The sequence below is a fragment of the Bartonella sp. HY761 genome (assembly GCF_026743145.1).
Classification (GTDB): Bacteria; Pseudomonadota; Alphaproteobacteria; order Rhizobiales; family Rhizobiaceae; genus HY038.
Genome location: NZ_CP104887.1, coordinates 115343 through 230685, shown reverse-complemented (window position 1 = coordinate 230685; position 115343 = coordinate 115343). Strand labels below are relative to the sequence as shown.

The 115343-nt window shown below is 41.4% G+C and carries 70 protein-coding genes and 1 tRNA gene (2 of these 71 running past the window's edge); 44 read left to right on the top strand and 27 right to left on the bottom strand.

Translation table 11 applies throughout. The annotated features are described in order from the left end of the window. From N6A79_RS00835 to N6A79_RS00745, 19 genes are all read left to right on the top strand, one after another. Window positions 1-346, top strand: partial view of a M20 family metallopeptidase gene (locus N6A79_RS00835; RefSeq protein WP_268546613.1) — the end only. It extends 1076 nt beyond the left edge of the window; the window shows 346 of its 1422 coding nt (coding positions 1077-1422); its start codon lies beyond the left edge, outside the window; the stop codon is at window positions 344-346. 215 nt (window positions 347-561) lie between these two features. Next, window positions 562-1575 (top strand): class I SAM-dependent methyltransferase, encoded by a 1014-nt coding sequence (locus N6A79_RS00830; protein WP_268546612.1) that lies wholly within the window; start codon window positions 562-564, stop codon window positions 1573-1575. A gap of 140 nt (window positions 1576-1715) precedes the next feature. Then, window positions 1716-3029, top strand: a complete 1314-nt coding sequence (locus N6A79_RS00825; RefSeq protein ID WP_268546611.1) for a PDDEXK-like family protein — start codon at window positions 1716-1718, stop codon at window positions 3027-3029. A gap of 88 nt (window positions 3030-3117) precedes the next feature. Then, window positions 3118-3840 carry a nucleotidyltransferase family protein gene (locus N6A79_RS00820; protein WP_326848743.1) on the top strand — a complete coding sequence of 241 codons (723 nt, stop codon included), beginning with the start codon at window positions 3118-3120 and terminating at the stop codon, window positions 3838-3840. Window positions 3841-3935: 95 nt separating this feature from the next. Further along, the gene (addB, locus tag N6A79_RS00815; RefSeq protein WP_268546610.1) at window positions 3936-7034 is read left to right on the top strand and encodes a double-strand break repair protein AddB; all 3099 of its coding nucleotides are present in this window, start codon (window positions 3936-3938) and stop codon (window positions 7032-7034) included. A 3-nt stretch (window positions 7035-7037) separates the two neighbouring features. Beyond that, window positions 7038-10535 (top strand): double-strand break repair helicase AddA, encoded by a 3498-nt coding sequence (gene addA, locus N6A79_RS00810; RefSeq protein WP_268546609.1) that lies wholly within the window; start codon window positions 7038-7040, stop codon window positions 10533-10535. A 523-nt stretch (window positions 10536-11058) separates the two neighbouring features. Next, entirely contained in the window at window positions 11059-12132 is a 1074-nt protein-coding gene (locus N6A79_RS00805; protein ID WP_268546608.1) for an ABC transporter ATP-binding protein, read from the top strand. Continuing rightward, window positions 12129-13019: an ABC transporter permease gene (locus N6A79_RS00800; protein ID WP_182418456.1), complete on the top strand. Its 891-nt coding sequence runs from the start codon at window positions 12129-12131 to the stop codon at window positions 13017-13019. The genes N6A79_RS00805 and N6A79_RS00800 overlap by 4 nt, the downstream gene beginning before the upstream one ends. Further along, window positions 13016-13804 (top strand): ABC transporter permease, encoded by a 789-nt coding sequence (locus N6A79_RS00795; protein ID WP_268546607.1) that lies wholly within the window; start codon window positions 13016-13018, stop codon window positions 13802-13804. Before N6A79_RS00800 ends, N6A79_RS00795 begins: the two co-directional genes overlap by 4 nt. A gap of 29 nt (window positions 13805-13833) precedes the next feature. Further along, window positions 13834-14883, top strand: coding sequence for an extracellular solute-binding protein (locus tag N6A79_RS00790; RefSeq protein ID WP_268546606.1), 1050 nt, complete (start codon window positions 13834-13836; stop codon window positions 14881-14883). Window positions 14884-14977: 94 nt separating this feature from the next. Further along, on the top strand, window positions 14978-16606 hold the full coding sequence (locus tag N6A79_RS00785) for a GMC family oxidoreductase (protein WP_268546605.1): 1629 nt from the start codon (window positions 14978-14980) through the stop codon (window positions 16604-16606). Window positions 16607-16727: 121 nt separating this feature from the next. Beyond that, the gene (locus N6A79_RS00780) at window positions 16728-18794 is read left to right on the top strand and encodes an oxidoreductase (protein WP_268546604.1); all 2067 of its coding nucleotides are present in this window, start codon (window positions 16728-16730) and stop codon (window positions 18792-18794) included. Window positions 18795-18920: 126 nt separating this feature from the next. Beyond that, window positions 18921-20552: an amidohydrolase gene (locus tag N6A79_RS00775; protein ID WP_268546603.1), complete on the top strand. Its 1632-nt coding sequence runs from the start codon at window positions 18921-18923 to the stop codon at window positions 20550-20552. Window positions 20553-20727: 175 nt separating this feature from the next. Further along, on the top strand, window positions 20728-21477 hold the full coding sequence (locus N6A79_RS00770) for an electron transfer flavoprotein subunit beta/FixA family protein (RefSeq protein ID WP_268546602.1): 750 nt from the start codon (window positions 20728-20730) through the stop codon (window positions 21475-21477). A 14-nt stretch (window positions 21478-21491) separates the two neighbouring features. After that, window positions 21492-22421 (top strand): electron transfer flavoprotein subunit alpha/FixB family protein, encoded by a 930-nt coding sequence (locus N6A79_RS00765; RefSeq protein ID WP_268546600.1) that lies wholly within the window; start codon window positions 21492-21494, stop codon window positions 22419-22421. A 33-nt stretch (window positions 22422-22454) separates the two neighbouring features. Further along, window positions 22455-23951, top strand: a complete 1497-nt coding sequence (locus N6A79_RS00760; RefSeq protein ID WP_268546599.1) for an aldehyde dehydrogenase — start codon at window positions 22455-22457, stop codon at window positions 23949-23951. A 143-nt stretch (window positions 23952-24094) separates the two neighbouring features. After that, on the top strand, window positions 24095-25753 hold the full coding sequence (locus N6A79_RS00755) for an electron transfer flavoprotein-ubiquinone oxidoreductase (protein WP_268546598.1): 1659 nt from the start codon (window positions 24095-24097) through the stop codon (window positions 25751-25753). A gap of 128 nt (window positions 25754-25881) precedes the next feature. After that, window positions 25882-25955, top strand: a tRNA-Gly gene (locus N6A79_RS00750). Window positions 25956-26080: 125 nt separating this feature from the next. Further along, complete coding sequence (locus N6A79_RS00745) at window positions 26081-26416, top strand: hypothetical protein (RefSeq protein ID WP_268546597.1); 336 nt, start codon at window positions 26081-26083, stop codon at window positions 26414-26416. A gap of 75 nt (window positions 26417-26491) precedes the next feature. Here N6A79_RS00745 and N6A79_RS00740 read toward each other — a convergent pair whose 3' ends face one another. Further along, on the bottom strand, window positions 26492-27649 hold the full coding sequence (locus N6A79_RS00740; protein WP_268546596.1) for an SGNH/GDSL hydrolase family protein: 1158 nt from the start codon (window positions 27647-27649) through the stop codon (window positions 26492-26494). A gap of 397 nt (window positions 27650-28046) precedes the next feature. Between N6A79_RS00740 and pdxY the strand changes: the two genes are divergently transcribed. From pdxY to N6A79_RS00725, 3 genes are all read left to right on the top strand, one after another. Continuing rightward, window positions 28047-28907: a pyridoxal kinase gene (pdxY, locus tag N6A79_RS00735; RefSeq protein ID WP_182418445.1), complete on the top strand. Its 861-nt coding sequence runs from the start codon at window positions 28047-28049 to the stop codon at window positions 28905-28907. Between the two features lie 94 nt (window positions 28908-29001). Beyond that, window positions 29002-29664 carry a carbonic anhydrase gene (locus N6A79_RS00730; RefSeq protein WP_262079448.1) on the top strand — a complete coding sequence of 221 codons (663 nt, stop codon included), beginning with the start codon at window positions 29002-29004 and terminating at the stop codon, window positions 29662-29664. Window positions 29665-31017: 1353 nt separating this feature from the next. Next, window positions 31018-35796 carry an NAD-glutamate dehydrogenase gene (locus N6A79_RS00725; protein WP_268547614.1) on the top strand — a complete coding sequence of 1593 codons (4779 nt, stop codon included), beginning with the start codon at window positions 31018-31020 and terminating at the stop codon, window positions 35794-35796. 303 nt (window positions 35797-36099) lie between these two features. Here N6A79_RS00725 and N6A79_RS00720 read toward each other — a convergent pair whose 3' ends face one another. Then, the gene (locus N6A79_RS00720) at window positions 36100-53397 is read right to left on the bottom strand and encodes an Ig-like domain-containing protein (protein WP_268546595.1); all 17298 of its coding nucleotides are present in this window, start codon (window positions 53395-53397) and stop codon (window positions 36100-36102) included. 647 nt (window positions 53398-54044) lie between these two features. Here N6A79_RS00720 and N6A79_RS00715 point away from each other — a divergent pair. Further along, the gene (locus tag N6A79_RS00715) at window positions 54045-55505 is read left to right on the top strand and encodes a phospholipase D-like domain-containing protein (protein ID WP_268546594.1); all 1461 of its coding nucleotides are present in this window, start codon (window positions 54045-54047) and stop codon (window positions 55503-55505) included. 14 nt (window positions 55506-55519) lie between these two features. On the opposite strand, the gene N6A79_RS00710 is transcribed toward N6A79_RS00715, so the two are convergent. Genes N6A79_RS00710 through N6A79_RS00690 form a run of 5 tightly spaced genes read right to left on the bottom strand, consistent with a single transcriptional unit; the run spans window position 55520 to window position 61580 of the window. After that, a complete protein-coding gene (locus tag N6A79_RS00710; RefSeq protein WP_268546593.1) occupies window positions 55520-56704 on the bottom strand; it encodes an NnrS family protein in 1185 nt (394 codons plus the stop codon). Then, on the bottom strand, window positions 56705-57439 hold the full coding sequence (locus tag N6A79_RS00705) for an ATP-binding cassette domain-containing protein (RefSeq protein WP_268546592.1): 735 nt from the start codon (window positions 57437-57439) through the stop codon (window positions 56705-56707). A gap of 4 nt (window positions 57440-57443) precedes the next feature. Then, window positions 57444-58292 carry an ABC transporter permease gene (locus tag N6A79_RS00700; protein ID WP_268546591.1) on the bottom strand — a complete coding sequence of 283 codons (849 nt, stop codon included), beginning with the start codon at window positions 58290-58292 and terminating at the stop codon, window positions 57444-57446. Further along, window positions 58289-59287, bottom strand: coding sequence for an ABC transporter substrate-binding protein (locus N6A79_RS00695; RefSeq protein ID WP_268546590.1), 999 nt, complete (start codon window positions 59285-59287; stop codon window positions 58289-58291). The genes N6A79_RS00700 and N6A79_RS00695 overlap by 4 nt, the downstream gene beginning before the upstream one ends. A gap of 40 nt (window positions 59288-59327) precedes the next feature. Beyond that, entirely contained in the window at window positions 59328-61580 is a 2253-nt protein-coding gene (locus N6A79_RS00690; RefSeq protein WP_268546589.1) for a TonB-dependent receptor family protein, read from the bottom strand. A gap of 626 nt (window positions 61581-62206) precedes the next feature. On the opposite strand from N6A79_RS00690, the gene N6A79_RS00685 reads away from it, so the two are divergent. The 12 genes from N6A79_RS00685 to N6A79_RS00630 all read left to right on the top strand — a co-directional run bounded on the left by N6A79_RS00685 (window position 62207) and on the right by N6A79_RS00630 (window position 75094). Further along, window positions 62207-63379, top strand: coding sequence for a lytic murein transglycosylase (locus N6A79_RS00685; protein WP_268547612.1), 1173 nt, complete (start codon window positions 62207-62209; stop codon window positions 63377-63379). Window positions 63380-63447: 68 nt separating this feature from the next. Then, the gene (locus tag N6A79_RS00680) at window positions 63448-63933 is read left to right on the top strand and encodes a hypothetical protein (protein ID WP_268546588.1); all 486 of its coding nucleotides are present in this window, start codon (window positions 63448-63450) and stop codon (window positions 63931-63933) included. 128 nt (window positions 63934-64061) lie between these two features. Then, the gene (locus tag N6A79_RS00675; RefSeq protein WP_268546586.1) at window positions 64062-65363 is read left to right on the top strand and encodes an MFS transporter; all 1302 of its coding nucleotides are present in this window, start codon (window positions 64062-64064) and stop codon (window positions 65361-65363) included. 11 nt (window positions 65364-65374) lie between these two features. Then, window positions 65375-66559, top strand: coding sequence for a M20 aminoacylase family protein (locus tag N6A79_RS00670; RefSeq protein ID WP_268546585.1), 1185 nt, complete (start codon window positions 65375-65377; stop codon window positions 66557-66559). 405 nt (window positions 66560-66964) lie between these two features. Beyond that, on the top strand, window positions 66965-68869 hold the full coding sequence (dnaK, locus tag N6A79_RS00665; RefSeq protein ID WP_262079435.1) for a molecular chaperone DnaK: 1905 nt from the start codon (window positions 66965-66967) through the stop codon (window positions 68867-68869). 211 nt (window positions 68870-69080) lie between these two features. After that, the gene (dnaJ, locus tag N6A79_RS00660) at window positions 69081-70226 is read left to right on the top strand and encodes a molecular chaperone DnaJ (protein ID WP_268546584.1); all 1146 of its coding nucleotides are present in this window, start codon (window positions 69081-69083) and stop codon (window positions 70224-70226) included. Window positions 70227-70336: 110 nt separating this feature from the next. Continuing rightward, window positions 70337-71008 (top strand): ligase-associated DNA damage response endonuclease PdeM, encoded by a 672-nt coding sequence (pdeM, locus tag N6A79_RS00655; protein WP_268546583.1) that lies wholly within the window; start codon window positions 70337-70339, stop codon window positions 71006-71008. A gap of 232 nt (window positions 71009-71240) precedes the next feature. After that, window positions 71241-72335: a ceramide glucosyltransferase gene (locus N6A79_RS00650; protein WP_268546582.1), complete on the top strand. Its 1095-nt coding sequence runs from the start codon at window positions 71241-71243 to the stop codon at window positions 72333-72335. A gap of 177 nt (window positions 72336-72512) precedes the next feature. Further along, a complete protein-coding gene (gene arfB / locus N6A79_RS00645; protein ID WP_268546581.1) occupies window positions 72513-72962 on the top strand; it encodes an alternative ribosome rescue aminoacyl-tRNA hydrolase ArfB in 450 nt (149 codons plus the stop codon). A gap of 533 nt (window positions 72963-73495) precedes the next feature. Continuing rightward, complete coding sequence (locus N6A79_RS00640; RefSeq protein WP_268546580.1) at window positions 73496-74260, top strand: glutamine amidotransferase; 765 nt, start codon at window positions 73496-73498, stop codon at window positions 74258-74260. A gap of 28 nt (window positions 74261-74288) precedes the next feature. Beyond that, entirely contained in the window at window positions 74289-74633 is a 345-nt protein-coding gene (locus tag N6A79_RS00635) for a hypothetical protein (protein WP_268546579.1), read from the top strand. Between the two features lie 92 nt (window positions 74634-74725). Beyond that, window positions 74726-75094 (top strand): hypothetical protein, encoded by a 369-nt coding sequence (locus tag N6A79_RS00630; RefSeq protein ID WP_268546578.1) that lies wholly within the window; start codon window positions 74726-74728, stop codon window positions 75092-75094. Window positions 75095-75207: 113 nt separating this feature from the next. Here N6A79_RS00630 and pncB read toward each other — a convergent pair whose 3' ends face one another. Beyond that, entirely contained in the window at window positions 75208-76512 is a 1305-nt protein-coding gene (pncB, locus tag N6A79_RS00625) for a nicotinate phosphoribosyltransferase (protein ID WP_268547611.1), read from the bottom strand. Between the two features lie 442 nt (window positions 76513-76954). On the opposite strand from pncB, the gene N6A79_RS00620 reads away from it, so the two are divergent. Further along, window positions 76955-77929: an NAD-dependent epimerase/dehydratase family protein gene (locus N6A79_RS00620; protein ID WP_268546577.1), complete on the top strand. Its 975-nt coding sequence runs from the start codon at window positions 76955-76957 to the stop codon at window positions 77927-77929. A gap of 149 nt (window positions 77930-78078) precedes the next feature. Here N6A79_RS00620 and N6A79_RS00615 read toward each other — a convergent pair whose 3' ends face one another. The 10 genes from N6A79_RS00615 to N6A79_RS00570 all read right to left on the bottom strand — a co-directional run bounded on the left by N6A79_RS00615 (window position 78079) and on the right by N6A79_RS00570 (window position 91650). Next, a complete protein-coding gene (locus N6A79_RS00615; RefSeq protein ID WP_268546576.1) occupies window positions 78079-79230 on the bottom strand; it encodes an alpha-hydroxy acid oxidase in 1152 nt (383 codons plus the stop codon). Window positions 79231-79259: 29 nt separating this feature from the next. Then, the gene (locus N6A79_RS00610; RefSeq protein WP_268546575.1) at window positions 79260-80081 is read right to left on the bottom strand and encodes an IclR family transcriptional regulator; all 822 of its coding nucleotides are present in this window, start codon (window positions 80079-80081) and stop codon (window positions 79260-79262) included. A gap of 209 nt (window positions 80082-80290) precedes the next feature. Further along, window positions 80291-81190 carry a 4-hydroxy-tetrahydrodipicolinate synthase gene (gene dapA, locus N6A79_RS00605; protein WP_268546574.1) on the bottom strand — a complete coding sequence of 300 codons (900 nt, stop codon included), beginning with the start codon at window positions 81188-81190 and terminating at the stop codon, window positions 80291-80293. A 65-nt stretch (window positions 81191-81255) separates the two neighbouring features. Next, window positions 81256-83016: an ABC transporter permease subunit gene (locus tag N6A79_RS00600; protein WP_268546573.1), complete on the bottom strand. Its 1761-nt coding sequence runs from the start codon at window positions 83014-83016 to the stop codon at window positions 81256-81258. Then, window positions 83013-84113, bottom strand: a complete 1101-nt coding sequence (locus N6A79_RS00595) for an ABC transporter ATP-binding protein (RefSeq protein WP_268546572.1) — start codon at window positions 84111-84113, stop codon at window positions 83013-83015. The genes N6A79_RS00600 and N6A79_RS00595 overlap by 4 nt, the downstream gene beginning before the upstream one ends. A 237-nt stretch (window positions 84114-84350) precedes the next feature. Then, window positions 84351-85427, bottom strand: coding sequence for an ABC transporter substrate-binding protein (locus N6A79_RS00590; RefSeq protein ID WP_262079421.1), 1077 nt, complete (start codon window positions 85425-85427; stop codon window positions 84351-84353). A 78-nt stretch (window positions 85428-85505) separates the two neighbouring features. Continuing rightward, window positions 85506-86942 carry an FAD-binding oxidoreductase gene (locus N6A79_RS00585; protein WP_268546571.1) on the bottom strand — a complete coding sequence of 479 codons (1437 nt, stop codon included), beginning with the start codon at window positions 86940-86942 and terminating at the stop codon, window positions 85506-85508. A 290-nt stretch (window positions 86943-87232) separates the two neighbouring features. After that, the gene (locus tag N6A79_RS00580) at window positions 87233-87547 is read right to left on the bottom strand and encodes a hypothetical protein (RefSeq protein ID WP_268546570.1); all 315 of its coding nucleotides are present in this window, start codon (window positions 87545-87547) and stop codon (window positions 87233-87235) included. Between the two features lie 1155 nt (window positions 87548-88702). After that, a complete protein-coding gene (locus N6A79_RS00575) occupies window positions 88703-89293 on the bottom strand; it encodes an ankyrin repeat domain-containing protein (RefSeq protein ID WP_246708241.1) in 591 nt (196 codons plus the stop codon). Window positions 89294-89547: 254 nt separating this feature from the next. After that, the gene (locus N6A79_RS00570) at window positions 89548-91650 is read right to left on the bottom strand and encodes an ATP-binding protein (protein ID WP_268546569.1); all 2103 of its coding nucleotides are present in this window, start codon (window positions 91648-91650) and stop codon (window positions 89548-89550) included. A 221-nt stretch (window positions 91651-91871) separates the two neighbouring features. On the opposite strand from N6A79_RS00570, the gene N6A79_RS00565 reads away from it, so the two are divergent. From N6A79_RS00565 to queE, 3 genes are all read left to right on the top strand, one after another. Next, on the top strand, window positions 91872-93392 hold the full coding sequence (locus N6A79_RS00565; protein WP_268546568.1) for a metallophosphoesterase family protein: 1521 nt from the start codon (window positions 91872-91874) through the stop codon (window positions 93390-93392). A 171-nt stretch (window positions 93393-93563) separates the two neighbouring features. Continuing rightward, window positions 93564-93932, top strand: a complete 369-nt coding sequence (gene queD / locus N6A79_RS00560; RefSeq protein ID WP_268546567.1) for a 6-carboxytetrahydropterin synthase QueD — start codon at window positions 93564-93566, stop codon at window positions 93930-93932. A 12-nt stretch (window positions 93933-93944) separates the two neighbouring features. Next, entirely contained in the window at window positions 93945-94667 is a 723-nt protein-coding gene (queE, locus tag N6A79_RS00555; protein ID WP_268546566.1) for a 7-carboxy-7-deazaguanine synthase QueE, read from the top strand. A 153-nt stretch (window positions 94668-94820) separates the two neighbouring features. Here the strand turns inward: queE and acs are convergent, their stop codons facing one another. The 4 genes from acs to N6A79_RS00535 all read right to left on the bottom strand — a co-directional run bounded on the left by acs (window position 94821) and on the right by N6A79_RS00535 (window position 100281). Beyond that, window positions 94821-96770: an acetate--CoA ligase gene (gene acs, locus N6A79_RS00550; protein WP_182418408.1), complete on the bottom strand. Its 1950-nt coding sequence runs from the start codon at window positions 96768-96770 to the stop codon at window positions 94821-94823. Between the two features lie 413 nt (window positions 96771-97183). Then, window positions 97184-98197 (bottom strand): tetraacyldisaccharide 4'-kinase, encoded by a 1014-nt coding sequence (gene lpxK / locus N6A79_RS00545; RefSeq protein WP_442784291.1) that lies wholly within the window; start codon window positions 98195-98197, stop codon window positions 97184-97186. Next, window positions 98193-99521 (bottom strand): 3-deoxy-D-manno-octulosonic acid transferase, encoded by a 1329-nt coding sequence (locus tag N6A79_RS00540; protein ID WP_268546564.1) that lies wholly within the window; start codon window positions 99519-99521, stop codon window positions 98193-98195. Before N6A79_RS00540 ends, lpxK begins: the two co-directional genes overlap by 5 nt. 1 nt (window position 99522) lies before the next feature. Then, window positions 99523-100281, bottom strand: a complete 759-nt coding sequence (locus tag N6A79_RS00535; RefSeq protein ID WP_182418405.1) for a lysophospholipid acyltransferase family protein — start codon at window positions 100279-100281, stop codon at window positions 99523-99525. 651 nt (window positions 100282-100932) lie between these two features. On the opposite strand from N6A79_RS00535, the gene N6A79_RS00530 reads away from it, so the two are divergent. From N6A79_RS00530 to N6A79_RS00515, 4 genes are all read left to right on the top strand, one after another. Next, window positions 100933-102435 (top strand): efflux transporter outer membrane subunit, encoded by a 1503-nt coding sequence (locus tag N6A79_RS00530; protein WP_268546563.1) that lies wholly within the window; start codon window positions 100933-100935, stop codon window positions 102433-102435. A 65-nt stretch (window positions 102436-102500) separates the two neighbouring features. After that, window positions 102501-103709, top strand: a complete 1209-nt coding sequence (locus N6A79_RS00525) for an efflux RND transporter periplasmic adaptor subunit (protein WP_268546562.1) — start codon at window positions 102501-102503, stop codon at window positions 103707-103709. 5 nt (window positions 103710-103714) lie between these two features. Next, complete coding sequence (locus N6A79_RS00520) at window positions 103715-105706, top strand: MacB family efflux pump subunit (RefSeq protein WP_268546561.1); 1992 nt, start codon at window positions 103715-103717, stop codon at window positions 105704-105706. A gap of 224 nt (window positions 105707-105930) precedes the next feature. Then, window positions 105931-106443, top strand: a complete 513-nt coding sequence (locus N6A79_RS00515; protein WP_268546560.1) for a hypothetical protein — start codon at window positions 105931-105933, stop codon at window positions 106441-106443. 86 nt (window positions 106444-106529) lie between these two features. On the opposite strand, the gene ptsP is transcribed toward N6A79_RS00515, so the two are convergent. The 5 genes from ptsP to arsC all read right to left on the bottom strand — a co-directional run bounded on the left by ptsP (window position 106530) and on the right by arsC (window position 113814). Further along, entirely contained in the window at window positions 106530-108800 is a 2271-nt protein-coding gene (ptsP, locus tag N6A79_RS00510; protein WP_262079408.1) for a phosphoenolpyruvate--protein phosphotransferase, read from the bottom strand. Window positions 108801-109206: 406 nt separating this feature from the next. After that, window positions 109207-110460 carry an aspartate kinase gene (locus N6A79_RS00505; protein WP_182418399.1) on the bottom strand — a complete coding sequence of 418 codons (1254 nt, stop codon included), beginning with the start codon at window positions 110458-110460 and terminating at the stop codon, window positions 109207-109209. A gap of 440 nt (window positions 110461-110900) precedes the next feature. Further along, complete coding sequence (locus tag N6A79_RS00500) at window positions 110901-111221, bottom strand: septal ring lytic transglycosylase RlpA family protein (protein ID WP_246708240.1); 321 nt, start codon at window positions 111219-111221, stop codon at window positions 110901-110903. Between the two features lie 903 nt (window positions 111222-112124). Further along, window positions 112125-113264 carry a phosphatidate phosphatase App1 family protein gene (locus N6A79_RS00495; protein ID WP_268546559.1) on the bottom strand — a complete coding sequence of 380 codons (1140 nt, stop codon included), beginning with the start codon at window positions 113262-113264 and terminating at the stop codon, window positions 112125-112127. A gap of 184 nt (window positions 113265-113448) precedes the next feature. Beyond that, window positions 113449-113814 carry an arsenate reductase (glutaredoxin) gene (gene arsC, locus N6A79_RS00490; RefSeq protein ID WP_268546558.1) on the bottom strand — a complete coding sequence of 122 codons (366 nt, stop codon included), beginning with the start codon at window positions 113812-113814 and terminating at the stop codon, window positions 113449-113451. A 527-nt stretch (window positions 113815-114341) separates the two neighbouring features. Between arsC and lpdA the strand changes: the two genes are divergently transcribed. Next, a protein-coding gene (gene lpdA, locus N6A79_RS00485; RefSeq protein WP_268546557.1) for a dihydrolipoyl dehydrogenase crosses the window boundary here: on the top strand, window positions 114342-115343 show its 5' portion. 405 nt of this gene lie beyond the right edge of the window; the window shows 1002 of its 1407 coding nt (coding positions 1-1002); its start codon is at window positions 114342-114344; the stop codon falls past the right edge of the window.

Here is a 115343-nt window from a genome sequence, read left to right as displayed (position 1 = left end):
TTGTGAAGAAATTTTCAAGCCTTATGCAGGTGAAAGAGGCTTTATTGGCTCAACCGATGTTGGCAGCGTTAGTTGGGTTGTACCAACGGTTCAAATGCGCGGTGCAACTTGCGCTATTGGTACACAATTGCACTCATGGCAAATGACCGCACAAGGAAAATTACCCGTTGCCCATAAAGGCATGGCCCATGCCGCAAAAGCAATGGCGGCGACAGCTTTAGAAATTTTCCGTAATCCTGAGCAAATTGCTGATATGAAAGCCGACCTTAAAAAGCGTCTTAATGGCCACGAATTTGTTAATCCTATGCCAGATTACGTCAAACCAGCTTTGCCAAAAAATAAATAAGCAATTATGTAAAAAGCTCCTTTAAACAAAGGTCGTTTAAGGGAGCTTATCCTCTCAACAAGCGATTAATTGCAATAAAGCAAGACGTTACGCCTTATTTAGCGCTTTAAGCTTTCTTTATCGTTGTTTTAGCCTTATAGATGCAACACAAAGAGCTAATAATCGACCAAGTCATTGGTAAAGCGTCATTAACACATCAAAAAGGTTAATTTACAATGGTACAAAGCAGCAATCTATTACCCTTTTTACCATTTGAAAATGACGCCCTTCACTTAGAACCAAACACATCCTATATTAGTTTTGGTTTTGATCAGTGCCCACCGACAGAATGGCAGAACCATTTAGATAATATTCAAACATGGCGTCCAAGCTATTTAAGATTAAAGCATGGCGGTTTTAACTGCCAAAGCAAGCTGCTAGATAGCAAAATTTATGATGGCGGTTTTTTAATACTGTCCAAGCATAAGCGGCGCAACCAACAGTATTTTTTACAATTGCTTCAAGTGGTTAAGCCGCAAGGTAAAATCATCATTTGCGGCGACAAAAATCTTGGCGTGCAATCAATGCGCAAATGGGTTAGCCAATTATATGATATTGAGGGAAATCTAGCCAAATATCATGGTCAATGTTTTTGGTTTACCCGTCCCGATACGCTATCATTGAACAAGATCGAAACAACCCATATACAATCCATTACTTTTAACGACCAATTTATGACAATGCCTGGTATGTTTTCCCATGGGCGCATTGACCCTGGCTCACAATTGCTAATAAATACCATAGAACATGATATCAAAGGTGATGTGGCTGATTTTGGCGCAGGTTGGGGTTTCATTGCAGCTAAATTATTAGAAAAATTCCCAAAGATTTCACAGCTTGATTTATTTGAAGCTGATTTGGATGCTTTGGAGGCTGCCAAAGGCAATATTGTTGCACAAGCTGAATCACGCAATGTCAATTATTATTGGTATGACTTATTAACTGAAAAGCCTGAAATTTCTTATGATTGGATTATTAGTAATCCGCCATTTCATGAAGGACGGGCTAGCGATAGTAGCATTGGGCAGAATTTTATTGCACGCGCCTTTGACGCGTTAAAGCCTAAAGGGCAGTTAATGCTGGTTGCCAATAAACAATTACCTTATGAAAAATTGCTCAGTGAAAAATTTAGCGTTGTTGAAAAGCGCCTTGAGCAACAAGGGTTTAAAATAATCTATGCAAAGAAATAAAATGAAAGTTTTATTATCCTTAGATAATTTGCAAAGTTCGCTAAAAAAAAGCTAAATTTGACCATCAAAATATATCGATTTACTGAGCAACGAATACATGTTATCATATTGTTAACATTGAATTATTAAGTCAGGTATTTATGTCTACACTCGTTAACGAACAGAGCATATCAGATAGCGAATTAACTAACCTTTTCATTAATAATGAAATTTTTGATAAAATAACAAATTATCTAGGCCGATTTAATCCGATAAAAGTGATGCGGATGGAAGGAATGGAAATTCGCCATTCGGCTATATTAGCATGGTTGCTAGACCCCAAGGAATCCCATGGTTTAGGTGATAACTTCCTCAAAGCCTTCCTAGCAGAGGCATTACGCGAAAATAAACTCACTTCGAGCATCAATGCTTTTCAAATTAAAAAAGCCGATTTGCGTGATGCCCAAGTTCGAAGAGAATGGCATCATATTGATATATTTATCGTATCCCCCCAAAATAATTGGGCTTTTATTATAGAAAATAAATTTTTTAGCAAGCAATATAATGGTCAATTAAAAAAATATAAAAACAATATTATTGAATTATTTCAAGCTCAAAAGAGTATAAAAAATAATAGCCAAGAACCAATATTAAGCGGTATTTTTTTAACGCTCTATGAAGAAGCACCCGAAGATAACACTTATACGTCTATACGTTACGAGCAAATAGTATGTTTTTTAAGGTTTTATATCGAACAAGAACATTATTGGATGTCTAATGAAGTAACAACATTTCTTAAACATTATATCGAAATTATTGAGGAAGCGGCTGGAATGAACACAGATGAAATCGAAATGCAAGCTCTTGCACGCCAACTTTATAGAGACCATAAAAAGACGATTGACTTTATTGTTGAACATGGATCAACAACGAACTTTCTAAACGCTGTTTGTGAACTTGTAAAAAGCCATCCTGTTACTTTTAATGAATATAAGATAGAAGAAACTTCTTATATTGCCGGGTATATTCAAGCTAATATGTTTAGTTTTTTACCAAAAGCTTGGTACACAAACACTAATGACGATTCTATTCTTAAAAAAGGTTGTGAACAATGGTGGATGGGATATCCATTAATTGTTTGGCTACGACTTTGGCCACATGATGATGCCGAAAATGGGACTCTCAGTCTTTATGCAGAAGTTGGTCCAATCAATAATTATGATGCTAGGCTAAATTTGATAGAAAAAATTGAGAATATAGGGTCTAAAAATATTGCTTTCCAAAAAAAAGCCAAAGAGAAAGGCACTCTATATTCTAAGTTCTTAAAAAATAATTCAATCAGTATAAAAGATATTTATGACACTGATGAGTTAAATAAAGGGATAACTAATTTGTTAAACCGTTTTACAAATGACTTTGAAAAAATTGGCGAAATATTGCATGAAATTAGGACCTCAAACATTAGCAATAAATAGATTTTTGCTAACAAAATAATATTTTAATTTTTGAATTAATAAAAGCTATTTTGCCATATATGCGCTTAAAAATTTACTGGAACGTGTCATGAAAATTGAAACAGCAATGATATTGGCAGCGGGGCTTGGTACACGTATGCGACCATTGACTCTTACGACGCCAAAACCCTTGGTAGAAATATGTGGCAAACCGATGCTGTTGCGCAATTTGCAGATATTGCAAAATGCAGGCATTAAAAAAGTCGTTGTCAATATTCATTATCTTGGCGAAAAAATTGCTGATTATATCGCACAGCAAAAATTTGATGATATGGACATCATTATTTCCGATGAACGCGAACAATTGCTTGATTCAGCTGGGGGCATTATTAAAGCATTGCCATTACTAGGCGATGAACCATTTTTTGTGCTGAACTCGGATTCATTTTGGGTTGACTATAACCAATCAAATATTTTACGCCTAGCTGATTTTTTTGATAGTGACAAAATGGATATGGCGATGTTGGTTGTGCCGCGCCTTACCGCACCAGGGAATGAGCGAGGCGATTTTTTAATCGATGATGATGGTAAACTTAGCCGCGCGCCTGCTTTTGTTGATAATTCGGTTATTTATCCCGGTTGCTTTATTCTTAATCCCCAAATATTGGATAGAGATAATCTTGAACCCCATTCATTAAATCATTATTTTGATAAGGCGATTGCCAATCATCGGCTTTATGGACTACCACTTGTTGGCGATTGGTATACGGCTGGCACGATGGATATGATCGATGTGGTTGAAGATTTGATGAAAAGCCGGCATCAAGATTAAATGTCACCACTATGCCATAGGCAATAGTTTGCTTGTTTTGCATGGATATTCATGCAAAACTAATGCATTATTTTATAAAGTTTAAAGGTGAAGATATGCGAAAGCCGAGGCTTTTTTCAATTGCGTCTGGTGTGCCATTTCTTCCAACCTTGGTTGATGCCTTAACCAATGGCACATTGCTTGACGGCCATAAGATTGACGATCCGCTAAGCCTTGCCAATGTTACCATTTATGTGCCAACGCGCCGTGCCGGTCGTGCGCTTCGTGCCGCTTTTGTCGAAAAAAATAAAACTACAGCTAGTTTTTTACCGATTATCCGCCCACTGGGTGATGTTGATGACGATGGGCCTTTATCGCTTTTATCAGGCGAAGACATATTGGAAAAAGCGCCGCCTATTTCTACCATTGAACGGCAATTATTATTAGCGCGGCTTATTCGTCCATGGCGTGAAAATCTACCGCAGCATTTGCGGCAATTATTCGGCCGTGAAGATATTACTATTCCAGCCAATACTGCTGATGCTATCTGGTTTGCAGGTGATCTTGCTAAATTGATGGATCAAGTGGAAACTGATGAAGCAGATTGGGCAGGCCTTAAAGATATTTGTCCCGACCTTGTTGCCGAATGGTGGCAAGTAACGCTTGATTTTTTACGCATTGTCACCGCAAGCTGGCCTGAAATTTTGAAAGAACGCGGTCAGTCCAATCCTGCGTGGTGGCGCAATCAAATGATCCGCGAACATGCTTTAAGCCTTAAAAATAATCCACCAAAAGGCCCCGTTATAGCGGCAGGGTCAACGGGCTCTATTCCAGCCGCGGCAGAGCTTTTGAAAGTCATTGCCCATTTGCCAAATGGTGCGGTGGTTTTACCGGGGCTTGATCGCGATCTTGATGACAAAAGTTGGAATTCTTTAAGTGATACCATTTCCGATCCATCAATTTTTGGTAATCCACAATATGGTTTGAATTTACTATTGCAAAAAATTGGCGCATTGCGTGATAGCGTTGAGCATATTGGTGATATAAGCCCCGACAAACGCGCAAGAGAATTTATTGTTGCACAAGCCTTTCGCCCTGCTGCGACCACCGACCAGTGGTCAAAACTCAACTTAAAATTGGTTGAAGAAGCTTTTGCTAATTTCTCACTTGTTGAAACCGCAAGCGAGCGTGAAGAAGCGGTTACCATTGCCGTTGCTTTGCGTGATGCCATCCATGAGCCCGATAAAACTGCGGCCTTTGTAACTGGCGACAGAAATCTTGCCCGCCGTGTTGCGGCAGAATTAAAACGCTTTGGCATTTATGCTGATGATTCTGGCGGCAAGCCATTAAGTGAAACGGAACCTGCCGCGCTCATTCGTTTATTGTTGGATTGTGTTTTTTCTCCCGGTGATCCGGTGGCATTTTTGTCATTGTTGAAGCATCCATTAACGCGGCTAGGTAAACCACGCCATCAATTACGCCGCTTAGTTGAGCGTTTTGAGCTTTTTGCCCTGCGTGGCGGTACGGGGCGCATATCTTTGGCCAATTGCCCTGCTTTTATTGCCGAACGCTTGCTTAAAATGACCGAGCTGGATAGCCATAATTTTGATCGGATTGATCCCCTATTAATTGAAGAAGCGCAAAGCTTTGCTGGTCTTTTGATGGAAGCTGCAAAACCACTTGCTGATTTTGCCAAGATGGAAGGTGAAGTCACCATCTTACAAGCAGTGGAAGCAACCATTGCCAGTTTTGAAAATTTCGGCCGTGATGAAGATGGAACGATTGAAAAACTATATGATCGCGAAGCTGGGCAAGGTCTTATCAGTTTTATGCAAGAATTGGTGGCTGACCGCTCGGGTCTTACATTTCAAGCGGCGGAGTGGCCAGAAGTTTTTGCGGCAATTGGTGCAACAATCAGTGTGCGTATGTTACAAGGTGGCCACCCACGGCTTTATATTTGGGGTGCGTTAGAATCGCGCTTGCAAAATGTCGATACAATGGTGATTGGTGGCCTTAATGAAGGTGTGTGGCCGGGTTCTACCCGTAATGACCCTTTCATGTCGCGGCCGATGAAAGCCACTATTGCCCTTGATCCGCCAGAGCGCAGCACTGGTATTGCCGCCCATGATTTTCAAATGATCCTTGGTAGCGAGCGGGTAATTATGACCCGTTCAGTCAAATTGGATAATGCACCATCTGTGCCATCACGCTGGTTGCAGCGGCTTGAAACGGTGATAGGCCAAGCCGATATGATTAAACTGCGCGAGCGCGGTGCCAAATATCTTTATTGGGCAAGAAAGCTTGATGAAGCCGATGACGTGCCGTTTATTGAGCGTCCTAATCCAAAACCTTTATTAAAATTACGGCCCAAGCATTTTTCAGTGACTGAAGTGGAAACGCTGCGCCGCGATCCTTATGCGATTTATGCCAAGAAAATTTTACGGCTAAAACCCCTTGATCCGCTTATTCGCGACCCATCGGTCGCAGAACGCGGTACGCTTTATCACGCCATTGTTGCAAGTTTTAGCGAACATGTACCAGTGCTTGATAGTGAATTAATGATCAATATGCTGAGTGATATTGCCCGCGAAGAATTTGATAAAATGCAATTACCGCTTGATGTTGAAGCAATTTGGTGGCCGCGTTTTCGTATGTTAATGCCGCAGCTTATTGCGTTTGAACAAAATTTATCACCGCGCAAGCGCTTACCGGAAATTAAAGCGCGTGCGGTTGAGATTAATGGAAGCGGCATTAGCCTTTCAGGACGCGCCGACCGTATTGATATGCTAGATGATGGCGGCGCAGAAATCTTAGATTTTAAAACAGGCTCCACTCCGTCAATCAAACAAGCCGCAACCCTTATGGCACCGCAATTAGCTCTTGAAGGGGCATTATTGCGGCGCGGTGCTTTTAGTGAATGTGAAAAAGACAGCGCACCAACTGATCTTATTTATGTGCGCTTAACCGGCAAAGGCGAAGTGGAAGCGCAAACTATTTTAAAAGATGGTGATAAAACAGCCATGGAACTATCTGAGCTTGCATGGCAGCGATTGCATCAATTGGTCTCGCTCTATTTGGATGAAAACCAAGGCTATTTATCGCGGGCTATGCCACCATTGGTTAATTATGTTGGTGACTATGATCATCTTGCCCGCATTTGGGAATGGTCTGCAAGCGGCGATAGCAGCGTAGACACCGATGATTTGGGGAGTTAAGCCATGAAAGCAACAAGTAAAATTTCCGGCAAAATCCCCACCAAAGCCTTGGAGGCCCAAGCGCAATCATCTGATCCCAATACCAGTGTATGGGTGTCGGCCAATGCAGGGTCTGGTAAAACCCATGTTTTGACAGAGCGTGTCATTCGTATCTTGCTTACTGGAACACCGCCATCGCGCATATTATGTCTTACTTATACTAAGGCGGCGGCGGCGGTAATGCAAACGCGTATATTTTCGCGCCTATCACAGTGGACGCGTATTAGCGACGAGGAACTTGGCGAAGCACTACAAAAATTAGAGCATAAAAAGCCAGATACATTGCGCATAACTGCCGCACGAAAATTATTTGCCCATGCGCTTGAAACACCAGGCGGCTTAAAAATACAAACCATTCACGCTTTTTGTGAAGCACTTTTGCATCAATTTCCCGTTGAAGCCAATATTGCTGGTCATTTTGAAATGATTGATGATATGCGGCAAATCGCCCTTATTGGCGAAGCAAAGCGCCTTATCCTTGAAACTGCCTATAAGCGTGATGATGAAGAATTAAGCCAAGCTTTTGATCTGATTCTATCAACGGTGGGTGAATTTGGGCTAGATCGCTTATTAAGTGAAGCTATTTATAAACGCCAATCCTTAAGCGAACCACTTTTACGTTGGCGTGAACAAGGAGTTGAGTTTTTTCGCAGAATTTTTGGGGTTAAAGCCAGCGATAATCCTGAAAATTTAAGCTATGCTTTAAAAGAAGCCGCTCTTTATTCGCCCGACCGCATTGCTTTGTTTTTAAGTGCTGGCGGCAGCAATATGAAAAAATTTTGCGATCGCATCGAGGCTTTGGCCACAGAGGCCAATTGGCGAAATTTTAAAGATCTCGCTCATGATATTTATTTTACAGGCCAAGGTAAGGCACGTAGCCCAAAAACAATTTTTACTAAAGCCGTACAAGCTGTCGCACCAGATGCAATCGATGAGTTTGGCGAAAAGCATGACCATGTTTTACAACTTATCGATGCCATTTGCGCGGTTGATCTGGTGAGACTTAATCAAGCGGCCTATGTGCTGGTGGACGCATTAAACAGCCTATATAACAGCCTTAAAAAGCGCCGTGGCTTTTTGGATTTTGACGACCTTATCCATAAAACCGTAGCAATGCTTAAACGCAAAGGTGCAGGCGAATGGGTACAATATAAGCTTGATCGCGGTATTGACCATATTTTGGTTGATGAAGCGCAAGATACGAGCCCCGCACAATGGCAAATAATTCGGCTATTATCAGAAGAGTTTTTTTCTGGCACAACTGCCCGCAATGAACGGCGCACCTTGTTTGCGGTGGGTGATGAGAAGCAATCCATCTATTCTTTCCAAGGGGCAATACCTGAAGACTTTGCCCAAAATGGCCGTGCGGTTGAAAAGCGCGCCCTTGCTGCCAAGCTTGGTTTTAAAAAATTGCGGCTCGATTTTTCTTTCCGCTCAACTGCGGATGTTTTAAACGCGGTTGATCATGTTTTTGAGCATCCACAAAATTATCAAGGCTTAAGTGCTGAAAATGAAAAGACCATTCATGAGCCAGTGCGAAAAGATGAACCGGGCGAGGTTGATGTTTGGGAAGCCTTAACGCCTGATGAGGTAAGTGAGCCGGAAGATTGGCGCGAGCCGGTCGATCAATTGGCGGCTCCCGCTATTAAATTAGCGCGGCAAATGGCTTTAACCATCAAGCATTGGCTTGATAATGGCGAGGTGATTGCTGGCAAAAATCGCTTGATTACACCGCGTGATATTATGGTCTTAGTGCGTAAACGCGACCAATTTGTTCATGCCCTTTCACGTGAACTTAAAAACCTGCATATCGCCGTTGCAGGGGCTGATCGTTTGCGCCTTGCTGATCATATTGCCGTTCGTGATCTTGTTGCCTTGGGGCGGTTCGTTTTACAACCCTATGATGATTTATCATTGGCGGCAGTGTTAAAAAGTCCAATTTTTGGATTGAATGAAAATGATCTTTTAAAAATTGCAGCAGAACGCAGTGACCTACTCTATCGCGCATTAGAACAGCAAGCGGGTAATGACCCCAAATATCAACATGCCTATGATTTATTGGAAGAATTGCGCGGCCTTGCTGACATTACTCCAGTTTATGAATTTTATAGCCGTATTTTAAGTGAGCATCATGGGCGACGTGATATTTTAGCCCGTCTTGGCAATGAAGCCAGTGATGTGCTGGATGCATTTATGGATTATACGCTTGCGGTGCAAAAAACCGGACTTCCCGGCTTGCAAGCATTTTTGGAAACCTTAGCTGAGGCACAGCCCGAAATTAAGCGTGAAATGGACCAAAGCCGCAATGAAGTACGTATTATGACGGTACATGCGGCCAAGGGTTTAGAAGCAGCAGTGGTTTTCCTTGTTGATTCTGGCAGCCGTATTTGGAACAGCCAGCACGAGCCAAAATTGATCGAGGTGGATAGCACAGCCAAAGGGCAAACAATCGAGCCGGTTTTATTATGGCAGCCATCAAGTGATTATAAAACCGCTTTAATTGGCGAAGCAATTGACGGACTTAAACAACGGGCGGCGGAAGAATATCGCCGTTTGCTTTATGTTGGCATGACAAGAGCTGAAGACCGCCTGATTGTTTGTGGCTATAAAAGTAACCGCCCAACCACAGGCACATGGCTTGATCTTGTAAAAGATGCCTTGCAAAATGAAATGGTAGAAATATCCTCGCCCGTTGACGGGATAACCGCCTATCGCTATCAAATAACGCCGCCGCAGCTTGGCATGTATAATAAAGAAAAAGTGGTGGAGGAAGTTATACAGCATTTTGATATGCCCAATTATCTTTTGCAACGCGCACCAGCAGAACAAGGCTTGCCGCGCCCATTGTCACCATCAAAAGCCAGTATTTTGATTGAAGATGCTCCCAATATCGACCCTCATGGCATGAGCATTTCACCAATCTTTCAAAAAACTGAGCAAAGCCAAGTACCAACGAGCTTAGAGCGTGGAACACTTATCCATAGTCTATTGCAATATTTACCTGATGTTGCAGAGGATAAAAGGCGCGCACTCACGCAAAATTATCTTGCTAAACAAGCAGGCCATTTTGACGAAAAGTCACGGCAACAAATGCAAAAAATGATTTTCGATGTGTTGGATAATCCACAATTCAAGCTGCTTTTTTCTAAGCAAAGCCAAGCAGAAGTTGCGTTAATGGGGGTTGTTGATGTGCGCGGTAAACAACGTCCTGTATCGGGCCAGATTGATCGTTTAGTGGTTGATGACGCACATGTTCTTTTTGCTGACTTTAAAACTGGCCAAGTACCAGAAAGCATGAATGAAGTGCCAGATGGATATATTTTACAAATGGCGCTTTATCGTAAATTACTCGGTGAAATTTATCCCAATAAGCAGTTTAAAGGCTTACTCATCTATACAAATGGCCCTGTTGTTTTTGAAATGAATGAAACGCAAATGCGCGATTTAGTTGAAAGCTTGTAACCAACAAAAATTTAAAGTGGTTTTATAAAGCTAAAATATACTACCGCTTAACCTATCTAAAACTATGAATTTTATGCCCGATCATTTTTAAATAGCAAGTCGATGATGCGCCGTCATCGGCTTAGTTTTTGGTGGCTGTCTATTTGGTTTAATAGCCGTTGTTACAAACAATGGAATAGCTAAAAGAAGGCACACTTTGCCGTGTCTTATTCTATCTATTAGATCTATTGCAAATCATCTGCAGTTTAGAAACGATAAAAACTATACATGCTTTAGTTTTTTTCTAATTTCCTTATTTTCCAACTGAAATATATTAAAACCAATCGCAATTATAAGCGAACAATAAAAATGAGGCGGAACAATGAAATATTTTGCGGCTTAGCAAAACTATCCCATTGCTTCTATTTAATATTTCTCTTGTCTTGTGAAAGGTCAGAGCCTGTCCATCATGATGTGAAACGAAGTTTGCCTAAATGCAATTCTTTCACACGATAGAATATTTCACCTATGTGGGGAATAGCTAATGAGCAATGGAAAAGCTATCGAAATTAAAAATGTTTCGAAGATTTATGGAAAATATCATGCGTTAACGCCGGTTAATTTCCATATTAATGATAATGAATTTTTTACGCTGCTTGGTCCATCAGGTTGCGGCAAAACAACTTTATTGCGGATGATTGCTGGATTTGAGCAGCCAACCCAAGGCAGTATTTTATTACGCGGTCAAGATATTGCTAATCAGCCTCCCCATAAGAGGCGGGTTAATACAGTTTTCCAAAATTATGCACTTTTTCCGCATATGACCCTTTATGATAATATTGCCTATAGTTTGCAAAATCTAAAATGGGAGCGAAAGAAGACCGCGACCCGTGTTGAAGAAATGCTAAATCTTGTCCATATGGGCGATTATGCCACGCGTTACCCCGCAGAATTATCTGGTGGTCAACGTCAAAGAATCGCCTTGGCACGCGCTTTAGCACCAGAGCCTGAAGTGCTGTTATTGGATGAGCCCTTATCTGCGCTTGATCTTAAATTGCGCCAAGCCATGCGCAACGAACTTCGGCAATTACAACGCAAGACTGGCATTACATTTATTTTTGTAACCCATGATCAAGAAGAAGCGCTTGATATGTCTGATCGCATTTGCGTTCTTGGCAATGGTCGTATTCAGCAAATCGGCGCCCCAAGTGAAATTTATGAGTTTCCTGAAAATAAATTTGTAGCTGATTTTATTGGTGCTACCAATTTTTTTGATGTTACTATTTTGTCGGTAAAAGACGATAAGGCTGAAATTAAGCTACCTTTTTGTGCGCCTATTTTTGTCAATCAGCAAAATTTAAGCCAAGGCACAAAAACCAGTGCATCCCTGCGGCCTGAAAAAATCAATTTTATCCTTAATGAGGGGGATATTACTGTTGATGGCACAATAATTGACGTTAATTATTTGGGCGCATATACCCAATATTCTATTAGTGTTGGCGATAGTATCTTATGTGTTTCCAAACGCAATAATGTCAGCGGTGATCCACTTTTTCAAATTGGCTCAACGACGCGTATCGGCTTTAGTCCTAACTCGGTTAGGATATTACGCTCATGATCAAGAAACCTATCAATAAATCCTATTTTGGCTTAGCCCCTGCCTATCTTGTGATGATAGTAACGCTGATTATTCCAATTGCTATTGTGGTCGTAGTGTCATTTTCAACGCGCGGCCCCTATGGTGGTTTTGATTATATTTTTACCACAGAAGCGTATCGTTCCTTGCTGTTTAATATAGGCTGGACAGATGAATTAGAGTTTAATCCGCAATATCTTATCATTGTAGGGCGCACAATCCTACTATCCTTGGCAACAACGCTTATTTGTTTGCTGCTGGCTTTTCCCGCGGCTTATTTTATTGCGTTGCAAAATGCCAAACGTAAAATGTTGCTCATATGGTTGGTAACCCTACCCTTTTGGGTTTCGATGATTATTCGGGTTTATGCTTGGACAATTCTTTTGGGCAATGGCGGCTTTATCCAAAAAGCCTTTTATATGCTTGGTCTTATTGACGAAAATGGCACGCTTTTATTCAATGATGGCGCAATGCTAGTGGGCATGGTTTATTCTTACATTCCACTCATGATCTTGCCGATTTTTACCAGTGTTGAAAAGCTTGATCGCTCGTTAATTGAAGCCTCGCATGATCTTTATGGCAGCAGGTTAATCTGCCTTCGCAAAATTATTCTGCCGCTATGCAGACCGGGCATTGTTGCTGGCTCTATCCTCGTTTTTGTTCCAAGCCTTGGCGCAGTATTAGAACCAATGATCCTTGGCGGCGGTAAGAATATGACTATGGGTAGTCTTATTCAATTACAATTTGGCGCAGGGCGCAACTGGCCACTTGGCTCGGCATTTGCCATTGTGTTGATGGTGAGCGTTGTCATTGTTCTCATTATTCAAGGCTTGCGCTCGATAAACCACGAGAAAAGGGCACTGTCATGAAAAATACAGATGTTCGTCGTTATCCGGGCTTTGGCGTTTTTACCTTAATCTTTTTTCTATATCTTTATTTGCCAATCGCTGTGGTGGTGTTTTTCTCATTTAATAAAAGCCGTATTGCCAGCAATTGGGGTGGGTTCTCATTGGATTGGTATGCATCGGCTTTACAAAATACCAATCTACTAAATGCGGTTAAAACCTCATTAGAGGTTGCCTTTTGTGCAACATTGTTTTCAACTATTATTGCGCTAATGGCAGCTTTAGTTCTTTCACGCGGTCAGCAAATGCGGTTTCGCAGAATATCGGAAACCATCGTCAATTTACCCTTGCTCTTGCCTGAAATTGTCGTCGCCGTAGCAGTACTCATTTTGTTTTCTGAACTTGGCATTGTGAATGGCAAACTTAAATTAATTATTGCCCATACCACCTTTTGTATCCCCTTTGCCTTTTTGCCGATAAGGGCGCGCATGCAAGGCATGGATAAAGAGCTAAGTGAAGCTTCAAATGATCTATATGCCAATTCATGGACAACCTTTCGCCGTGTGACGCTGCCTTTAATATTACCGGGTGTTTTTGCCGGTGCAATGCTAGCCTTTGTTATCTCGCTTGATGATTTCATCACCAGTAATCTATTAAATTCTGGCGGTGGCACAACTTTACCGATTTATATTTATTCGCTGATTAAACAAGGTGTTACACCCGAACTTAATGCCATATCCACTTTGATTATGATCATATCGGTGATTATTGCCAGTTTTTCTTTCATCCTGCAACGCAAGAGTAAATAGACGCATAAAGCAACAAAAAGGGGAACAATATGAAACATAAACACTTTAAGCAATTTACCGCATCATTGATACTAGCGGGAATCAGCGTTTTTTCTTTGAGTGAAGCCGTCTTTGCCCAATCAAAGAATTTAAATCTTTTTGTTTGGGCAGATTCTGTTTCGCCAGAACTCATCAAAAAATTTGAAAAGGAAACAGGAATTAAAGTCTCAGTCGATGGCTTCACATCTAATGAAGATGTTTTAACCAAATTGCAGGCGGGTTCATCAGGCTATGATTTGATCACCCCATCACAGCATTTTGTAAAAATTATGATTGATAGCAATCTGCTTGAAAATGTTGACATGAAATCACTGCCGGCATTTCAGCAAGTGGATAAAAAATGGTTTAATCAGTGGTGGGATCCAACCAATGAATATTCCTTTCCATTTTCCTATGGAACGGCTGGCTTTACGGTAAACCGCGATCAATATAAAGGGCCAATTGACAGTTGGAAGGTTTATTTTGAACCAAGCGCAGATTTGCATGGCAGAATTGCAAGCCTTGCCCAACCTGACGAAGTTATTTCAGCCGCACAAAATTATCTTGGTATTCCCTATTGCAGTGAAAACCCCGCTGAAATGAAAAAAGTACTCGATCTTTTAAAGGCACAGAAAGATTATGTCGCTGTTTATTCCAGTGATAATATTGAAAACCGCATTGGTGGTGGTGAGGTTGCCATGCATTTTTGGTGGGATGGCAATTCAATGCGCGTTCGCCGAAATGACAAGGTCAATATTGAATATGCCATGCCCAAAGAAGGTCTTGTTGGTTGGATGGATTCTTTCGTTATACCTAAAAATGCCCCCCATAAAGACAATGCCATCAAATTTATAGAATTTATGGCAACGCAAGAAAATGCCACCATCCAAACCAATTATTATGGCCACTCATCACCGCTCAAAATTGATGAAAGCAAAGCTGTCAATAATAAGGATGTTGCACCAGAACTATTTCCAACGGTTGAAATCAAAATGCAACAAGCCTGCTCACCTACTGCACAAGACTTGGTTACCAAGGTTTGGACGCAATTATTGCAGTAATTCATGAATGTGAAAGCGCATTTTTTTAAATCAAAATATGCTCTTTTGTTTCAATCAAATGTCCAATTATGTTGATAATTGGTGGAGATTATAAATGAATGGCAACGCATTTGATTATATCATCATAGGTGCAGGCGCAGCGGGCTGCGTTGTTGCTAACCGTTTAAGCGCTGATCCTAAATATCAGGTTTTACTGCTTGAAATGGGGCAAGAGCAAAAGAGCTGGAGAACCAAAATTCCTGCTGGCATCCTTGCCATGTATGGCCGAGAACAATTTGATTATCGCTTTGCCTCTACCCCGCAAAAGCACCTTAATAATCGCCGCATACCCATGAATCGTGGTAAAGGGCTTGGCGGTTCAACCATCATCAACTCGATGATTTATATTAGGGGTTGCGCTGCTGATTACGATCATTGGGCACGCCATGATTGCCTTGGTTGGTCTTATGACGATGTTTTGCCTATATTTAAGGATCTTGAACATAATTTACTTCACCAAGACCCAAAATATCATGGCTTTGATGGCGAGCTTTTAGTGGATAATCCGCGCGATGCCAATCTGCTATCCCATATTTTTGTCAAAGCTGGCAATGCATTGAATTTGCCAACCAATCTAGATTTTAATGGCAATAGTTTTGATGGCGTAGGTATTTATAATGTAGCCCAAAAAAACGGCCAACGTTTTAGTGCTTATGATGCCTATGTAAAACCGTGCTTAGAGCGCAAAAACCTTACCATCTGGACAGGGTGCAATGTTAAAAAATTAGAAATTCTCAATAAGAAAGTAACAAGTGTTGTTATCAAAAAAGATAATATTGAAACCAGCATTGAAGTGCGGCGCGAAGCTATATTGACTGCAGGTTCCATTGCCTCGCCAGCAATTTTGCTTGCGTCGGGCATTGGCCCAGCAAATGAGCTTACCCAGGAAGGTATAGAGGTTAAAGCTGATATTCAAGGCGTTGGCAAAAACTTACAAGACCATATTGACGCCATGATAACTGTGCGCTCGAAAAGCCCTAAAACTTTAGGCCTATCGATGCAAAATTTACCCAAAATGCTTGCTGCACCTTTGCAATATTTTATGCAGCGAAAAGGAATGCTAACCACCAACTATGTTGAAGCTGGTGGCTTTGCCAAAACCCGTTATGCAAGTGATCTTGGCGATTTTACTGATCTTGCTGATATTCAATTTCATTTTGTCCCAGGCTACCGCAGCCATCGCGGTCGACTTATGGAATATGGTCATGGCTATGCAATCCATACTTGTGTGCTGCGTCCCCAAAGCCGCGGTGAAATAATAATAGGGCGCGATAATACCGAGCTAAAAATTGATATTAACCCCAATTTCTTAAGTGCCGAGCAAGATGCAGCCGTTTTGGTTGATGGCATAAAAATCGCCCGTTCCATCTTGGCAAATAGTGCTTTTGCGCCTTTTGCCGGCAATGAGATGCTTCCTGGCAAAAATGTTCAAAGTGATGACGAATTGCTTGCCTATTTACGCGCAGAAGCCCTTACCGTTTATCATCCTGTTGGCACCTGCAAAATGGGAACCGATCGCTCGTCAGTCGTTGATCCTTTAAGCCTTAAAATTCATGGCATGGACAATCTTAGAGTTGCGGACGCATCGATCATGCCATTTTTAATCAGCGGCAATACAAGTGCGCCAACCATGATGATAGCGGAGAAAGCATCACGGTTTATATGTAAGGATCGAACAATATAAGCTGCTAATTTTATAGGGATTTTGCCCAAATTCAATGAATAAATCAGCAAGATCTCTAAGGACTAAGAATAGAAAACTTTAACAAAAATACCGTTTTAAATACGGAAGAAGGAGGGGATCGATGCGTGACCCACGTTATGACATTTTGTTTGAACCAATGAAGATTGGCCCAGTTACGGCTAAAAACCGCTTTTACCAAGTACCCCATTGTAATGGTGGTGGCTATCGTGATCCAACGGCTGCTGCAACCATGCGCCGGATGAAATCAGAAGGCGGTTGGGGCGTTATTTTTACTGAACAAACAGAAATGCATCACACATCGGAAATCACCCCTTTTATTGAACTTCGCCTTTGGGATGACGCAGATATTCCGGCCCTTGCCCGTATGGCTGACGCTATGCATGAGCATGGCGCATTGGCTGGCATACAATTAGCTTATTCAGGCATAAATGGCCCTAATCTTTATACCAAGGAAGTACCACGCGGCCCAAGCGCCTTGCCGATCCGCACATTCACTAATGATCCGGTGCAAGCGCGCGCCATGGATAAGCAAGATATTAAGGATTTACGTCGCTGGCATAAAAATGCCTTTTTGCGTGCCAAGAAAGCAGGCTTTGATCTTGTTTGCCTTTATGGTGCCCATGGTTTTGGTATTATCCAACATTTCCTATCGAAAGCCACCAACCAACGCACAGATGAATATGGCGGCAGTCTTGAAAATCGCTCACGCCTCATGCGCGAACTCATCGAGGAAGGACGCGATGCCATTGGTGATACTTGTGGCCTTACTTTGCGTATTTCATTAGACGAAATGATTAGCGATCTTGGCTTTTCCAATGCTGAAGTACGTGACATGATTGAAATGAATGGCGATATTCCAGATTTGTGGGATCTTGCCCATGGTGCATGGGAAGATTGCTCTGGCCCATCACGCTTTAAAGAAGAAGCCGCCCAAGAAGATCTAGTGAGTGGTATTCGCAATCTAACCAAAAAGCCTGTGGTTGGTGTTGGTCGCTTTACTTCCCCCGATGTTATGGTGCGCATGATTAAGTCTGGCGTATTGGATTTTATTGGTTGTGCGCGCCCATCAATTGCTGATCCGTTTTTGCCAAAAAAAATCGAGGAAGGGCGGATAGAGGATATTCGCGAATGTATTGGCTGCAATATTTGCGTAACTGGCGACATGACCATGTCAATTTCACGCTGCACACAAAACCCAACCTTTATGGAAGAATGGCGTAAGGGGTGGCACCCTGAGCGTATGCAGGCAAAAGGCACAACAGAAAGCGTGTTGATAGTTGGCGCAGGCCCCGCCGGCATGGAGGCAGCAAGAGCCCTTGGGCTTCGTGGTTACACAGTCGTGCTTGCCGAAGCTGGAACTGAACTTGGTGGCCGCGTTGCTAAAGAATGTCGTTTACCGGGGCTTTCCGCTTGGGGGCGTGTGCGCGATTACCGCGAATATCAAATTAGCCAAATGCCTAATGTTGAAGTTTACTTTGATAGTAAGCTTACCGCAGATGATGTTTTAGAATTTGGCTTTGATAATGTTGCCATTGCAACAGGTTCGACTTGGCGGCGTGATGGTGTCGCACGCGCCCATGTGGTGCCAATGCCGATTGACGCGGCAATGCCAATTTATACGCCTGACGATTTAATGGCAGGAGCGGAGCTTTCCGGCCATGTGGTTATTTTTGATGATGACCATTATTATATGGGCGGCGTTATGGCAGAGCTTTTAATCAAACAAGGTTGCCAAGTAACACTGGTTACCCCATCGGCCTATGTTTCTGATTGGACACGCAACACGCTAGAACAAGCCACCATTCATCGTCGTTTGGTCGATATGGGGGTTGAAATCATTTTAAATCGCTCAATCTCCCAAATTCAAAATGGTGGGGTGGTGAGCGAATGTGTGTATTCAGGCAAGCAATCTGCCCTTCCAGCCGATAAGGTGCTTTTAGTAACATCACGCTTACAAAATGATGCGCTTTGGCAATCATTAAAAGCCATGCCTGATCAATGGAATGATCATGGCATCCAAACAATTAAAGTGTTTGGCGATGCCGAAGCACCAGGCCCGATTGCATGGGCAACCTATGCAGGGCATCGCTTTGCACGTGAACTTGACGAGCCAGATATTGGTGATGCTTTACCCTTTAGACGTGAGGTAACCGCATTGGCAAGTTAAAGGCAAACCAATTGCTATTCAATTTTGCCGCGTGCAGCTAATCCCTTTAATTATTGCACGCGGCGCACTTCACTATCGTGCTTTTAAACTTCAACTAAAAAAGTGGATATATAAATGGCGACTCAAATGCTTTTTAAAAATGGTGTCATTTTAACCATGGAGAAAACTTGCACCAAGTTTGAACCGGTTTTGGCTGAAGCGGTTTTGGTCGAGGCAGGACTTATAGTAAAAGTTGGGGACCTTAGCGACCTTGCAAGCATGATCAAAAGTGATGCAGAGATCATAGATTTGCAAGGCAAAACCTTAATGCCGGGTTTTATTGATGCCCATTTGCACTTTATTTGGGGATCGCAATATCTTGATGTGATTGGGCTACGCGAGGCAAAAAGCTTTGCTGAAGTTGAAGAAAAGCTGGCAAAATATGCCAAGGATAATCCCAACCGCCAATGGATCACCGGTTTGGAGTTTAGCTATGGCTATGATGACATGGTAGGCAAAGAGTTTCATCGCTCAATGCTTGATAAAATTGTCAATGATCGGCCGGTTTTCTTTTATTCTGGCATGGCCCATGCGGCTTGGGCAAACAGCAAGGCCCTTCAACTTGCCGGCATTGATAAAGACACTAAAGATCCAGAAAACGGAAGAATTGTCCGTGATAAAGAGGGCAACGCAACCGGTTGGTTGATTGAACAAGCTGCAAAAATCGTTGAAGCTAAAATACCAAAAGCCAGTGATGATGACACATTAGCAATGCTAAAAACTGCTATTATTGAGGCAAATAAACTAGGTATTACACGGGTTCAAAGCGCCGGATTTGATGATGAAATGTTGCCGCATTTAGAAACATTGCGAAACAATGATGAATTGACCTTGCGCTTTACTCTGGCAACCCTATGCAATCCGCCAGTATTGGATAGAGAAACACTTAATCTTGCATTAGAAAGGCATAAGCGGTTTAAGGATAATTTCCTTGATGCAAGAGTAATGAAATTTTTCATTGATGGCGTATTAGAATCCCACACCGCTTATATGCCGGATGGCTATAATGATAAAATAAATGAACATGGTGATTTATTATGGGATAGCATGGCATATCAATCCGCCATTCATCAAGCACAAGCAGCAGGTTTGCAAATTTGGTCGCATGCAATCGGGCGAGGAGCGATAAGTTTTGCCCTTGATGGCTATGAAAGCGACATTGAACAATCACGCCAACAACGGCCAAGGGTTGAGCATGTAGAAATTCCAGCGGCGCAAGACTTAAGTCGCTTCAAGCACATAAACGCCATTGCATCCATGCAACCAGCAATGATCTACCCCAAAGATCAATGGGTAGGCATGGTTGGCGTTTGGGAAACACGCGCCGGCACCGATAATTTACCCCTCGCTTTTCCTATAAAATCGCTGCTTGACCATGACGCTGCTGTTGCCTTTGGTACGGATTGGCCAATTGTTGATCTTAATCCTTTTATTGGTATTCGAAATGCAGTTCTAAGACAAAGCCTTGATGGCGAACCTGCAAATGGTTGGGTTCCAGACCAGCGCATTAGCGTAATGGACGCTATAAATGCCTATACATTAGGCGCTGCCTATGCAGGACACCGCGAAAAATATGAAGGGTCAATTTGTGAAGGTAAATTAGCTGATCTCATCATTATTTCGCATAATCCACTACAAATTCCGCCTGATGATTTAGCTGATATAGAAGTGTTAGCTACCTATGTTGGCGGACGTTTAGTCTATCAAAAGCAAAAATAAGCAATATTAAAAATTCAATGGCACTGCATGCAGCTTGCTGTCTTAAGAGTAATATTTTTCCTATGCATTAGTTTGATTTTTTTTAGCATGAAAGCACTTTATCATTATGCAAGCAGTGATATGCTTTTGATAAAAGCGAAAGTCTAAAATAATAAATATAAGTTGAGGGAATAAAATGAAAATATTAGTGGGTGTAAAGCGGGTTATTGACTATAATGTCAAACCACGCGTTAAAAGTGATGGTAGTGGCGTAGATCTTGCCAATGTCAAAATGTCGATCAATCCTTTTGATGAAGTGGCAATTGAAGAAGCCGTACGCTTAAAGGAAGCTGGTAAAGCCGATGAGATTACCGCGGTGTCTATTGGGCCGCAAGCCGCACAAGAAACCTTGCGCACAGCCCTTGCCATGGGAGCGGACAAGGCCATTCATATAAAAAGTGATGAGCGTTTAGAGCCACTCAATATTGCTAAGCTTTTAAAAGCCATCATTGAGCAAGAAAAGCCTGATCTTGTTTTACTTGGTAAGCAAGCAATTGATGATGATTGCAACCAGACGGCGCAAATGCTGGCGGCGCTGCTCGATTGGGGACAGGCTACCTTTGCATCAAAACTTGATGTATTTGCCGAAAAGATTGAAGTAACGCGCGAAGTTGATAGCGGCTTAGAAATTATTGAAGCACAGCTTCCTGCCATTGTCAGCGTGGATTTGCGTTTAAATGAACCACGATTTGCATCTCTTCCCAATATTATGAAAGCGAAGAAAAAACCTATTGAAGAAAAGCAAGCGAGCGATTTTGGCATAGAGCTGAATCCGCGATTGAAAATCCTTAATGTTGAAGAGCCAGCAAAGCGCAAAGCTGGAATTAAAGTTGCAACAATAAGTGAACTTGTTGCCAAGATTAAAACCGAAAATGCAGCGCTTTAAGGGAGGATAGCAAAATGACAATTCTTTTATTGGCCGAACATGACAATCAAAACCTATCTTTGCAAACCGCAAATGCGCTAAGTGCCGCCCAAGCCATAGGTGGTGATATCGACATTTTAATCTGCGGGAACAATGTTCAAACAGTAGCAGAGCAAGCAGCACAATTGCTAGGTATTCGCAAAGTTATTTTGAGTGAAGCAGATTATCTTGACCATCAAATGGCAGAGCCGGTTGCCGCCACCATTCTTTCTTTAGCAGATCACTATGATATATTCATGGCTGCTGCAACGACAACGGGCAAAAATATTATGCCACGGATTGCAGCAAAGCTTGACGTTATGCAAATATCGGACATCATCGCGGTTGTGTCGCCAGACACTTTTAAACGACCAATTTACGCAGGCAATGCGGTTGAAACCGTCCAATCAACCGATAGTAAAAAAGTCATCACCGTGCGCACATCGGCATTTACTGCCGCTATAAATGGTGGCTCTGCCCCGATAGAACATGTAGCACCTGCAAATGATCCTTGCCTTACTAAGCACCTAAAAAATGAAGGCTCAAAAAGTGATAGACCAGAGCTTAACAGCGCTAAAGTGGTTATATCAGGGGGACGTGGACTTGGTTCAAAAGAAGCCTTTCAATCACTGCTTTTACCCCTTGCCGACAAGTTTAACGCAGCCCTTGGGGCAAGCCGCGCGGCGGTTGATGCGGGTTACGCCCCCAATGATTGGCAGGTAGGACAAACGGGTAAAATAGTTGCGCCAGATCTTTATATTGCCGTTGGTATTTCTGGTGCTATTCAACATCTTGCCGGCATGGGAGATTCAAAAATTATTGTTGCCATTAACAAGGATGAAGACGCACCAATCATGCAGATTGCCGATTATGCCTTGGTTGGCGATCTTTTTGACCTTATTCCAGAACTAACAAAATCGCTCTAATCATAGCAAGTATAATAAAAAGGGAGAACAATTATGGGCGATAGAACCTATCAACAATGGCAAAATGACGCAAAGAAGCTCACATTTCGCAAAGATATTTTCATCGATGGTCAATTTGTGGCAGCCAAAAACGGCGAACGCTTTGATTGTATCAACCCAGCTAATGGTGAAAAAATTGCAGAAATTGCCGCGGGCGGCGCTAGCGATATAGATCGTGCAGTTAAATCAGCACGGCGCTCGTTTGAAAGCGGTATTTGGTCCAAGGCGGCACCAGAAAAGCGTAAAGAGGTACTTTTACGCCTTGCCGACCTCATCCGCAAAAATAGTGTTGAATTGGCTTTGCTTGATTGCCTTGATATGGGTAAGCGCGTTGTTGATGCCTATACGGGTGATGTACCAGGATCGGCAGCTATTTTTCAATGGTATGGTGAAGCTATCGACAAAATTTATGATGAAATAGCACCAACTGAAGCGGGTGATCTCGCCATGATGCGCCGTGTGCCGCTTGGCGTTATTGGCGCTGTTGTACCATGGAATTTTCCGCTTGATATGGCAACATGGAAATGTGCACCGGCCTTAGCGGCGGGTAATTCTATTGTGTTAAAACCTGCCGAACAATCAAGCCTATCAGCCTTGCGGCTAGCCGAACTTGCCATTGAAGCGGGTTTACCTGAAGGTGTATTAAATGTAGTGCCAGGATTAGGTGCTATTGCAGGACAAGCTCTTGGTTTACATGAGGATGTTGATTGTTTAACCTTTACGGGATCAACCGCTACGGGCAAACGCTTCATGCAATATTCTGGTCAATCCAATATGAAACAAGTATGGCTCGAAACGGGTGGCAAAAGCCCAAACCTTATTTTTGCCGATTGTAAAAACCTTGATAAGGCTGCCGAAATGGCGGCTTTTGGAATATTTTTCAATCAAGGCGAAATCTGCTCAGCAAATTCAAGACTTTTGGTTGAAAAAAGCATTCATGATGATTTCGTGGCACGGCTTGTTACTTTATCAAAAACAATGCAACCGGGAGATCCACTAGATCCTGCTTCTGGCATGGGGGCCATGGTTGATGAGCGGCAAACCAATGCAGTGATGGATTATATAACCAAAGGTAAAAACGAGGCGCGATTGGTGAGCGGGGGAAATCGCATTTTAATAAATGACAAGGGTTGCTACATCACCCCAACGATTTTTGATCAAGTTAAGCCTGATAGCCTCATCGCCAAGGAAGAAATATTTGGGCCAGTTCTCTCAATCATTGCCTTTGAAAATGAAGACGAAGCCGTTGCCATTGCCAATGATAGTATCTACGGATTAGCAGCTTCAGTTTGGACGGATGATTTTTCAAGAGCACACCGCGTCTCAGCCAATCTGAAGGCTGGCACAGTTTCCGTCAATACTGTTGATGCATTAAGCGCAAAAACTCCCTTTGGCGGTTTTGGCCAATCTGGTTTTGGTCGAGATTTATCGCTCCATGCTCTTGATAAGTTCACCGGTCTCAAAACCATTTGGATGAAATATCAATGCTAAGCAGCTTTCTCAAAAACTAAGGTTGAAACCTATTTCGCTACAATGAGCCGTTTTGGTTAACTCCCGATCGGCAATCCCTTAGCTGCGCCCAATAAAATGCGCTAATATCCAACGCGCATATTTGAAATAAGGACAGATAGACAATGACAAATGCGCTTCCAGACCGTGAGAGCATGGAATTTGACGTGGTAATTGTTGGCGCAGGACCTGCGGGGCTTGCCGCAGCAATCCGCTTAAAACAATTAAATGGCGATTTATCGGTTGTTGTCTTGGAAAAAGGCGCTGAAGTCGGCGCACATATTCTTTCAGGTGCAGTTGTGGACCCGATTGGCATTGACACTTTGTTACCTGATTGGCGCAATGACACAAGTCATCCGTTCAAAACACCGGTTACCGACGATCATTTTTATGAGTTAACTGAAAAAAGTTACAAAAAAATACCCGCTTTTATCATACCCAAAATGCTTTCTAATCATGGGAATTATATCGTATCGCTGGGCAATGTTTGCCGATGGCTAAGTGTACAAGCCGAAGCCTTGGGTGTTGATATTTATCCAGGCTTTGCCGCAACTGAGGTTCTTTATAATACTGACGGCGCTGTGATTGGTGTTGCTACTGGTGATATGGGAGTTGAAAAAGACGGTAGCCTTAGCACCAATTATATGCGCGGTATGGAGCTGCTTGGCAAATACACCCTTATTGCTGAAGGCGCTCGTGGTTCATTGGCCAAACAGATTATACATAGGTTCAAACTTGACAAGGATTGCGACCCGCAAAAATATGGTCTTGGCATAAAGGAATTATGGGAAATTGATCCATCCCAACATCGGCCGGGGCTTGTACAACACGCATCTGGTTGGCCATTGGACAATCAAACCGGTGGCGGCGCATTTTTATATCACCTAGAAAATAATCAAGTAAGTGTTGGTTATGTGGTGCATTTAAATTATAAAAATCCGTATTTATCACCTTTTGATGAGTTTCAACGTTTTAAAACTCATAGTCTTATTGCCCCAACTTTTAAAAACGCCAAGCGCATAGCCTATGGTGCGCGAGCAATAACCGAAGGCGGATGGCAATCGGTTCCAAAGCTAAGTTTTCCAGGTGGCGCATTGCTCGGCTGTTCCGCCGGCTTTGTTAATGTGCCGCGTATCAAAGGCTCTCACAATGCCGTATTGTCGGGAATTTATGCTGCCAATTTCATAGCAAAGGCAATTGAAGATAAGCGCGCCCATGATGAAGTAACGGACATCGAGACCACTTGGCGCGATAGTAATATTGGTAAAGATTTATATAAGGTGCGCAATGTTAAACCACTTTGGTCAAAATATGGAACAAAGATTGGTGTTAAATTAGGCGGTTTTGATATGTGGTGCCAAAGCTTATTGGGCTTTTCACTTTTTGGCACGTTAAACCATGGCAAAGCCGATTATCAATGTTTGGAACCTGCGCAAAAACACCAACCAATATCTTACCCAAAACCAGATAATGTTTTAACTTTCGATCGACTTAGCTCGGTTTTTTTATCCAATACCAATCACGAAGAAAATGAACCTTGCCATTTAAAAGTGCAATCATTAAACACACAGGAAACATCAGAATTGCAGATTTTTTCTGGGCCATCAATGCGCTATTGCCCCGCGGGTGTTTATGAATGGATTGAGAAAGATGGCATTGAAAACTACATTATTAATGCGCAGAACTGCCTTCATTGCAAAACATGTGATATTAAAGACCCCAATCAAAATATTAATTGGACATGCCCACAAGGGGGAGAAGGGCCAGTTTATCCCAATATGTAAAAATTTCTCAGTCCATACAATTATTTAAATTTTGATGCGAAAAGAGAAATCGCTTGATTGTCAGGGGTTAAAAAAAATGATAGAGAGTTTTTTCAATAACCGCAACTGGAAATAGTTGCTAGCGCGATGCGGGTGTAGCTCAATGGTAGAGCAGCAGCTTCCCAAGCTGAATACGAGGGTTCGATTCCCTTCACCCGCTCCAGTGATTTAATTATTACTGCGTTATATGAAATATAATCTTTACTTACTTTCTAAGAAAATTTAACGTTTATGAAGTTTAACGAGCATGAATTAAGAGCAAAATTGATTGCAAGTAATCTAATATTCATGACTAATAATCATGATAGCAATGAAGTTGCCTATGTGATTATGAATTTTTTAAAACAGCATCATGATATTTATTGCGTCTATTTATTGGATACAATACCAGACCAAGGCTGTGAACATTATCGTCTTTGGGTTAACCAAAATATTGATGTATCTATTGAATATAATCTAGATGAAAAAACAATTGATGATTATAGTGCAAAAACACTTAATAAATATGATATTGACCACATCAAAGGTTCAAGGCAAAAAAATTTGATCAAATTGGTACAAGAACTAGCAAATATTGAGTGTGCCAAAAACAATAATGCTCATCTTACCAATGAAAAAAACTAACCTGTAGATAAAATATAGCAAATAGCAGTCTTTCACTTTCATACTAAGCAGAGGCTGCAATTTATAAAAGTTAACCTAAGGCGTTACAAAATAATCTGCTCGCCCTTTTTGGTCACTTTGTTCCATAGCTCGGCCAATCGGCATATGATTATTACCACTTGGATTTTTTCCAATTAATTCTGATCCATCTTGTGGCAAGTCAGTTAAACTCATCGGCGGAATACGGGTAATTTTCTTTTGGGGGGCAACCACTTTAATCGCCGGAGCCTGAGCACTCGCTGGTTGTTCTACTGGAGCAATCTCTTCATTTTCAAGCACATTATCGGTTTTAATAGGACTTGGTTGATTGCCAAAAATCGCTTCAATTGGCGCTTTCACATAAAAAGCTAACTTTTGCCGGCCAGCAGGTGTAAAGCTGATACCATCATTTGTACGCAAGCGTGCCGTTTGCCCATTCATATCATAACCAGATAAGGCAAAAGCGCCCTTATCATCAACAAAGCCACTCCACAAATCGATAAATTGCCCATTTGTATTACCAATAGCCGCATTATAATATGCATTGAACCGCCCTGAACTTTTATGTAATTGCGGTTTGCCGAAACTTGGCAAACTAACCCAAAGCCATGGCTTTTGTGTTGCTTCCAAATCTTTTACAATAGCTGCAACGCGCTCTTGATAAATTTTATCCCAATCTTGGCTACCAAACTCCATCGTTTGCCGATTGATTTTAAGAGATTGACGATCATTAGCACCAATAACAAAAATAATGATATCAGCCTCTTCCTCGTTAACAATCTTAGCAATGTTCTCATGCCAATTATAATGATCTTCGCGCACCAAGCCCGATGAACCATCGGTACGTTTTATAATCCGATAGTTAGCATTATCTGCATAAATTTCATTAAGCCCCTCACTCATTGCACTTGCGACAAAGTCACCTAGAAATAAAATCTTCTTAGCATCAGTTGATTTTTCAATCTGGGGCGTAATAATTATTGGCGTAGCGACTGGCTTTGGTTTAGGTTGAGACCTATTAACTGGTTTGCGGCGAGTTGGGGGATTGGTATTTCTAGGCATAGCTTTAGGTGCAGCTTGCCTTGGACCAAAAAGCAAATCAAATAAGGTTTTTCGTTCTTGTGCATGGGCTGCTGAAATGGTGCTTATCAAGGCAAATGCTGGAACAAACCACAAGGCGACAAAAAAAATCCAAAATTTACTTTTATTCGTCATTTTCAAAAGCCTTTATCAAATGCACATCCCATAGACTAAAAATCCGTCTCATTATAACCAAACATCGTGTACTTTGGCTAACGATTTATAATTATTGTGCGCAAAGAATGACAGATTTAACTATAAGAATTAAAAAATCAATTTGATTAGACAAATCATATTTCAAAAGGCTAAAATACTATTTTAGACCTTATCGTATCGCTGCTTATGATTAAAAATAGACAATTTTAAAAATATTCTAGAAAAATAGCTGTTATCTCATCGCATATTCTGGCACTACTAATATGATAAAAAATTTGCCACCTAATACTCTTAAATTAAGCGATGAAATATTTAAGCATGAAAATCGCATAAAGATATTGGGATGCGAATTAACTTGATTAAGGAGTGCACAAATATGGAAACAATTGATCAGGGCAAAACCATTTTGCTCATTTCGAGCCATGTCATTCGTGGTACGGTTGGTGTGCGCTCTTCTGGTTTTGCCCTTGAAACATTAGGGCATCATGTTTGGACTTTGTTGACTGTTACCATGACGTGGCAACCAAGACACGGGGTTGCGCATCGCTTAAATATCCCGATTGAAGATTTCTCTGCTTTTGCAGATGATATTGCAGCATCGCTTCATTCAACTGAAATTGATGCGGTCATGACGGGTTATTTTGCTTCTGCCAAGCAAGTAGAAATTGCTGCCCAGCTCATAAAAAAGCTAAAGCAAAAGCGACCAGACCTAACTTATTTATGCGACCCTGTCATGGCCGATGAGGGTGGCCTTTATGTGCGCGAGGATATAGCTACAGCCATTAAAGATCATTTAGTACCGCTCTGTAATATTCTTAAGCCTAATCGTTCTGAGCTTGAATGGATGGTGGGACGCAAACTTGATAGCAATGAAGATATTATTGAAGCCGCACGCTCAACCCAATGCGATATGGTATTGATAACATCGGCTGCAGCCCTGCTTAAAAACGCAACAGGCAATTTATTAGTCCATGACAGTGAAATTTGGCTTGCCGAACACCGCATAGTGAAAGACCCTGTTAATGGATTGGGCGATTTGACGTCGGCGTTATTCTTAAGTCATTACCTTACGGGAATGAGTGCCAAGGCAGCCCTACAATTTACCACTGCATCGGTTTTTGATTGCCTTTGTGCAACGTTACAAAAACAATCGAATGAATTGGTGCTTGAACAAAGCTATCCATTATTTATGCGCCCTCACTCCCATATCACCATGCGTGCTTTATCTACCAAATAAAAATGCTGGAACCATAATAGGGGCGTTAACGTTAAAAAGATGTTTGCGATTTGGTACAGAAAATCGCACAAGTTTAAGAGAAATAGAGGCAGAAATGAACGAGTTTCCAGAACATTTGCTAAATGGCTATAAAAATTTTGTACAAACACGCTTTAGCAGTGAGCGAAACCGTTATAGGGAATTGGCGGTTGAAGGGCAAAAGCCTGAAGTTATGATGATTGCTTGTTGCGATTCCCGCGCGGCACCGGAAATAATTTTTGATACGGATCCAGGCGAAGTATTTGTCATGCGCAATATTGCAAACCAAGTACCACCATTCCAGCCTGATGGTGAATATCACGCGACCTCGGCCGCCCTTGAATTTGCAGTACAATCACTCGAAGTAAAGCACATTGTCGTCATGGGGCATGGCCGTTGTGGTGGAATAAGAGCTGCCCTTGATATGGAGAGTAAACCATTATCGTCGGACGATTTTATTGGCCGGTGGATGGGGTTGCTAAAGCCGTCTGCTGAGGCGGTTAGTGGTGATAAGTCAATGTCACCAGCTGAGCGGCAAACCGCATTGGAGCGCATTTCACTGCGTTATTCACTTGCCAATCTTTCCACATTTCCTTGGATTGCAAAGCGCCAAAAAGCAGGGCTGTTGCAACTACATGCTGCCTGGTTTGATATTTTATATGGTGAATTGTGGGTACTTGATAAAGAAAGTGGCCATTTTACTAAGATAGAAACTGATGACGTGCTTTTAAGTGCCTAAATTTATAAAAATACAAATTTGTAATTGTTGAAAATGGCGGTTTAATGCTGCCTTTTTCATTTCAATTGAAGCTTATAATTAGAATAAATATTATTTTGAATAAAATCTTAGGTAAAGTCATCAATAGCAATCTGCATACATTGATAACTCTTTATGTCTTTATTAAATGCTTATTAGACTAATTAAGAAAGAAAGCGATAAAAAAGGGTTCCAAATTTTTGGTATCAAATTACTTTAAAACCAATATATCTCCGACGAGCGAATATAAAATTCACCCATCGGAGACGGTACCCCAGCCATAATATCATATCACTATAGTTGTATTATCACCCCCGAAATATACAAATAATCGGCAAATGGGCTTACGCAACCCTTCCGCTATAAGTGATTGCAATGATATCAGCTAAATCTTATAAGAAACTATTAAGATAGCTTTGTCTATCACTGAAATTGGGTATTTCAAAATAATTTGCGACTAAATAGAAAAAAATTCCAAAATTTCAATTAAAATTATATGATTATTTAATTAATAACATAACAAATTACTTATATAATGAAATATTGGCATTTTCTACTTAAACATTCGAACCAATTCGCTTTTGGCATTGAGTTTTATAAAATTGTGATTCATCCTCTACTAAAGTAAAAACAATGAATATTTTATTCCTAGGCTCAGGACCTAGACATGCAGTGCAAAAGGTAAACAATTTTCAACATGAAATTAAACTATTTCAACATTGAATTTCATCGTGCTGCTTGCCAAGGCCCTAAAAATGCCTTGCATATTATATTAAGAAAATAAAAGGCCATCCAAGCCACAAATTGCATAAATTTATATTAGTTAATAATACTCAATGCTAAAGCTATGAGATGGATTTAATTTCAATTCCCAATAGACTATTTTAAGTTTCTAAAGATCAACTGAATTTATGGGGATGTTTTTTGGCAATAAAGCATGTAGCTTTCCAAGACAGAAAAATAAATAGCAAAAGAGGCGATCATTTTTTGACAAATTAAACAAATTGATTATTTTTTAGGCAAAATCACCTAATATATCACCTGTCATTTTTTCGTGATTTTTTAACAAATAAAAGCAAATTTTTAAAAGCCACCACGATAAAGCCCCAATCATAAGCCCTAAATCGAGATCTTTGCGACATTCCATTATAATTTACTGCAAAAAAATATTGGCGAAAAATTAATCAGATTGCCTTATATGTATGCAATCACTATAGTCATTTACAGAATCTAATTTATGGCTGATGAAGACTGCCATATTTCAAGTTAGATGACGCGAATAAACAGGATCATTGGGAGATTGAATTGATCATGACATCGGGTGCAGCACCATTAATGCACAAAGAAATCAAGCTATCAGATGACAATAAGGCTAATGCGGCTTTTGAAGCTTTGTTGTTTGAACATGTTCCAGAGGAAGATATTACAGCCTATGCATCAGGAGAGCTAGCCAATGCGGCGATCATTGCCCAAAAGGCGCTTCTTGCCCATGAAAATGGCGCTTCGCTTATTCGCATAGACAATGATGCGTGTAATCGTTCTGGTGAGCCAGTTAGCATTATCACCCTTGTTAATGATAACAAGCCCTTTTTGCTTGATTCTGTCATGGCTGAAATTAGCGAAAACACCCCATCAATCTATCTTGTTTCACATCCTGTTATTGATGTTGCGCAAAATGATGATCAATCTTTAAGCGTTAGCCGTGAAACAGCAAGCGGCCCTGCCCCAAGAGGCAAGCAACGCAAGAGCTTGATGCAAATCCATGTGCCATTATTGCTACCAGAACAAAGCGACATGTTAAAGCAAGGCTTAAGCGATGTTTTAGAGCAGGTTGCAGCTGCGGTGCGCGATTGGCAACCAATGCTTGACACACTTGACGATGTTGCTCGCCATTACCGCGCCCACCACCCACGTGGTCGCAGTGGTGATGCCGAGCGTGTTGCTGATTTTTTAAATTGGCTAAAAAATGATAATTTTACCCTGCTTGGCATGCGCGAATATCGCCTTGATAGCGATAAAACCAAGAAGACCAATAAAAATGAAGCTAACCTTGGTGAAGCAAGTACCGAACTTGGCATTTTGACCGATGCGTCCATTCGTGTTCTGCGTGAACATGCAATGGAAGAAATCACCCGTGAGGCCTTGTCCTTTATGGAAAGCCCTGACTTGATGATTGTAACCAAAGCGCGTATCCGTTCGCGCGTTCATCGCCGTGTTTGGCTTGATTACATTGGCGTGAAATTATTCAATGAACAAGGCGATATTGCCGGCGAATTACGCCTTGTTGGACTTTTCACCGCACCTGCTTATACAAGCTCTGTTTTGCGTATTCCTTATTTGAAGCCCAAAGCTGAGGCGGTTATCAACCGTCTTGGTTTTAATATGGAAGACCATTCTGGCCGCAGTCTCATCAATGTTTTGGAAGGCTATCCGCGCGATGAAATGTTCCGTATTGATGTTGATACACTAACAAATAATGTTGAACAAATTCTTGAACTTGGAGAGCGTCCACGCGTCCGCGTTCTTGCCGACCCCGATCCATTTGGCCATTTTGTGTCAGTGCTTGTTTTTGTGCCGCGCGACCGCTATGACAGCAAGGCGCGCGAAAAATTGGGCCAATATCTCATCAAGGTTTTTGATGGCGACTTTTTTGAATTTTATCCGCTATTTTTAAATAATGGTCTAACTCGCGTCCATTACATCATTCATCGTAAGGGTGGATCTGTTCCTGAATTTTCACAAGCCAAAATTGAAGAAGATGTTGGTGGACTTATCCGCAATTGGGAAGATCGCGTGCAACTTGCTGCTAGCAAAAAGCGCATTAATATGGATACTGTTCGCCTTGCGATGGATTTGCCACAAAGTTATCGCAACAGCTTTAGTGCCGATAGCGCCTTGCTTGACGCGGCTGAAATTCACAAGCTTTCAAAAAACAATCCGCTTGAGGTTAATTTCTATCATCACATAGAAGAAGAGCCGCAATTTGTCTCACTAAAATTATTCCATCTTGGCGATGCGCTCGAACTATCACTGCGCGTACCCTTGTTGGAAAATATGGGCTTCCGCGTCATTGCCGAACAAACCTTGGAATTGCATAATGGTGTTGGCGAAACCGTATTCCTTCACGATATGGAGCTTGAAAACGCCCATAAAACCAAGGTTGATCTTACAAAAATTGGCAAAAAACTAGCTGAAGCTTTTGAAGCCATTTGGGCAGAAGATGCTGATGATGATGCGTTTAATGGCTTAATTCAATCAGCTGGGCTTGATTGGCGCGAAATAGTTATCATGCGTGCTTATGGACGGTATTTACAGCAAGCTGGTATTCCTTATTCGCAGGATAACCTTGCACGCGCACTCAATAACTTCCCCAATATTACCCGCGATCTTTATAGCCTTTTCCGCCTGCGCTTTGATCCAACCTGCCCCCATCATGGTAGTGAGGCAAAAGAAGCTGAAGTGCGCGATCGTATTGAGCTCGAATTGCAAGATGTGCCAACCCTTGATGATGATCGTATCTTGCGTTCATTCCGCACTTTAATAAACGCAAGCTTGCGCACCAATGCCTATAAACGCGAAGCTGATGGTAGCGAACGCAAAACCCTTGCCTTTAAGCTTGATCCGCATTTGATTGATATTTTACCTGATCCGCGTCCATATCGCGAAATTTTTGTTTATGGCCCAGCGGTTGAAGGTGTGCATTTGCGCTTTGGCCCTGTAGCGCGTGGTGGTTTGCGTTGGTCCGATCGCCGGCAAGATTACCGCACCGAGGTTCTTGGTCTTGTCAAAGCCCAGCAAGTAAAAAATGCGGTGATTGTTCCAGTTGGCTCAAAGGGTGGTTTTTATCCCCATCACTTACCAGTAACCAATGACCGTGCTGCCATTGGTGAAGCTGCTCGCCAAGCCTATATCATCTATATTACCGCAATGCTTTCCATAACCGATAATATTATTGATGGCAAAGTCGTTGCGGCAAAAGATATTATCCGCCATGATGGTGATGATCCATATTTTGTTGTTGCCGCTGATAAGGGTACAGCAACATTCTCAGATACCGCTAATGCCATTAGTGAAGCCAATGATTTTTGGCTTGATGATGCCTTTGCCTCAGGCGGTTCTGCTGGCTATGACCATAAAGCCATGGGCATTACCGCAAAAGGTGCATGGGAAGCGGTAAAACGCCACTTCCGTGAATTTGATCACGATATTCAAACCCAAGAATTTAGTGCAGTTGGTGTTGGTGATATGTCGGGTGACGTATTTGGCAATGGCATGTTGCTATCAACCAAAACGCGCCTTGTTGCGGCTTTCGACCACCGCGATATTTTCATTGACCCAAATCCTGATACCTACGCAAGCTTTGCTGAGCGTGAGCGGTTGTTTAACCTACCACGTACAAGCTGGCAGGATTATGATAAGCAAAAAATTTCAAATGGCGGCGGTGTTTACTCTCGCTCGTTAAAAACTATTACCTTATCCCCCGAGGCTGCTAAAGCTATTGGCTTTAACAAAACGAGCGGCACGCCATTTGAAATCATCAATGCTATTTTGCAGGCACCTGTTGATCTTTTATGGTTTGGCGGTATCGGTACTTATATTCGTGGATCAGGTGAAAATGATGCGCAAGTTGGCGATCATGCCAATGATGCTATCCGTATCACCGGCTCGCAAATACGAGCAAAAGTGGTTGGTGAAGGTGCTAATCTTGGCATGACCCAGCGCGGCCGCATTGAATATTCAATGAAAGGTGGCCGTTGCAATACCGATGCAATTGATAATTCTGCCGGCGTTAATTGTTCTGACGTTGAAGTGAATATCAAAATCGCATTAGCAAGCGCCATGCGTCAAGGTAAACTAAGCCGTCCTGATCGCAATATTTTGCTAAAAAGCATGACCGATGACGTGTCGAACCTTGTTTTGCGCAATAATTATCTGCAACCGCTAACCCTTTCCCTGGCGGAAAAACGCGCAGTGGTTGATTTGCCTTATCAAATTCGCTTCATGCATGATTTGGAACGGGTAAAACTGCTTGATCGCCGTGTTGAAGTCCTACCAGATAATGAAGCCTTAGCTGATCGCCAAGCAAAGAGAATTGGCTTAACCCGTCCAGAATTGTCGGTTATCATGGCTTATGCCAAAATTACTTTGCAAGCGGAAATTGCAACCAATCCACTTTCAGAAGATCCATATTTTGAAACTGCATTGTTTAACTATTTCCCACCAGCAATGCGCGAAAAATATGCCGAGGAAATCAGCAACCACCAATTACGCCGCGATATTATTGCAACATTGCTTGCCAATGATGTAGTAAACCGTGGTGGACCGACTTTCGTCAATCGCTTACAAGACAAAACTGGTCATTCAGCCGAATCGGTTATTCGCGCTTTTGTTTTGGTGCGTGATAGTTTTGACTTAAATTCTCTTTATGCTGAAATTGATGCGCTTGACAATAAAATACCTGGTCTTGTGCAAAATAGCTTCTACGCAGCTATTTCGCGCATGATGTTTGCAGTGACCAGTTGGTTGTTACAAAATGTTAAATTAGATAAGCCATTAAATGAGCATATCCAGTCAATGACAGAAGCCCGCATGGCTATTGAGCCGCAATTGGAAACGCTAATTCCTGATTATATGCGTGAACAAATGGCACAAGTGGCAGCAGAGTTTGAGGCACAAGGCGCACCAAGCGCTCTTGCTAAACGCCTTGCAATGCTAGAAACAGCATCGGTTGTACCCGATATTGCTTTGGTAGCCTATCAAACAGATTCTGACCTTATTGTTGCCGCCCAAACCTATTTCAAACTTGCTGAAATATTCCGCATCAACCGCATTGAAAATGCCAGTCGCACCATACCCGTGGTTGACTATTATGATGGCATGGCGTTGGCACAAGCCAATGATACCATTATTGATGCGCTGCGCCGCATGGTGATGAAAGCCTTGCGTGACTTTAAAGACGCTGAAAATCCGGCCCAAAGCTGGCTTGAAGCCGAAGGAAGCCACATTGAAGCTATCATTAATCGGATGAATACACTGATTGAGGGCGATCTTAATATTTCCCGCTTTAGTGTTGCAGCCGGCATGATGGCAGACTTGGTGCGTAAGGGTAGTTAACGCCCAATCCTATACGCATAAAATATCTTAGGCATAAAACGCCGCCAACTTTTCAAGTTGGCGGCGTTTTTTTACTCAAAACTATGCCAAAAATACGCATCTTTTTGTTCAAAGCTACGCTGAATAGGCGATGTAACATTATTTTTAAACGCAGATAATGTGCTCTTAAATTATTTGAATTTGCATATTTGAGCGGAAGAATTTCAATTTTTTGGTAATCATAATAAGACTCTCACAAAAAAAGTCCCCTGATGCAAATCAGGGGACCTTCTATTTCATTTTTGAATTGTAGTTTTTTAAAATTTAAACAACAATTTGGCCATTAGCAAGTAGAGTTGCAAGGTCAACGTTTACGTCATTAATGGTCAATAATGGTGTTGATTCATAAGAACCACCACTACCGTCGCGATCAACGTAAAGCACGGTATTGCCACCTTCTTGCTCTACTTTGAGGTAATCTCCAATCTTATCACCAACATCGATTTTAGCAACGCCATTTGAGTCAAAATGTGCAGGTCCGTCAGCATCGCGAACATAACCAATCAAAATATCAGATAAGTCAATTCGGTCTGCATTAGCATTGGTTGCATAATTGCCAAGAGTAAACTGATCTACCGTATCATGACCATTGCCACCTGTTGCATCGTCAGCAATTGCCTCATAAAGCAAGGTTGTTTGACCTGTCCCACTCAAGATAAAGTTGTCATCGCCGCCACGACCATTAAGGATGTTTTCACCATTACCATCGGTAATAGTATCATTACCACTAGTACCATAAATGGCCTCTATATTGGTTAACTTAATGGTATAGCCAGTTGCAACATTTTGGAAAGCATCGGTAATGGCAAGACTTACGTTAATGCCAGTAGAACCAACCGCTGCAAAATCAGCAATATCCAAACCACTATCCGCATCCCAAGTGCGTTCACCATCGCCAACAACCCAGCCGCCGCCGCCATTATAGTAACGGGTGCCAGCACCAATGAAGAAAGTATCATTGTAACCAGTACCAACAATACCAACGTCAGCGCTGTAACTATTTGTATTGGCGGTTGCACCATCAGCTTCAGCTGTTAGAACATAACCATTATAAGGCTCTGTTGCTTTAAGGTTAGTCCAGCTCGAATTTACATTTTCAACTGGATTGGTACTGCTAGCAAAAGCTTGACCACCAAAGTCTTGTGAAACACCATTTTGGTTAAAGCGTAATACTGCAGTATAGGTTTCATTTGGATCAAGACCATAGAAATGGACGATTGCCGAGCTATCATTCCAACCCGTACCATATTGCGGGTTGATAATCTGACTTGCAACACGCACACCAGCTGAATTATAAATTTCAACCGTATTACCATAAAACGTATTGGAACCATCGGGACGGATGATGCGCAAATGCATGGCAGTGCCATAATCTGGCGTATTTGGATTAGTGATAACAATCGATGCTTCAGTGGTATTAGCACGTGATATGATCAAATCTTGATCACCATCCCAATCATAATCCATTGCAGCAGCACTTGCACCATTAACCGCAGCATCAAGTGCTGTTGACGTCATGATGGAACCACCAGCCGTTGCAACACCCATATCCTTGATATTTTTAATATCCCAGACAACTTGGCCGCTATCATCGGTTGTACCAGTATTATGGTAATAAAGTGATGTACCGATAGAATATTTGGCTTCAGGAACCTCAACAAGGTCCATTTTGCCATCGCCATCCCAGTCAATTGCAAGGGTTGATTTACCCATAATACCATCAGCAATGCGTTGCGGATCTTTAAGATTACCGGCACCATCATTGTAGAAGATCATACTATCGGTACCAGTTGTATTAGCAACTGCGCCAACACCTGCATCTTTTGATTGGCCAATGAATAGATCCATATAACCATCGCCATTAAAGTCGCCCCAAGTTAAGGAAATAGTTCGTTCAAAACTATCCGACTGTAAGGCTGTACCAGCAAGACCACTTGTGTTGAACACATTGGTAAAGGACTGACCCAAACTCCAATTTTGCCCTGTTGACGAACCAGTACCATTATTTTTGAGCGTCACCATATTATAGGTGCTTTGCCCAGCATAATTGCCATGGAAAACCAGATCAACAGTACCGTCATTATCAAGATCAATTGCAGATAATTCATGATCTGTTGTGAGGCTTCTAAGATCAGATGGCATTGATGAAGCAGTAACAGCACCATAACCATAGACATCAAAACGGCCAGCAGCAAAATCTGCAGTACCACTATCTCCCTTATTGTGGAAGAAGGTCGAGCTATCATTACCAGAGTCGCCGATAAAGGCATCTAGCCAACCGTCACCATCCATATCGAAAGTAATAGTACTACCAAAATGGGTCGCCGTTCCACTATTTACCAATGTTGCAACATAGCTGCCATCGGCTTGACCAATAAACATTGTCGCATTGCTGCCGCCACCATAAGTTCTATCGGTCAAGAACATATCCATATAACCATCGCGGTTGTAATCGCCATAGGTATATGAACTAAATAGCTTTTCATTGACATATTGAGCAGAAATAGCCGCATCACCAAGATTTGCCCAAGTGAGCAATTTAGGCGAACCAAAGTTGCGGAAATCATTACCATCAGCTGAATATTCAGCCATATCGGTCATCATTGTCCAGCCGCCATTATTCCCAAGTCGCAAGGACATGGAATAGGTCGCATAAGCACCGCCGGTACCAACATTTGGCGCCATATTGCTGTCAGTTGTGTCAATAGCAATTTCAAAACCTGAAGAAAGGCTACCATTTACACCGGACAAACTTTGTACAGCGGCATAATAGGTATAAAAAGTCCCATCTTTAAGTTCAGTTGGTTCGGTGAAGCTCCAGCTTGTACCGCTAACTGTGGCATAGCCGACAAAAACACTACCACGATAAACAGCAACTGTTGCACCTGCTTCAAGTTCTTCACTTAAAGTGCCGTGTAAAGTTGGTGTCGTATCATCGGTATAGCTACCAGATGGCAAGCTGTCATAAAGCTGCGTGCCGTAATCATCACTAAAATGCGTAATGCTTACAGTTGTGCTTGGTACACCATTATTAATGGTCACCTCTTTACTGCTTTCAGTACCTAAATTACCTGCAGCATCAATAACACGTGTTTTAAAGGTATATGTACCATCGGCAAGCTCTGTATCGCTATTATCCAAACTCCAGCTATCACTGCTAGCAGCATAGGTTGCATCTTGCCAAGTTTGACCGTTATCCAATGAAATTTGAACGCGTTCATTAGCTGCAAGAGTTCCGGTAACCTTTGCCGTAATAATCAAGGTTCCATCACGGGTAATAAAGTCATCACCAACATTACCTGTGTCTTCGGTAATTGAAACTATGTCTGAAGTTGCAGTTGGTGCCGCAGTATCGACATTAATATCAAATGTACTTGACTTTGTTCCTTCATTACCAGCCGTATCAGTGACAACTGCCTCAAAGCTAAATTTACCATCGCTAAAGGCTTGCGCATCAGTAACCTGATATTCCCATGTACCACCAGAAATAGTAGCAACACCCAAAACAGTTGTTACACCATTTTCATCGGTAACTTTGATAACAACTCTTTCACCATCGCCAACGCCAGCAATTGTACCTTTAAGAAGGGGTTTAGTATCATCAGTATAGCTGTTGCTGGTCGTTACATCACCAGTATTCAAGCCGATATCATCATAAAAACCAGTAATAGAAACACTAGCACTTGTTGGTGCTGTCGTATCAATAACGACTGTTTGTGATCCGCCATTGGTGACATTACCAGCAGCATCAATGACGCGGGTCGCAATTGAGTGGCTACCTTCAGATAAAGCATTACCAGTGTTATCATAGCTCCATGTATTATCGGCAGAATTATAAACAGCATCTACCCAATTACCACCATCGATCGAGATTTGAACTTTTTCATCTGATGCTAAGGTCTGTGAGACACTACCATGGATGGTCAAGGTCGTATCACTGGTGATAAAATCACTGTCGCTAAAGCCTGTATCGGTTGTGATACCGGTAATACTGGCGGCAGAAGTTGGTGCTGTAAGATCAAGATTGATATCAAAGACGGTGGAAGTTTTACCTTCATTACCAGCATTATCGGTAACAACGGCTTCAAATCTATATTGACCATCGGTTGCAAAAGCTTGGGCATCACTGACCTGATAGGTCCAAGTGTTACCGGTAACAGTTGCATAGCCAAGTAAGATTTTCTGTCCATCTGGCCCAGTAACTTTGACCGCAATACGATCTCCATCCTGCATGCCAGTAACCGTCCCTTTAAGAAGCGGCGTTGTGTCATCGCTCGATGTACCAGAAACGGTCATTTCCCCTTGGATCAAACCAACATTATCGGTAAATCCGCTAATAGCAATTTCATATCCATCAATTGGCGCCGTTTTATCAATAGTAACATTCTGAGTGCTACCAACTGTCACATTACCGGCAGCATCAATAACACGGCTAGTAATCGTGTGAGTGCCTTCCGATAAAACACTACCAGTATTATCATATGTCCATGTATTGGTATCAGCATCATAGACAGCATCAACCCATGTGCCACTATCAATCTGAATCTGTACTTTTTCACCTGTTGCTAAGGTTTCAGAAACAGTTCCATTTATAATAAGCGTATCATCATTGGTGATGAAGTCAGTTGCACTTGTGCCGGTATCATCACTAATGCTGGTTATTGATGAAGAAGCAGACGGCCCAGTTAAGTTAAGATTGATATCAAAACTCGCTGATATAGTTCCTTCATTGCCTGCATTATCAGTAACAACGGCTTCAAAGCTATAATCACCTTCTGCAAGTGCTTGCGCATCTGTCACCTTATACTGCCAAGTACCATCGGTCACGGTTGCATAACCAAGCACAGTCTTTACACCATCAGCACCAGTTACCTTAATAACAATGCGATCACCATCTTCGAGCCCTGTTACAGTACCCTTCAACAATGGTGTTGTATCATCGGTTGATGTACCAGATGTGGTCATATCACCTTGGATCAAACCAACATCATCAGCAAAACCAGTGATAGATATCGTTGCAGATGTTGGGCCTTGTGTATCAATCGTTATATCATGGGAGGTTGAAGTTGATGGATTACCAGCAGCATCACGAACGATGGTTTCAATAATATAACGACCATCGCTTAGCGCATGAGAAGCATCATTATGATTAACACTATAAGTGCCATCATCATTGCGTGTCGCTTGTATCCAATCGCCAGCCGAGCCACTTGCAGGTTTAATCCGCAACCAAACGGTGTCACCGGCTTCCAAACTGCCATTGATAGCAATGGTATAGATCAAAGTATTGTCACTGGTGATAAAATCACCTGTGTCAAAACCAGTATCCTCGCTAATTGATTGCAAGGTAGCAGTTGTAGTTGGGCCTTGAGTATCAATTGTTACATCAAAACCTGTACCTGTACTTTCATTGCCTGCCGCATCGGTTGCAGTTACAGTAAGACTATGATCACCTTCAGTCAAAGGATCTGTGGTAACAGACCACTTGCCATCACTGCCAACTGTTGTTGTTCCAACCACATTCCCATCGCTATCTTTGATCGTGATGGTTGCACCAACTTCGCCAGAACCACTAAAGGTCGGTGTTGTATCATCGGTTGATGAGCCAGATGTAATCGCCCCTTGGATAAAGCCAACATCATCGCGCACTTCATCAATCACTGGCGCTGCTGGCGCTGTGCCATCAATTTCAATGCCGAATATGACACTACCCTTGGTGCCTGCTGCATTTTCAGCATTAGCAGTAAAGCTATAAACACCATCAGCAAAATCTGTTGTTGGTGTTAATGTCCACACACCATTGCTATCAGCTGTGGTAACACCAACAACCACCGTTTGCCCTTCACTATTTACATAGCTTACGGTTACAGTTGCATTAGCACTTGTGCTACCAACCATTTGCGGACGGCGGTCATCAGAAACACCATTATTGCCAACATTACCTTGGATTGAACCAAAATCATCAACAAAATGGTCAAAACCAACAATGACATTGCTGCTATCAACTGTAAAGTCAAAGCTAGGACTTGCAGCGCTTGTATTACCTGCAGGATCGGTCACGGTGATGCTGATTGAATGATCACCATCAGCTAAGGCTGAAGGAGAATAACTCCAAGAGCCATCAGCATTAATTGTTGTTGTACCAAGAACCGTATCGCCATCCTTAATGGTAACAACACCGCCAGCTTCACCAACACCCGCATTGCCAGAAAGCACAGGTTGCTTGTCATCAGTTGTATCATTTGGTGACAAGGCACCTGTTACATCACCAACATTATCGGTGATGGTTGGCATTGATGGAGTTGATGGCGCAGTAGTATCAAGCACAATTGGATAGCCGCCCGTCATATTGCTAAGTTGACCTGCCGCATCATTTGCCTGCGCTTTAATTGTATAAGTACCATCGCCTTTGGCAAAAGCTGGGCTGATTTCCAAGGTCCAATTACCATTGCTATCAACAACAGTTGTACCACCAATAAAGCTTGTTCCATCTGGAGCGGTAACATGAATGGTAATGGTTGAACCAGCTGTACCGGTACCGCCAACAACAGGCGTTGTATCATCAGTCACGCCATTTTGCTGCAAGCCACCTGTAACTGCACCCTCATTATCGCTAACGCTGGTGATAGCTGGATCAGATGGTGCTGCACCCACAACGGTGAAGTTCCAATCAGTCGTTGCTGGGCCAATATTACCTGCCTTATCAACCGGACGAGCTGATAAAATATAATCGCCAGGAATTAATTGTGGGCTTGGGTCAAAACTCCAAGATCCATCAGCATTAACTGTTGTTGTACCGATAAGCGTTACATTACCTTCGGCGTCCTTATTATAAATATTGATGGTTGAAGCATCATCTGGATCAACCGAGCCTGCCGCACCATCATAAGTTGGTGTGCGATCATCGGTTGGATCACCACGATTGATTGTACCTTGGATCGTGCCAAAATCATCAACAAGATCCAACTTGCTTTCATCAATCGCATTTGGTGCCGTGGTATCAATATTAAGATCAAAACTAGCCGATTTCGAGCCTTCATTGCCTGCATTATCAGTAACAACGGCTTCAAAGCTATAATCACCTTCTGCAAGTGCTTGCGCATCTGTCACCTTATACTGCCAAGTACCATCGGTCACGGTTGCATAACCAAGCACAGTCTTTACACCATCAGCACCAGTTACCTTAATAACAATGCGATCACCATCTTCGAGCCCTGTTACAGTACCCTTCAACAATGGTGTTGTATCATCGGTTGATGTACCAGATGTGGTCATATCACCTTGGATCAAACCAACATCATCAGCAAAACCAGTGATAGATATCGTTGCAGATGTTGGGCCTTGTGTATCAATCGTTATATCATGGGAGGTTGAAGTTGATGGATTACCAGCAGCATCACGAACGATGGTTTCAATAATATAACGACCATCGCTTAGCGCATGAGAAGCATCATTATGATTAACACTATAAGTGCCATCATCATTGCGTGTCGCTTGTATCCAATCGCCAGCCGAGCCACTTGCAGGTTTAATCCGCAACCAAACGGTGTCACCGGCTTCCAAACTGCCATTGATAGCAATGGTATAGATCAAAGTATTGTCACTGGTGATAAAATCACCTGTGTCAAAACCAGTATCCTCGCTAATTGATTGCAAGGTAGCAGTTGTAGTTGGGCCTTGAGTATCAATTGTTACATCAAAACCTGTACCTGTACTTTCATTGCCTGCCGCATCGGTTGCAGTTACAGTAAGACTATGATCACCTTCAGTCAAAGGATCTGTGGTAACAGACCACTTGCCATCACTGCCAACTGTTGTTGTTCCAACCACATTCCCATCGCTATCTTTGATCGTGATGGTTGCACCAACTTCGCCAGAACCACTAAAGGTCGGTGTTGTATCATCGGTTGATGAGCCAGATGTAATCGCCCCTTGGATAAAGCCAACATCATCGCGCACTTCATCAATCACTGGCGCTGCTGGCGCTGTGCCATCAATTTCAATGCCGAATATGACACTACCCTTGGTGCCTGCTGCATTTTCAGCATTAGCAGTAAAGCTATAAACACCATCAGCAAAATCTGTTGTTGGTGTTAATGTCCACACACCATTGCTATCAGCTGTGGTAACACCAACAACCACCGTTTGCCCTTCACTATTTACATAGCTTACGGTTACAGTTGCATTAGCACTTGTGCTACCAACCATTTGCGGACGGCGGTCATCAGAAACACCATTATTGCCAACATTACCTTGGATTGAACCAAAATCATCAACAAAATGGTCAAAACCAACAATGACATTGCTGCTATCAACTGTAAAGTCAAAGCTAGGACTTGCAGCGCTTGTATTACCTGCAGGATCGGTCACGGTGATGCTGATTGAATGATCACCATCAGCTAAGGCTGAAGGAGAATAACTCCAAGAGCCATCAGCATTAATTGTTGTTGTACCAAGAACCGTATCGCCATCCTTAATGGTAACAACACCGCCAGCTTCACCAACACCCGCATTGCCAGAAAGCACAGGTTGCTTGTCATCAGTTGTATCATTTGGTGACAAGGCACCTGTTACATCACCAACATTATCGGTGATGGTTGGCATTGATGGAGTTGATGGCGCAGTAGTATCAAGCACAATTGGATAGCCGCCCGTCATATTGCTAAGTTGACCTGCCGCATCATTTGCCTGCGCTTTAATTGTATAAGTACCATCGCCTTTGGCAAAAGCTGGGCTGATTTCCAAGGTCCAATTACCATTGCTATCAACAACAGTTGTACCACCAATAAAGCTTGTTCCATCTGGAGCGGTAACATGAATGGTAATGGTTGAACCAGCTGTACCGGTACCGCCAACAACAGGCGTTGTATCATCAGTCACGCCATTTTGCTGCAAGCCACCTGTAACTGCACCCTCATTATCGCTAACGCTGGTGATAGCTGGATCAGATGGTGCTGCACCCACAACGGTGAAGTTCCAATCAGTCGTTGCTGGGCCAATATTACCTGCCTTATCAACCGGACGAGCTGATAAAATATAATCGCCAGGAATTAATTGTGGGCTTGGGTCAAAACTCCAAGATCCATCAGCATTAACTGTTGTTGTACCGATAAGCGTTACATTACCTTCGGCGTCCTTATTATAAATATTGATGGTTGAAGCATCATCTGGATCAACCGAGCCTGCCGCACCATCATAAGTTGGTGTGCGATCATCGGTTGGATCACCACGATTGATTGTACCTTGGATCGTACCAAAATCATCAACCAGATCCAACTTGCTTTCATCAATCGCATTTGGTGCCGTCGTATCAATATTGAAATCCAACGAGGCACTTGAATCACTTGCATTACCCGCAGCATCGGTTGCTGTCACTGTAATCGAGTGATCGCCTTCACTAAGTGGGGTATTGGGCGTTAACGACCAGTTACCATCACTATCAACAGTTGTTTCACCAATAATTGTATCGCCATCTTTGATCGTAATAATCGAGCCTACTTCGCCCGTGCCAGAAAATTCTGGTTGGGTCTCGTTGGTGCTACTACCAGCGGTTATTACACCGGTATTAGGCTCAGTATTATCGGTCGCGGTGGGGACAGCGGGAGTTGCAGGCGCAGTCGTATCAACGGTAAAGTCAAGCGCCGCACTTTCTTCACTGGCATTACCAGCCTTATCGATCTCAGTAACAGTGATAGAATGATTACCCTCGCTTAACGCGGTTGAAGGGGTTAATGACCAATTACCATCACTATCAACGGTTGTTGTACCAATAACGCTATCGCCATCCTTAATTGTAATTGTTGAACCTACTTCGCCTGTGCCACTAAATACAGGTTTTGTTTCATTTGTACTACTTCCAGCAGTAATGACACCCGTCTTAGGCTCAGTATTATCGTTAGCCGTTGGAACAGCTGGTGTTGCAGGTGCCGTAGTATCAACATTAAAATCAAGCGATGGGCTTGGGTTACTTGCATTACCAGCGGTGTCTGTTTCTGTTACCGTTATCGAATGACTGCCCTCACTTAGCGGTGTATCAGGCATGAACGACCAATTTCCCTCACTATCAACTGTAGTTGTGCCAAGAACTGTATCGCCATCTTTAATGGTAATAGTTGAGCCAACCTCACCTGTGCCTGAAAGTTGTGGACGTTTATCATTGGTATCGCTACCAGATGTAATTACACCAATATTTGGCTCAGCATTATCAGTTGCTACTGGCAATGCTGGTGTTTGTGGTGCTGTTGCATCAACCTCAAGCGTAAAGGTGGTTGTAATAGTATTACCAGCTGCATTTTTAGCTTCAGCAGTAAAACTATAAGACCCATCGGCAAGATTTTCAGTTGGTGTTAGTGTCCACGTGCCGTCACTATTAGCGGTTGTTGTGCCAACAATCACTGTTTGCCCATCACTATTTACATAGCTTACGGTTACAGTCGCATTAGGCGTTGCATTACCATTAAATACTGGCTTTTGATCATCGGTTATACCACCTGTTGCAACATTACCAGTTATTGAGCCAACGCTATCAACAAAATGATCAAAGCTTACAACAACTTCGGTCGTGTCAACAATGAGATCAAAACTATCACTTGCATTACTGGCATTACCAGCACTATCGGTAATTGTTACAGATATAGAATGGCTGCCTTCACTCAGTGCAGGTGGTGTATAACTCCAAGAACCATCGGCATTTATTGTGGTTGTACCAAGAACAGTATCGCCATCCTTAATGGTAACAACACCGCCTGCTTCGCCAACACCCGCATTACCTGAAATAACCGGACGCTTATCATCAGTTGTATCATTTGGTGCAAGCACACCTGTTGTTTCACCAACATTATCGGTAATAGTTGGTATTGATGGAGTTGATGGTGCAGTGGTGTCAAGCTCAATAGGATAACCAGTTGTCATTCCACTTAATTGGCCTGCTGCATCACTTGCTTGTGCAGCAATAGTATAAGTACCATCACCTTTGGCAAATGCTGGATTAATTTCTAATGTCCAACTACCATCAGCTGCAACAACCGTTGTTCCACCAATAAAGGTTGAACCATCAGGCGCAGTTACATGGATAGTAATAGTTGAACCAACGGTACCAGTACCATGAAGAGTTGGTGTTGTATCATCGGTAACTTCATTACGTTGCAAATCACCGGTGACATCACCAACATTATCAACTATGCGCGAAATCACTGGAATTGAAGGCGCTGCGCCAACAACTGTAAAGTTCCAATCTGGTGTGGCATCACCTTCATTACCCGCTTTATCAACTGGTCGGGCAACAAAAATATAGTCTCCGGCGGTAAGAGCAGTCTGAGGATCAAAACTCCACGAACCATCAGCATTAACTGTTGTTGAGCCAATGAGGGTTAACGTACCATCAGAGCCCTTGTTATAAATATTAATTTTTGATGCATCAGCAGGATCAACGGAACCTGCAGCACCCTTATAGGTTGGGGTGTGGTCATCAGTTGAATCGCCGCGATTAATTGTACCCTGAACTGGTCCAAAATCATCGACAAGATCCAATTTTGTTGTATCAATGGCTGATGGTGCCACAGTATCAATATTGAGTACGAAACTATTTGATTTTGAACCTTCATTGCCAGCATTATCTGTGACAACCGCTTCAAATGTATAATCACCATCCAAAAATGCTTGTGCGTCACTTACTTGATATTGCCATGTTCCTGCGCTGACTGTTGCTTCGCCCAATATTTTGGTAATACCATCCGATCCTGTCACTTTAATAATGACACGATCTCCCGTTTCAAGACCAGCAATGGTTCCCTTGAGTAACGGAGTTTTATCATCTGACGAACTGCCAGATTGCGTAATATTACCGGTAATTGCGCCAACATTGTCAAAATAGCCACTAATAGTTACAGTTGCATCATTAGGTGCAGTTGTATCAATAATGATAATTTGGCTTGAAATTGCAGAACTATTACCTGCTGCATCACGTACAATGGTTTCAATAACATAATTGCCATCAGCTAAAGAATGTGCTGCATCATTATGGTCTATGCTATAGGTACCATCACCATTATCAACGGCCTTTATCCATTCGCCAACACTACCATCTTCAGACCTAATTCGCATCCAAACAGTATCGCCTGTTTCCAAAGTGCCATTAATGCTTATGGTATAGATAAGCGTAGGATCATTGGTTACAAAGTCGGCGTTATTAAAGCCAGAATCATCGCTGATTGATTGCAAAATTGCTGTCGATGTTGGTGCAGTTGTATCAATTGTTACATCAAAGCCAACACCACTACTTTCATTGCCTGCTTGATCAGTGGCAGTAACTGTAAGGCTATGATTACCTTCTGCAAGTGGGTTGGTTGTGATAGACCATGTCCCATCACCGGCAACAGTTGTTTGACCAACAACATTGCCATCTTCATCCTTGATTGTAATGGTTGCGCCAACTTCACCGCTACCTGTAAAGGTTGGTGTTGTATCATCGGTCGATGAGCCAGATGCAATAGCACCTTGAATGAAGCCAACGTCGTCAAGCACATCGTTAATAACCGGAGCTGCAGGCGCCGTTCCATCAATATTAATGGTGAAATAAGCGTTGCCTTTAGTACCGGCAGCATTTACCGCTTCAGCCATAAACCCATAATTTCCATCAATAAGATCTGTTGATGGTGTAAGGCTCCATGCACCAGTGCTGTCAGCGCTTGTTGTGCCAACAATAATTTTTGTACCATTACTATCAACATAGCTTACCGTCACAACGGCATTAGCAGTTGCTTTACCCACCATTTGTGGTGTGCGGTCATTACTGATACCACCATTGTCAATATTACCTGTAATTGGATCAACATTGTCAACAAAATGATCAAAACTTACAACAACATTACTGGTATCGACATGAATATCAAAACCATCACTAGGGTTACTTTCATTACCTGCTTGGTCGGTCACTGTAATTGTGATGGTATGATCGCCTTCGCTAAGCGCAGGCGGTGTGAAGCTCCATGAGCCATCTGGGTTAATTGTCGTTGTACCAAGCACTGTATCACCATCTTTAATAGTGATTGTACCACCAGCTTCGCTTGCATCTTCTTGACCCGAAATAACCGGACGGCTATCATCTGTTGTGCCATCAGGAGCAAGCGCACCTATTACATCTCCAACATTATCTGTGATTGTTGGCAAAGACGGCGTTGCCGGAGCTGATGTATCAAGAACAATCGGATATCCACCGGTTATATTGCTAAGCTGACCAGCTATATCACTTGCTTGCGCTTGAATAACATATTGTCCATCCCCCTTATTGAAAGCTGGGTTGATTTCCAATGTCCAGACACCATTACTTCCAACGATAGTTGTACCACCAGTAAAACTTTCGCCATTAGGGCCAGTAACATAAATAGTGATGGTCGAACCAGCAGTACCCGTACCGCGCACAACCGGTGTTGTATCATCAGTCACGCCATTTTGCTGCAAATTACCGGTAACGGGTGCTTGATTATCGCCAACACTGGTAATAGCAGGATCAGCAGGGGCCGCACCAACAACAGTAAAATTCCACTCCGTTGTTGCCGGGCCTTCATTACCCGCTTTATCAACTGGACGCGCGGTAAAAATATAATCACCTGGTGTTAAAGGTGGATTGGGGTCAAAAGTCCATGAGCCGTCCGCATTAACTGTTGTTGAGCCAATAAGATGAATATCACCAAAGGCATCCTTATTGTAGATATTGATTGTTGCAACATCATCAGCGTCCACAGAGCCCGCAGCTCCACTATAGGTGGGTGTGCGATCATCAGTTGAATCACCAGATTGAATTGAACCTTGAAGCGGCCCAAAATCATCAATAAGATCAAGACTATCATTGTTGATAGCACTTGGTGGCGTAATATCAATTGTTATAGCAAAACTATTAGATGTTGACCCCTCATTACCAGCATTATCAGTCACAACTGCTTCAAAATGATAATCACCTTCTGCAAATGCTTGACTATCAGTTACCTGATATTCCCAAACACCATTATTAACGGTTGCTTCACCAAGAATAGTGGTTACACCAGCAGCGTCGGTAACCTTGATGATGATACGGTCACCATCTTGCAAACCAGAAATAGTACCTTTTAACAACGGTGTTGTATCGTCGCTTGATGTACCTGATTGGCTAATTGTGCCCGTGATAGCGCCAACATCATCAAAATAGCCACTAATGGCAACAATTGCTCCAGTTGGGCCTTGCGTGTCAATTGTAATCGCCTGCGAAGAAATTTCCGATGGATTACCAGCCGCATCACGAATAATAGTCTCAATTGTGTAGCGGCCATCAGCTAAAGAATGTGCAGCATCATTATGATTAACACTGTAAGTGCCATCATCATTGCGTGTCGCTTGTATCCACTCACCACTTGCGCCAACATCGGGCTTAATACGCATCCAAACAGTATCACCTGCCTCGATGTCGCCATTTATGCGGATCGTATAGATGAGCGTTGTATCATTTGTAACAAAATCAGTTGAATCAAAACCGCTATCGTCACTAATCGAGCTAAGCTCAGCTGTTGCCGTTGGCCCTTGTGTATCAATTGTTACATCAAAACCAGTGCCGGTGCTTTCATTACCAGCAGTATCGGTTGCGGTGATGCTAAGATTATGGGAACCTTCAGCTAAAGGATCCGTAGTTAGCGACCAATTGCCATCATCATCTACAGTTGTTTGACCAACAATAGTACCATCACTATCCTTGATTGTAATTGTCGTGCCAGCTTCTGCGGTACCGCTAAAGCTTGGCGTTGTATCATCGGTTGAAGAACCAGAACTAATCGGACCTTGAATGAAGCCTACATCGTCTAGAACTTCATTAATAATTGGGGCGGTTGGTGCTGTAGCATCAATTTCAATATTAAAATATGCATCATCTTTAGTACCAGCAGCATTAACAGCTTCCGCTGTAAAACCATAAGTGCCATCAGAAAATTCGGTTGTTGGTGTCAAAGTCCAAGCGCCATTGCTATCAGCAGTGGTCACGCCAACAATAATTTTTTCACCATCACCATTAATATAGCTTATCGTAATCGTTGTATTGGCTGTAGCATTACCCACCATGACGGGAGTGCGATCATCGCTCACCCCATTAATATCAACATTACCCTGAATAGAGCCAACATTATCAACAAAATGGCTAAAACTTACTTCAACATTACTGGTGTCAACTGTAAGGTCAAAACTTGGACTTGGTTTACTTTCGTTACCTGCCATGTCAGTTACAGTGACAGTGATTGAATGATTACCTTCAGACAAAGCTGGAGGGGTAAAACTCCAAGATCCATCCGGCTCAACCGTGGTTGTGCCAATAACAGTATCTCCATCCTTGATGGTAATTGTGCCGCCAGCTTCTTCACTGCCTACATTACCTGAAAGCACCGGCTGCTTGTCATCGGTTGTGTCATTTGGCGACAAAGCTCCCGTTACATCGCCGACATTATCGGTTAAAATCGGTTGCTGCGGTGCGTTTGGTGCAAGTGTATCAAGAATAACCGGATAACCGCCGGTCATGGCACTAAGCTGTCCAGCCGCATCATGGGCTTGAGCCGAAATAGTATAAGTGCCATCGCCCTGTGCAAAAGCTGGACTAATTTCAAGGCTCCAAACACCATCGGCATCTACAACAGTTGTGCCGCCAATAAAGCTTGTACCATCAGGATTTTGCACATAAATGGTAATAACTGAACCAGTTTCGCCTGTTCCAGTTACCACTGGCGTGGTATCATCTGTTACGCCATCTTTTTGTAACTCACCAACGACAGCACCTTCATTATCGGTTACGTTTGTAATGGCTGGGTTTTGCGGTGCATCACCAAAAACTGTAAAGTTCCAACCACTTGTTTCAGGGCCAATATTGCCAACCTTATCCACAGGACGAGCGGTAAAAATATAATCACCCGCATCCAAAGATGGGTTAGGGTCAAAGCTCCAAGAACCATCAGCATTAACTGTCGTCGAACCAATAAGCGTTACATTACCATCAACGTCTTTATTATAAATATTAATTGAAGATGCATCATTAGGATCAATTGAACCTACGCCACCGCTATAGGTGGGAATGTGATCGTCTGTTGGTCCGCCATGGGCAATAGTGCCTTGATAGAGGCCAAAATCATCAACAAGATCCATCAATGTTTCATCAATGGCAGCAGGCGGCGTTGTATCAACTTCAAACTCAATCGGTGTGCTTGAATCGCTTTGATTACCAGCCTTATCTGTTTCGGTCACAGTAATCGAATGACTACCATCACCGAGCGGTGTTTCTGGCTTAAATGTCCAATTACCATCGCTATCAACGGTTGTTTCACCAATGATAGTATCACCATCCTTAATAGTAACCGTTGCGCCAGCTTCACCTTTCCCTGAAAATTCTGGTTGATTATCATTGGTGCTACCGCCACTTTCAATTGTACCAATAAATGGTTGGGCATTATCAGTTGCATTTGGAACTGATGGAGTTGATGGCTTAATTGTATCAACTTCAAACTCAATCGGCGCACTTGCATCGCTTTGATTACCAGCCTTATCTGTTTCGGTCACAGTAATCGAGTGGCTACCCTCACCAAGCGGTGCTTCTGGTTTAAATGTCCAATTACCATCGCTATCAACGGTTGTTTCACCAATGATCGTATCGCCATCTTTGACAGTAATTGTTGAACCTGGTTCACCTTTTCCAGAAAATTCTGGCTGATTATCATTGGTGCTGCCACCACTTTCAATTGTGCCAATAAAAGGTTCTGCATTATCAGTTGCATTTGGAGCTGATGGCGCATTTGGCGCTTGGGTATCTACGGTAAATTCAAATGGATTGCTATGAGCGCTTTCATTGCCAGCACTATCTGAAGCAGTATAGGTAATAGAATGAGCACCATCAACCAAATCTGTATCAGGCTGCCAGCTCCAATTTCCATTACTATCAGCAACAGTAGAGCCAATAAACTGGCCATTATCATAAAATTTTATTGTCGAACCTGCAGCAGCGGTACCGGAAAACGTTGGACGTGCGTCATTAGTGCTATCGCCATTTGCAATATCACCTATAATGGCTTCAACACTATCATAAACACTACTAAGGCTAGGAACAGCAGGTGGAGTATTATCAACAACTGGTGGCGGCGATTGATCAGAATCGGAGCCTGAGGATCCTGAAATCCCAGCAGCAAGCGCACCAGCGCCAAGCAATCCAAGCAATACTGCCGTTGCATCAATACCATCATTTAATTCGTGATAAATGACGTCAGGGTCTTCAATACCATCTTGACCTGATAATGCCTTGGTAAAGTCCACCAACAACAATACTTCACCGCCACTTAGCAATAAGTTATTGAATTCTAATCCATAGGTAAAGAAATTCTTAATAACAAGCTTTTCACCATCTTTAAACTCAATGACCAGATCGCCACCTTCGCGGGCGTAATTTGCAATATCCCCCTTGGCTGCATCAATGTAAAAATTGCCAGCTTCGTTGGACGCATTAACAACGCCCGACTTACTGGTGATTTTTGTATCAACATGGTTATTCAAAACGGATTTACTAGTCATTATCTTTACCCCACTTAACGCTCTGCGCGCATAAATGATTTACTCATGCCGATAGCCTCTCAAATTAGAAATAATTTGAGATAACACCAACAAATCAAATAATATTATTATATAGTCAAATATAATAACGAAGCTCAAACCTATAAAATAGTATAAATTAACATTGAAAACAAAATCTACAATATAACATGCAGAACACTAGGTAAGTCAAAAATATAATCAAAAATATAACTATAATTAATTGACTTATATTATAAGTATTAAAAAATAAAAGCTTATAACTATGATTTTAATAATTTGTATTTCAAAAAGATTTCTCATCCAAGCTACTCCTATTCAAACGAATAAAAGGTATATTGGTTCCACTGGACTCAAAATATTGATTTTTTGGTCAAAAATTGTAGTAGAGCAGATTTAAAAAATCAGGACTGCTTCTTAAGGTTTATTTTAGCTTCTAATAAACTACTGAAATTACAATGTCAAAGGATATTAGCCATATTACTAATATTTAATATACTTGTTAACAATGAGGCTGCTTGTAAATATGACTCTTGCCATGTTATAACTTTGAAAATGCAAGTAAACTGCTGCTCATCACAATGAAGCACAGCCAAAGACAACGATATCAAATTTTGATTGAGAGCCTTATGACTGAACTAATTCTCCATTATTGGCCCCATATTCTTGCAATTTTATCAGTTGTCATGGGTTTAACAGCTGCAATTCACGCGACAATGACCAAGCAAGAAGTGCGCACCGCTATCGGCTGGGTTGGCGTTATCATCCTCTCGCCCATCTTGGGAGCGGTTATTTATGCGATTATTGGCGTTAATCGTATTAGACGTAAAAGCGTTGACATCCAGCGCCGTAAAGTCAATGAAATTGAGCATTTTCACTTCAACGATTATGCAGTTGATAAGTCACTTATCGAACAAGATTACCAATATTTCGGCGCAGCCATGAGCCGTCTTGGCGATAAGGTCAGCCGCTGCAATCAAACAAGCGGCAATTATATTGAAGCATTAAACGATGGCGATCTTGCTTATGAAGCTATGCTTGATGCTATAGCTAATGCCAAACGCAGCATATTGTTAGAAAGCTATATTTTTGACCGCGATCCTATTGGAATAAAATTTGTAAAAGCATTGGCTGATGCGGTAAAACGCGGCATAGCAGTACGAGTTTTAATTGATGCAGTTGGCGCGCGCTATTCTTTTCCAAGTGTCGTGCATTTGTTAAAACAACATAATGTTCCTGTTGATGTTTTTAACGGCAATATTATCATCGGTCTACGCCTGCCTTACGCCAATTTACGCACCCACCGCAAAATCATGATAGTTGATGGCGCAATTGCCTTTACGGGCGGCATGAATATTCGCGTTGGGTTCTCGCATCTTTTATCAGGGGACCAAGCCTATAACGACACCCATTTTCGTATTGAGGGACCAGCAGTTGCCGATCTTTTTCATGTTGCAACCGAAGACTGGATTTTTACCACCAATGAAAAGCTTACTGGGGCTGAATGGGCTATTCCCCGCCCTACCCTTGCACCAGGCCAAGGCAAAATAATCCGGATCGTTCCATCAGGTCCTGATCGCTGCATTGAAACCAATCATAAAATGCTCATTGGCGCCTTTTCGTTAGCACAAAAACACATCCGTATTAAAACACCGTATCTTTTGCCAGATCGTGAAATAATAAGTGCTCTTGTAACAGCGGCACGGCGCGGAGTTAGGGTTGATATAGTTATACCAGGCGAAAACAACCTAAAACAGGTTGATCGTGCCATGCGCGCGCAATTTGATCAATTATTGCAAGACAACTGCAATATTTGGCGAGCCGGTGGTACATTTAATCATTCTAAGCTTATGGTGATCGATGACAAATGGGCTTATGTCGGCACGTCCAATATGGATGCGCGTTCATTGCGATTGAATTTTGAAGTGGATATGGAGGTTATGGATTATCAATTTGCGCAAGAAATTGCCGAAAAAATTGATAACTCTATGCAAGACGCCCAACAAGTTTTGTTGCAAAACCTTATAAATCGTCCATTTACTGCCCGCCTTCTTGATCGGGTTATCTGGCTTTTTTCCCCCTATTTATAGATACAAGCCACCCCTTAATGATGATGGAGTGGGTGGCGCAAAAGTGGCACATAGGCAAAAAGCCATAAAATAAAAGCAGCACTCCAAAACAGTGATGACATCATATATTGATAATGGGCGAATGGAAAACCATCAATGAGTTGCGGCAAAACACGCATGATTCCGGCAAGACAGATCGCCCAAATGCTAAGTTTTGCTTGCCAAGGTATAATCGTCAAATCACGACCTGAATGGCGCAAACCAGCAATAATAAGTACTGCGATAACTGCTAGCCCTAGGGTTAAAATTGTTAAAACATGCAAGCCAAGATAGGGCGATATTGAAGGATAGAAGCCCGATAATCCAATCAACAACAATCCAAGACCTGCACTTAAATTGGCCATGAATAAGCATAGAATTTCTGTTTTAAACACTGCCCGCCCTATAAACCACTCTGCCAACCGGTCAAAAAAAGCTGCTGCGGCTGCAAATGCCAAGTAATATTGCATCATTGAATCGGGCAAGAAAAATGCAACCACACCATAAAAAGCGGTTAAAAAAGCAGCAAGATTTCGTCGTCCTGGATGCGGGCGATAGGGACTGGATTTACCACTTGGATCAAGAGCAAGATTAACCACAACAATATGAATACGCGAAAGCGACAGGGAAAACAAAATTACAAATACTAAAATTTCACTATTAAGCGCGCGGCTTGCAAGCAACACATCCTCATGCCACCATGCCCATTTTAAACAAAATTCAACAATAATTAAAATAATCAACCAAATGGCAAATGAGACTGCTCGCGTTTGGCGCTTTTTTATGATTGGTTTTAGTATAAGAAACAATAAAAGTATTAAAAAAGAAAAATCAAAAAAACTGGCAACAATCATTAAATGATCAACACCAAACAGACCAATTAACCTTGCTGGCAACCAAAGAATAAATAGTAAAAATAAGGCTTTACCATGAACGGGTTTAGTGTCAGTCCATTCAGCAACGGCGGAGGTTAAAAAACCTGCAAGGGCAGATGAAAAAAAGCCAAAAATCATTTCATGACCGTGCCATTGTTGTGGCACTATATAATCGCTAGCGGGAAAAGAAAGCCCATAACCAACAACATAGATAAGCGGCATTAATGCTGCATAAATCGCGCAAATAGGGAAAAAGAAAAAGACACCTTCGGAAAAAAATGGGCTTTTAAATAGTTTTGCTCTCATCTAAGCCTCCGTCTTGCCATTAAGCAATGCGCCAAAGGCAGGATCAACACGATAGGCTTCCATCATTTCAAAAATATCACGCTCACTGCGCTCACCTGCAATACCAGCAATATTGCGCTCGGTTATTATAGTGGCTGGTACACCCCCAATTAATAAAAGCCGGTTAGCGATGCGCAAAGCTTCATGGAGATCATGGGTGATAAACAAGCCACAAAAACCAAGACCTTTTGCTTGTTGAATGATAATGTCTTGTAAATTGCGCCGCAGCCCAATATCAACGGCTGAAAAAGGTTCATCAAAATAGATTATATCGGGCTTAATGGCCAAAGCTCTTGCAACCGATACTCTTTGGCGCATACCGCCCGATAAAGCGGCGGGATATTTAAGCAAATCATCTTGGCTAAGGCCAACAGCTGCCGCCATTTTAACCACGATAGCGTGTTTTTCTTGGCGGGATAAATTATTTTTTATACCATAAGCAATATTATCAAAGGTGGTTTTCCAATTTAACAATCGCGGTTCTTGAAATACCACCGCTTGACGTTGATAATTGCGAATAATTTGCCCCTTAGTTGGTTGATGAAGCCCTGCTCCCATCTGCATCAATGTCGTTTTGCCTATGCCAGAGGGGCCAAGAACCGCAACGATTTCACCATCACATATCGAAAAATTTATATTTTCAACAATATTGCGGCCAAGATAGGCAAAAGCAACGTCTTCAAACAGAAGTTTCATGGCTTTAATCCTTCTTAATCGCTACAGTATCGTTTTCGCTTCTTTTTACACCCCATGGCTCATCAGCATGGCGCCAGTTTTCCAATAATTCACGAATGGGATGAATAATGCCAAATTCTGTAATCAAAGCAAAAATAACCACCACCATTATAACAGCCGTTACCTTTGGAACATCAAAAGAGGTGCGTGCTTGCGCAAGAATACCGCCCAAACCACCGCTATAACTTAGTAATTCTGCCATGACTGCCACTTTCCACGCACTACCAGCCGAAAGCGACCAAGCTGGCATGACATGAGCCACCATTTGCGGCAAGGAAATTGTTCGTAAACGCTTAAACCAACCAATGCCGAAAGCACGTGCCATAGCATCAAGATTACGATCACGCGTTGCAATTCCTTGTGCGCTACTCATAAAAATTAATGGAAAAGATGCAACGGCAATGGTCATAATCACCGATCCACCTGATGCTTCAAACCAAATAATTGCGAGTACAATCCAGCCGATAGGCGGCACTCCAAGTAATATTGTGATAATAGGCCGCATAAGCCGCATGGCAGCAAAGGAATATCCGCAAAATAAGCCACCCAAAGTTCCAACCAATGCGCAACATAAAAACCCGCAGACAGATCGCCACGCCGTTAATTGGACTGCTTCAGTGAAACTATCTTGCTTGATTAATGCAAGTAAGCTTTTAAAGGTTTCCTGTGGCGAGGGCAGTACAAAACTGCCATAAAGCTCATGTGCCAATTGCCATAAAGCTAGAAAACAAAAAAGACCAGCAAGGCCGGCAAAGCCCCCCCAAAAATAACGGATAAGCCATGAGAGATGCGACATAATCCGATAACGTATCATCCGGCAAAAAAACCATCGTCAGGAAGTTGTCCACCCAAAATATCGGGATTTTTCTTCATTAATATGCCGAATAATTCTTTTAGAGATGATTGACTTTCGCGGCCACTACGAACAACTAGATTACTATATGGCAAAGCTTTAACTATAATATTGCTTGGAAAATCGAGATATTGAGCTGTTTTTTCGGCAGCTTCTTGCGGATCTTTCAATATTTTCTCAGTTGCCAATTTGAAAATATCATTAAGACGCTTAATTTTTTTATCTCCATCTTCACCTTCAAAGCCTTTTCTCACTAAAAGACCTGCTTGCGGTAAAATTTTATTACCCGTCACCTTTTGCCATAAATCTTGAATATTTAGCGCACGCACGAGGTCTTTATGGGCGGCAGCGCTTATAGAAATAGCAGCACTTGCCACCGGCTCAACCAAGACAGCAGCATCAACGCGCCCCATCATCAACATCGGAATAGCCTCTGCATGGCTGCCAAGATAGCTTATCGTAATTTCACCTTCTGCAAAATTATGAGCCTCTAATATTGTTTGCGTAACCAGATCCGACATGTCATTTTTTAAAGGGACAGCAAGTTTTTTCCCCTTTAAATCAGCAAGTGATGTAATGTTCGCATCCTTTTGCGCAACAATATATAACAATCCATCGGTTAAAATATTGGCAAGCCGCAGCTTAATACCTCTATTATAAAGATTGGCGCCACTATAGCTTGGCATAATTGCCATATTAATTTTGCCCGACGTCAATCCCGCGCGCATCTGATCGGGACTATTCCAAACTTTAAACTGACAATTTGGAATAAGTTCATCAAGCATACCGTTCGCAATAGCAAAAGCTGGAACAACCGACGGTGCTGCTGGTGGCCCCCAAATAATATTGGCGGCGTTGTCATCATTTGTTTGCGCCCATGCTGAACCAGCATGGGGCAAATTTAAGGAACTTGCAGCCAAACCCAAAAGAAAACGCCGTCTGTTTGTTTTAAACATGATATTCTATTCTCCTTCGCGTTTAACTACTGCTAATTATTTAAAACGATGCTTTAATACCAGCGAAAAAACCTCGACCATCACCTGGAAGGAACACTGCTTGATCTGGCCTAATTCGATCTGTTACAATTGTAGAAGAAGCATAGGTCTTATCAAATAGATTTGTGATTTCGCCAAATATTTTTAAAGTTTTATTGATTTGATATTCGCTGCGCAAATCCACAATTGCATAGGCATCATTGTAAAGCGTATTCATATTATCAACGGGCGTTTTGCTTGGCAGCCACCGAACATTGGTTTGAATAATCCATTCATCCTTTGGTTGATATTGAACCATAGCATTGATAATATGAAGCGGTGCGCCAGCTAAATAATTATTGCCGCGTTGTGCATCATTATGAAAGCGGAAGTTTTGGTATGTATAAACCAAACGTCCAGACAACTGACTGGTAAATTGTGCACCAAGCCCAATATCTATACCAAAGTGGCGGGTATCCTTAGCATTAACAGCTGCAAGAGGCACTCCAGTAGGATCGCGAGAGTTCAATAATTCATTATCAACCCATGAATAATAGCTAGATAAATCAAAGGAGAAGCGATCAAACCGGCCACGCCAACCAGCTTCCACTGTTGTTGCCTTTTGTGCGTCAAGATCAGGTGTTGCAAAACTTGCATAGGATGCGAAAGGCGTTGCTGGATTAGGGCGACCAGCACTCGAATTTGGTGTGCCATTAATAGTTGCTATAAGATCATCTTGGCTTGGTGGCTCAAAATTATGACTAACAGCTACATAAGCAGTTTGCTCATCGGAAATTTCGTAACTAAGGGCAAGAGCTGGACTCCAGCCAGAATAGCTATGCTTATAACTTGTATCGGTTGCATCAACCGCACCATTTGGTAAAAGCCGGTTTGGCATACGAGGATCATAAGCAATAGTTGACCGTTTTAGCCCATCATAACGATCATCATTATTACGAGTAGCATGCGCATAAGAAATAGATGGCGACAATGTCCATTTTTGCGCAATTGGCACATTCAAACCAGCAAACAATGATAATGTTGTTGAATCAAGATCATTAGCACCAAATTTTGCACCTTTACTGCCTGATTGATTAAGATAGTAATCGCGTTCCATAGAACCCGTTGCATAAAGCAATGACAACTCTAAAAGAGGTAAGGCTTTGGTTTCATCGGGATTATAGGAATAGTGCGCGAGAGCCGTAAAATCACCGCTTTTCGATTGACGCACCCCTCCAGTAATTGGATACCTGAAAGTATCATCACTATAGCTATAGCTAAAAGCTATGTCAAAAAGATGCGCGTCCATTTCAAAACTGGTACGATTACCGATAAGATATTGAGTTGCTTCGCGCTTTGGGCGATCACGCCAAACATTGGGGCCGGGATTAATCGCTCCATTTGGCGTTAAAGTAGGTCCAGCCCAGATTGCCTTGGGGCGGGTTTTAAGTGTAGCTTTATTAACTGGCCCCGCAACATCAAAATCAAGGTCGGTATAACCTGCGAAAAAACGAGTTGTTACTCTATCATTGATACGAAAACCAATATTACCACTGATGCTCGTTCGCTCTGAAGCATTATAATCGCGAAACCCATCGCGCTTGCTATGATCGACTTGTATAAAACCATCATAATTATCTTTGGCAAAACCAAATTGGCCACCAAAATTATATTGACCAAAACTACCACCACTTGCGGTAAAGCTTGCGCCTTGCTGGCTTAAACCTGTTGGGGATACCATATTTATAGCACCGCCAAGCACTGTTGCGCCAATGCGATTTGCCATATACCCACGGTAAGCCTCAATAGATTGCGCTTGGCTAGGATTAGCAAGGCCAACAATGTAAGATCCATCGGCGCGATTGAGCGGCAAGCCATTTTGCAGCATTAAAATACCGCGCTCTACAGGATTTTGTTGCAGGCCAGAGCCACGAATTTGAATACGTGGCTGATCGTTACCACCAAAGAAATTTTGAATAACCACACCTGGCACCTGCTCTAATGCACGCGATAAGGTAAGATTGGCTGACGTTGGCATATCATCTTGCGACACAAGATTAACGCCACCTGGCATTGCTTGGAAACGACGTTCAACCTCAGCTTCACGACCATTGTTGCCATCAATAACAACAGCATCAAGAACGATTGGGGCACCGGGACTTGCGGTTTGCGCGGTCGCCAATCCCGTTGACAATAAAAATACAGTTAAACTTGTGGCAAATAACGATTTATGGCCCAAATGGGTTTTTGAGCCTTGCTTGATGAAATGAGGCACCCCTACTCTCCTTACCTACAAAACTATTTGCAATAACGGAATGAATAAAATGGACATATTTCCAAATCAAACGAGGCAACACATCACTTACGCATCAACCAATTTTGCAAACTTTTACCGATAATGACATCAAACTTTCCCTCAAAAGCCCATCGCAATTAGCGGCAAAATTTCAATTAAAACAATAATCTTGATCTCTACTTTGTCTTTTTATATGAATAGTTGTATTTTTTTCTCAACAAATAACGCAAGCCCTTAAGCATAAAAAAATGTGCCAAAACGCCGCATTTCATTAATTGTACACAAAATTAGACTATATTTTAACAAGTGTATATTTATGACTTGATTTATTTCAATTATCCCAAAACCGCTAAGAATTGACGCGTACATCAAGTGAAAAACAAATGTTTACTTTGAAAACCACGCTTAAATCCTGTATTATATGAATAATATGCAATTTTATAAACGGATTAATAACTCTTGCTGTGGGATGATAGGTTTGATCATTGCAAAAGAGGATTATCATGAAAAAATTTTGGCATAGGAATGGAATACAAAGCCAGCATGATGCGCCTACCACTACGGGTATATCGCGCCGCCAATTGGTCATTGGTTCGGCTTTTGCTATGTTTGGTGCAAGTTTTATTGGTGTTTCGCCGGCTTTTGCCGATGCGGGTTTCATGCGCTGGATTGAGCAATTTCGTAGCACTGCTCGCCAATCGGGCATAAGCGATAAAACTTTCAATCTTGCCTTTCGCGGCGTTACTACGCCAGATCCTGAAGTCTTGAAAAAGGCGGCATGGCAACCTGAATTTAAAGATCCGACATGGAATTATTTTGATAATCGTGTTCAAGATGAAGCAGTAGCTCAAGGACAGGCCCATGGTCGCCAATGGGCAAAAGTTCTCAATGTTATTGAACAGCGCTTTGGTGTTAGCCGTTATATTTTGCTCGCTATCTGGTCAATGGAATCAAATTATGGCGCAGCTTTAAAGCGCGATGATATTATGCGTGATGCTATACGCTCACTCGCAACCCTTGCCTATGGCTATCCCAAACGGGCAAAATTTGGCCGTACGCAATTAATAGCAGCAATGCAAATCTTGCAAAGTGGTGATATTGACCGTTCACATTTAACTGGTTCTTGGGCTGGTGCTTTAGGACACACCCAATTTATTCCAACCAGTTATTTAGACTATGCTGTCGATATTGATGGCGATGGCAGGCGTGATATTTGGAATTCTATTCCTGATGCATTGGGAACTGCTGCTAATTTGCTTCACAAAAATGGTTGGCAGAGTGGCAAAACTTGGGGCTATGAAGTTATCTTACCAGCTACAGGAAAATTCCCTAGTGGATCATTACGCCTTGCTGAATGGCAGCGTCTTGGCTTGCGTCGTGCTAATGGCTCAGCATTTCCTTTTCCTAATGATTCAGCAACTCTTAAATTACCAGATGGACGCGAAGGGCCCGTATTTTTGGTAACTAAGAATTTTAATGTCATCAAACGTTATAATTCAGCTGATCGCTATGCCTTTGCAGTCGGCTTATTGGCTGATAGAATTGCTGGCTATGGTGGTTTGGTGCGTGATTGGAGCCGGCCCTTTACGCCCATTAGCATGAGCGAGCGGCAAGAATTGCAAAATCATCTTAAAAGCCTTGGCTATTATAATGGTCCAATTGATGGGCGCATTGGCGAAGCTTCAAAAACAGCCATTCAAGCTTTTCAAAAGCGCAATGGTTTGAAAGCTGATGGCCACCCAAGCCGTGAAGTTTTGAGTGTTTTAAGACGGCGATAACCGCTAAAACTCAATTTTATACGAATAGACTGTCATAAATTGGCATTAGGAAAACTGAATTAATCCTAATGCCATTTCATTTTGAAAAGGAAGCAATCATCCGATTTATTGTTGCCATTTTCGCCATCTTTTCTGGTCTAGCACTTATAATTTGTACAAGTCTTGCTATCGCACCTATTTTAGAAGAAGGTGTTGAAAAAGATAGTTTTTACGCTTGGTTTTTACCCACAGATTTGCAAAATTTTCCTATTCCCTCACATAATATTATCAAACCAATTAGGCTTTCTTTTCAAATATTTGAGGTGACCAGTTTCGAATATCGCGTGGTAGAGTTTAAAACCACCCTCTCGCTGTCAGAAATTATTAATTTTTATAAGCAAAGATTTCAACTTAAATACTGTGAAATCCACTCTCATAAATTTGAGCTAGAATCCCACCATTACTGTTTATTCTACAAAGAAAATGACAATAATGTGCAGTATGAATATAGCCTATTTATAAAACAACAAGGCGATTATTATCGGGTGCAAATCAATTGGGGCGAATATGGTTAAAACAATCTATATTGAACCAATAATCAATAAAAATCTTAATCCCTTACGAATTGGTTTTATTTTTTTAATTATTCTATATAAATTATATCTTTAAATGAACTCTTAATTAAAAAAGATATTGGGGAACTATGGTACATTCCAAAAATGGAGTACAGACAACGACCAGTTCTGCGCTCAACACAAAATCTGAAAAAACCAAGCTGATTGTAGCAGCTAGTATTGGCAATTTTTTGGAAATTTTCGATTTTACCGTATATAGCTTTTTTGCTGGTATTATCGGACAAGTTTTCTTTAAATCAGAAGACTGGTTGACATCGCTTTTATTTTCGGTTGGCGTTTTTGGTGTCGGCTTTGTTATGCGTCCGCTTGGTAGCATCATGATTGGAGCTTATGCTGATCGCAAGGGCCGAAAAGCTGCTATGCTTTTGACAATTTTGTTAATGGCTTTAGGCAGTGCTTTGATTGGTTTTGCCCCGCCTGCTTCGGCTATTGGTATTATGGCACCGATTTTATTGGTCGTTGGTAGGCTATTGCAAGGATTTTCTGCCGGCGGCGAAATTGGTGCAGCAACAACATTGCTGATGGAATCGGCAGAACGTCATCAACGTGGCTTTTTTGTTAGCTGGCAATTTATCGGTCAAGGCTTAAGCTCTCTAACCGGTTCGCTCATGGCGGCTAGTCTAACAGCAGTATTATCGACGGAAGCCTTGCATAGTTGGGGTTGGCGCGTGCCTTTCATCTTCTCGTTGCTTATTATTCCTGTAGGGCTTTATATTCGTGCCCATATTAATGAAACCCTTGAAGCGGAAAGCCACACACAACAAAGCAGCCATCCCTTCGCAGTTTTGTTAGACAAGCATTTGCTACAAACTTGCCTTGGCGTTCTTTATATTTTACCTGTCACTGCGCTTATGTATATTTTGATTTTCTACATGCCAAATTATCTTAAAACAGTGACGACCATGGGAGAATCGCAGACTTTTCTGGTTACCAGCTATGCCAGTATCATTATGATAATCTTCTCAATTATTTCTGGATTTTTATGCGATAAGTTGGAACGGCGTAAGCCAGTTGCACTGATAATTTTGCTCATTGCGCTTATAGCTAGCTTTTTTGATTTTTATTTTGTTGCAACACCAACATTATTCTTCATTTTCCATACCATCGGCATTGGTTGCCTTGGCCTTCTTATGACATTTAGCGTTTTAATGATTATGGAAGCTTTTGAGCGGTCAATTCGTGCAACTGCAACGGGAGTGATCTATGCTTTTGGTGTTACTATTTTTGGCGGCACAGCACAAATCATTGTGACTTGGCTTTTAAAAATATCAGACAAAAATATCATGGCGCCATTTTGGTATCTCGGGTCAGCCCTCATTATTGGTATTATCGCAGCTTCACTGTTTCATGAAAAACGTCACAAACGATAAGGTTTTGAACTATGAGTACAAAGCAAAATTTTCCTAATATTCAAAACATCCAAGATCATATCATGCGCTTTAATGATGATATGGTTGCTATTCGCCAAGATTTGCACGCCCATCCAGAACTTGCCTATGAAGAGCATCGAACCGCAGATATTGTATCGAAATTATTGCAAAGTTGGGGCTATGAGGTTGAAACGCAAATTGGCAAAACTGGTGTTGTTGGCCAACTAAAATGCGGCAATGGCACCAAAACCATTGGTCTTCGAGCAGATTTTGACGCTCTACCGATTGAAGAGCAAACCAACCTTTCTTATTCCAGTAAAAATGCTGGAAAGATGCATGCTTGTGGCCATGATGGTCATACGGCCATGTTATTGGCGGCGGCTCGTTATTTTGCCGAAAGCAAGAATTTTGATGGCACAGTTAATCTGATTTTTCAGCCCGCAGAAGAAGGTTATGCCGGCGCAAAAGCCATGATAGATGATGGGTTATTTCAAAAATATCCATGTGATAAGATTTTTGCATTGCATAATTGGCCGGATGCGCCAATTGGCTATATGGGCAGTAAAGTGGGTACTTTCATGCCGTCTAGCGATACGGCTAAAATCATCATACACGGCAAAGGCGGTCATGGCGCATTGCCTGAAAAAGCCATTGATCCTATTGCCATTGGTGGCATGCTCATTAATGCGCTACAAACAATCGTATCACGCAATGTACCACCTTCTGAAGCGGCAGTGGTAACCATTGGTAGTTTTCATGCAGGTTTTGCCGCCAATGTTATTCCTGATAGTGCTGAAATGCTGCTGACAATACGCTGTTTCACCCCACAAACTCGTGATTTACTACAAGAGCGTATCGAAAAAATTGCAAAAACGCAGGCTGAAAGTTTTGGCGCAACAGCAGAGGTTATTTATAAGCGCGTCTACCCTCCGCTTGTTAATCATCAGGCAGAAACCGAATTTGCGCTTGACGTTGCCCAAAATGCCTTTGGTGACACAATGGTCAATCGCGATATGCCAAGAGTTTCCGGTAGTGAAGATTTTGCTTTTATGCTTGAAGAGCGTAAAGGCAGCTATTTAATGATTGGCAATGGTGAAAGTGCGCCTTTGCATAATCCCAACTATAACTTTAATGACGCACTCATCCCACTTGGTGGCAGTTATTTTGCTATGTTGGTTGAAAGCTACCTGCGTTAGGTCTTTTTAAAATTGTAAAATAATGTTGCTTGGTGTTGGTGTTTTTATTTGCAACCAACACCAAGCAAGGATTAGGAAAACGGCTGCCGATGATATAAGGATAACGGTGGCTTTTATAAACCTACACCTATATATCAATCAGTAAAATACGAGTTTTTGCTATCAATCCACTTCAAAAATGACACAGCTTGGCAAAAAAACACAAAAAATAATAAAAAAAGCAATTTTTTTGATAAAGAAGTGCAAAAACAACTCAATCCTCTCTTGCAGTAAAAAAAACCGCTCCTTATATACCCATCAACTTGTTATGTTGGAATTTATTTCAAGCCTAACAAAATTAACGATTAGGAACCACTTTACGGAACGCTTTTATAGGTCCTTGTGGTTCGCTGAATGGAGAGAAAAATGGCAAAAATTATTGGTATTGACCTTGGTACCACCAATTCATGCGTTGCTGTCATGGACGGCAAAACAGCAAAAGTAATTGAAAATGCGGAAGGTGCTCGCACCACCCCATCAATCGTTGCTTTCACCGATGGCGGTGAGCGCCTTGTTGGTCAACCTGCAAAACGTCAGGCCGTGACAAATCCAGAAGGCACAATTTTTGCGGTTAAGCGCCTTATCGGTCGTCGCTTTGATGATCCAACCGTTGCTAAGGATAAGGCACTTGTTCCTTATGCTATCGTGCGCGGTGACAATGGCGATGCTGCTGTTGAAGCAAAAGACAACACCTATTCGCCTTCACAGATTTCTGCAATGATTTTGCAGAAAATGAAAGAAACTGCTGAAGCCTATCTTGGTGAAAAAGTAGAACAAGCAGTTATTACGGTTCCTGCTTACTTTAATGACGCACAGCGTCAGGCAACCAAAGATGCTGGTAAGATTGCCGGTCTTGAAGTTCTTCGTATTATCAACGAACCAACTGCTGCAGCTCTTGCTTATGGTCTTGAGAAAAAAGACGGTAAGACCATTGCTGTTTACGATCTTGGTGGTGGTACCTTCGACGTTTCAATTTTGGAAATTGGCGATGGCGTTTTTGAAGTAAAATCAACCAATGGTGACACATTCCTTGGTGGTGAAGACTTTGACATGCGTCTTGTTTCTTACTTTGCTGATGAATTCAAAAAAGAACAAGGCATCGATCTTAAGAACGACAAGCTTGCATTACAGCGCTTGAAAGAAGCTGCTGAAAAGGCAAAGATCGAGCTTTCATCGGCTCAGCAGACTGAAATCAATCTGCCATTTATCACTGCAGACCAAACTGGTCCAAAGCACTTGACCATGAAACTTACTCGCGCCAAATTTGAATCCTTGGTGGAAGATTTCGTCAAGCGCACCATTGAACCTTGTAAGGCTGCATTAAAAGATGCTGATTTGACCGCTGCTGATATTGATGAAGTGGTTCTTGTTGGTGGTATGACTCGTATGCCAAAAATCCAAGAAGTTGTTAAAAACTTCTTTGGTAAAGATCCTCATAAGGGTGTTAACCCTGATGAAGTTGTGGCAATGGGTGCAGCCGTTCAAGCTGGCGTTATCCAAGGCGACGTAACCGATGTGTTATTGCTTGACGTTACACCACTTTCACTTGGTATTGAGACTCTTGGTGGCGTGTTTACTCGTCTTATCGACCGTAACACAACTATTCCAACCAAGAAATCTAATGTGTTCTCGACTGCTGAAGACAACCAGAATGCTGTGACTATTCGCGTATTCCAAGGTGAGCGCGAAATGGCAGCCGACAATAAGATGCTTGGCGAATTCAACCTAGTTGGTATTCCACCAGCACCACGTGGCGTTCCGCAAATTGAAGTGACATTTGATATTGATGCTAATGGTATCGTTAATGTTTCTGCAAAAGATAAAGGTACTGGTAAAGAACAGCAAGTGCGTATTCAGGCATCTGGTGGTCTTAGCGATGATGACATCGAAAAGATGGTTCGTGAAGCTGAAGAACATGCAGCAGATGACAAGAAGCGTCGTGAAATTGTTGAAGCTAAAAACCAGGCTGAAGGTCTTATCCATTCTGCAGAAAAATCTGTTGCTGATTATGGTGATAAGGTTTCTGCTGAAGATAAGGCTGCAATTGAAACCGCTATTGTTGACCTTAAGGCAGCAATGGAAGGTGATAATGCTGACGACATCCGCGCTAAGAGTGATAGGCTTACAGAAGCAAGCATGAAGCTTGGGCAAGCCATGTATGAAGCCAGTAATATGGCTGATGATCCTGAGGCTGCGGCAGATGCTGCAAGCGGCAAGGATGATGTTGTTGATGCTGATTTTGAAGAAATTGACGATAATAAGAAAAAGTAATGTAAAAATGCTTTAACGATAAAAAGCCCGGCCCACTTTAAAGCGGGTCGGGCTTTTGTCTAAAGCTCGAAATTCAAGACTATTGAGAATTTATAATGGCAATAGTTATCCTTTAAAATCTACGGCTTTGGTTCACTAAAGCCACTACCTATAATATTTTCATAAGATGTGTTCTATGGAAATGGAATAATAGAACAGGATTATTCAAGATATGAAGGTCGATTATTATGAAGTGCTGGGCGTTGCGCGTGGATGCGATGAAAAGGGGCTAAAGGCAGCCTTTCGCAAGTTAGCAATGCAATATCACCCTGATCGTAATCCCGGTGACGCAGAAGCTGAACGTAAATTCAAAGAACTTGGCGAAGCCTATGATGTGTTAAAAGACCCACAAAAACGCGCCGCTTATGACCAATATGGTCATGCTGCCTTTGAAAATGGTGGTCGTGGCTTTGGTGGCGGCGGCGGCGGTTTTGGCGGCGGCTTTGGCGGTGGCTTTGCTGATATATTTGAAGATATTTTTGGCGATATGATGGGCGGCGGCCGCCGTCGTCGTAGTGACGGCCGTGAACGAGGCGCCGATCTTAGCTATAATATGGAAGTCACACTTGAAGAAGCCTATAGCGGTAAAACTGCACAAATTCGTGTGCCAAGCCATATTGTTTGTGACGACTGCTCCGGCACTGGTGCTAAAAAAGGCACCAAACCAAAAACATGCCCAACCTGTCAAGGTGCAGGGCGTGTAAGGGCATCTCAAGGCTTTTTCTCAGTGGAACGCGCTTGCCCAACTTGTCATGGTCGCGGGGAAGTCATTGAGGATCCATGCTCTAAATGCCATGGTCAAGGCAAAGTCGAGCAAGAGCGCTCGCTTTCGGTCAATATTCCAGCCGGTATTGAAGATGGTACACGCATTCGCTTATCGAATGAAGGTGAAGCCGGATCGCGCGGTGGACCAAATGGCGATCTTTATATTTTCCTATCAGTAAAACCCCATGAGTTTTTCCAGCGTGATGGTGCCGATCTTTATTGTGCTGTCCCCATTTCAATGACCAAGGCAGCGCTTGGTGGCGAGTTTGATGTATCAACCCTCGACGGCGCACAAAATTTAGTCAAAGTGCCAGAAGGTACGCAAAACGGCAAGCAATTCCGCTTACGCGGCAAAGGCATGCCCGTCTTGCGCCAAGAGGTAAAAGGCGATCTTTATATTCAAGTAACGATTGAAACACCACAAAAGCTAACCAAGCGCCAACGTGAATTGCTACAAGAATTTGATGAATTGTCTAATCATGAAAATTCTCCGCAATCGCACGGCTTTTTCTCGCGTATGAAAGACTTTTTTGAAAACATGGGAAAAAACTAACTGAAATGCAATATCGTCAACACCATAGGTAAAGCCTATGGTGTTGAATCATTTCAAGCATTAAGCAATATATGGCTAGAAGATTTCATTGATTAAGAGGCAAATATTATTTGAGAACAGCCTTTAAAATATGCTTTTGTGGCCAAGATCTTATACTTGATGCATCGGGTGCTATATATTGGCCAAGTAAAAAATTATTAATTATTGCCGACTTACATTTTGAAAAAGGCAATGCCTTTGCACGTCAAGGTCACCTTATACCACCCCTTGACACTAAAATTACTATTGAAAAATTAGCAAAGCTATTTGCGCATTATCAACCCGAAGCAATATTAAGTCTTGGTGACAGCTTTCACGATACGCGCATATTTAATTTTATCGCACCGGACATTCGCCAATATTTGACAAGCTTATCGCAACAATTTCATTGGATTTGGATTAGCGGCAACCATGATCCATTTTTGCCAGATAATTTAAATGGCGAAATTGTTACACAAAAAAAAATTCAGACACTTACCTTTTGTCATGAACCGCAAAAGAATGGTGAAAAGGGCCAAGTTTCTGGCCATTTACACCCAGCTAAGCGGATTAAACGCTATGGCGCATCTATACGCGGCTTTTGTTTTGCTACCGATTTTTCGCGTTTGATCTTACCTGCATTGGGAGCTTATGCCGGTGGACTAGATCTTGAGCATCGTGCTTTTAACGGTCTTTTTGATGTCAAAAAATTGGTTGCATTTTTACTGCACCAAGGGGAAATATTTCCGATAAAACCACAATAATATTTTTGACAATTTATTGTTCTAAACAATATAGCTATAAATAATATGTTGGCAAAGGGTAGATTTTTATTATAAGCCTAGTAATCATTAGATCTAATTATTTGATTATACGTCTTTTAATTAAAAGCAGCTTCACAGTTTGCCAAAAATGAATTAAATAAGATTTATGATAAATAACAGTTTCGAAAACTGAGAGGAAAAAGCAAGCGTGTGGATTATAGGAACCATTTTAGTGACACTTGCAGCTTTGTGTCTATTGCTTCAAATTGTAACTTTCCTTGTTGTGGCTATTCGCTCAAAATGGCATCCCGTTAGCACAATTGAGACTTGGTATGATGAGGGTGTAACTATCTTGCGGCCAGTTGCTGGTCTTGAAAATAATTTAGAACGTACCCTTACTTCCGCCTTCACGCTAGACCACCCCAAAAAAGAAATTATTTTTTGTGTTTCGCGCGATAATGATCCAGTTATTCCCTTGGTTGAAAAACTAATGGCGCAATATCCTGATGTGCCATCACAATTATTAATTGGTGATAATCCAATTAGCCCAAATCCTAAACTAAACAACCTAATCAAAGGTTGGAAAGTCGCTCAATATGATTGGGTAGTGATGACCGATTCCAATGTATTGATGCCGCCTGATTATATTGCTCAGCTTTTTGCTCGTTTTAAAAATGATACTGGGCTTGTCGCTTCGCCGCCGCTTGGTACTGAGCCTGAAAATTTTGCTGCTGATGTAGAAGCAGCCTTCTTAAATAGCTATCAAGCACGCTGGCAATTATGTTCCGATACGCTTGGCAACGGCTTTGCACAAGGTAAGACATTATTTTGGCGGCGCGAGGTATTAGATAATGCCGGTGGTATTGAAGCCCTAGCGAGTGAAATTGCCGAAGACGCTGCCGCCACCAAGGTCGTGCGCTCACAAGGACTAAAAGTACGCCTATCTGCAATGCCTTTTGCCCAACCGCTTGGCGAAAAGCAATTTCAACCAGTATGGTCAAGGCAAGTTCGCTGGGCCAAACTGCGCCGTGACTCATTTGCCTTTTTCTTTTACATTGAAATCTTGTCAGGTAGCGTTTTTCCACTGCTATGCCTATTGCTTGCAGCATGTTTGGGGGCGGTGTCCTTCACCTCCATTCTTTGGTTTATGCTTGTTTGGTATGGCGTAGAATTCATAACCACCGCTTATGTGGGGTGGCCAATGTCCATACGGCAAGCAATTGCTATTTTTTATCGCGATATTTTATTAGTAGCAGTATGGTTTTCAGCCTTTGGCAAAGGTGGCTATCAATGGCAGGGTCATAAGGTTGATATTGGTAAAAAATAATTTTTTTTTCATTGCCAATAGATCGTAAAATCGAAAATTTATAAAACACTGGGGTCAATTGCAGTAACGCATTGTGTACATTTGCGTTTAATACCTTTTTCTGCTAAAGATGCTGCAATTTCTCCAGTCTAGCGATGGGTTGAGCCAATATAAACATGTGTTGAAGATGGTTACGTCATGGTACAAAAAATAGACTTAAGTGACGATTTCCTTTATGTAAATGAAACCATCACCATTCATAAAAGCAGTTTTGAAGAAAGCTTTATTCGCGCAAGTGGACCTGGTGGACAAAATGTCAACAAGGTCGCAACTGCGGTACAATTGCGTTTTTTCCCGCATTTAGCTGATATTTCTGCCGATATAATTGATCGCCTAATTAAACTTGCCGGCCAACGCGCCACCAAGGATGGGCAAATTTTGCTTGAAGCTGATCGCTTTCGCACACAAGAGCGCAACCGAATTGATGCACGCGAGCGTTTGGTTGATTTACTGCGAAAAGCAAGTGCGCCACCACCACCACCAAGAAAGAAAACAAGGCCAACCAAAGCCTCGGTGGAACGCCGCTTAGTCAGTAAAACGAGCCGCGGCAGCGTTAAAAAATTACGCGGCCGCGTTAAAGACGTTTAGTCTATGTTCCCTTAGCAAAGTACGGACTTTTATCAAGTTGAAGAAATTCAACCACTCAAGTGGTGTAAAAATCGGCATTAATTGGATTAAAATTTTATTTTCTTGCCTATTTTTGAACAATTTTTCGTTATTTTTATAAATTAAACTCGTTTTAATCTTTTTCCTATAGTAATAAATAGCTTATAAGATGGTTAATATATTTATTGTTTGATCAATGGCAGTTTGGAAATGTTTGCGTGGTGTTGATAGATTGTTTCTGAAATGAGAATTGACTTTGCGCCTATAGAAAGTTGATTATCGTAAGATATTTTTAAAATTGTGCAGCAATTTTATAAAAAATTTAGAAAACATCACCAGACAACAGTTAAATTGATGTGTTTCTGCTTAGCATATTTACCAAAAATAGAAAAATTTGCGGTAAATATCGCTTTAAACAATAAAGAGAGCGTCACTCTGAACCACCAGAAAAACGCTTAAGGGGTTTGCCAAAAATAATTGGCTGGTTGTAAATTATGGGTGTTGAGCGATAGATCATGTCACTGGCATATAATTTCAAATTGGATTATGATAATGAGCGGCCCTTATTAGCTAGTGGGGAAAAAGCTCCTATTTTAGTGGTTTTGCATCAGGCAAGCTCCACCGCTGGACGTGTGGGACAATTATTGCAAAAGGCTGGTTTTCCCCTTGATATTAGACGCCCTGCCCTAGGTGAGAAACTACCCAAAACCCTTGCGCATCATAGTGGTGTTGTAATTTTTGGCGGCCCTATGAGTGCCAATGATCCCCATGATTATGTACGCTATGAAACGGATTGGATTAGTGTGCCGTTGCGTGAGAATAAACCGTTTTTAGGCATTTGCCTTGGAGCGCAGTTGTTAACTCGCCATATTGGTGGCCAAATTCGCTCGCACAAGGATGGCTTGGTAGAAATTGGTTGGTATCCAATTGAAGCAACTCCTGTTGGCCAAAGCCTATTTAACTGGCCCAAAATGGTTTATCATTTTCATCTGGAAGGTTGTTTTGATCTCCCTCGTGATGCACAATTATTAGCAAGCGGCGCGAATTATCCCACCCAAGCCTTTCGCTATGGTGAAAACGCCTGGGGCGTTCAGTTCCATGCGGAGCTAACTCGCGTCATGATGCAACGCTGGGTGGTGCATGGTGCGCAGCGCTTTAATGATATGGGCGCACAAAATGGCAAATGCCATTTAGATGGCAGGTTTTTATATGATTGTGCTTTATTAACTTGGTTAAAACAAGCGCTTAACAAAATTTTTCATATTAATGAATTAGCGTAGGCTTGCAATTTTCTAAAAGAGGAAATGCATGGACATTGAACATACCCTATTTTTGATGACCACACGTCCACGAATGTTTGTTATCAATGCTTCTGGCATGTATCATTTTTATTCTGGTGTATTTTCGCAAAAACGTGAAAGTGGTATATCAAAGGATAATGAAGCTAATTTATTGGTCTGCTTTCTTGAATGGAAAAAAAAGCATTGGGAGTTAACAACCCCGAAGACCTTTTTAATTTTTATGACACTATGGAAAATGAGGACGGATTGGCCTGCATGGCGAAAGATCTTCTTTATGTTTATAAGACAATTTTACCCTCTTACATTCACCCTGCGGATCGACCTTATCAATAATTATAGTTTACGCGTTTAAAAATGTTAACTCACATTTTTAATCACCGCTAAAGAATTTTATCAAGCGGTTAATTTTATTCTCCAGTAAGACCGCTTAGAGCAGTTGATAAAATGATTGATCCCCTTAAAAACCAAAAAACTACTTACGATTTTCTAATTTCTTGTATGTTGTATACCCTAATAGATATGCAAATAAAAAATTGTATTTCTTCTGAATGCGCTGAAGATTTAATATTTTTGCCCAAATTTATTTCCTTCATTGAAAGTCGAACAGATAATAAAACCATTTTGGATATTTTAGAAAATGGACTTCTTTACACAGATTTACCAACGATTTCAGGAGAAGAAATTCTCCATAAAAACCTGATGCAAGATTTTTTAAAAGTAAAAAATTTGCTGAAAAAAATGCTGACTGAAGACCATAAGAGTTTAGAGAGCACTAAATCCCAAATAATTGATTTTAGACACCTTATCAAATAACAAAATGCCTTGCTGACATTAAAAAATAATCAGCTAGACCTATTTAAAAATACGGTCACATGCAAAGATGCTCATACCAAAATTATTTTTGCAGTTTTAATGCAAGTCAATTGCTATATTTCTACTGGGCGGTCAAGGCGATCCTTATTGCCAAAGAAATCAATATAGCGCTTAATTTCATCAGGTTCGCCAGTTGCTTTTTGCAAATTATCTGACAATTTAACAGCTGGCCTACCATTGGCATGGGTAACTTTGCACACCAATGAAATCGCTTTAAGGCCCGAAATAGCGTCCGGTGCGCAGCCAGCAAAATCATTGGTTAGGTTAGTCCCCCAACCAAAACTCATTCTTACCCGCCCATCAAAATGGCGATAGGTTTCTTCAATCGTATCAACATCCAAAGCATCAGAAAAAATCAATAATTTTTCGCGTGGGTCTTTACCATGCTCTTGCCACCACTTAATGATTTTTTCACCACCCTCGATTGGTGGCGCACTATCAGGGCGAAATCCTGTCCAATCTGCAACCCAATCAGGGGCATTGCGCAAGAATGAATCTGTGCCAAAAGCATCAGGCAGAATAATTAAGAGATTGCCGCCATAATAGCGGTTCCAATCCTGCATAACCTTATAAGGAGCAGCGCTTAACTGTTCGTCATTTTGAGCTAAAGCGGCAACCACCATCGGCAATTCATGGGCATTGGTGCCAAGAGCCTCGACATCCGTATCCATAGCTAACAGCACATTGCTAGTACCAGTAAAAGCTGTGCCAATGCCTTCTTTCAAGGCTTCCACACACCAACGCTGCCAAAGAAAGGAATGGCGGCGCCGCGTGCCAAAATCTGAAATGCGAATATCTGGCAATTTGCGTAAACGTTCAACCTTACCCCACATTTTGGCTTTGGCGCGCGCATAAAGCACATCCAAGGCAAACCGGCCAAGATTGCGCATTGCGGCACGTGAGCGCAATTCATTGATGATTGCAAGGGCAGGAATTTCCCACATGGTGGTATGGGTCCAAGGGCCAGAAAAGCGCAATTCATATTGGCCATCACGGCGGCGCAATTCATATTCGGGCAGTTGAAAATCTTGCAACCAATTTAAAAATTCTGGTTGGAAAATATGGCGGCGGCCGTAAAATGTATTACCACCAAGCCAAATCATTTCTTTTTTGCTAAAGCGCAATTGCCGTGCATGGTCAAGTTGAGCGCGTAACTCGTCTTCGTCAATTTCATCGGCCAAATGCACAGTCTTGGTGCGATTGATCAGCGAAAAGGTCACATCAACATCGCGATAAAGCCCCCAAATCATTTGCAGCATAAGCAATTTGTAAAAATCAGTATCAAGCAATGATCGAACAATCGGATCAAGCTTCCATGTATGGTTAAAAACACGTCGGGCAATATCGGTGCGAGCCATCATTCAAGAACCTTTAAACCGTCAATAGATGCATCATTGCTGCAATGCTCTATGATAATCTTTGCATATCATAGCTCAAAACCACTTTGAACCATTTATATGCTTTAGCTGCCTAGTGTTAAAGCAAGTTTAGCGACAATAAAAGTTAATTTATTGCTTTTTATTAAAAAAATTGCATTGTTTAAAATGACTGTAACTGCCAAGAGAATTTCTTTAAATATATAATAAACAGTTAAGAAAAGCTTGGATTACCCCCAAACTAAAATAGGCAAAAATCAAAGCTTGACGCAAAGACAAAAACAGTTGAAAAAGTCACGTAAAATAATGTCGCTTTAGTCAAGCAGCTTAAGAATTTGATAAAAAAATATTTATCAAAAAATAACAAAGACTGACTAAACTGCAATATTTTAATCGGCATATCTTATATGGGATTTTAATCAATATGAAAGCAATTGTAACTGGAACGGCAGGATTTATTGGATTTCATGTTGCAAAACAACTCCTTATAAATGGCTGGAGCGTGGTTGGCATTGATAATCTCAACACTTATTATGACCCAACACTAAAAGAACATCGGCTAAAATCATTGCAAAATAATAAAAATTTTCGTTTTTCTAAAGCCGATATAGCGCTGCCGGAAGAATTACAATCAGCCATATCTGATGATATGGATGCCGATATCATCATTCATTTAGCAGCACAGGCTGGGGTGCGCTATTCGATAGAAAATCCTTATAGCTATGTTCATTCAAATGTCACCGGACAGGTAACGGTTTTTGAACAAGCCCTTAAAATGCCAAAAAGCGTACCGATTATCTATGCAAGTTCCTCATCGGTCTATGGTAGCAATAAAAAGATACCTTTTAGTGAAAGCGACAGAGTTGATGGACCTGTTTCCGTTTATGCAAGTACCAAACGTGCTGGCGAACTTTTAGCCAATTCCTATCAACATATTCACGGTTTACGCAGCATAGGTTTACGCTTTTTTACAGTTTATGGCCCCTGGGGAAGACCAGACATGGCACCTTGGCTTTTTACCAATGCTATATTGCATCAAAAACCGATAAAGCTTTTTAACTATGGCGATATGATGCGCGACTTCACATATATTGATGATATTGTCGATGGTATTATTGGTGCAACAAATCGTATTTTGAATACTGAAAACACGATCGAGCCAGTTTATAATTTAGGCAATAACCAGCCGTCAAAACTTGAAGAATTTGTAAACCTTATCGAAAAGTGGACAAATAAGGCAGCAATCAAACAATATGAGCCAATGCCGGCAGCAGATGTGCCTATGACTTATGCCGATATAACATTAGCGCAACGCGATCTGAATTTTGCCCCCCAAACATCGCTTGATGATGGATTATCAAAATTTATATCTTGGTTTAAAGCTTATCACAAAATCTAAGTTCACATCTTCGCGGTGCTTCTATAATCATTTTATTGGCTAACAATAGTAGCAATGCCTTTTTGCTTGATACAGATATTATCATCGAAAATTATAATATTGGCAGCAAAGCTGCGCAATATAAACATCAAAATAAAGAATTATTAAAATCATTTTTGCGCATTACGCGACATTGGTAAATCTTCAATATTTTTGCATCCAAGCATAATCATGGTTTGCTGCAATTCTTCAATTAATAATTGAAGAATTATCATGCTACCTTTTTCATCTTGCCCCGCCAATCCCCACAATGGCGCGCGACCTAATAAAACTGCCTTTACGCCAAATGATAATAATTTGGCAATATCACTGCCACGACGTACGCCACTATCGGCAAAAATAGCTATCTTTTCGCCCATTTTATCAATAATTGGCTCAAGAACATCAATTGGGGTTACTGCACTATCAAAATTTCGGCCGCCATGGGCAGAGACAACAATGCCATCCATGCCAAGAGCCAATGCTTTTTGGGCATCATCAGGCGATAATATGCCTTTTAGGATAATTTGCCCTTTCCATGTGGTGCGTAATACTTCAACGTCACTCCAATTGAGTTTATCCTCAATGCGCAAATCTTCATTTTGGCTTACGGACATAATATTATGGCGAAATTCTTCTGGATAATGCCCATAGCTTGGCATACCATTTCTTTTATATAATTGCAGAAGAACAAAAAATAGCCAATGCGGTGCGCCCAAAACATCCAATATGGAGCGCAAAGATAGACGAAACGGAATAGAAAAGCCGTTTTTTTGATTATATTCGCGCTTTGGTGATATTGGTGTATCAACAGTTACCACCAAAGTGCTTACACCTGCGTTCCAAACTCTTTCTAAAAGTGTTTGCGTGAGTTTGCGATTGCGCCACATATAAAGCTGAAACCATAATTCAGTTTCTGCCGCATTTTGTCGAATATCTTCAATCGTGGTGACCGATTGGGTTGATACAGTAAAAGGAATGCCAAGTTTACCGGCGCTCCTTGCCAATTTTACCTCACCATCAACAGCAACGATACCCGCCAAAGCAGTAGGTGCAATAATCAGCGGAATATTATAATTTTTATTGAAATATTGGGTTGATAAATCCGGATTATCAATGCCTTGTAAAATTTTTGGGGTTAATCGTATGTTGGAAAAACTATTATGCAAATTACAAATTGCATGTTCATCTTCACTGCCACGATCAATATATTCAAATAAAAAACGCGGTAATTTTCTTTTGGCAGCCTGCCGATAATCGTGAAAGTTTAACAATTTTTTCATTTCGGCCTCAAAGAAAATATGATTAAAAATCAATAGGAATTAAACTTGGAAAACGATATGGATGTCGCAGCAACAAGCACATGGGGAACCAATTCTTTTTCAACTTGCTCAACAGTCCAACGGGTGGTTGGAACAGAAATATTAAGGCCGGCAACTGCAATACCATGTTCATCAGTAATGGCGGCAGCAAGCGAAATATCCCCCATAACTGTTTCATTGCTAATCAGCGCGTAACCTTTTTCCTTAGTTGCCAAAATACGCTCACGAATTTTTTGCGGATCGGTCAATGAATAAGGAGTAAGAGGATTAAGCACGGTTGATTGCAAAATTGCATCAAGCTCATCAATGGGACGGCGCGACAAAATAGCCGTTCCTGTCGCGGTAAAAACCGCAGGTAAACGACTACCAATAGTAATATCAACATTGACAAGATGCTGGCCTGGAAAGCGCGCAACAAAAACAACTTCATTGCCATCAAGCTCTTGCAAATTGGTTGTTTCACCAATATCGCGGCTGATTGCGAAGAGATAGGGCGAGGCCTTGTCAATCAACTCATTCGATTTAAGATAATTATAGGAAAACTGTAATATTTTTGAAGTTAGCGCATAATTTTTAGTTTGGCGCACACGCTGTAAATATCCCAAGGTTTCTAAAGTGTAAACAATACGTTGAGTGGCGCTGCGATCCAAATTAGCTAAACGGGCAATATCAGATAAAGGCAACTGTCTTTGGGGAGCATCAAAAGCATGCAGAACTCTAAATGTCTTTTCGGTAGAACCAATGAATAAAGATGAATCCCTTGGATCATTTTCAATTTCTTTTTGTTTGGAACCCGACAAGAATTTGGGCATATTTATTCTTTCAATTATTTAAAAATTAAGTGATTTTGATTTAGATGCATCTTTGTAAAAGAAGTTTATAATTTTTCAAAACCATATATTTAATTTGCAAAAAAAACAGCAACAATATTGTCAGCATATTTTAAATTAAACTGTTGATACATTAAAAACCACTCCCTGCAATTCTTATCATTACAAGGAGTGATCTATAATAGCTAAAACTATTTTTCAAAACGCTCGATTAACGCTGCATAGGTTTCTCGCAGCGAATTGGATAGGTTTAAATTTGGCTTTTCCAATGGCAAAAGCATATGGGGCGCATTAACTTTAACAAGATCGAGCACCGACTTCATCGGGCCTGGATTTGTTTCGGCAAAAGTTAAATTGAGCAAAGGAATAATTGCGCGATGAATCTCAAGTGCTTCTTGAAGACGATTAGCATTGACCAAGTCAAAAATAAGCCGCCATGCTTTTGGTAACATGGTTGCAGTTACAACAATACCACCTTTTGCACCAGCTGCCATATGTAATGGGAAAAGACTATCCTCACCACTTAAAACCGAAAAATTATCACTAACCCCGGCGACAACCTGTAAAAAATGATACATGTCGGTGTTACATGCCTTCATGCCAATAATATTTTGATGATGGGATAATTTGTGAATAATTTCCGGATTAATGGCGATACGTGTACGATAAGGAATTTCGTAAATTAAAACAGGAATAGGGGAAGCATCTGCATAACGCGAATAATAATCATAAAGTCCGGTTTGAGTTGGATTGGTATAATAAGGCGTCACCACTAAAAGTGCATCAGCACCAGCACTTGCAAGATCTTTTCCTGCAGCAATCGCATCATAATAACCAGCATCTAAAACCCCAGCAATAACTGGTTTTTTACCTTCAACTGCATTTTTTGATAATTCGACAAATTTTAGCCGCTCAGCACGCGCCAGTGAACCATATTCACCCGTTCCGCCAATAGGTAAAACGCCATCAATACCTTGCTGTAATAGCCACGAAAACAAAGCTTTTGATGCATCAATATTAATTGTGTCATCATTATTAAGCGGTGTTGGAATTGCAGGGATAATACCCTTTAGGTCATGTGAAGTTAACATAATAATTCTTTCCAGAAGATATGCCAAACATCGATGAGAATGTCACAAATGTTTGGCAATTAAGTTTAACGATTAAGACTACGTTGGCGTAATTTGTCGGCAACGAAAATTAAAATAGCGATGAAAATCAAAAGTCCGCTTGATACGGCTGCGATTACCGGTGACACCGATAGGGTAACTTCATCCCAGAATTGCTTAGGCAAGGTGGTCGTAACGCCGCCAGTTGAAAATAGCGCAATGGTAAGTTCATCAAATGATGTTGCAAAAGCAAACAGGAATGAGGAAAACATGCCAGCGCCTAAAATTGGAAATGTTACTTTCCTCAATGCCTTCCATGGTGTCGCGCCAAGACTTTGTGCGGCAAGATCTAATCTTACATCATAATTGCGCAGCACTGCCATCATCGTCATAACCACATAAGGAACCGCCACCACGGTATGACCGATAACCAAACCAAGAATAGTACCAACAATGCCAAGCTGAGCGAAAACATAAAATAAGCCAACAGCAACAATAATGCGCGGTACAATAATTGGCGACAAGATAAAGGCTAACATAATGCTTTTACCGCGCATTTGATGGCGCACCATTAAAAACGCAGTTGGTACACCAATAAGCATTGATAAAATACCTGTGCCGGTTGCGATGATGATCGAGCGCCAGATAGCTTGCATCCAAATTGGTGACTGCCAAATGGCCTCATACCATTTTAAAGTAAAACCGGTTGGCGGCCATGACAAATTGGCAGTACTAAATGATAGAGGAATCATCAAAAAGGCTGGCAAACTGATAACCACTAATAATACCCATACAAAGCTACGAATACCGACTGAAGCTTGCTCATTTTCCTGCTGTTTGCGGTTGGGGAAGATTTTTAGGATAAAATCGGTTGCATCACCAATATAGGAAAGTACGCGATTACCCAAAATGCGAAAAATCGAGTTTCGCTTATGCGTTGTCGTTGCACTCTCGCCAGTTAAGCTTTGAAAGCCAAAAATGCGGTCATAAACCATAAAGATGACCACAACCACAAGGAGAAGGAAAACAGAAATTGCTGCAGCTAATTCCCAATTTAATGTTTGCTGTACTTGATCGATAATAAGCTGGGTAATCATTGTATCACGTCTACCGCCAAGCAAGGCTGGTACAATAAAAAAGCCAATTGCGGTGACAAAAACCATGATGCTTGCCGCAGCAACGCCCGGCATGGATAAGGGAAAATAAATTGTCCAGAATGATTTTCCAGGCTTTGCCCCCAATGTGCCTGCGGCGCGCGGCAAATTACGATCGATATTTTCCATCACCGATAGCATAGTCATAATCGCCAATGGGATCATGGCATGAACCATACCAATAAGAACTGAATTAAAGCCATAAAGTAGGTTAAGCGGCTTATCGATAATACCAAAGCCGATTAATGTATTATTGATAACGCCATTGCGCCCCAAAATAACCACCCATGCAAAGGCACGCACAAGAAAACTTGTCCAAAAAGCTAACAAAACCCAAAATATCAAACGCGCTTTGGTTTTTTCTTTAGCACGGGAAATTGTATAGGCTACCGGATAACCCAAAATAATTGCAATGACTGTGGTGAAAAACGCAATCTTTAGCGTGATCCACATAACATTCATGTACAAAGACGATGAAAAAATTTGCTGATAAGGGGCGAGAGTGAAGCCATCTTTGCCCCAAACACTCAAAAAGAGTAGCTGGAAAACTGGATAAAGCAAAAAGACCGACAATAAAATAATAATCGGTGCCACCATTAAAAGCGGCTTTAGCCATTTATTTTGTGCTTTGGCATGACTTGGTGATGTGCTCATTTGCGTTCCTCACTATTTGGAAGAACAACACTGTCACTCACATCCCAACTTAAATAAATTATATCATTTGGCTTATATTGTTCACTTTGATTGCGTGTCACAAAAGAAGCAACAACTTGGTTACCTCCCTCAATCTGCGTATTAACATAAAGCTTAGTCAAACTGCCGGTTACCATAACATCAAAAATACTTGCCTTAATGCTATTTTCACTCGGCTGATGAGAGATAATCATATTTTGTGGGCGGATCATGATATTGACTGATTTATCATTCGAAAAATCTACATTATTGCGCATGGCACGCACATTTATCGTGGTTCCAGCCAATTGCAGAGTGCATTCTTCGCCATGATCGCCTTTCATTTGCGCTTTAAATATATTGGATTCACCCAAAAATTGTGCGGTAAACAAGGATTGCGGCCGGAAGTATAAATCAGCAGGCGTACCCAATTGCTCAATGGCACCAGCATTCATCAAACAAATGCGATCTGACATGGTCATCGCTTCTTCCTGATCATGAGTGACATAGACAATAGTTGTACCCATTTCACGGTGAAGTTGTTTAATCTCAATTTGCATATGTTCGCGCAAATTTTTATCAAGCGCGCCTAAAGGCTCATCCATCAAAATAATAGATGGTTTGTAAACCATGCAGCGCGCTAATGCGATGCGCTGCTGTTGTCCGCCAGATAGCTCTTTAGGGTAACGCTGCGCAACTTGCGGCAAGCGTACCATTTCCAAAGCTTCTAACGCCATGGACTTTGCTTTATCATTGGGAGTTTTTCGCATCTGCAATGGAAAAGCGATATTTTCTACAATCGTCATATGCGGGAAAAGCGCATAATTTTGAAAAACAACCCCCAAATCACGCGCATGGGGCGGCGCAAAGGTCATATCGCGCTCACCGGCTAGAACTGAACCGCTATCAGGTGTGGTGAGGCCTGAAATCAAATTTAAAAGTGTTGTTTTACCAGAACCAGAAGGACCAAGAAGGGTTAAAAACTCGCCTTCGGGTACATCAAGATCAGTTGGTGCCAAAGCGATAAAATTACCATATGTTTTTTTGAGCTGTCTGATGGTTAAACTAGATGATCCCATATCGCTCTCCTCTTAAATTTTTGTTTGTTTCATGAATTAATTGGGTTTTACGGGTAAAATGGGTTTTAGGGGCAAATTGAACGACTTTTGAAATTTTTTAAAATGCTCGTGTTTTAAATCATTCATCAATCGACATTTTTAGCCATTTAAAAACAAAGCAACCCTGTTCAAAAGCCCCAAAGGGCTTTTGAGTGATTAAAATGGCTTTATCTATTGTTGATTAAGCAGGCTTTTGGTTTAGCTCAAAAGCCACTGATTATAATCTGTGATGAGCTTTTCTTGATTGTCGCGCCAATATTTTGCATCAATCTGAATGCCTTTTTCACTATTGGCAGGGAAGCTTGGGCAATTTTTTGCAACATTTGGATCAATAAATTCAAAAGCATCAACTTGGGCAACACCGGCGGGGAAGAATTTCATGAGCTCGGCATTACGCTTGGCATCGGACGCAAAAATAATAAATTCACGGCAAAGATCAGCATTGGGCGTACCTTCCAAAATAGACCAATTATCCACGCCCCAAATATTTTGATCCCAAACAACACCAATATCGCTGCCAGCTGCAATGGCCGAATGTGCGCGTGAAACCCAAACTGGCACCATGTCGACTTCGCCAGATTGCAACATTTGCTCAACCTGCGCGCCACTTGTCCAAAAGACTTCAATTTCATTTTTGATTTGATCAAGCTTTTTAAATGCTCGCTCAGTATCGCAAGGATACATATTAGCAATATCGACACCATCGGCAAAAAGCGCTTCTTCAATCGTATCAAAGGGGTGACGACGCAAAGCACGGCGGCCTTCAAATTTTTCGATATCATAAAAATCAGCCCATGAAGCAGGAGCTTGCTTATTTTCAAAGGCTTCATTGCGATAAGCAAGGATTGTCGCATAAATATTATTGCCAACGCCCCATTCACTCATATATTTTTGCGGAATTGTTGAAATGACCGGATCACTTTCAAGGCCATGCTTTTGCAAATATTTGCGCTCACCAGAGGTTAAGACAAGAATGGTTGGCTGAGAAATTTTAGCCATATCCCAAGTATATGTGCCAGTTTCTACCATAGAACGGATTTGCGCTGCAGGCTCTGCATTCGCAGGCACACCAATAACCTCAATACCGGTTTTTTCAGTAAATGGACGATAGAATACTTCGGTGTAAGCCTGATTATAAATGCCACCATCATCTCTTACAGTAATACGTTTTTTACCCTGTGCTCGTGATGGGCTCCAAACTGCGGGGGCGGCAAGCGCTACAGTGCTAAAAGCACCAAGTTTCAATAAATTTCTACGCGATATTTGATTTTTCATTGCATTCTCCTCACTTAGTTTTGCTCTCCCCTCATCACAACCATGAAAGCTTTGAGCTTATTTTTACAAAAACATTTATTACATATCCGGCAGCAACACACCCGGATTCATTATATTTTTTGCATCAAAGGCTGATTTAATTGCCCGCATCATTTTTAATTCTACATCAGATTTAAAATGTGCCATTTCAGGTAAATGCATGCGCCCTATGCCATGCTCAGCGCTAAATGTTCCTTTATAAGACAAAGCCGCTTCATCAACCGCACGCCTAAGGCGTTGTGCTAATTGCTCACGATTTTCACATTTGTCCCAAACATCAAAAGATAAAAATGGAATAAAATGAATATTGCCATCACCAAGATGGGCAACAATAATAATTGGAAGGTTTTCTATGATTGCATGAACATTGGTTGTGGCATCTTCGATAAAATCAACGATAGCCGACAAAGGCACAGCGCAATCTGTTGTAAGCCCAATACCCGCCTTTTTATTTGCCTCCGAAACGCTATGACGAATTTCCCATAAATCAAAATACTGTTTTTGGCTTAAAGCAATGATCGCATCATCGACCAATTCATTTTCAAAGGCTTGCTCTAAAACAGTTTGTAAAAGGTCATTTAATGCAGCATCGGATGTGTTGTCCGATAATTCGATTAACAAATGCCAATTATGGTGTTCTTGCAGCGGTGAGCGGCGGTCTGCCACAAATTCAACCACCAAATCTAATTGGAAGTCATTCATCAATTCAAAAGCCGAAAGTTTTGCCCCACATGCCTGCTGAAAAAGCGGCAATAATTTCAAAACACTATCCAATGAAGAAAAGCCAAGCCATGCAAGGGCATGATTATGCGGCAAAGGGTGCAATTTTAATACTGCCTTGGTTATTATGCCAAGCGTACCTTCAGCGCCAATAAATAATTGCTTTAAATCATAGCCGGTATTATTTTTGCGCAAACCATTAAGCCCCGACCAGATACTACCATCGGCAAGAACAACTTCTAAGCCCAAGACATTTTCACGGGTATTGCCATAACGCAAAACCGATGTGCCACCGGCATTGGTTGCAATTGTGCCACCTATTTGGCATGAACCTTCCGCACCAAGGCTTACTGGATAATAGCGATCTACTTCTTTAGCTGCTTCGTGGATATTTGCTAAAATACAGCCAGCCTCGACCTCGATAGTATTGCCAATAACATCAACATTTAAAATGTGATTGAGCCGCTTTAAGCCGATAATCACTGCCTGTTTGCCACTATCATCGGCATTTTGGGGAACTGATCCTCCACAAAGACTGGTATTGCCACCTTGTGGCACAACGGCAATATCCAGCTCATAGCATAGTTTTAAAACCTTGCTTAGCTCATCCGTATTAGCGGGATATAAAATGCAAAGGGCCTCCCCCTCATATCTGCCGCGCCAATCCTGCGCAGCTATTGCAATTTCATCCCTATCGGTAACGACAGCCTGAGTGCCAATCAGCTTTGTTACATGATCAATAAATGCTCTTCCCATTTTAATCTCATTGCGATTAATGTAACTGCAATAAGAATACATCAATGAAAATGAATTACAATACTATTTTTTTTATAAACAGCTTATCTTCATTTTTCTTCATCTCACCGCGAGAAATTTTTGATTTTTTACCCATGCAAAAATCCACCGTGTTTAAAAACACAATGGTCAAAAATAGGTAGGCCTAAAACAACCAATAGCCTCACACTTTGATGTTGATCTAGCTAAAGAATAATTTTTGCAGCGAGGCTCAATCGGGTTAACATCCAATGAGAGCATAAATATCTTTGTTATTGTTTTATATTATATTTCGCGGCACAATAATTAATCCACTTTTGTATACGACTATTTTTGCTTTTTTCAGATAATTGGCCACTCAGTTCTATGCTGTAAGCAGTAATGTCGTCTTTTTTGATGGAACGGTCCAATTTTACCCCTTTATAAACACATTGATTATATTTGTTGCACAATGAAGTATTCTGTTGGCACCCTTTGTCAAGAAGATGAGCTAAAGAAACAACCCTTAGGATGCGATCGGCATCTAATGCACATGCGCTGCAAATCAATAAACTTCCAATAAATAGGATGTGCAATATTTTACGCATGATATTCCCTTAAAATGATTTAAATAAAAGCTAAACATTGATATAGTTAGATCGTGTTTGCCACGCATTATTTTTTAAACTTCGGCATTTTTCGTAAGTATATAATGCAATTTTAAAGTATATATAATTTGTCTTTTATAATATATATCGGTTCTTTAATAAAAAAACTTACGTGTTTTTACTTGTTTTTCTTTTGGAATTAGGATTTTTATAATCTATTTATATATTATTGCAATTTTTCACATACTAATAATTTTGGCTTTGTCGCATATCTATGAAGGAAAGTCCTTTGGGTTAACATCCAATGAGAGCATAAAATATCTTTGTTATTGTTTTATATTATATTTCGCGGCACAATAATTAATCCACTTTTGTATACGACTATTTTTGCTTTTTTCAGATAATTGGCCACTCAGTTCTATGCTGTAAGCAGTAATGTCGTCTTTTTTTATCGAATGGTCGAAATTCACCTTGTTATGAACACATTGATGATATTCATTGCACAATGAAGTACTATGGTGACACCCCTTCTCAAGTTTAGAAGCTAAACCAATAGCCCTCATGGGGCGATCGACATCTAATGCACATGCGCTGCAAATCAATAAACTTCCAATAAATAGCATGTGCAATATTTTACGCATAATATTTCCTTTAAATGATTTGAATAAAAGCCAAGCATTGATGGAACTGGATCGTGTTTATCACGCCTTGTTTTTTAAACTTCGGTATTGCTTTTTTATAAATATATAATGCCACTTTAAAGTGGCTATACTTTGTCACTTATAGTGTTAATCGGTTTTTTTAATAAAAAATTTAAGTGTTTTGTTAATTGGCCGCTATTGGTATTTGGATTTTGATAATCCATTTATATATTATTGCTATTTTTCACATACTAATAATTTTGGCTTTGTCGCATATCTATGAAGGAAAGTCATTCGGGTTATATTTCTTGTGCATCGGGAAATATATCATCAAGCATGTTGTCCCATCGCTTATCGAAATTACTCAGGCCAATCGACTAGTTTTGGCGATCATCAAATTCAAATAACAGTTTTATTTTATGGTGGCTTCTATGGATAGCAGTTTTCCATTTAATCCATGGCTTATCGCCTTCAAGTCGCGTAATGTCTTGAAGGCTGTGAAATAGATGAAGCTTTACCCTTGGACTTTTTCAAGAATGGCGACAATGTCCTTTTGGCCTTTTTGTTTTGCATGATCTAAGGCGGTGACACCATTTTTATCAGCAATTTTTGCATCTGCGCCATGATCTAATAAAATCTTGGTAATTTCGACATAATTTTTGCTACCATCGCCAAGAATGACCGTTTCGAGCAATGCCGTCCAACCAAGATTATTGACGTGATTGACATCAACGCCTGCTTCCAGCAAAGCTTTTACCGTTTCAACATGGCCGCGTTCACAGGCAGGAATAAGCGCTGTTCCGCCATAGCGATTAAGACTTTCCACATCTGCGCCATGCTCAAGGGTTAGGCGCAATATTTCTAAATGCCCACGTGCACCAGCATAAAGATAAGCACTATCTTGAATTTTATCCTTAGCATTGACGTCCGCGCCTGCCAAAATAAGTAGGCGAGCAATGTCAATGTCATTATTGCGGGTGGCAATTAATAAAGGGGTTGCGCCATCACTATCACGTGTTTCGATCGAAGCACCAAATTTTATCAATGCTTCAACATCGGTTTTATCGTTTTTTTGGACAGCTTCAATAAGCTGTTGCTCTTTAATTTTTTGACTTCTTGCCATAGCTGATCCTCCCCAAGCAATTGACATAATACCAAGCCCTAGACCTAAAGCTTTCAACATATTCTTGACCATTTTAAAATTTCTCCTCGCAACATTAAAATTTAAGAATATAGCATGGATATAATTGCGGGTAGTCTACAGATTATAGACAGTTTGTTTGTTAAATGAATGACAAAGCCGCATTTTAACAAAGTCTATTTTTACAAAATGCGGCTCGCTTCAAAGGTTAGTTACGCTCACATACCATTCATCAATAATAATGATTGAATAGATGCTTCTTTTTTCATTTCAATTTCAGTCTTTAGCATCTGCGCAATAGTTTTAGTATCTTCCACCGCCAATATATCGCATTTACGGGCAACAACGGCAAAATCACCAATGGTTAATTGCGTTAACCCCAAAACACTATCAGGCGCCTCACTTTTGAAATAGCGTTTAAAAGCAAATTGAATTTGGTCATAATTTAATGGCAAAAATTCAACTTTAAACAAAAACCGTCTAAAGACAGCAGGGTCTAACCGCTCAACCAGATTGGTTGTCACTGCAAAAGGCAAAGGGTGGCTTTCCATCCAAGTCAGCATTTCATTAACCTGACTAACTTCCCAACTGCGAATAGCACCTTCGCGCTTAAACAACAACGAATCTGCTTCATCAATGATCAAGAATTCATTATTTTCAGCAACCTGCTTGAAGATGTTGGCGATATTTTCTTCACTCCCCCCAACCCACATACTCAAAATATCTGATGCGCGCTTATGGGCTACTTTCATGCCAAGCTTATCGGCCAAATGGCGGGCAAAAAGTGATTTTCCTGTGCCTGATGCTCCCATAAACAAAAAGGATAATGGCTTTGGCCCGAGATGAACAATTTTTTCGACCAATTGCTTTAAATCCGCATTTGAATTGGCAAGCTCAATCTCGAATTTTTTTGCCTGCGCTTTATCCTTATCTAAAGCGTGAGGTACTTCACCGCCAAGCGCCTTAAACACCGAATGAACAGCAGAAACCGCCATCCGCCCATCACCGCCGCCCAAAGCCGCCGCTCTTAAGCCGCTTGCAAAAAGCGCAGGTGCTGCGGGTATCTTACTCAAAACCTCAAAGCTTTCACTATCAAGACGAACGCCATTTTTCTCAGCTTCTTGAGTAATAATCCGTTCGCGAATGGCTTTTGCTGGCTTTGGAAATTCAATAATACGCAGCATACGACGCAAAATAGTTTCGCCAAGCTTTTCCAAATCATTAACAATCCAAACTACTGGAATTTCGCTGCTTTCAACCAACCTATTCATAAAGACTTTGGAGCCAGCGCGACCACGTGGATCATAATTATCAATGCCGGCAAAAATATCATCGGCCTCATCAACAATGGCAACAACTCGACCTGCTTTTTTGCCAAGGGCAGATAAAAGCGATAAATGCACAAGTCGTTCATAACGCGATGGATCGGTTTTATTATCATCGCTTGCTTCACCAATAAAAGCAGCTCGTGCATCACTGTGCTCGGCTAACAGCTTGGCAAATTCAGTCTTACCGGTACCCGGGGCGCCATAAAGCAATATGCCAACGCCTTTTGCGCCCTTATCAAGACTACCACTTAATATACGAATAGCATCATCGCAATCTTGCGCCAAAAAATCATAATCGCTAAGGCTTAAGGTTGGTTTGGTTTGCAAGCCAACCAATTGGTTGCAAAGCTCGTCCATCTCAAAGCTTTCACCTTCAACGATTTTGATCAAAAGCTCAGATACGGTGCAGCTATCACCATGACGATCCTTAATCAGCCCCATTTGTATAAGATTTGAATCATCGCGCAATAATTCACGCATTTGCATGATATTTTTGCCAAGCACATCAGAAAGGTGCTTAAAATCTGGTTCACTGCGTAACCAACTATTATCATCAAAAGCTGATATCATTTTCATCAGTGGCAAAAACCGAACAAAGCGATAAACTGCATTTATAACAGCAACTTCATCACCATCTAATTTTAATATATCGGCGAGAATATCAAGACGCTTTTGCAAGTTTGATAGTCTAGGAACTGGCTGCTTTTGTTGAAAAATGGACGGCGTTAATGTTAAGCGAAAATCATCAATAGATAAACTCCCCTCTTCCAGCTTGACCATGCGATTAAATTCTGGGATCGAGAGACCTAATATAAGGTGATATTCCTCATACCAATTTAAAATTTCCTGATTAATTACATATTTATTGCGCTTCTTTGTACCATGCAAAATCCGCAAAAAATAATAGCCAATCATATAATATTCATAAGCATCGTCCCATAAATTAGCAGTATTTTGAGGCTGTTCTTGTTTATTAATTATATTATCCTGCATTATATCCTCTTTTTTCATGAGGGTGTCCTACCTAAGAAATATGACAAAATTTGTTATGGTCGAAACAAATTCGCTTTAAAACTGAGAGATAATAAAATAATTTGTACAATTTTTACTTGCTAAGACGTAGTTTCTTGGCCATTGTTAGCTTTCAATATCAAGCGTTACCGCCTTTATAAGATAGAATATTACTATTTTATAGTGAAAATAGAGGAATTTTCATGCAAAAAATAGCAATTTTATCCGATATCCATTTGCATGATATTTATTTCGGCTATGGTCTTTTTGAAGCAGGCAGTGGCGATCTTGGTTTGCGTAGCTTAAAAGATAGTATGGCTTCCACCCGCGTTTTTAATGAAAGTATTGCCGCTCTTAACAACGCTCTTAATGACATTCAAAAACGCGGCATTAAACATGTGGTGCTACTTGGTGATTTAACCGATGATGGACAAGCCCCCAATTATCAAGCATTAAAAAATATCCTCGATAAAATGTCTATGCGCTATCAAATGCAATTTTATGCGCTTTTTGGCAATCATGACTGTTTTGGCGATCAAGGAAAGCTAATTGAAAAATGGTTGGTGAAAGCCAGCGACCAACAGGGCATTCATGTAACCGGTAACAAGCAAGCGGAAGGCCATGTATTTTATAGCCCCGACATGGTTTGCTCGACAAAAGCCCAAGCGCTAGAATACACAAAGCATTGGGGGATGGGGGAAAACCCAAATTTTATTTACCACGAAACGCCTAAAAAATGGCTGCAAGCATCGGCGAAAAACACTGATGATTATAGTTTTTTAGCAAGTGATAGTTCTTATTTACTTGAAATAGAAGATGATATTTGGCTCATTTTATTGGATGGCAATATTGTACGGCAAGATAGGACTGGAAAATATATTTTGCATGCTAATGCTGCTTGGCAAAAAACGCTTGAATATCGCCCCTATATTGAAGGTTGGATTGCCGATATTGTAAGGCGCGGTAAGCAAAAAGGCAAAACAGTTTTGGCTTTTTCCCATTACCCAATGGTTGGTTTTCCGCGCCATGAACAAACAAATATGCTAGCGGGCGGTGTAAGCTGGGCAAAACGTATGCCAGCCTTAGCCTTTAGTGAAAAATTAGCAAAAACTGGTCTTTGTTATCATTTTAGCGGTCATATGCATGCTCTTGGGCATTCGCAATTTAATAACCTCCATAATTATGCCATGCCTTCAACTGTAAGCTTTCCCGCAGGTTATGGTATCATTGAAATTGATAATGGCAACATCACTATTAACGCCATTTTGCTTGAAAATGTTGAAAATTTCGAAATTGCCTTTCCACTTTATAAAAATGAACGCAACAGCCATTTTAAAGATACCGATTTTATCGGAGATTACCAAGGCTTTCTTTTATCTTCTATCCGTCATTTAATTGACCATAAATATTTAAAACGCGATTGGCCCCATGATTTTCTAGACATCAAAGAGCAATTGCTTATCGCATTCATATCACCCCGCGCACTGCTTTATCGATCGGTACCGCAAAAATTAACAATCTACCAATGCCTTATTGATTATTATCTTTTGCTTTTTGGCTCCTATTTCGCACTGCCCTATATAGATGAGGAAAATATAAATTTTTATCAAAGCCTGCCGGTATGCTTTAACGGAGAAGAATTTATAAAAAATGAGCAGTCTTTTATCTCACTAATCGATTTCTTAGGGATTATGAGCAAGCAAGCAAAATCTTTTACCGCTTAAAAGCCTTTACTTTTTGCTGTGCGAATGATAATCGCCAGCTTACGGTCGCAGCCTACCCGTTTAAAACAAGGACAACATTATGCTTAGAGTAAACTATGCGGTACCCCATACCGCTGGCATTGCTATTAATGTCGCAATTAAACCACGTTTTGACATAAGGTGGTTTGAACTATGTTTATAATTTCCAAAGAATTTCATTTTTCCGCATCGCATCAGTTGACAGCCTTACCGCAAAGTCACCCATGCGCCCGTTTACATGGCCATAATTATATTGTGGTCATTGAACTTGCCGCAGAAGATGTTGATGATTTTGGCTTTGTCGTTGATTATCGAGAACTGGCTTTTGCTAAAAAAATCATTGATGATGAATATGACCATCGCCATTTAAATGATGTTTTAGGCCATGATCGTGTCACAGCTGAAAATCTTGCCCGCCATTTTTTTGAGCGTTTCAAACCGCAATGCCCACAAATAACCGCGGTTAAAGTAAGTGAAACACCGAAAACTTGGGCTAAATATTGCCCTAAGCATAACGATTAACGGTATTGATCAATGACTGATACAATCCGCATTTGCGAAATTTTTGGCCCCACCATTCAAGGTGAGGGCGTACTTATTGGCATGCCAACGGTTTTTGTGCGTACTGGTGGCTGTGATTATCGTTGCGACTGGTGTGATACGCTTTATGCGGTTGAAAGTAGCTATCGCCAGCAATGGCAGCCAATGACAAGCAGCACCATATTAAACGAAGTTGAAAAACTATCCAATGGTCGTTCTATTATGGTGTCCTTATCGGGTGGTAATCCTGCTATTCAACCGCTTGATAATCTTATTCATACTGGCAAAGAGCGCGGTCATTCCTTTGCAATGGAAACCCAAGGCTCTATCGTCAAACCATGGTTTAAAGATCTTGATTGGCTGGTTTTAAGCCCCAAACCACCATCTAGCAAAATGCAATGCGACCGTACTATTTTAAAATCTGCAATAAAAGCTGCTAAAAATACCAAAGTCGTTTTGAAATTTGTCGTTTTCGATGATGTAGATTACCAATTTGCGCGATCAATTGGTGATGAGTTTTGCGATATAGATATTTATTTGCAGCCCGGCAATCACACGCCGCCGCAACCGCAAGACCTTGATGGTGAAATTGATACGAATGGCATCTTAAATCGCATGGAATGGCTGATTGACCGTGTCTGCCTAGATGGTTGGTTTAAAGCCCATGTCTTGCCGCAACTGCATGTTTTGATATGGGGCAATAAACGTGGCGTTTAAAGATGAATACTATACAAAAATTCTTTCAATCGGAATATGTGTAATAATAATTACAATTCTGAGACTATAGAATGTCAATCTGCATTAGCAAAGTTGACATTCTATTTTATAAAACTCTATGCAAAACCATTGCACAGTTTTGCATGAGATTTCTTAGCCAATTGCTTTGCGCCCAGCAATCAAATCATCAACAACTGCGGGATCGGCAAGGGTTGATGTATCACCAAGGCTTTCAAATTCATTTTCAGCAATTTTACGCAAGATACGCCGCATAATTTTGCCCGAACGGGTTTTTGGCAAGCCAGGTGCAAATTGAATTTTATCAGGTGTTGCAATTGGTCCGATATCTTTGCGCACATGTTGGATAAGCTCTTGGCGTAGTGCATCGGTTGGTTCAATGCCTTCCATCAAAGAAACATAGCAATAAATGCCTTGACCTTTGATTGCATGAGGGAAACCAACAACTGCAGCCTCTGCCACCGAGTGATCAGAAACCAGTGCGGATTCAACTTCTGCGGTACCAAGGCGGTGACCAGACACATTAAGCACGTCATCCACACGACCGGTTAGCCAATAATAGCCATCTTCATCGCGCCGACAGCCATCACCAGAAAAATATTTTCCCTTATAGGTGGAAAAATAGGTTTCAACAAAACGCTCATGATCTTTATAGATACTGCGCATTTGCCCCGGCCAAGAATCGGAAATGCAAAGATTGCCTTCACCCGCCCCTTCAAGTACATTGCCTTCTGCATCAACAATATCAAGCTTCACGCCAAAAAACGGCTTAGTTGCTGAACCGGGTTTAAGATCGGTTGCCCCCGGTAATGGCGTAATCATGTGGCCGCCAGTTTCCGTCTGCCACCATGTGTCAATTACCGGACAACGACCATCACCAACCACGTTATAATACCATTCCCAAACTTCAGGATTGATTGGCTCGCCCACTGTGCCAAGAATACGCAGGCTTGTACGCCTTGAGCGGGTGACAAACTCATCCCCTGCCCCCATTAACGAGCGAATTGCCGTAGGCGCCGTATAAAAAATATTGACTTTGTGCTTATCAACTACCTCCCAAAAACGGGCATTATCCGGAAAATTGGGCACACCTTCAAACATTAAGGTTGTAGCACCATTACATAATGGCCCATAAACAAGATAAGAATGTCCTGTAATCCAACCAGCGTCAGCCGTACACCAGTAAACTTCATTAGGGTGATAATCAAAAACATATTCATGGGTCATAGATGCATAAACAAGATAACCACCAGTAGTATGTAACACACCTTTTGGCTTACCAGTTGAGCCTGATGTATAAAGAATGAATAATGGATCTTCCGCCTTCATTTTGGCAGGTGGACAATCACCCTTCACATCAACCATTTCTTCATGATACCAGATATCGCGACCTGGCGCCCAACCAATTTTACCACCGGTTCGGCGCACCACCAATACTTGATTGACAATGGTATATTGGCGAGCAGCAATATCAATCGCAAGATCAACATTTTCTTTCAAATGAATGGGCTTGCCACCGCGTACACCCTGATCTGCTGTAATCACAAAGGTTGACTCACAATCCACCAAGCGGCCAGCTAAAGCCTCTGGCGAAAAGCCAGCAAATACAACCGAGTGGATCGCGCCAATACGGGCGCAAGCAAGCATCGCATAGGCAAGCTCTGGAATCATTGGCAAATAAATGGTAACACGGTCACCTTTTTTGACACCGCGCTTTTTCAACACATTGGCAAAGCGGCAAACATTATCATAAAGTTCGCGATAGGTGATTTTTTTATCGATATAGGGATTGTCACCTTCCCAAATAATTGCAATTTGATCAGCACGGCTTTTCAAATGACGATCAATACAATTATAGCTGACATTGGTAACACCATCTTCATACCATTTAATCGATACACGGCCTTTAAAACTGGTATTTTTAACTTTAGTGAATGGCTTATACCAATCTATCCTGCGGCCATGGCGCGACCAGAATGTATCTGGATCCTTGATACTCTCATCATACCATTTGGTATAGGTATCCGCATCAAGCAAAGTATTTTTCTTTATGCTTGATGGCACGGGATAAACTTTATTGGTCATATTTTCCTCCAAAAATGCGCTTGCCACACATGTTGATGATGCAATCCTCATGCATCATGCAAATGGCAATCCTCCAACGCCCAACCTCTAACCGGTCCTCCTACAAACCGTTTCATTAGAGTTCTTTTAAACCATAACCGCTTTTTTTATAAAAAAGAAGAACTAATTTAATTTTCGCAATTTCTTTAAAATTTTTACCTATTTCAAAGTAATGATAAATATCAATTTATATAAATAATCCATTGATAATAAACAATTTTTATAAATTAAAAAGTATTTATTAGACTAATAATTTCATATTTTTTTAAATAAAAACGATCTTTTTTTTGAAAAAAAATTTAACAAAAAACTTAGATTTTAAACAATAGTAGCAAATTTTAGCGCATTCCAGACTCTATTGTTTACTGTCAAAATTAGCGGCTTTTAAATTTTTTAATTGTTTCAGCCAATAGGTCTTGGCCATAATTGGCATGGCTAAAAACCACTTCGACATCGACAATGATCAACTTTTCTAGGCTGGCAGCAAATTCTTGATCTTTCAAACGTACATAATCTTTGGCGGTGGTAACCAGCATAAGATCTTTGGTCTTTGCCTCAACAGCAATATTTTTTACCTCGCTAGCGGTAAAAAAATGATGGTCAGCAAAAACACGCTTTTCAACAATAATGCCGCCAAGCTCTCTTACACTTTCAAAAAACTTATCTGGATTGCCAATGCCGGCAAAGGCTAGCAATTTTTTATCCTTTAAATCGACACTGCTCGTTGGTTGTAACTTAGCATTAGTTATCTGCCCGCCATTTATTGGTAAAAACACTGTTTTATCAAATTGCGCTGCTCTATTGCCGATAATAAGAATTTTATCGGTAAATGCCAATTGCATTGCAAGCGGTGCACGTAACGGGCCAGAGGGAAAAACAGCTCCATTACCAATGCCGCGCAATGCATCGACCACCAATAGGCTTAAATCAGGCAATAATTTACGGCTTTGAAATCCATCATCCATTAAAATGATATCGCAGCCATGTTCTATCAAAGATTGTGCCGCCAAAAAGCGATCTTGACAAACCGCAACAAGAGCATGGCGCGCTAATAATAAGGGTTCATCGCCGACCTTTGTTGCATGATCTTTATCAATATCAACAATATGGACATTTTGTACCGAACCACCATGGCCGCGCGTTACAATGCCCGGCTTTAGCCCCATAGTTTTCGCCGTCTTTGCAAGGCTTATCGCCACTGGTGTTTTACCAGCTCCGCCAAGGGTAAAATTGCCAATACATAAAACCGGCACATCAACCTTTGGCACAGAATGACTTTGCATTTTTCTAGCCGCGAAATAACCATAGACCCAAGCAAAGGGGCTTAATAAAAGGCTTGAAAGGCTGTTATTCCGCCACCAGAATTTTGGTGCCTGCACTTCTTTAATCCCGCTTATTCAACATATTATCAGCTTGGCTTAATTGCGCAGCAAGAGTTAGCGGTTGTAAAAATTTTTCCAATACTTCAAAACAACGCTCTCTTGCCCCACTTAATTGCGTAATGGTTTGGCGGCCAGATTCAATCATCCGCTCACGCACATCGGGCCGTTCCAATAAATGATGAACATAACCGGCAAGCATGGTTGCATCATCAACCAATTGCACTGCTTCATTTTTCATCAAAGCCTGATAAGTTTCTTTAAAATTTTGAATATTGGGACCACTTAATATAGCTGCACCGCTCAAAGCAGGTTCGATAGGATTATGACCGCCCTCTCCGGCTAAGGATTTGCCAACAAAAGCAATTTGAGTAAGGCGCAAATAAAGCCCCATATCGCCAACCGTATCACCTAATAAAATATCAGTCTCATTTGTTGGCATTTGGTCATAAGCTTTACTGGCAAAGGTCAAACCAATATCATCAAAATGGCGGGCAATTAAAGGCGCTCTTTCTACATGACGCGGCACAATAATTGTCAAAAGCCCAGGATGCTTTTTCAATAGCTTTTTATGCACCTCGGCCGCCATTGCTTCCTCTCCCTCATGGGTTGAGATAGCCGCCCAGACTGGGCGCAAACCAATTGCCTTTTTATAACGCTTAATCTCGGCAGGTTTACCTGGCAAAATAACATCAGCCTTCAAATTGCCTGATACCGATACACGCACTGCACCAAGGTCGCGGAAATATCGTGCATCTTCTTCCGTTTGGCAAACCACCGCATCAAATCTTGAAAAGATTTCATAAGCAACGCGTGAGCGTTTTTTCCACGACTTATAAGAACGCTCAGATAAATGAGCATTAAGCATGATTTGCGGAATTTTCCGGTTAGCAAGCTCAAAAATTCGTACTGGCCAAATTTCAGATTCGCAAACAATAGAAATATCTGGCTTCCAATAGTCTAAAAAACGCCTTGTACAAGAGACAATGTCAAGCGGCGCATATTGATGAATAACCCTATCAGCAAAACGCTCATCTGCAAGCCTTGCCGACGCGACTGTCCCAGTTGTCAATAATATATTGATTTTCATCAATAATATACGTTCAACAATTGGAATAAGCGCCATTGTTTCGCCAACACTTGCCGAATGCAGCCAGATTAATGGCCCCAATGGGCGTGGTTTCGTCGCTTTACCAAGCCGTTCGCGCTTACGCTTTAATTCTTCTTTGCCACGTGCTGCACGCATTGACAGATAAAAAGGCGCAAAAGGGCGAAAGCTTGAGCCAAGCCCCCGATAAAATGACAATGCCAGTCTTGCTCTTAAATTACGCATATCAGCCCCGCTTTTTGTGGTGAAGCTTATCATAAGCCTCAACAGTTAAGCGGTTCATAATTTCTGTAAGTTCCTGTCGTTTTTTTTCCAATAAATCATCATCGGCATCCTCCGGCACAAAAACGGCATCCCCCATGAGAAAAATAGACCGACCAAAAGGCAATGGTATAGCGGTTTTATCCCAAGTTTTCTCCAATATTTTTTCACGCGAAAAAGCATAAATATAAGGAACAATCGGGCGACCTGATAATTTGGCCAAAAGAATAATACCTTTGCCAGCTTCTCGCGCTGTACCATGGGCAATATCGGCAATCATTGCGGTTGTTTTACCAGCACGCAAGGACTTATTTAAGGTAATGAGCGCACGCGCACCGCCGCGCTCCGCCTTTTGTTTGTCACCGCGCCCACCCGAACCACGCACAGTTTCAAGCCCTAAAACCTCACTTACCCGCGCATTAAGTTCCGCATCCGCCGAACGAGAAAACATGGCAATGATTGTTTCCCCCTTAGGGCGCAAAAATGGCCCCATAATATGGCGACCATGCCAAAAGGTAATAATAAAAGGATTATATTTTTTATGGGCTTCTTTAGGATCATCCGAGTCTTTTAACAATGGATTTGTCCAATAAACCAGCCGTAAATAGGTTGCCATAAAATGCACCAGAAGGGATTTAAAAAATTTTGAATCCTTTAAAGGTTGCCGAATTTTACGCCATAAACGTTTTGAAAAGGGATCTTTAGAGGGTTGGTTATTATCCATATTACAATCTTAATCTTATTCCATTTGTTAATGGCCTAGTTCAAAATGCCCTAGACTATCAATCGATTCGATGTTTTGGTGCATATTCTTTAAATGAGAATCGCAAAAGCCATGCTTTTTTACTGTGATGCATCATCAAATGCAAAATTTGTATCAATTTTTTGTAAAAAATTTGTTTTAATAAAACAGAACGCTTTTGTCTTTACGCGATCAAACATGGATTGTCATCCAGCAGTTACCAATACAAAATAATTTAACAATCCTATTGTTAAAATTCAATAGATCTCTATTTGCAGTATCTCAAACATATTATCTCAGCTCTAAGCATTGGCATGAATAAAATTTTGCAATTATGACAAATAATTCACGAGCAAAATTTTAAAAAATATGTTTAAACGCAATTAGGCTAAACTAGGGCTTCTTTGACTTAGCTTAAAATAAAACCGCTTTAATAATAAAACAACTGAACAACAATCAAATATTTGGATTTTAAAAAAATATTGTTGCTCAAACAATTGCATCGCTAAGAGTTATGATGTTTAACCGCCATTCATATCAAATATGCTATTTTTTTAGTCAAAATTTAAAGTAATCGCCAAAAGCGCAAGAAAAATAGTCCAGCAGGGCCAACAGGTAGGAAACCTTTATAATATGTCTGCCACAAAGCACATAACCAAAAGACTAGCTAATAAAACATCCAACCATTCATTGGCTAAAAGCCTGTCGGCTGTGTTATCACTTTTTTTATTGGCAGGCTGTGTTGTTGGTCCAGATTATCAAAAGCCAAATCTTTCACTGCCAGCGAGCTGGTCTAAATCTAACAATTTAACGCCGCTGCAACCAGCGCAATTAGCCAATTGGTGGTATAAATTAAATGACCCCTTACTTGACCAATTAATTGATGTTGCTATTCGCGGTAATAATGATGTTGCAACCGCCAAGGCTAAAATTCGTGAAGCACGCGCTAGCCTTGCCTCGTCAAATAGCACATTATTTCCAAGTCTTAATGGATCAAGCTCTTATAATCGCAGCCGCACCGGCACGCAAAGCGACCAAGGCGCTTATCGCGGTGGCCTCGATAGTAGCTGGGAAATTGATCTTTTTGGGGCTAATCGGCGCGGTGTTGAAGCTTCACGTTATGGACTTGATGCCGCTAACGAAGATTTACGTGCAACATTGGTGACAATGATTGGTGATGTTGCAAGCTATTATGTTGAGGTACGCAGCCTACAAGCAAAACTTGCATTAACCCGCGAAAGCGTCGCTTCGCAGCAAAGTACGGCAAAGCTTACCCGCGATAAGTTTGCCGCCGGTGCCGTATCGCAGCTCGACGTATCAAATGCCGAGGGACAAACTGCTAGTACTGAAGCAAATATTCCTCAACTCGAAAGCCAATTAGCAAGCGCCACCCACCGTTTAGCGGTTTTAACAGGGCAACAACCAGCTGCACTTAATGCAATGATGGCAAAGCGCAAGGCCATTCCAACCCCCAAATGGCCAATTGCAAGTGGAATACCCGCCGATATTTTGCTAAACCGTCCAGATGTGCGAGTAAGCGAGCGCCAATATGCCGCAGCAACAGCACGCATTGGTCAAAAGGAAGCTGCGCGCTATCCATCGCTTTCACTTACCGGCAATATTTCAACATCCGCCTCACAAATTGGCGACCTTGGACGCAATTCATCGATTGCATGGGCGGTTGGCCCAAGTTTTAGCGTGCCAATTTTTAATGGTGGACAACGCGCTGCCGATGTAATGGCGGCCGAAGCTCAGCGCGATCAATATTTTATTGCATATCGTGCAAAAATCTTAACTGCCCTTGAGGAAGTTGAAAACGCCCTTGTTGCACTATCCAAAGATAGAATAAGAGCAGCCAAATTAGGACAAGCCGAGCGTTCTTATCGCCAAGCACTTGATCTTTCGCGCAATCTTTATACATCGGGTAATACTAGCTTTTTAGACCTTTTAACTGCTGAACGTTCTCATTATTCAGCGCAACAATCTTATATTGATGCGCAAGCATCCATCACCACCGATTATATTGCCCTAATGAAAGCTTTAGGTGGCGGTTGGAATGGAACATTAGATACAACTCGCAAAGAAGTTACCGACAGCAATACTGGGCCTCATATTCAACCACGAGCCAATCAATAACAAATGCCAATAAGAAGCAAATATAATTGCCAATACAATTAAATTTTTGATAGGAATAAAGACTTATGTATAAACCAAAAAAGAAATTATTACTGGTTATCATCGCCGCCATTGCGCTGATTATTGTCTATTTTCTTTATCAAATGTTATTTTCGAGCCAAACAAGCGAACCCAACTATATGACTGCCCCGATAAAACGCGGTGATATTGAGGTAACCGCTCTTGCGACCGGTATTGTCAAACCATATCGCTTGGTGGCCGTAGGCGCGCGCGCAACGGGTCGTATTATTTCACTTAAAGTTCAGCCCGGCAGTGAAGTAAAAGAAGGCGATTTATTAGCCGAAATTGACTCAACTACTCAAGCAAATGATCTGAAAAACAAAGAAGCTGCGCTGAGCAACAATCACGCTAAGCTAGCAGAGCTGCAAGCTCAGTTAGTACTTGCGCAAAAAAACCTTGCTCGCCAAAAAAATATGATTGCGAGCAATGCAGTGTCAAAAGCTGATTTTGATAGTGCTGAGGCCGAGGTAAATGTGCGCCAAGCCCAGATTGACGCATTAAACGCGCAAATTATCCAATCGCAAGTGGATGTTGAGACAGCAAAAGTAGATCTTGGCTATACACGAGTTACGGCGCCTTTTGATGGAACGGTGCTTGCAACGGTTGTTCAAGAAGGCCAAAACGTTAATGCTGTTCAATCGGCGCCAACCATTGCAATTATTGGTGATCTTACCAAAATGACCATTCGTGCTGAAATTTCAGAAGCTGATGTTGTTAATGTAAAAACTGGCCAACCGCTTTATTTCAATGTGATCGGTAATCCAGAACGGCGCTATGATGGCGTTTTGGAAGCGATTGAACCAGCACCTGAATCTATTCGCAATGACATAAGTTTTAACTCAAGTGCGAGCACATCAAGTTCATCTTCGTCATCAGCTATTTATTATAATGGTATTTTCAATATTGATAATGCCGATGGTGCGTTGCGTACCTATATGACGGCTGAAGTCAAAATTATCCTTGGCAAATCGCAAAATGCACTTTTAATTTCAACCGATGGCTTAGGGGCGAAAAAACGTGATGGAAGCTATAATGTGCGAGTTCTTACCGAAAATGGCAAAGTCGAAACACGAGATGTCAAAATAGGCCTTAATAATAAGGTGAACGCTGAAGTGCTCTCTGGCCTTAATGAAGGGGATAAAGTTATTACGGGCGGTGGCATGCCAAGTGGCCAACAAGGATCTGGCCGTGGTCGTGGCATGGGGCCGTGGTGAGTGTAATGGTAAGTCAAAAAAAACCACTTATCGTCCTTAAAGATGTGCGCCGCAATTATCCAGCCGGCGAAGGTGAAGTAAGCGTTCTCAAGGGCATTGATCTTACCATTTATGAAGGTGAAATGGTAGCGATTGTTGGGGCATCCGGCTCTGGTAAATCAACGCTTATGAATATTTTGGGCTGTCTTGATCGCCCATCATCAGGCAGTTACAAAATCAGAGATAGCGAAACCCTAGAGCTTGACGCCGATCAGCTTTCGGAATTGCGCCGTGACCATTTTGGCTTTATCTTTCAACGCTATCATCTTTTGGGTGAATTAACGGCCCTTGGCAATGTTGAAATTCCAGCAATTTATGCCAACATCAATCCAAGCGAGCGAAAAAAACGCGCAGAAGGACTTTTGCAACGCCTTGGTATGGGCGAGCGTGTCAACCACCGTCCAAGCCAATTATCGGGCGGTCAGCAGCAGCGTGTATCAATCGCCCGCGCATTGATGAATGATGGCGAAGTAATCCTTGCCGATGAACCAACCGGCGCGCTTGACAAACAATCTGGCGAAGAAGTTTTGCGCATCCTTGAAGAGTTACATGCTGAGGGGCGCACAATTATCATCGTTACCCATGATATGAATGTTGCCCGCCGTGCTGAACGTATTATTGAAATAAGTGATGGTGAAATTTTAACTGACACGCCCAATATTACTGACGCCAATCCTGCTCAACATGGTGTTTCTGGTAAGGCTGATTTAATCGAAAAAGAAGATGTCGTTTATAAACGCAGTGGCTTTTTGCGCGGCTTTACCGACCGGTTCTTTGAAGCCTTTCGCATGGCAACCTTGTCAATGAACGCGCACCGCATGCGCACATTTTTGACCATGCTTGGCGTTATTATTGGTATTGCCGCCGTGGTATCAATGGTCGCGCTTGGTAATGGTACTAAGCAACAAATCTTAGAAAATATTAATCGCCTCGGCACCAATACGCTAACCATTTTTGCGGGCCGCAGCATGGCAGATTTACGTTCAGGCAAGATTACCACCCTTGTTGATGCTGATGCACAAGCACTTAAAGAACAACCCTATGCAGCCGCAGTAACGCCAAGCGTTTCAACGACAACAACGGCGCGGCGCGGGGGAATTGAAGCAAATGCATCGCTGACAGGCGTTGGTGAACAATATTTTTCAGCTGAAGGCGCAACGCTTGTTGCAGGCCATTTATTTGACGAACAAAGCGTTAAAGATCGCACTCTTGATCTTGTTGTCGATCAAACCGCCGTCTCAACACTCTTTCCTGATGACCCTGATAAGGCGGTTGGTTCAGTTATTTTTATTGGTAAAGTCCCAGCGCGCATCATTGGTGTAATTGAATTGCAAAGTTTTGGCCCTGCCAGTGATACATTATCGCTCTATTTGCCTTATACCAGCGTTCAAACGCGCTTTTTAGGCACCACCACAGTGCGCTCGATTACTTTACGTGTTGATGATGCCTATGATTCCCGGGTTGTTGAAACAGCGGTTAAAAACTTTTTAACCATGCGCCACGGGTCTGAAGATTTTTTCATTCGCAATAGTGATGAGTTCCGCGAGCAAATTATGCAAAGTTCTCAAGTCCTAACCCTGCTGATTGCATCCATCGCTCTTATATCACTGATTGTTGGTGGTATTGGCGTAATGAACATTATGCTTGTGACTGTATCGGAACGCATCAATGAAATTGGTGTACGCATGGCAGTTGGCGCGCGGCGCAGTGATATTTTGCAGCAATTTTTAATTGAAGCTATACTCGTCTGTTTAATTGGCGGTACGTTAGGTATTGCTTTTGGTCTGTCGGTTGGCTTCTTGTTTGATGTGCTTGGCGCACCTTTCAAACTCATATACACCAGTGGTTCGATCATTGCGGCATTTTTATCATCTACCCTTATTGGTATTGTCTTTGGCTTTTTACCCGCCCGCAACGCATCAAAACTTGATCCTGTTGCCGCCCTTGCCAGAGATTAAAAATAAGAAATTAGAAAATACAAGATAATAATAGAGCGCATTTAAACAACATGCGCTCTATTATAATTCCGAGATATTTTTGAATTCATTATAATATTTTTATTTGCCATTGGCACACCGACCATATTTTTTTTAGTATCTTTCCATTGTCAATGTTTTAAAATATCTTCAAATAGACCGATTAGGGAGAACAAAAAATTTTAGCTTATACGTTTGAAGGATGTGTGAATAAAAGCTTTACCTATAAGCATTTTCATTCCTATGCCAAAATGATCTTTAATTGCCTTGAACAGGATATTCGAGGAATTTCATACGAATCTGATATTCTTACAATCCCAAAATATAAGCATTATTTTGAAGCAATTGATCCAATTTTAAAAGCAAATGAACCACTAAATAAAGTAACATATGCAAACCTTAGCGAACTAAAAGACATTTCTGAATATATCTTTGACATACGTTTAGAGTGGCGCAATCATCATGCAAATGCTTTACACCATAATAAAAAATTTGATATCATAACATTTTACATTTGGGACAGATATAACCAACATCCAAGTTTTGGCGATGCCATTTCGATAGTTGAACAACTTTGCTTACATGCCATGGACTTGATGCAATTTAAAAAACTAAAATCGCCCGCACGCGACGTTTTAATGTCCTATATTTCCCATGATAATTATTTACAGCTTAGCGATTTTACTTGCATCGAAACCCTAGAGCATATCCCCTTATAAGGGAATTTGCCCACCTTGTAACATTTGATTAAAGGGTAGTTTCTCGTCAATCCCGATTGGAAATCATATTACACCCGTTTAAATCCTTAAAGGCTGATATTATTATCCTCAGCATATTGCAGCAAAAATTCACGCATATTAATACCCGTATCACGGCTATCCAAAATATCATCAAGATTTTTACGTAAATCTTGTGCGTCAAGCGACAATAGCATTGCTTTTACCGGCCCGATCGATGATGGCGTCATCGAAATACGGTGATAGCCAAGCCCAATTAAAGCCATAGCGGTTATCGGTTTTCCTGCCATTTCGCCGCAAAGCGTAACAGGCTTTTCAGCTCTTTCACCTGCGCGGATAATATTGCGTAAAACGCGTAACATCGGCACTGAAAGCTGATCAAAACGGTTGGCAACTTGCGAGTTACCGCGATCAACCGCCATAAGGAATTGAAATAAATCATTAGAACCAACGGAAACAAAATCCACCACTTCCATCAATTCATCAAGTTGGAATAAAAGCCCTGGTACTTCCACCATGGCACCAAGCTTGATTCGTGTTGGCTGGCCATAACCAAAGCGGTCAAGATAATTAATCTCACGGTCAATTAGTTCTCTGGTGCGATGAATTTCACTCACATCGCTTACCATGGGTAGCATCACCCGCAATTCGCGGCCAATAGATGCTTTTAGCAAAGCGCGTAATTGGGTACGCATTAAAGCAGGCCGATCCAGTGTCAAGCGAATGGCACGCCAGCCAAGAGCGGGATTTTCTTCCTGCTCTTTAAAGCGGAAATAGGGCAAAACCTTATCGCCGCCAATATCTAAAGTTCTAAACGTTACTGGCTTATCACCGATTTCCTTATAGACCGAGCGATAAAGCTGCTCTTGCTCGTTAGAGCGCGGAAAGGTTGATGCGATCATAAATTGCAATTCGGTGCGGAAAAGCCCCACACCTTCAGCGCCAGACTCAAAAAGCTGCGGCAGATCAACCAAAAGACCTGCATTAATCAACATAATGATTTTTTGACCATCGCGGGTTAATGCTGGTACATCACGCAAATCACGATAGGCTTGTTGACGACGAGCGCGAAAACGCGCTTTTTCGGCATAGGCTTTTTCAACATCAATGGCAGGGCGCAAATGCAAGCGCCCCTCTTCACCATCAATAATCACTGGATCGCCATTTTCAGATAATGACACAGCACCTTTTGCTTGCCCAACAACCGGAATGCCCATGGCGCGAGCAACGATTGTAACGTGACTGGTTGGAGCACCATCTTCCAAAACAAGCCCACGCACCGAGCCGCGAGGGTAATCAAGCAGTTCTGCTGCGCCCATAGTACGCGCGACAATAATGGCATCCTTACCAACACTTGCAGCAATATCTTCGCGGCTACTTCCCATCAACTGATAAAGCAAACGATTGGCAAGGTCATCAAAATCTGAAAGGCGCTCACGCAAATAGGGATCGGTCAAATTAAGCATACGGGCGCGGGTATCGCTTTGCACTTTTTCAACCGCACCCTCAGCACTCAAACCATTGCGAATAGCTTCTTCAAGACGGCGCATCCAACCATTATCATTGGCAAACATGCGATAAGCTTCAAGCACATCACGATGTTCACCTTCACGCGCCACATCACCGCGCGCCAATAGATCATCAATGGACAGTCTTAGCGAATCCATCGCCGTGGTAAGCTTTTGCAGCTCCAGATCAATATCTTCATTGAAAAGATTGGTAACCACGATGCGCGGTTCATGCAAAACAACTGTACCAAGACCAATACCCTCATTTAACGCGCGTCCGTTAAGCGTATAGGGGCGGCGCAAGTCAATATCTACACTGTTAAGAGATACGCGCGGCAAATCACCAGCGGCGATCATTTCAGCAAGCACCATAGCAACAGTTTCTAACGCCTCAACCTCGTCATCATTATAAATGCGCTGTTCGCGGTTTTGTACCACCAAAACACCCAAGGTGCGGCCAGCGCGCAATATTGGCACGCCAAGAAATGAAGAATAAATTTCCTCTCCCGTTTCAGGCAAATAGGCAAAGGCCGGGTGGACTTGTGCATTGGAAAGGTTTAGCGGTGTAGCATTAGCGGCAATCGTGCCAACAAGCCCTTGTCCAAGACGCAATTGTACAAGGTGTACCGCCTCAGGATTAAGTCCTTGGGTTGCATAAAGCTCTAAAACTGCATCAGAGCGCAATACATAAAAAGAGCAAACATCAGTCACCATATTATGGGCTATTTCGCGCACAATAAGATCAAGACGTGCCTGTGGCTCCATGGCATCAGCCATGAGTTCACGCATTCTTCTTAAGAGTAGTCTTGGACCGGTTTCGACCTTTGGCATTGGCTTGACGGGCTCCCACTCATTGGCAAGATCATTATTTTAAAACGATTTCACCCAACCACATAATAATATTTAATTTCGACGGTTTTGAATAAATAATTGAATAGCCCTAAAATACATTCTTCTGATGCTTGTTGCAGCTATTGATTATTCAAAAATATTCGTCGAATAGAGCATATTCCATTATAATAAAAAAGATAACATGTCGAATGTAATCGTTATCATACTATTAAAAGCCAAACACATTTTTTTGTAAATGGGCCTTGTTAGAAAATAATCGATTTATCAATCTGTATTTAACAAGCCCTCAACTTAATGGTGAAGGCTTGTCTTTTTTCATCGAATAAGATTAGACTTTTATCAAACAAGTTATAAAACCGGCAAAAGTCAATCCAACAATTAATTCTTAGTCCTTATCAAGACCATAAATTGCATGCAATGTACGCACGGCAAGTTCGGTATAGGCGCTATCGATCAAAATTGAAATTTTGATTTCTGATGTGGTAATCGCACGGATATTGATGCCTTTTTCAGCCATAGCTTTAAACGCGGTTGCAGCAACACCCGCATGGCTTCTCATGCCGATACCGATCACGGAAACCTTAGCAAGGCCAGTTTCCGATTGAATCGCATCAAATTCAATATCATTTTTATCGGCTTCAAGAATCTTGACTGCCTTTTCCACATCGCTCGATGGAACGGTAAAGGTCATGTCGGTTTTTGAACCATCTTCAGAAATATTCTGTACGATCATGTCAACATTGATATGATCTTCGGCTAATGGGCCAAAAATAGCAGCAGAGATGCCGGGGCGATCATCAATACGGCGCAAAGAAATTTGTGCTTCGTCTTTAGCAAAGGCAATGCCTGTTACAACCTGTTGTTCCACGATTTCATCCTCATCGCAAATAAGTGTTCCTGGTGGATTGATTAAATCGCCCATTCCCGGAGCATCGGGGTCTTCAAAACTAGAACGTACAAAGGTACGCACTTTATGAACCATAGCAAGCTCGACCGAGCGCACTTGTAAAACCTTGGCACCCAATGATGCCATTTCAAGCATTTCTTCAAAGGCAACTTTGTGCAAACGGCGTGCTTTTGGCTCAATTCTTGGATCTGTGGTGTAAACGCCATCAACATCAGTATAAATATCACAACGATCAGCTTTTACTGCCGCAGCAATAGCCACAGCACTGGTATCAGAACCACCGCGCCCAAGGGTTGCAATGCGATTATCAGGTGCAATCCCTTGAAAGCCTGCAATAACCGCAACTTGACCAAGCGCGAAACGCTCAAGCAAAATAGTTGGGTCAATGTCAAGAATACGTGCTGAACTATGGGTACTATCTGTGCGGATTGGGATTTGCCACCCCATCCATGAACGCGCATCAATACCCATATCTTGTAAGGCAATAGCTAATAAACCAGCCGTTACCTGTTCACCCGATGCCACAACCGTATCATATTCGCGTGCATCATGCATGGCAGAGGCCTGCTTTGTCCATGCTACCAATTCATTGGTTTTTCCTGCCATTGCTGAAACAACAACAGCAACTTCATTGCCTGCGTCAACTTCACGTTTAACGTGACGTGCTACATTACGGATGCGGTCGATATCTGCAACGGAGGTTCCTCCGAATTTCATCACAATACGCGCCATTTTGCGTCACTTGCCACTTCAAATTGGGGCCTATGCTTGAAAAGCAATAGCTACCCTTATGTTTACTAAGAAGAACATCACGATCACGCGATATCCCAGCCCACTTACCATTGATTGACAACTATTTTAGCCAAATAGCAGTACAATCAATGCTAAAAAATTCCAAGATAATGAGAAAGCAATTTTGCATTTACAATATCTTGATATATTCGCATATAAAACCTTAAGGGGTTTTCAATTGCAAGCGTCGCGGCCATAAATAGCGATCATTTTTCTATTAATATAATCGCTAGGCTTTACCACTATTTTTTCCTTATAGAAAAACTAGCAATTTCGCAAGCTAACAGTTTGGCAAATATATCAAACTTTGTGGGTATAAAGCTGCAATTTAGAAGCACTCGAAACAATAGTTTTATAGCGCTTGGTATTGGCAGCGTATATTAGCTAATACGCTCATAGCAAACAGCGGCGTGACCAGCACTTATATAGCCAAGTTCGCGGGCTGCACCTTTAGATAGATCAAGCACGCGGCCACGAATGAAAGGTCCGCGATCATTAATGCGCACCACAACTGATTTACCATTAGCTTTGTTGACAACACGGATTTTGCTGCCTAATGGCAAGGAGCGGTGCGCGGCGGTCATAGCTGATGGATTCATGCGCTCACCTGAAGCTGTTTTGGAGTAAAGCGCGTACCAAGAAGCACGTCCACATTGGCTAGCTGCAGATGCAGTTTGAGGCATAAGAGTAATAAGCGGCATTGCAATTGCACCAAGCAAACACACAGCTCGGCTAAGGGCAGAAGACATATCATTTCCAATTGTTATTGATAATATTGGTTAATGACTGCTGACCTAAGGGTAATATATGGCGATGCTGTGTTGAAAATTTGATAATATCAAATCGAAGAAATTTTTAAAAAATTGTATCAAAATGATAAATCTTTTATTTTAAGTAAATTTATATTAATTATATTCCTATAATTATTTAAATTAAATTTTTTATATTTTTATATTAAAAAAATATCGATTGATTTATTTCAATTACAAATAAATGATATTAAAAATCAGGTATTCAATATTTTAAATAATTTACGGTAGATTTTGAACATTGATCAAAGCTTTTTGAAAAAGTTATTTGGAAAATTCTATTAGTAAAAGAAGCAGACGCTTCCTTGCCCAATTTTGGAAATGACCTGCCGCAATTGGTAAGATTTCCTTATTGTGGTCATAATTCAGTTAAGTTATTCACAGCCTTAGCGTAAATTTATAGGATTTCTAAGTGATATTTCTGTTTTGATCTTAGGAAATTTGACGCAAATTGGGAGATTTCGCCATAATTGGTCGATATGAGGCATGGTTAAATAAAAAAAATTAAATTATGACGCATTCAATTTGCTGAGGCGATCATCTTTCACTCAAAAAAATAACAAATGCAGCAAAATGCCATTAAGGTTTTCTTCTCTTCACCATGTGCTCTATCGATTTTTGAGCATATTTCAAGATGCGCTAAGTAAAATGAAGATTGTTGGCACTCTATTGGATATATTTTAATAAGCTAGCGAGTCCCCAAATTGCCGCTTCACAACAATATTGGCGACAAGACGCATAGCGCCATCACTTTAAATGCAACAACACTCTGCCGTTTAAATATTTCTAAAAATATTAATAGCCGTGGGCGCTGCGCCATTGATTGACAGCCAACCGCATTTTTTCAACCGAATTAGTAACCAACCATTGTTCCGCAGGTAAACCTGCAAAAATTTCTGCGTAATTTTTGGTTACTCCCTCAGATGAAACATCTCTAATGCAAATACCAATGATTTGATTGGGATATTTACGCATAAAATCTGCATATATTGTCGGATCATGCTCGCCTGAATCACCAATTAAAATAAAATGGCGATTTGGGTAAGCCTTGACCAAACGTTCAATGGAAGATGGCTTATGCAAGCGCGCTGCACCGCGTGGCACAATTTCGGTCCAGCGGGTTGTTTCGCGCAGATGCATACTGCCTTCGGGATAGCCCGCCTTATTCATAAACTCAGATAAGAGCGGATAAAGCTGAATAGGCGAAGATGAAACATAATGAAAAGCAACCTCCTTATCATTGGCAAGATCGCTATACCATTCACTCATGCCATCAACAGCCACAAACTCCTCTAGAAATGTTTTGATCAATACTTGCCGGGTTTTCCCAACCTTGGTTTCTTTAATTGTATCATCAATATCTGAAACAATGGATAGACCACTTTTAGGAGCAAAATACGCCGTTGCCTGATTATGATTGGCAGGCTTACCTCGACCATTTAATTCAAAAAATATTTTTTTATTTTCTTCTCCAAAAGGCTGTGGTGGTAAAATGGCCACAACATCACCTGTTCTGCCGCTACGCTTAGTCAAAGGTAAGCTATGGCGATTACCAGCAATATCGGTAACGAGAATTTGCTTCCCCCGCTCTGAATCAACCCGAAATAATTGTGTGCGTTCATAAAAGCGTTGGCGTTCTGCAGGGGTAAGGCTTGACAGATCAATCCCTAAAAAAAGCGCGAGCATTTGAGTTAAGCCGGGTCGTCTTTGTTTTTCATAGACCCAGGCCTGCACACCTGCAACATATTTGCCATCGCTTTGCTCATAGGCAATATCGGGCAAAAACATTACATATTCATCACTTTTTAACAAAGGGTTCGCGGTAGCAACTCCTATCATTGGGACAATAAAACCAACAGTTGAGATTAGCTTGCGAAAGGCAGGAGAATCAACCCCCCTCATACGTCTTTTTTGTTGAATACCGAGATCTGCCATATGTTCAATACGTCCAGTCCTTGTACACCTCCCCAAAAGAGAAGCGGCTTGCAATAAACTTATGTTAAACCAATTTTCAAAGCCTTAACCAACAATGCTATTTATAAACTAGTCCTATTCTTTGTGTCTTATTCGTATTAGCCATATAAATATGGTATAACCATCAAAATGAGCGCCAGACTTTTTAATTTTGAACCAATAATTCATTAACGCTTGTTGCCGGCCTGCACAATTTAACGCCATTTGGCGACGCAACAATTGGTCGATTAATAAGTTCTGGATATCCGTGCATCAGCGCAGAAATCTGTTCATCATTAAGCGTTAGGTCATCAAGACCAAATTTATTATAAGCTTCTTCCTTGGTGCGGATAAAATCACGCAACTCAATACTGGAGCGTTTAGCCAAGATATTCAACATTAATGCTGATGGAGGTGTTTTAAGATATTCGATGATATGGGGCTCTATACCACTTGCCCTGATCATATCGAGAACATCACGCGAAGTACTGCAACGTGGATTATGATAAATGATAACATCAAAAGCTTGCATATATAATCCCAATTAGTCATCAATGTATTATTGAAGAATATGCTTAAATTTTATTAAAACTTGCTATTTGACATTTTCATTAAAATCTTAACCTTTTTAATAGGTAGTTTTAATTAAGACCACCAATAAGCAATTTGTTAAAAGTCTAAGCAAAAATCTCATTTTACTAGCTTAATAAACGAAGCCTACATTAATCACAATTTTTTTCAAACAGAAAATGTAATTTACAACTGCATATTAAGAATAAAAATATAACAATTTTATTACAACCAACACAAAAAAATTTTAACTTTAAAAATCCAATATGCAAAAACCTTGAAAACCTGCTTTTTCACCACGGTTTCTATTGCATTATGTATATAATTATTTGGTCTATCATTAATTAGGATTAAATAAATTTTACCAACATAATATTTAAACCAAAGACAATAAAATTTGTCATTTGCCTCAACTTTGTTTTTGAGACTCACATAATTTATGCTAATCACCGATAAACGATGGGAAAACCCAAAGCAAAAGGAAGAATCATGTCTTATGATGTTGTGGTGATCGGTTCAGGCCCAGGCGGCTATGTTTGTGCATTTAAAGCTGCCCAATTAGGGCTTAAAACCGCAATGATTGAAAAGCGTAAAACATTTGGCGGCACATGCCTCAATGTTGGCTGTATTCCATCAAAAGCATTGCTTCATGCTTCAGAAGTATATGCCGAAGCCTCTCATGGCTATGATTCAATCGGTGTTAAAATTGGCAAGCCGGAATTTGATTTTGCCAAAATGATGGAATTCAAGCAAAGCGTTATTGATGCCAATACTAGCGGTGTTGCCTTTCTAGCTAAAAAGAACAAGGTTGATACTTTTATTGGCACTGGTAAAATTGTTGCTCAAGGCAAAATTGAAGTAACTGCTGAAGATGGCAGTGTTCAAACTGTTGAAACCAAAAACATCGTTATTGCAACTGGCTCTGATGTTGCAGGTATCCCTGGTGTTGAATTTGAATTTGATGAAAAAACCATCATTTCATCAACCGGTGCCTTGGCGCTAACCAAAGTTCCATCAACAATGATTGTCGTTGGTGCGGGTGTTATTGGTAGTGAACTTGGTTCAGTTTATGCGCGTCTTGGTACAAAAGTAACAATTGTTGAATATCTTGATAAAGCCCTTGGCGGCATGGATGGCGAAGTATCGCGCAACTTCCAAAGACTTATGGAAAAGCAAGGCATTACTTATAAGCTTGGCGCTAAAGTAACCGGTGTTGAAAATGGCTTCATGGGTGCAACGGTGCGTTATGAACCTGTAAGTGGCGGCGAAACCCAATCGCTTCATGGTGATGTTGTTTTGGTTGCAACTGGTCGTAAGCCTTACACAACTGGTCTTGGACTCGAAGAAGTTGGCGTTAAGCTTGACAATCGTGGCTGTGTTGAAATTGACAATCATTGGAAAACCAATATTGATGGCGTTTATGCTATTGGTGACGTGGTTAAAGGCCCAATGCTTGCCCATAAGGCTGAAGATGAAGGTGTTGCTGTCGCT

Coding starts and splice junctions, on each gene's coding strand:
- N6A79_RS00745 (WP_268546597.1), top strand. CDS start 26,081: ATGACTAATAATCATGATAGCAATGAAGTTGCCTATGTGATTATGAAT.
- N6A79_RS00830 (WP_268546612.1), top strand. CDS start 562: ATGGTACAAAGCAGCAATCTATTACCCTTTTTACCATTTGAAAATGAC.
- N6A79_RS00730 (WP_262079448.1), top strand. CDS start 29,002: ATGAACGAGTTTCCAGAACATTTGCTAAATGGCTATAAAAATTTTGTA.
- N6A79_RS00535 (WP_182418405.1), bottom strand. CDS start 100,281: ATGGATAATAACCAACCCTCTAAAGATCCCTTTTCAAAACGTTTATGG.
- dapA (WP_268546574.1), bottom strand. CDS start 81,190: ATGTTAACTTCACATGACCTAAAGGGTATTATCCCTGCAATTCCAACA.
- N6A79_RS00755 (WP_268546598.1), top strand. CDS start 24,095: ATGACAAATGCGCTTCCAGACCGTGAGAGCATGGAATTTGACGTGGTA.
- N6A79_RS00530 (WP_268546563.1), top strand. CDS start 100,933: ATGTCTGCCACAAAGCACATAACCAAAAGACTAGCTAATAAAACATCC.
- queE (WP_268546566.1), top strand. CDS start 93,945: ATGACTGATACAATCCGCATTTGCGAAATTTTTGGCCCCACCATTCAA.
- N6A79_RS00795 (WP_268546607.1), top strand. CDS start 13,016: ATGAAAAATACAGATGTTCGTCGTTATCCGGGCTTTGGCGTTTTTACC.
- N6A79_RS00570 (WP_268546569.1), bottom strand. CDS start 91,650: ATGCAGGATAATATAATTAATAAACAAGAACAGCCTCAAAATACTGCT.
- pncB (WP_268547611.1), bottom strand. CDS start 76,512: ATGGCTCGCACCGATATTGCCCGACGTGTTTTTAACCATACATGGAAG.
- N6A79_RS00800 (WP_182418456.1), top strand. CDS start 12,129: ATGATCAAGAAACCTATCAATAAATCCTATTTTGGCTTAGCCCCTGCC.
- N6A79_RS00615 (WP_268546576.1), bottom strand. CDS start 79,230: ATGAAAAAATTGTTAAACTTTCACGATTATCGGCAGGCTGCCAAAAGA.
- dnaJ (WP_268546584.1), top strand. CDS start 69,081: ATGAAGGTCGATTATTATGAAGTGCTGGGCGTTGCGCGTGGATGCGAT.
- N6A79_RS00715 (WP_268546594.1), top strand. CDS start 54,045: ATGACTGAACTAATTCTCCATTATTGGCCCCATATTCTTGCAATTTTA.
- N6A79_RS00725 (WP_268547614.1), top strand. CDS start 31,018: ATGCACAAAGAAATCAAGCTATCAGATGACAATAAGGCTAATGCGGCT.
- N6A79_RS00765 (WP_268546600.1), top strand. CDS start 21,492: ATGACAATTCTTTTATTGGCCGAACATGACAATCAAAACCTATCTTTG.
- N6A79_RS00590 (WP_262079421.1), bottom strand. CDS start 85,427: ATGAAAAATCAAATATCGCGTAGAAATTTATTGAAACTTGGTGCTTTT.
- arsC (WP_268546558.1), bottom strand. CDS start 113,814: ATGCAAGCTTTTGATGTTATCATTTATCATAATCCACGTTGCAGTACT.
- queD (WP_268546567.1), top strand. CDS start 93,564: ATGTTTATAATTTCCAAAGAATTTCATTTTTCCGCATCGCATCAGTTG.
- N6A79_RS00685 (WP_268547612.1), top strand. CDS start 62,207: ATGTTTGGTGCAAGTTTTATTGGTGTTTCGCCGGCTTTTGCCGATGCG.
- N6A79_RS00760 (WP_268546599.1), top strand. CDS start 22,455: ATGGGCGATAGAACCTATCAACAATGGCAAAATGACGCAAAGAAGCTC.
- N6A79_RS00635 (WP_268546579.1), top strand. CDS start 74,289: ATGGACATTGAACATACCCTATTTTTGATGACCACACGTCCACGAATG.
- N6A79_RS00790 (WP_268546606.1), top strand. CDS start 13,834: ATGAAACATAAACACTTTAAGCAATTTACCGCATCATTGATACTAGCG.
- N6A79_RS00580 (WP_268546570.1), bottom strand. CDS start 87,547: ATGCGTAAAATATTGCACATCCTATTTATTGGAAGTTTATTGATTTGC.
- N6A79_RS00700 (WP_268546591.1), bottom strand. CDS start 58,292: ATGATACGTTATCGGATTATGTCGCATCTCTCATGGCTTATCCGTTAT.
- N6A79_RS00630 (WP_268546578.1), top strand. CDS start 74,726: ATGATTGATCCCCTTAAAAACCAAAAAACTACTTACGATTTTCTAATT.
- N6A79_RS00500 (WP_246708240.1), bottom strand. CDS start 111,221: ATGCCGCTTATTACTCTTATGCCTCAAACTGCATCTGCAGCTAGCCAA.
- N6A79_RS00565 (WP_268546568.1), top strand. CDS start 91,872: ATGCAAAAAATAGCAATTTTATCCGATATCCATTTGCATGATATTTAT.
- pdxY (WP_182418445.1), top strand. CDS start 28,047: ATGGAAACAATTGATCAGGGCAAAACCATTTTGCTCATTTCGAGCCAT.
- N6A79_RS00610 (WP_268546575.1), bottom strand. CDS start 80,081: ATGCCCAAATTCTTGTCGGGTTCCAAACAAAAAGAAATTGAAAATGAT.
- N6A79_RS00705 (WP_268546592.1), bottom strand. CDS start 57,439: ATGAAACTTCTGTTTGAAGACGTTGCTTTTGCCTATCTTGGCCGCAAT.
- N6A79_RS00620 (WP_268546577.1), top strand. CDS start 76,955: ATGAAAGCAATTGTAACTGGAACGGCAGGATTTATTGGATTTCATGTT.
- N6A79_RS00740 (WP_268546596.1), bottom strand. CDS start 27,649: ATGACGAATAAAAGTAAATTTTGGATTTTTTTTGTCGCCTTGTGGTTT.
- ptsP (WP_262079408.1), bottom strand. CDS start 108,800: ATGCCAAAGGTCGAAACCGGTCCAAGACTACTCTTAAGAAGAATGCGT.
- N6A79_RS00720 (WP_268546595.1), bottom strand. CDS start 53,397: ATGACTAGTAAATCCGTTTTGAATAACCATGTTGATACAAAAATCACC.
- dnaK (WP_262079435.1), top strand. CDS start 66,965: ATGGCAAAAATTATTGGTATTGACCTTGGTACCACCAATTCATGCGTT.
- addA (WP_268546609.1), top strand. CDS start 7,038: ATGAAAGCAACAAGTAAAATTTCCGGCAAAATCCCCACCAAAGCCTTG.
- N6A79_RS00775 (WP_268546603.1), top strand. CDS start 18,921: ATGCTTTTTAAAAATGGTGTCATTTTAACCATGGAGAAAACTTGCACC.
- N6A79_RS00785 (WP_268546605.1), top strand. CDS start 14,978: ATGAATGGCAACGCATTTGATTATATCATCATAGGTGCAGGCGCAGCG.
- N6A79_RS00680 (WP_268546588.1), top strand. CDS start 63,448: ATGCCATTTCATTTTGAAAAGGAAGCAATCATCCGATTTATTGTTGCC.
- N6A79_RS00525 (WP_268546562.1), top strand. CDS start 102,501: ATGTATAAACCAAAAAAGAAATTATTACTGGTTATCATCGCCGCCATT.
- N6A79_RS00825 (WP_268546611.1), top strand. CDS start 1,716: ATGTCTACACTCGTTAACGAACAGAGCATATCAGATAGCGAATTAACT.
- N6A79_RS00695 (WP_268546590.1), bottom strand. CDS start 59,287: ATGTTTAAAACAAACAGACGGCGTTTTCTTTTGGGTTTGGCTGCAAGT.
- N6A79_RS00595 (WP_268546572.1), bottom strand. CDS start 84,113: ATGGGATCATCTAGTTTAACCATCAGACAGCTCAAAAAAACATATGGT.
- N6A79_RS00585 (WP_268546571.1), bottom strand. CDS start 86,942: ATGGGAAGAGCATTTATTGATCATGTAACAAAGCTGATTGGCACTCAG.
- N6A79_RS00675 (WP_268546586.1), top strand. CDS start 64,062: ATGGTACATTCCAAAAATGGAGTACAGACAACGACCAGTTCTGCGCTC.
- N6A79_RS00710 (WP_268546593.1), bottom strand. CDS start 56,704: ATGAGAGCAAAACTATTTAAAAGCCCATTTTTTTCCGAAGGTGTCTTT.
- N6A79_RS00495 (WP_268546559.1), bottom strand. CDS start 113,264: ATGGCAGATCTCGGTATTCAACAAAAAAGACGTATGAGGGGGGTTGAT.
- N6A79_RS00770 (WP_268546602.1), top strand. CDS start 20,728: ATGAAAATATTAGTGGGTGTAAAGCGGGTTATTGACTATAATGTCAAA.
- addB (WP_268546610.1), top strand. CDS start 3,936: ATGCGAAAGCCGAGGCTTTTTTCAATTGCGTCTGGTGTGCCATTTCTT.
- N6A79_RS00820 (WP_326848743.1), top strand. CDS start 3,118: ATGAAAATTGAAACAGCAATGATATTGGCAGCGGGGCTTGGTACACGT.
- N6A79_RS00805 (WP_268546608.1), top strand. CDS start 11,059: ATGAGCAATGGAAAAGCTATCGAAATTAAAAATGTTTCGAAGATTTAT.
- N6A79_RS00780 (WP_268546604.1), top strand. CDS start 16,728: ATGCGTGACCCACGTTATGACATTTTGTTTGAACCAATGAAGATTGGC.
- N6A79_RS00640 (WP_268546580.1), top strand. CDS start 73,496: ATGTCACTGGCATATAATTTCAAATTGGATTATGATAATGAGCGGCCC.
- N6A79_RS00540 (WP_268546564.1), bottom strand. CDS start 99,521: ATGCGTAATTTAAGAGCAAGACTGGCATTGTCATTTTATCGGGGGCTT.
- N6A79_RS00670 (WP_268546585.1), top strand. CDS start 65,375: ATGAGTACAAAGCAAAATTTTCCTAATATTCAAAACATCCAAGATCAT.
- N6A79_RS00600 (WP_268546573.1), bottom strand. CDS start 83,016: ATGAGCACATCACCAAGTCATGCCAAAGCACAAAATAAATGGCTAAAG.
- arfB (WP_268546581.1), top strand. CDS start 72,513: ATGGTACAAAAAATAGACTTAAGTGACGATTTCCTTTATGTAAATGAA.
- N6A79_RS00505 (WP_182418399.1), bottom strand. CDS start 110,460: ATGGCGCGTATTGTGATGAAATTCGGAGGAACCTCCGTTGCAGATATC.
- N6A79_RS00520 (WP_268546561.1), top strand. CDS start 103,715: ATGGTAAGTCAAAAAAAACCACTTATCGTCCTTAAAGATGTGCGCCGC.
- acs (WP_182418408.1), bottom strand. CDS start 96,770: ATGACCAATAAAGTTTATCCCGTGCCATCAAGCATAAAGAAAAATACT.